Here is a 115,343-nt window from a genome sequence, read left to right on the forward strand (position 1 = left end):
AAAGCGATGAATATAATCCGTGAAGTTTTCACCAGCTAGTCTTTTAAAATAACGCGAAAAGTAACTAGGGTTTAAGAAAAGGAAGTTAGCCATATCCGCCGAACTGATATTCTCAGACAAATGCTCCATGATAAATTGATCAATTTCTTGCAGCTTTGGTTTTTTCCTTGAATCGTTTTGTTTGTCCTCCATGGAACTCATCAATTGTTCAGCTTTATTTTTTAACAATAAGATGAAGTCTTTCAACTTAACAGAATTCTTCAAAAAATAGGCGAACTCCTCGCTTTTTAAAGAGTTTCCGCTTTTTACATCCATATAGCTAATCCAGCGCTCCCCGTTATCTATAAGTTGTTTAGGATTAATGTGTTTTTCAATAGACAACGCTTCCAATTCATCGATTGTTCTGAAGATGGTTGGTAGATCGTTATGATCAAATGCTTTCATCAACTCGTTACCTAACGGCTTTAGCATTTCATTTGAATTGATATGCCAATCACTACGATGGTTAGAATGTAATCCGCTTATAGACGAATCAAGATAAAAGGCCTGATAACGAGATTTGCTCAATTTCACTATTTCGTCCCCAAGATTTGCTCTTTTAACTATATTTCTACTGTATAAAAAAGAGAGATTTATTTTTAAGTATTCATTAACCCTCTGTTGCAAATCAACTAGAAAACGATGATACTCTTCAAAAGTGTTTTGGGAAATCGTATATTTAAAGTTAAAAATGATATAAAGATTATTCTCTTTATCCAGAATGGGTGTCATTCCTTTAACATTTTGAGCTAACTCCTCAGCAATGTTAAGAATCCCAAATTTTATAAAAAGAATATCACGAAGACTATATTTTTCCGGTAAAGTAGAAAAATCAATAAAAGATTTCCCCATTATAAAATCAGGAAATACCCAATGAATCCCTAACTTTTTACCGTACCCCAGTATATTTTCTATATTTTTTCCAGATAGAATTTGCTCTAAAAAGTTTTGCTTTAAGACTTCTTTATTTATTTGGATTGTTTCCCTGAATGAATAGAGTTCCAAATTATCTTGTGAATCCTTTAAATGCTGCAGTGATTTTCTAAGACTTTTTTCCAATTGTTCAGAAGTCAGTTCATCTTTAATCAAATATTCGTCCGCACCTAATTGGACCGCACGTTTCGCGTAATGAAAATCCTCATGACAGGTTAGGAATATCATCCGGACATCCGGTTTCAATTCTCTAAATTTCTCTGCTAATTCAAGCCCATTTATTTGAGGAAGTCCAATATCCGAAATAACAATGTCCGGGAGTGTAGAGTCAAATAATTGAAGTGCTCTCATAGGAGAGTAGGCTGCAGCACAAATAGTTAACTCGAGACTGTTCCACTGAACCAACTTTTCTAAATATTTTAGCATTGGGACGTCATCATCAATCAGCATGATTTTATACATAGTGGAAAGCCTCCTTTTACTTAAATATACTAGCTTTATTTTTGACAAGTAACAACTTGCTCTTTATTGTTGTTTGTATGCTAACTTATAAGATTTTTGGAGAACAGTTCTTGATAAATAATGATTAACTGGTCAAGTTCTTTACTGACTTGAATGGTCTTGTGTGCCGATAGTCCATACTGCTCGGCTAGGGCAAGCATCTTTTTTCTCTTCTTTTCAATTGAAATTTCTAACATTTTCATGTATCAACTTCCTCAATCGTAATTCACATATAATTCTACATTTTTTTGAAAATTAATTAAATTAGAATTACAAATGATCGTATGAAGTAAAACTTAAGGATGTGTTTGTCAGCGCCTCCAAGTTCCCTATCTTAGCGAGGAGACTTTGCAGAAAACCTTCATTCGAGATCAATCCATTGTCGCCGGCAGCATGGATATTTAATTTATATTATATTCCGTCTATTTTTTTAATTCTGTGCAGAATTTTGAGGAGGTTGTGCAGAATTTTGATTTCTCTTTTGTTTGAACTATACACCTAGTAGCCAAAAACACCCGGTTGCTCAAAACCGGCTTGGCTTTTTAAAAGAATAAAGCTGCAGAAAATCTGCAGCTTTATAGTTGATTAAATAATGTCCAATTTATTTTTCCTGCTAACAAGCTAGAGATGTTTGTATTTAACATTCCATCTTTCGTATGAGCCGGAGTAAAGCAGCATATTTTCCCTTTTGCATAGTGATGCTTCCATCCTGCAAGTGAATCTCCATCAGCACTAGTGCTCCAAAGGTCTACTTTTGTATTTGCTGCATCGCAATGAACTAAATAGTGCTCATCGGTAAGGAAGAATATTTTCTCTCCACTTTTTTCATTTTCCTTACACATGTAAATCACCTGTTGAAGTCCTGGTGGATGATAGACAAAATAGCCTCTTAACATGTGAATATAGTGGGATTCTGGTGAATACCCTGCCATACCGGCATGCCAAGCAAGGATACTCCCACCCTCTTTGATGTAGTTGACTAGCTTTTTATCCAAATCTTCCGTTAGCCAGATAATCACTTGTTCATCCATTGGATTTAGCTGGGCCATTTTTGCATTGATAAATAAGTCTGGTTTATCATCGAGAACTTGTGAAACTTCTTCATGTGTAATATATTGAAGGTCAATACTTTCATGGTAATGTAATCTTGAAATGGCTGCTTGTAATCCAGCTTTTAGATCGTCTATATCATGCCAATAATCTCCTAATAATGCTGCAATATTTAACATCCTGCTAATCTCCTTACCAGTTCAACTATACATTAATAAAAAACTGCCAGATTATTCATCTAACAGTCCAATTCACAGTCGCCTATTATTATTTTGATCACTAATATGATTCTACCAATAAAGCTCCCAGTCTTTAAGTACCCTTACTAATGCCTCCATATAGTAGTAATCGCCCCAGATGTTGCATTCATCGACTCCGACATTATGAGGAATGCTGTAAACAGCATGTAAAAGCAAACCATTTGATTCAGAATGATTGATGGTAGTATAATTTTCAATCAACGATTTCAAAATATGCATTGCTGTACTTTGATAGATGTTTTTCATTGGATGATCAAGAGGAAGCCATTTATCCATTTCCAAAAGTCCACAGATGGCAATACTGGCAGCTGATGAATCCCGATACTGATCGCCTTCTGTAAACATAAGATCCCAATAAGGAATATAATCCTCAGGCAGTCGATTGAGAAAATATTGGGTTACCTTATGATACATTTCCATAAAGCTCTCATCTTTTGTATACAGGTAACTTAAAGGAAAGCCGTACACGCCCCAGGCTTGGCCACGGGCCCAGCAAGAATCGTCTGAATACCCTTGAGCAGTTACCCCTTTTGCAGGTTGACCAGTCTCACTGTCAAAATAATACGTATGGAACGTCGATGCATCCTCTCTAACCACGACTTTCATAGCTGTTTTAGCATGCTTGTATGCTGCATCATAAAAACGCTGATCGCCAGTAACCTCGCTCGCCCAAAACAGAAGCGGTAAGTTCAAGTAACAATCAATAATCAAACGATAGTTATCAGGGGCGTTCAAATCCCCCCATGCTTGGATAAATTCACCCTTTTTACTAAAGCGCTCCATTAATGTATCTGCAGCCTTAAGCGCAATATTTTTTGCCTCTGAATTTCCTGTCAGCTTATAAGCAGCTACACAAGACAGAGTATAAAGAAACCCTAAATCATGGTGGTTTATCCCTAATCGCTCATCGATTCTTTTACGGAAGGTCTCCACTTGAATTTCGGCAACCTCACGAAACTTCTTATTCCCGGTCATTTCATATGCAAGCCAAATCATTCCTGTCCAAAAGCCCTGTGTCCATTCATAATCATTTTGGACCGGTGAATACACATTGTTGACGCTCGCAGCATCTGGAAATGTTTCCTTGAAAAGCTCAAGATTTTCTTCCACTTTTCGAATACAGTGTTCTAAGGCTTTTTCAACTTGATGTTTTGTTAATCCATGGTCCTTAAAAAACCTTTCAGGATGTAAAATACCTTCTTCAATCACTCTTGACATGGCTGGCTTCTCCTTTTAATAAATTCGATCTCAAAAAAATATACATTCATTATAACTTCCGCCATTCTCGGAATATGTGTAAATTTTTTCCCTAAGTGTGTTGTTTTTTTACATGTTCAAACGAGAAATGAAGCCGATATGAAATCTGTCGGAAAAATAAAAGAAGACGAACTTTAAAAAGTTCGTCTCCTGCACTAAAAAGATAATATTAAATCGGCGTGCCGACATTTTTACAAATTATGATAAACCCAAAACCCTTGATATACAAAGGTTATTTCTTGGTTATCCAATAGAACCTTCCATTTCGAACTTGATCAAGCGATTCATCTCAACGGCGTATTCCATTGGCAGTTCTTTTGTAAATGGCTCGATGAAGCCCATAACGATCATTTCAGTTGCTTCCTGCTCAGAAATACCGCGGCTCATCAAGTAGAAAAGCTGCTCTTCAGACACCTTGGAAACTTTGGCTTCGTGCTCAAGTGAAATGTTGTCATTTAAGATTTCGTTGTAAGGTATTGTATCTGAAGTTGACAAGTTATCCATAATCAACGTATCGCACTCAATATTTGCACGTGCACCGTCGGCTTTGCGGCCGAAGTGAACTTGACCACGGTAAGTTACTTTACCACCATGCTTAGAAATAGACTTAGATACGATCGTTGAAGATGTATTTGGTGCCAAGTGAATCATTTTCGCTCCGGCATCCTGGTGCTGTCCTTTACCTGCGATGGCAATTGACAATGTCAAACCGCGGGCGCCTTCCCCTTTTAAAATAACCGCAGGATACTTCATGGTTAACTTCGAACCGATGTTACCATCAATCCATTCCATGGTCGCATTTGCTTCACAAACTGCACGCTTGGTAACCAGGTTGAAAACGTTATTTGCCCAGTTTTGAATTGTTGTATAACGGCAGTAAGCATCCTTTTTAATGATAATTTCAACAACCGCACTGTGAAGCGAGTTTGTTGTATAAACTGGAGCTGTACAGCCCTCAACATAATGCACGTGTGCGCCTTCATCAACGATGATTAATGTACGCTCGAACTGACCCATGTTTTCAGAGTTAATTCGGAAGTACGCTTGCAGAGGCGTATCCACTTTCACACCTGGCGGGACATAGATGAAAGATCCGCCGGACCAAACAGCAGAGTTTAATGCCGCAAACTTATTATCAGTTGGCGGAATAACCTTTGCCCAATGCTCGCGGAAAATGTCTTCATTTTCTTTAAGCGCGGAATCCGTATCTTTAAAGACGATTCCTAGTGCTTCAAGGTCTTCCTTCATGTTATGGTAAACAACCTCTGATTCATATTGTGCAGATACCCCAGCAAGATACTTTTGCTCTGCTTCAGGAATACCCAATTTATCAAAAGTTGCTTTAATTTCTTCAGGAACTTCGTCCCATGACTTCTCTGACTTCTCAGATGGTTTTACGTAATACGTAATTTCATCGAAATTTAAAGAACCCAAATCTCCGCCCCATTGCGGCATTGGCATATTGTAAAAATGCTCAAGTGATTTCAAACGGAAATCCAGCATCCATTGCGGCTCGCTCTTAAGCTTTGAAATCTCTTCAACAATTTCCTTTGTCAATCCACGCTTTGATCGGAATATGGAAACGTCTTTATCGGCAAAACCATATTTATAATCACCGATTTCAGGCATTTTTTTTGCCATTATCGTGTCCTCCATTCATAAACGAGAGGGGCCATAAAAACCCCTGCCGTTCTATTGTTGTTCCTCTTCCTTTAAACTCTTTTCCATTGCCTTCCAAGCAAGTGTGGCACACTTAATTCGGGCTGGAAATTTGCAAACACCTTGAAGTGCCTCGATATCGCCTAAATCGATATCGTCATCATCGTAATCTTTGCCCTGCATCATATCGGAAAAAATCTGCGCCAGCTTTAAAGCTTCTTCGATTTTCTTCCCTTTAATCGCCTGCGTCATCATCGACGCAGAGGACATCGAGATCGAGCAGCCTTCCCCTTCCTGCTTGGCGTCTACCACGATCCCATCTACCACCTTAAGGGTTAAGCGAATGCGGTCACCGCAGGTTGGGTTGTTCATATCTATCGTATGGCTGCCATCTTCCAATACCCCGCGATTACGAGGATTTTTATAATGGTCCATAATAACTTGACGGTACAGTGTATCTAAATTATTAGAAGACATCGCTGAAATACTCCTTTGTTTTGACAAGCCCTTCAACAAGTTTATCAATATCTTCTTCAGTATTGTACAAATAGAAGCTTGCACGAGCAGTTGCGGAAGCTTTTAACCATCTCATCAGCGGCTGGGCACAATGATGTCCGGCGCGAACTGCAATACCTTCCGCATCTAAAACAGTCGCCACATCGTGCGGGTGAACGTCTGCTAGATTAAACGTTATTAGTCCTGCACGCTTTGCCGGATCAAGCGGACCATAAATGGTCATGCCTTCAACCGTTGACATTTTTTCTAAAGCATATGCAGTAAGCTTATGTTCATGCTCGGCAATATTGTCTAAGCCAACTTCATTTAAAAAATCGATGGCAGAGCCGAGACCGACAGCACCTGCAATAATCGGTGTGCCTCCCTCGAACTTCCACGGCAACTCTTTCCATGTTGATTCGTATAATTGAACGAAATCAATCATTTCGCCGCCAAATTCGATTGGCTCCATATTTTCAAGTAAATGTTTTTTCCCATAAAGAACACCAATGCCGGTCGGACCGCACATTTTATGTCCTGAAAAAGCAAAGAAATCACAATCTAAATCTTGAACATCAATTTTCATATGCGGAGCACTTTGCGCACCATCCACTACCATAACCGCTCCATTTTCATGGGCAATCTGGGCGATTTCTTTGACAGGATTGATGACACCAAGAACGTTGGATACCTGCATCACCGAAACAATTTTCGTATTCGGTGTCACTGTTGCTCGTATATCCTCGAGTGAAATCGTTCCATCCTCTTGAAGCGGGATGTATTTGAGCTGGGAACCTGTCCGTCTCGCCACCTGCTGCCACGGAATAATATTACTGTGGTGCTCCATATACGTAATGACGATTTCATCGCCTTCCTTCAGGTTCGCCGCCGCGTAGCTTGCAGCAACTGTGTTGATGGAAGTTGTTGTTCCTCTTGTAAAAATAACTTCTTGCGTAGACTTGGCATTGATGAACTTACGAACCTTTTCACGGGCACCTTCATAAGCATCAGTAGCTCTTGTTCCTAGTGTATGCACACCACGGTGGACATTGGAATTGATTTCACGATAATATTTTTCAACGGCTTCAATAACCTTTAGCGGCTTTTGGGAAGTTGCTGAACTATCCAAATATACTAAAGGCTTGCCGTTAACCTCTTGATCCAGGATTGGAAACTGTTTGCGAATATCCCCGATATTCATTAGCGTACTTTCCTTTCAATCACTTCAGTTAACTGTTTCTTTACTCCTTCAATCGGAAGCTGGTTCACAACTGGAGCAAGGAAGCCATGAATAACTAAACGTTCGGCTTCTTTTTTCGGAATGCCGCGGCTCATTAAATAATAGAGCTGGATTGGGTCAACACGGCCAACTGACGCTGCATGTCCTGCAGTTACATCGTCCTCATCAATGAGGAGAATTGGGTTGGCATCGCCGCGTGCTTTTTCGCTAAGCATTAGTACACGTGATTCCTGCTCTGCATTTGATTTAGAAGCGCCATGTTCAATTTTGCCGATTCCATTGAAAATAGAAGAAGCGCTATCCTTCATTACGCCGTGCTTTAAGATATAACCTTCTGTATGTTTACCAAAGTGTACGACCTTAGTAGTAAAGTTTTGTGTTTGTTCTCCGCGTCCAACCACAACTGTTTTTGTGTCGCCATATGCGCCGTCACCAAGCAGGTTTGTTGTATTTTCGGAAATCGTATTGCCTTCATTCATTAAACCAAGCGCCCATTCAATTCGAGCATCTCTGCCCGCAACACCGCGGCGGTTCACGTAGGTAGTGATTCCTTTTGCCAGGTAATCAACCGCTCCATATTGAACCTTCGCATTACTATTGGCAATGACTTCGGTTAGAATGTTGGCTAATGCATTCGATTCTTCCATCGTGGAAATATAGTTTTCAACATAAGTTACGGAGCTGTTGTCATCCGCCACGACGATCACATGATTGAATAGATTCGCTTGGGCATCATCTTGTACATACACCGCTTGAATTGGTTCAGAGATTTCAACATTTTTAGGAATGTATAAGAAAGCTCCCCCATTCACAAGCGCAGCGTGAAGGGCAGTTAAACGGTGCTCATCAGCGTTAATTGCCTGTGTCATATAGTACTTTTTCAATATGTCACCATGGTTCTTTGCAGCGGTGAAAATATCGGTAAAGATAACACCCTTCGCTTTTAGGTCTTCTGATAAAGATAAAAAGGCAGGAGTCTGGTTTCGTTGAATGTATAAGTTCTTATTCTCTTCAACTAATGCTTTTACTTCCTCTGGAAGTTCAGCCAGTGAAGTGTATGCAGCACTTTTTACAACATGCTGATCAAATTGCGTGAAGTTCCACTTATCAATTTTTGTTTTATCCGGGCGAGGCATAGGCACTTCCTCGAAATAGTCTAATGCCTTCAGGCGAAGCTCTGCAAACCAGGCAGGTTCGCCTGTCTCTTTTGAAAAAGAGCTTACAAACCCCTTATCAAATGGTAATTTTGTTTCTGTTGTCATTGTAATCCTCCTAACTGCTTACGCTTCTTGCCCAACTGTTTCATCTTCAATGCCGAGCTCTTTCTTGATCCAGTCATATCCTTCTGCTTCTAAGCGTTGTGCCAGCTCTGCTCCGCCTGATTTCACAATGCGGCCTTGCATCATAATATGCACATGGTCAGGAGTGATATAGTTTAAAAGACGTTGATAGTGAGTAATAATTAAGCAGCCAAATTCTTCGCCGCGCATTTCATTAACACCCTTTGATACAACCTTAAGAGCGTCAATATCAAGACCTGAGTCGATTTCATCAAGGATTGCAATTTTTGGCTCAAGCATCATCAATTGCAGGATTTCGTTACGCTTCTTCTCACCGCCGGAGAAGCCCTCGTTCAAATAGCGCTGAGCCATATCTAAATCCATTTCTAGGAATTCCATTTGCTTATCCATTTTGCGAATGAATTTCATTAGGGAAATCTCATTGCCTTCACCGAGACGGCTATTTAGCGCTGAACGTAAAAAATCAGCATTCGTTACGCCGTTGATTTCACTTGGATATTGCATGGCAAGGAAAAGACCTGCGCGGGCACGCTCATCTACTTCCATTTCAAGAACATTTTGACCATCTAATGTAATGCTGCCGCTTGTTACTTCATATTTTGGGTGCCCCATGATGGCGGAAGATAAAGTAGATTTACCTGTTCCGTTTGGACCCATAATTGCGTGAATTTCTCCACCTTTTATTTCAAGGTTTACACCTTTTAAGATTTCTTTCCCATCAATTTCTACGTGTAAATCCTTGATAGTTAAAGTTGATCCAGCCATAATAATACCTCCGAAAAGAATGTTTTGTATCTTGTAGATCACAGGAGATCTATAACTCTATTCTCATTTTATTCTCATTCCAATCTTATAACAAATGAAATGTATTAGCAACTCTTAAACAGTAAAAACCAAGTGCTATTTTCATTGAGGATGTCCTAAATGAGAATGAAAAGAGTGGTTTTTAAAAAATTCAGACAACTAACCAATTATGTAAAACACACTCGATTAAAATGATACCTCATTTTTTTAGCAATTGCCAAGTGAATTCAGGTTGAAAGTCTTCTCTATTTTTACCCATTTAGTTTGATTCATGTATCATCAGTTTCTACCTAATTTAGACGAAAAAGCAGGCTCACTCGCCTGCTTTTTCCTATTACTTATTCAGAAACCGGGACAACGGCACCTTTGTATTTTTCAAGAATGAAATCTTGGATTTCTTTAGAATGAAGTACTTCAACAAGTGCTTTGATTGCTGGCTTGTTTTCATCACCTTTACGAACCGCAATTACGTTTACATATGGTGATTCTTTATCTTCAATCGCAATGGAATCTTTTACTGGGTTTAGGCCCGCATCAATCGCATAGTTTGAGTTGATAAGAACCGCATCGCCTTCGCCATTGTTATAGATTTGCGGTAATAATTTTGCTTCATAGTTTGCATCAAATTTTAAGTTCTTTGGATTTTCAACAACGTCTTTCAACTCAGCTTTAGTTTTATCAATGCCTTCTTTAAGCTTGATTAGACCTTCTTTTTCAAGCAATGAAAGTAGACGGCCGTGGTCTGCAACAGAGTTGCTCATGATTAGGTGGGCACCATTTGGAAGGTCGCTTAGCTTTTTGTATTTCTTAGAATATATACCAATTGGCTCGATATGGATTCCGCCAGCATTGACAAAATTATATCCAAACTCTTTATTTTGAGACTCTAGGTAAGGGATGTGCTGGAAATAGTTAGCATCAAGTTCTTTTGAAGCAAGGGCTTTGTTTGGTAAAACATAGTCCGTGAATGTTGTAATTTTTAAGTCAATCCCTTTTTCTTTTAACAGAGGTGCTGCTTTTTCAAGAATTTCAGCGTGGGGAACAGTAGATGCTCCGACCACTAATGTTGTTGTTTTGCTGCCCTTTTCACTAGTACCTTCTGATTTATCTTCAGATTTACCGCAAGCTGCCAGCGCAAGTGCAAGTGTTAATGCTAAAAGTACTGTTAACCATTTTTTCATTTTAACCTCTCCTTTTTATCGTTTATCTAATTTTGAAGTGATGAAATCACCAATAAATTGAATTACAAACACAATAAGTAAAATGACGACTGTAGCCATGAAGGTTACATCATTTTGGTTTCGCTGGTACCCATAGTTGTAGGCTAGACTTCCTAAGCCGCCTGCACCAATCGCTCCTGCCATCGCTGTGTAACTGACAAGGGCAATCGCTGTAACTGTAATACCTGATATGAGTGCCGGCATTGATTCCGGAAGAAGCACCTTCCAGATAATCGTACCAGTTGTTGCTCCCATTGATCTGGCTGCTTCAATGACTCCTTTATCAATCTCTCTTAGTCCAATTTCCACCATCCGCGCATAAAACGGCGCAGCTCCAATTATTAGTGATGGTAACGCAGCATTAACACCAATCATGGATCCAACCAATATCGTCGTTAACGGAATTAATAACACGATTAAGATAATAAATGGTATAGAACGGAAAATATTTACGATCGTACTGAATACTGCGTTAATCGGTTTATTTCCCCATAAGTTTCCATTAGAAGTAAGAAATAATATTAAGCCAAGCAAGGTCCCTAAAATAAAGGTTGCAAGCACTGAGATCCCCGTCATATATAGGGTATTTTTTGTTTCTTGCCACAAAATAAGCCAATCAACATTTGGAAAATACTCCTTAATCATTTGCTACCACCTCCACTCCTACCTGCTGTGAACGGATAAAGTCAACTGCATTCATGACTTCTTTTTCGTCCCCATCGATATGGATGAAAAGCGTACCATATGAACCACTCTGCGTTTGTGATATTTTCCCCTGCAGGATATTTACCGTAACATTGTTATTTCTTATTAAATTTGTGATGACCGGCTGCTCAGCAGATTCCCCAATAAAGGTTAGTTGGACAATCAAACCGGAATGATAACGTTCAAGCAAATGATCTGCCGTATCCTTGGTTTCTTCCGGCTCTGTCACTTGTTGGACGAATCGTTTTGTAATCGGCTGCTGCGGGTTTTTGAAAACATCGAGTACTGAGCCAAGCTCAACTACTTTTCCGCTTTCCATTACAGCAACACGGTGGCAAATTTTACGAATGACATGCATCTCATGGGTAATCAATACAATGGTTAAGCCCAGCCGTTTATTAATATCAACTAATAATTCCAGGATTGAGTCGGTTGTTTGTGGATCGAGTGCAGAGGTTGCTTCATCACAAAGCAATACCTTTGGGTTATTCGCAAGTGCCCGGGCAATTCCGACCCTCTGTTTTTGCCCGCCGCTCAGCTGTGAAGGATAAGCATTTTCTCTGCCTTCAAGGCCAACAAGCTTTATGAGCTCATTAACTCTTTTTTGTCTCTGTGAGCTTGGAACCCCGGATATTTCTAATGGAAAAGCAATATTTTCGCTGACTGTCCTTGACCAAAGAAGATTAAAATGTTGGAAAATCATGCTGATTTCCTGGCGTGCCTTTCGAAGTTCACTGCCTTTAATTTTTGAGATAACACGACCAGCTACCGTTACGGTTCCATCGGTTGGCAGTTCAAGTCCGTTAAGCATACGGATTAAAGTACTTTTCCCAGCACCGCTATATCCAATTACCCCGAAAATTTCCCCTTCTTTAATATCCAGGTTGACGTCATCGACGGCTTTTAGCTGCCCCTGTTTCGAAGGATAGATTTTTCGGACATTTTTTATCGAAATCATTGATAGTCTCACCTACTTTTTAACCTATTTACTTAAAATTCTGAAATTAAAACCTATTACTTGATTATAGGGTTTGATTGTTTGCCAGAAATATTCCTATTTTAGGAAAACAAAAAACCTTTCTGCACAGGCAGAAAGGCATTATTAATATAAACCTTTCTCCCATCTCCCAAAGCAATTGCTTTGTGTGAATTGGCACCATTTCAATAAATTGACGGTTGCCGGGCTTCATCGGGCACATCCCTCCACCTCTCTTGATAAGAGCATCCTATATATTCAATTAACACGTTAAATTATTTAAGTAATTATTTCACGAAAGTTATCGTAACACGTATAAAAAGGTGTGTCAATGAAATTTTCGAAAAAATAATTTAGGAAATTTTAAACATTTGTTTTTAACGAAGTTAAGCCTGTTGCCGCCTCAATAGCTGATTCTAGGTCTTCAATCAGATCCTCGACGTTCTCGATACCGATTGATAGGCGGATTAAATCTTCTGAGACACCTGCTGCTTTAAGTCCCTCAGAATCTAGCTGCTGGTGTGTTGTACTAGCCGGATGTATGATTAAACTTTTGGCATCCCCAACATTGGCAACATGAGCCCATAAAGAAAGGGAATCTATTAGCTTCGCTCCAGCTTCTTTTCCACCCTTAATTCCGAAAACAACCATTGACCCTGCACCTTTTGGCAAATACTTTTTGGTTAAGTCGTAATCAGGATGTGTTTTGTGGCCTGGATAGGAAACCCACTCGACGGCAGGGTGATTTAACAAATATTCAACGACCTGGTTTGTATTGGCGACATGCTCTTTCATGCGAACATGCAGTGTTTCAAGCCCAAGTGCAAATAAGAAGGCATTTTGTGGACTTAGGGCTGGTCCAAGGTCACGGAGAAGCTGCACTCGCGCTTTGATAATGTATGCAACCGCCCCTAGTGCCTCTGCATAAACAAGATCATGATAGCTTGCATCTGGAGTAGTAAAGCCAGGGAATTTCGGCGAATTCCAATCAAACTTACCTCCGTCAACAATGATGCCTCCTGTCGTGGTTCCATTGCCTAGGAGCCACTTGGTTGCGGAATGTATCACAATATCTGCACCATGCTCAATTGGTCTGCAAAGGTAAGGTGTTGCAAACGTATTGTCAATAATTAATGGGACTCCGGCCTCGTGGGCAATTTCTGCCACTTTTTCAATATCAAGAATGCGCAAGCTTGGATTACCAATGGTTTCAGCAAAGACTGCTTTTGTTTTTTCGGTAATTGCCGTGCGGAAGTTTTCCAGATTTTCCGCATCTACGAATTTAACTTTAATCCCGTATTTAGGGAGCGTAACTGCAAATAAATTATAGGTTCCGCCATAGAGATTAGAAGCGGCCACAATTTCATCGCCTGCTTCGGCAATATTTAGGATGGCGAGTGTGATGGCAGCCATTCCGCTGGCAACCGCCAGGGCACCAACACCTCCTTCCAGGAGGGAGACACGTTCTTCAAAAACGGTGGTGGTTGGATTATGAATGCGAGTATATATGTAACCTGGTTCTGCTAAGCTAAACAGGTTTGCAGCATGTTCTGTGTTTTTAAATTGATAGGCATTGTTTTGGTAGATTGGAACCGCGCGTGCACCTGTCACTGGGTCTGGTGATAAACCGCCATGAACACTTAATGTTTCAAACCGATACTTTTTTTGATTTTCTGCCATTACTCCCACTCCTTTTAAAATAAATAACCCCCACTTCAATAAGAAGAGGGGGTCTCTCTTCTTATCTTCCGAAGCCTTTTCCGCTTCGCTGGAATTAGCACCTTGGTTGTCCAACCGGTTGCCGGGCATCATCGGGCCAGTCCCTCCGCCTCTCTGGATAAGATTACTTTATTTGGCTATTTTATTGGTATAATATTCTAAATTCAGCATACCTGATGTCTAATTCCGAGTCAATAGCTTTGATTAAATTATTTTTGCAAATTCTTGCTGTGCTTTTGTGAGGTAAAAAAGAGATTCGAGCAGCAAGATCGTTCTTAAAGGGGCTGATATGCTGAGCTTTAGAGTTCGTAATCTTTGCTTGCCCTCGAGGAGTTGTGTCATTGCATTTATATCGCCGCTAATTTCGTATTTGGAGGGTTGGTTTTGAAGAGTAAAAATGGTTCCATTTTTTATTACCAGCTGTATGGACTGCTGATGGGTATTTAAGTTCACACGAAGGTCCGCGTTTTCTATTAATGGAAGGATATGCCCTTGTACTTTTACTTTTGTTAGAAAATTATTTAAAGCCTCTATCATTTTCACCACTCCGGTCCCATGCTTTTACTAATACTTATTCATCATGGGGCGCTATTATCCTTTTAATAACGCTCGACAGTTATTGCGGGGATTGGCGGAGTGATGTGTCGAAATTGGGGGAATTGTTATAAATTGTTCAAATGTACGTTGTTAAGGATGGTTGATATTTTTATAAAATTTGAAGTAAAGAAAGGGTGTGGAACATGGCTTTTAAACCACGAATTGAGTCGCTAGAGTTACTGATTCTTAGGATTTTAAACACGCGAATGGAGTTGACGGAGGAAGAAAGGAGGAATTATTTTAACCTTGAAAAAGGCTACCAGGGTGAAGTTCAATTTGATTTCTTAACTGAAAAATTGCAAAGTAATTGCCATATTTTAAATGATTTGCTTATTGAGAGTAATAATAAGGATTTTCAGATTGATTCCACTCTTATTTTTCAAGAACCTCTTTATGTTTTTGAAGTAAAATATTATCAAGGAAATTTTATTTTTAAACCCGACCGGTTAGAGACTCTATCAGGAAAGATATATCAAAACCCACTTGACCAGCTGAAACGCACCAAAACCCTGCTCCGTCAATTACTCCAAAATCTGGGTTATAATATACCGATTGAAGGATATGTCGTTTTTAATAACCCCGACTTTTTCTTGTACCAAGCACCCCTAAACGAACCCATCATTTATGCACCTCAGTTAAAAACTTTCATGAAAAAATTAAATAGAAAGCAGTCCAAATTGAGCATTCATCATAATAAGCTCGCTGAAAAACTGGTGTCTCTACATAAAGTTGTATCTCCTTATTCAAAACTGAGGGCTTATAGTTTTGAGGAGCTGCGGAAGGGATTGACATGTTCTGCGTGCCATTCCTTTAATGTGTCTTTGTGTGGTGGAAAATTAGTATGTTATGACTGCGGGTGTGAAGAGAAAATTGATGCTGCCGTATTACGGAGTGTAGATGAAATTAAACTGCTGTTCCCCGAGATGAAGATTACCACCAATGTTGTGAGGGAATGGTGTGTGGTTATTAAGTCGCAAAAAATGATTAAAAGAATTTTAAAGGAAAACTACAAGGTAATGGGGAAGAAAAAATATACCTATTATGTTTAAGTTTTGGGTAGATAGGTCCTATGCAGTCTTATCGACTGTGGCTGTCCTATTTTTGAGTTGGCTAGCTTTATGAACCGTCCTTATCGACCGTGGCTGCCCTTTATTGTGTCTTGCGGGCTTTATGAACCGTTCTTATCGACCGTGACTGCCGTTTTTTGTGTCTGACGGGCTTTATGAACCGTCCTTATCGACCGTGGCTGCCGTTTTTGTGTCTGACGGGCTTTATGAACCGTCCTTATCGACCGTGGCCGCCTTTTATTGTGTCTGACGGGCTTTATGAACCGTTCTTATCGACCGTGACTGCCGTTTTTTGTGTCCGACGGGCTTTATGAACCGTTCTTATCGACCGTGACTGCCGTTTTTTGTGTCCGACGGGCTTTATGAACCGTTCTTATCGACCGTGACTGCCGTTTTTGTGTCTGGCGGGCTTTATGAACTGTTCTTATCGACAGTGACTGCCCTTTTTTATGTCTGGCGGGCTTTATGAACTGTTCTTATCGACCGCGACTGCCCTTTTTTATGTCTGGCGGGCTTTATGAACCGTTCTTATCGACCGTGACTATCCTTTTTTGCGACTAGCAGGTTTTATGAATTGTTATAAGCAAACAAAAAACAGATGCCCACAAAAAGCATCTGTTTTAGCTTATATACTGCCTTATTTTATCCAACAAAAACGGTACCGAATGAAAAGCATACAGCGTCTCCATCACGACACCGTTTTGCACGATTAGCAAACTGGGGACACTTTCAACGGCAAAATCCACCGCTAAATCAGGGTAAAAATTTAAATTCATTTTTCCCATTTCTATCTCGATCAGTTCCTCAACTACCAACAGCATTTTAGAGGCCAGCTGGCAGGTGCCGCACATTGGCGTATAAAAATAGACCAGCCCGGTTGCCTTTGATTCGAGGAAGTTGGTCAAATCCTTTCGATTCCACTCATTCATTTCAGTTAACTCATTTCTAAATACTCGGTATGAACGTCAATGTTCGCACCTAATAAAACCGTAGCTAGGTGTTGCACAGGCGCAGTGGCTACTTCACGATACATCCGGTCAATATATAAATGTTCCGCATGAGGAAATTCCCGTTTAAACTGCTTCCGAAGCTTCTCGCCTGCTTCATCGGCATCCACAAGGATATAGACATCCTTGTCTTCAAGAAATTCAATCAATTCATCTAATTTTGTCAAACTGATGGTTCCATTTGTACAAATGATTTCAACGGGTTCCTTTAAGATACTTTTAACCTTATTTTTATCCGATTTTCCTTCGACAATAAGAACTTTGTCAACATACGTATCATTCATTATCCATCACCTGTAAAAGAAGTTGTTTTATGATAACATATTCCAAATTTTTCACAATGTGTGCCTGCTTCTTAGGTACGTTAACTATAGCATTATTGTCATCTCAAAAATAGGTTTTTGCTCATGGATGCTTTTCCGCCTTTTTCACATTTTATTATAGCCTGCCCAAATTTAGTAGTAGAAAAAGTGGAAAATGTAAGAAAAGCACCTGCATGAGGTGCTTTCAAGCTAAGAATTAGTCTTCTTTAGTCATTTCTTCGTATTGTTCAGCCGTCATAAGCTTGTCGATTTCACTGCTGTCGGATAATTCAATTACGATCATCCATGCTTTTTCATATGGTGATTCGTTCACGAACTCAGGGCTGTCACTTAAATCTTCGTTTACTTCAACAACTTTACCGCTGACTGGTGCGTAAAGTTCAGAAACAGTTTTAACTGATTCCACGCTGCCGAATGGTTCGTCAGCTGTTACTTCATCGCCCACTTCAGGAAGCTCTACGAAAACGATATCACCTAACTCGTGCTGTGCAAAGTCAGTGATCCCGACGCGCACTTTTTCTCCTTCAACTTTTACCCATTCATGTTCTTCAGAATAACGTAATTCTTTTGGTGTACTCATTTGCAAAATCCCTCCATTGAATTATTCTAAAATCTATCATCGAAATAAATCGATTACCACTTTTACATGATGGCTAGGTTACTTCAGCCACATTTTCTCAAACTCTTCTTCCTTAAAGCCAACGGTCACATGTTCTCCGTCTGTTAAAATCGGGCGTTTGATTAACATGCCGTCGGAAGCTAATAAATCTAATAGCTCATTGTCTGTTGCTGACTTCATTCGGTCTTTCATACCTAATTCCCGGTATTTTTGGCCACTTGTATTAAAAAATTTCTTTAATTCCAAGCCGCTTTTTTGGTAGAACTCTTGCAACAATTCCCGTGATGGGGGATTTTCCACAATATGTACTTCTTCATACGAAAGCTGATGGGCATCCAGCCACTTCTTTGCATTTCGACATGTTCCGCATTTCGGATACCAGTAAAATGTTAATGCCAACCGTTTCACCACCCTCTTTAGTCAAATGCATTTTATCATAGACAACTTCAAAATCCTAATAGATGGCACTTCCAAAAGATAAAATTCGACACCGTTTGTAGAATTTCCTGCTTTTTAAAAAAATATTTAAATAAAAAGCTCCCCTCTGTGAAGGAAGGGAGCCGGAATAAAAATTACACTACATAACGTTCTGCTTCAATTACTACATCTGCCGCTTCGCGTTTTTTTGCAATCACGTTGATTGGCGTGTGGCGAGTAAACTTGCGAAGGGAAGTAAGCATCATGCGAAGTGTATCTCCCTGCTCAACCGCTACAAGGGTCTCTTTCGCATGCTGTTCGATTTCATTAAAGGCTTCTTGACAGAAGATTTGAGTGTATAGAAGCTTCTGCTTATTCTTTTCTAAGCCGTCTTTTGCAATCGCTTTTTCAGTACGTAAAACAACTGATTCCATAGCGTAAACTTGTGAAGCGATATCCGCAATATTAGAGAGGATTTCTTGCTCTGTTTCAAGCGCTTTACCGAATTTTTGCGCAGCTAAGCCTGCTGCTAATAGGCCAATTTTCTTTGCGTTTTTCACCAGATATTTTTCCTGTGCAAGCGGCTCATCGCCTGGCTCTTCCGGCATTAACATCATTAACTCCTCTTGAAGCACCATTGCTTTTTGGAATAATGGAAGCTCGCCTTTAAAGGCCTTTTTCAAGAAGGTGCCTGGCACCAATAGACGGTTGATTTCGTTTGTTCCTTCAAAGATACGGTTAATACGGGCGTCACGGTAGGCTCTTTCAATCGGATATTCCTGCATGAAGCCGTATCCGCCGTGAATTTGTACGCCTTCATCTACCACGTAAGAAAGCACTTCACTTGCAAAGAATTTATTTACGGAACACTCGATTGCGTATTCAGCGATTGAACCAGCAACCTTTTTAATGTCCTTCGCTTCTTCCGTCGAAAGCTGGCCTTGGTTGTTTTCATACAAACCGATTGTACGGTAAACGGAGCTTTCAGCCGCATAAATTTTAGAAGCCATTGTACCAAACTTTTCTTTTGTTAAATTAAATTGGGCAATTGGAGTTTTAAATTGCTTACGGCCATTTGCATACTTAACTGTCATTTCAAATGCCTTTTTGGAACCGCCGACGCCGCCGACAGCTAACTTGTAACGGCCAATGTTTAAAATATTAAAGGCAATAACATGGCCTTTGCCATATTCACCTAGTAAATTTTCAACCGGGACCGCTACATCTTCTAAGATTAGGGTACGAGTGGAAGAAGCCTTAATACCCATTTTCTTTTCTTCAGCGCCTGTTGAAACGCCAGAGAAATCCCGTTCTACGATAAAGGCCGTGAAATGTTCACCGTCAATTTTTGCATAAACAACGAAAACATCTGCAAAACCTGCATTAGTGATCCATTGCTTTTCACCGTTCAGGATATAGTGAGTGCCGGCAGCATTTAATTTAGCCGTTGTTCTTGCGCCTAATGCGTCAGAACCTGATCCAGGCTCCGTCAATGCATAGGCTGCAATTTTTTCACCAGAAGCAAGGGCTGGTAAATATTTTTTCTTTTGCTCATCATTACCGAATAACACGATTGGCAGGGAACCAATTCCCACGTGAGCACCATAAGAAAGGGAGAAGCCGCCCGCACCTGACATTTTTTCGGTAATAACCGATGAAGTAATTTTATCTAAACCTAAGCCTTCAAACTCCTCTGGAACGTCTACCGCTAAAAGGCCAAGTTCTCCCATTTTCTTTAATAACTTAACCGTACGATCAAATTCATGGTTTTCTAAATGCTCGATTTGCGGCGCCACTTCTTTTTCAACAAAGTCTGCAGCAGTCTGCCCAATCATTAAATGCTCTTCTGTAAAATCTTCCGGTGTAAAAATATCCTCATATGAAAGATCTTCAATTAAAAAGCTTCCGCCTTTTACGATTTTTTTAGTTTCAGTCATAATTATTCCTCCTAATTAATTTTGAGAGGGGGCTGCAATCGGGAACCCCCCCATGACCGGATTACAATAATTCAAATACTCCGGCAGCACCCATTCCGCCGCCGATACACATGGTTACAACACCAAATTGTTCGTTGCGGCGCTTTAACTCATGAATAAGGCTCAATGTTAACTTCGCACCTGTACAGCCTAGCGGATGTCCAAGGGCAATTGCTCCGCCATTCACGTTTACTTTTTCTTCATCAAGTCCAAGCTCGCGGATGACTTGAAGAGATTGCGAAGCAAAGGCTTCGTTCAATTCGAATAGATTAATATCTGATATCTCTAAACCTGCTAACTTTAGGGCTTTAGGGATCGCTACTACAGGTCCGACACCCATAATTTCCGGCGGAACACCGCCAACAGCGAACGAACGGAATTTTGCTAATGGCTTAAGACCAAGCGCTTCTGCTTTTTCACGGTCCATTACCATAACAGCTGCTGCCCCGTCACTTGTTTGTGAGGCATTGCCAGCTGTAACAGAACCTGTAACAGAGAAGGCCGGGCGCAGCTTAGCAAGTGTTTCTAAATTTGTATCTGGACGAACACCTTCGTCTTGTGAAAATTGGATTGTTTTTTCAACCAGCTTATTGTCTTTTCCCACTGTGCGAATAGTGACATCCACTGGTACGATTTCATCAACGAATTTTCCTTCAGCAATGGCTTTGGCTGCACGCTGATGACTTCTAACCGCAAAGGCGTCTTGATCCTCGCGTGTAATTCCATACTTTTGTGCTACCTGTTCAGCCGTATGACCCATTCCCATATAGTACTGTGGAGCTGTTTCCGCTAGTTTGATATTTGGCCGGACAACATGACCCGTCATTGGAATCATACTCATCGATTCCGCTCCGCCAGCGATGGCTGTATCAGTATGGCCAAGCATGATTCCCTGTGCTGCATAGGCAATCGCCTGTAATCCTGAAGAACAGAAACGATTGACTGTAATAGCAGGAACTGTGTAAGGAAGTCCTGCCAAAGCCCCGATATTTCGGGCCATGTTATTTCCTTGCTCTGCTTCAGGCATCGCACAGCCAATGATTAAATCATCTATATTGCCTTCATAATTTCCGGCACGCTTTAAGGTTTCTTTTACAACTAACGCTCCCAAATCATCAGGACGAACCTGGGCAAGCGAACCTTTCTTCGACTTGCCGACCGGTGTCCTTGCTCCGGCAACGATTACCGCTTCTCTCATGAATGTTCCCTCTCTTTCTCTCAATCTTGCAATTTATTTTTCGTCTTTAACTTCGATAACTGTCTAGCTTCAGCGCCTAGGGGTTCGCAGGTCTACAGCCAATCCGTCAAGAAGGTTAAAAACCAACCTTCTCGCCAGCTCGTCTTATGCTTGTCGGCCCTAAGAAAAAATGAACTGCTTTTTTCCCTGGTCAAGGCGCTTCCGTTTTCTAATTGCGTAATGGTTTTCCCTTCACAAGCATATGCTGCATGCGCTGTTGTGTTTTTGGTTCTCTGATTAAGCTTAAGAAAGCTTCTCTTTCTAAATCTAATAGATATTGTTCATCGACTTCTGTTCCGAATGGCACTTTGCCTCCGGCAATGACATAAGCAATCTTCTTGGCAATTTTCATGTCATGCTCGGAAATAAAGCCGGATAAACGCATGGCTTCAGCACCAAGCAGAAGTGTCGCATAACCGGTTTCACCGACGACTGGAACCTTGCGGCGTACTCTTGGCTTATAGCCTTTTTCATGTAATGCCAGTACGGCTTGTTTTGCATCATATAGCAGATGGTCACCATTAACGCTGATTCCATCCGCAAAGTTTAAGAAATTATTCTCGCGAGCTTCTTCTGCGGAAGTAGATACTTTCGCGGTCGCGATGCTTTCAAATACTTTATTGGCCACGTTTTGCAGGTCGAATTGTACGCCATTTGGCAGGCTTTCTAAGTGCTTAATATAAAGCTCCTTGTTACCGCCTCCGCCAGGAAGTAAGCCTACTCCAACCTCAACAAGTCCCATATACGTTTCAGATGATGCTTGAATGTGGGCTGCAGGCAGGCACACCTCTGCTCCACCGCCAAGCGTCATGCCAAATGGTGCCGCAACCACCGGCTTAGAGCTGTATTTTACTTTTAAAAGTGCGTTATGAAGATGTCGCACGACCATATCAAGCTCCGGAATATTGTCATCCTGGGCTTCCATCAGCATCATTGCCAAGTTGGCGCCGACACAGAAGTTCTTACCTTGGTTCCCGATGACAAGACCCTTATAATTTTTCTCCACTTCATCGATTGCGAAGTTAATCATTTGTACGATATCAAGTCCGATCGCGTTATTTGGTGAGTGGAATTCTAATAAAGCAACTCCGTCACCGATATCAATCAAGCTTGCACCGCCATTCTTTTTAATTACACCTTTTTGTTTCTTAATTTTCTTAAGGTCGATCGCCTTTGGATTGAACTCCACTGGCTGGTATTCACCTTTATGATAGAAGTAAAGCTCGCCGTTTTCTTCCTTATAGAAAGAGGTATGACCCTTTTCAAGCATTTCGGTAATCCATGCTGGAACTTCAATGCCTTCTTCTTTCATCTTTTGAACAGATTTTTCGACACCGATAGCATCCCAGTTTTCAAAAGGACCCTTTTCCCAGCCGAAGCCCCATTTCATCGCACGGTCGATGGCTACGATATCATCGGCGATTTCCCCTAAGAGCTGTGCTGAGTATATTAATGAATGTTTTGTTGTATTCCATAAAAATTGGCCGGCACGATCATTGGCGTAAACAAGCGCTTTCAATTTATTCCCTGTGCCTTTTTCCTGCTTTGCAAGCTCTACTGAAGGTGTAGAAAGCTTTTTGCGTGGACCGTACTCCAGTGTATTTGGATCCAATTCTAAGATTTCTTTTCCTTTTTTCAAAAAGAATCCTTGCCCGGATTTGCTTCCAAGCCAGCCTTTTTCAACCATCGCTTTTATAAAAGCAGGTACTTCAAAAACTTCCTTTTCTTCCCCCTGGACACTATCGTAGACATTGTTTGCTACATGATAGAAGGTATCTAGTCCGACTACATCAAGGGTGCGGAAGGTAGCACTTTTCGCACGTCCAATTAATGGTCCAGTGATAGAATCGATTTCTCCGACACTATAACCGCCATTTAACATTTCTCTAACTGTAATAAGGAGGCCGTACGTACCGATGCGGTTGCCGATAAAGTTAGGCGTATCTTTGGCCACAACTACACCTTTCCCTAAAACATCCTCACCAAATGTTTTCATGAAAGAGAGGACTTCTGGGTCCGTGTATTGAGTTGGAATAATTTCTAATAATTTTAGATAACGTGGCGGGTTAAAGAAGTGTGTTCCAAGGAAGTGTTTCTTAAAATCGTCGGAACGTCCTTCAACCATCGCTTCCACTGAAATACCGGAAGTGTTTGAGCTTACGATACTGCCAGGTTTACGGAATTTGTCAACTTGCTCAAAAACTTGTTTTTTCACATTTAGGTTTTCAACAACCACTTCGATTACCCAGTCAACGTCTTTCAATTTGACTAAATCGTCTTCAAGGTTACCTGCTTCAATAAGAGCTAGATTCTTTTTAGCAGTCAGCGGTGCAGGTTTTTGCTTCAATAATTTTTGAATATTTGCAGCAGCGATACGATTACGTACCTGCTGGTCAGCTAAAGTTAATCCCTTTGCTTCTTCTTCTTTCGTAAGCTCACGCGGGACAATATCCAATAATAGGGTTGGTATTCCGATGTTTGCAAGATGTGCCGCAATTCCTGATCCCATTACTCCAGATCCTAAGACGGCTGCTTTTTTAATAAGTTGGTTCAACACTGTCTCCCCCTTCATCATTTTGAATGAATACTCATTCATTTTTTTGTTAAAAAAATTTCACATTTGAATGAGTTCTGTTATTATTTAATATAAAAGATTTTGAAAATTTGTGCAATCGATAAGTGTGGAAAATTTATTTTTTTTTTAAAATAAATTTTTTCTTGACTTTTGATAAATTTTTCTTGGCGGGGAAATCTATTTATGAGGTGATTTCCATGGCAAAAATGAAGAAAAATCCTTCCAAAGCAGGTGTCAGTGCGGCCAGCGTAAAAGGCAATAGCGGACCAGGCAATGAGGATCCAGGCTTCAACAAAACCAACAGCCAGAATAACCAATATAAACGCTAATTAGAAAAGCCGGACAAAAAACAGGCTGAATCACTCAGCCTGTTTTTCATTTCTTCGCAGAATTCCGGTGCTCATCATTCATTTGTTTAATCTCATTAATAATTTGCTTCATTTCTTCCTTCGCTTCTGGATACAACTCATTCCAGTGCTTGGCTAAAGCCGGCATCGATTTGGCGATGTGAGTATATAGCGCCCAAGCCTTCACCTTTTCTTTCGTTTCTTCAGCCGTTTCCCCTACTAATAATTCACTATACTTCTCAAGCAAGGCTTCGAATTGTTGAACAAATACTTTCTCCATCCTGACACCTTCCATCTTTGGTGATATACGTACATGGACATGTTTTGCAGCGTTTACCAGCGGATAATTGATAAGAGAAACAACAAGTTTTCCTCATTCTTACATCTTCGATCTTTTCGGTGTAGTATTTTTGCAAAGGATTTCCTTTATAGCGTCCAAACAGAGAGCCCTCTGCTTCAAAAAGTAAATAACGGAAATCGCTTTGTACGCTGCTATTTTCACTATCCTTTAGCTCTGATTCGTAAAGCCAGAATATGTAAACAGCAATATTTTCCCACAAGATTAACTTAGAAATCCCGAAAGTTTTTTCTAATTTATCGATGATAGGGAAAATATTTTTAGCAAATAGCTCGTTTATCATGTCCTTTCGCCAATCCGCGCGGGCCTTCCCATTCCAATCCTCTTCCTTTTCATCCTTTAATAAAAAGGAAGGAAGCCAATCCTTTCCCTTTTCAGGCGACTCCATTTCTATATTACTTATTGAGACATTGATTTTTTTATTCCAGACTGACATCGCATAAAGGGAGATGACTGCCACAAAGGCATATCTTTTAATAAAAATGGAGGCTGCTGCCTTTTCATTCGGTGCACCGATAGAATCGGCTAAGTTAGCAATGAATAGCTTTAAAAATTTATCATTCAATAAATCGGCGACATGAAATGAATTTTTCAAATTAGCTGCCAATCTATATTTTTGGAGACCGGTCTCTGTCAGAAGTTTAGCCATTGATCGCTACCGCCTTCTCTAGGATGCATCTTCCCTTCCCATAAGGAATGCAAAGAGGTGTCCCGAATAAGGGATCTGTTGTTACCTCACAATCCATATCAAAAACATTTTTTACAAGACTGCAATTGATGACTTTCTCTGGTTTTCCTTGAGCGTAAACTTTTTGATCTTTAATTGCCACAATGTTATGGGCATAACGGCAAGCGAGATTGAGATCGTGCAGGACCATAACGACGGTCCGGTTCTTCATTTCGTTTAATTCAAACAGCAAATCAAGAATTTCGATTTGATGGGTCATATCTAAGTAGGTCGTTGGCTCATCCAATAAAATAATGTCGGTATCCTGTGCCAAAGTCATGGCGATCCAGGCACGTTGCCTTTGCCCGCCGGAAAGAGAGTCAACCGGTCTTTCTTTAAGATGCTCAAGCCTCGTCGCCTTCAGGGCATCGTTCACTTTTTTCTCATCTTCTTCGGACCATTGCTTTAACCAGGTTTGATGCGGATAACGTCCCTGCTTGACGAGCTGGAGGACCGTTAAGCCTTCAGGGGCTGTAGGTGACTGCGGCAAAATGGCCATTTTTTTCGCAATGTCTTTTGTGGAAAGCTTGGCAATCGCCTTCCCTTCCAACAAAACTGATCCTGACTTTGGCTTCAGCAGCCGGGCGATTGAACGAAGCAGCGTTGATTTCCCGCAGCCGTTTGCTCCGATAAAAACGGTTATTTCACCCTTTGGAATTTGCAGATTCAGCTCATTAATAATCAGCGTCTCCCCATATGAAAGTGATAATTCTTTCGTTTCAATCGCATTCATCATCTCTGACAGCTCCTTTACTTGTCTCGCTTTAGGCATTTCTAGTTTTAAATAGTAAGTAGATAAAATAAGGTGCACCTATTCCGGCGGTGAAAACTCCAGCCGGTACTTCTAATGGTGAAAACATTGTCCGCCCGATTAAATCAGCAATCATTACCAAGATTCCTCCGAGCAGAGCTGAGGTCGGAAGCAACGCCCCAAAGGAGGAACCAACTAATCTTCGCGCCATATGTGGTGCCATAAGTCCGACAAAACCGATGCCGCCAGCAAAGGCAACCGAACTTCCAATTAAAGCTGTGCTGATCATCAGGAGTAAAAATCGCTGTTTTTGAACTTTACCGCCCAAACCAGTTGCCACCTCGTCGCCTAGCTCTTGGATATTGATCGTTCTTGCGGCTGCAAAGGCTATGATCAGGAAGACACCAGTCCAAGGTACGAGTGTGGCAACGTTTTTCCAATTGGATCCGTATACAGTTCCAGTAATCCAAATGTTTGCCTGGCTTGCCTGATAAATCGGTCCCATTACCATCGTTAAGGTTGTTAATGCTTGTGTTAATGTGGAGATGCCAATTCCAATCAGTACTAACCTGATTGGGGAAACCCCATTTTTCCAAGCTAGCAAATAAACCAAGAAGGCAACAACGCCAGCTCCAATAAAGGCAGCTAAAGGAAGCCAGGCAATGCTGACGGTAAGGGAATGATTTTTATCGCTAAAAAGTGCGAGGAAACTTACAACGGCAAATGCTGCCCCGCCAGTAATCCCGAGCACATCCGGTGAGGCGAGCGGATTGCGGATCATCCCTTGTAAAATGCCTCCGGCTACCGCTAACGAGATGCCGACCATTAGCGCAATAATAATCCTCGGCAGGCGAAAGGATTGAATGACGAGCGTTTCCATTTCTGGCCCTGCACCGAATAAAACCTTTACAACGGTAAGCGGGTTAATCTTCATCTCCCCAGCGCCGGTGCTGATGATAAAAACTGCAGCGGTAATAATGGAAAGTACAAGAAAAATGATGGCTGCTTTTCGATCCAGTAAAAAGGACATTCGATTATTAAAAAGGCGGAAGTTTTTATATTTACTCATCGTGCATTGAACCCCCTTCTCGCGATGTAAATGAAGAATGGAGTTCCGATAATGGCCGTCATGACTCCGACAGGAACCTCGGACGGCATTAAAATATATCGTGCAGCAATATCTGCTGCTAGCAATAAAATTGCGCCTAACATCCCGGCAAATGGGATCACCCAGCGATGATTAATGCCGATAATCGATCTGGTAATGTGCGGAACCACAATCCCGACAAAGCCAATCGGTCCTGCCACAGCTACGGAGCCTCCCGCTAATAAAATGACTAGAATACCAATTGCTATTTTTACAAAGCCGGTATTTAATCCGAGTCCCTTCGCGACATCTTCCCCCATAGCGAGGATATTCATTTTTCCAGCAATCAATAACGAGCCCAGCCAGCCAATCCCAATGTATGGAAGCACGGAAACCAATGTTTCCAATTTTCGCCCTGAGACTGAACCTGCCAGCCAAAACAGCACCTGATCAAGCATGGCTTCATCCAAAACTAAAAGGCCTTGCGTAAACGAGGAGAACATAGCTGATATCGCTGCCCCTGCCAATGTCAGCTTCATCGGTGTTAATCCTTCCCGGCCAAAGGAGCCTATCGCATAAACACTTATGGCAGCAATAGCAGCTCCCAAAAAAGCTAGACCGCTGAAAGCTGTCAGACTGTTAACGGAAAATAAGGTCATGGCGACAACCACAGCAAAACCGGCTCCGGCATTAATGCCAAAGATTCCAGGCGACGCCAAGGGATTTTTCGTTAATGTTTGCATGAGGACGCCTGCAATCGCAAGGCTTGCTCCGACAGCAGATGCGATTAATGCACGTGGAAGTCTGACAGTCTGAATAATAATATGTTCATTGGACCCATTGTTATGGGTAAAGGCGTCAACCGCGATACCCCAGCTTGTATCGGTATAGCCATATACGATGCTGGCACAGATGAATCCAAGCATCAGCAAGATAACGAACAATAATCCAATCCATTTTGAAAAAGTACTTTTTAACAGCATTTTCGGATAAACCTTTCTATTAGGTTATTAATTTTAGTTTATCCCTAATTGAAAATGATTGTCAATTAAAATGAGAACGATTTTCAATAAAATTGTTGACAGGCGACGAGGTCACAATTTATGATAAGAGTGTCATTGAAAATGATTATCATTAACAACTAGCTAAGGGGGCTACATATTTTGAAGGCAATTAAAACAATACTTACTCTTTTTTCCGTTATGACTATTTTCTTATTAGCCGCATGCGGCAGCTCAACTGAGAAAACTGCCGGGGAAAAAGCAGAACCGAAGAAAACAGAAGAAAAACCATATACGATTGAGCACGCAATGGGTTCGACAACCATTAAAGGCACTCCAAAAAGAGTCGTTGTTCTCACAAACGAAGGTACAGAGGCAGTGCTATCTTTAGGAGTTAAGCCAGTTGGAGCTGTTCAATCTTTTCTTGGAAATCCATGGTACGACCATATTAAAAAGGATATGGACGGTGTTGAGGTAGTTGGGGTTGAAAGTGAAGTAAACGTCGAGAAAATTGCGTCATTAAAACCTGATTTAATTATCGGTAACAAGCTTCGTCAAGAAAAAATTTACCAACAACTAAGCGCTATTGCTCCTACCGTTTTTTCTGAAACGCTTAGAGGAGATTGGCAAGAAAACTTTAAATTATATGCAAAAGCTTTAAACCTAGAAGAAAAAGGAAATAAGGTTTTAAGTGATTTTGATAAACATGTTGCAGATGTTAAAGGAAAACTTGGCGATAAAGTAAATGAACAGGTTTCCATTGTTCGTTTTATGGCAGGTAAATCTCGTATTTATTACACTGATTCATTCTCTGGTGTTATTTTTGATAAATTAGGCTTTAAACGTGCTCCACAGCAAGAAGCGTTGTTTACGCCAGAAAATAAGCTTGGTAAACTTGCTGTAGAGGTAGGAAAAGAAGTGATTCCTAAAATGGATGCGGATCAGCTTTTCTACTTCACCTATGCGCCAAATGGAGATAAAGTTGCGTTGGATACTGCTAAGGAATGGACAAATGACCCACTTTGGAAGAATTTAAATGCTGTTAAGAGCGGGAATGTCCACGAAGTAAGTGATGCCATCTGGAATACTGCCGGAGGCGTGATTGCAGCAAACATTATGTTGGATGACATCGAAAAAATCATGTTAAAGAAGTAAAACTAAATATTGTGTAAAAAACCTTCCAAGTTTTTTATAAAAAGAGCGGGGCACGCCATGGTCTCGCTCTTTTTTGTTATGTTTTTCAGTTGAATAGAGCTGGAATTCCTCAGAACTTGGCATTTATTCCGCCAAACCCCTTTTCAAGCAACAAAAAAAAGAGCGACCGTGGTCGCCCAATCGATCAACGTTATGCCGTTGTCGAAAACATATATTTTTTATAATGGTAACGTATCGAGAAAATTAAGCCGAGCCCAAGCATGTTCCCCATTAAGGCACTGCCGCCGTAGCTGATAAACGGAAGCGGAATACCGGTAATGGGCAGAACGCCAATCGTCATGCCGATATTTTGGAAAACGTGGAAGGTAATCATGCTGATGACCCCGACACAAATATACGTATAAAAATTATTCTTTGTTTCCATGCCAACCTTCGTAATATGGTATATCAAAAGGAAAAACAAACTAATTAACACACTCGCACCGATAAAGCCAAATTCCTCGCCAACCACGCTGAAGATAAAGTCCGTATGACTTTCCGGCAGGTAAACTTCTCGATTGCCGTAGCCTTTCCCCCCGGTTTGGCCTGAGCCAATTGCGAGAAGGGATTTCGTCAGCTGATAACCAGCAGAGCTTTGAAAATTGTAAGGGTCGAGCCAGGAATAAATCCGGCCAAATTGGTACTGCTTTACGCCAAGATATTTTTCTAAAATGTCTGGTTTCCAGACAACAAAATACAAAATCGTTGAAGCTAGTACTGTACCAGAAGAAAAAATCGGTACAAGCAGCTTCCAGGTGATGCCTGAGATAAATATCATTCCTACTAATATCGCAATAAACACAAGCGAAGTTCCTAAGTCCGGCTGTTGCATCACTAGCATCAATGGCACCATTGTTACAATGCCCAGCTTTATTAACAGCCAAAAATCAGTTTGAATCGTCTTGTTCCCTTGATTTTTTTGATGGTGATCATCGATGACGCGTGAAAGTGTCAAGATAATAAATATTTTAACAAACTCAGAGGGCTGTAAAGAACCCATGGCCGGAACGATAAACCAGCTCTTTGCTCCATTAATCACCGGAGCAATGCTTGGAGGTGCGACTATTAAAAAGCCCAGAAGAAATAGTCCAAATCCATAAGCATACCAAGTCAGCTTTCGTAGTTGGTCAGAATCCAGCGTCATTACAGATGCGATAATCCCGCCGCCGACGGCGTACCATACCATTTGCTTAATTAAGAAATTCTCTTTGTATTGTCCGCTCGCTTGGGCGCTATAAATGGAAATACAGCTTGCTAAAAACAATAATAAAAGAATAAAAACAAGATTATAATCAAGTTTTGAAGTTGTGTTTTTATTGGAAGTCATGCGTAAGTCTCCACCTTAATAAAACTTGTACATTCCTCCATTATATTTTTTTCAAGCCTAAATCACAACTTCTAACCATTGAATGGATTTATTTACAAAAATAAATTCGTTTCAACTCCTCAGCCATCCACTCTAAATTATTCGGCACCTGTGGAAGACCATACCCGATATATAACGGAGTTGTCACAAAACGAGGAACAACCTTTGCGTAAATTTTTCCATCAAGATGATGAAAAAACACATTGTAGCTGTTTGCCTTAAAGGGAAAATAGTTGAGAATATAATGAACTGCAATTTGCAGGTACTCGGAGAACCTCTCCTGGTAACTCGAATCCGGCATTTCGATATTGAATTCATAGAAACCGACGCGGGGTTTTGTGGACAGAATCAGCCTGGAACCCTCCCCCTCATCAATCACAATACCCTGAAACATTTCATGACTTGCTTTTTCTTTATAATCCAGATCATGGAGTCCAATGATTTGCATATGGGGATGGGCGATTGTGCCGCCAGATAAAGGTCCATGATTTTTGAAAAAAATAACCGAACGATATTCTTTTGTTTCCTCCATCTCTAACCAATGCTTGATGCCGAACCTTATCAATCTATGTAAATGCTCTTTGGAATAGGTTGATAATTCAGCATGGCAATCATCTGTTTCAATTAACACCGTTTGATAGGCATTTTCTAGAACAGGATATTTATTTTTCAAAAGAATGATTGGACCGTCCACTGCAATCAGGCCGGTCAGCTGGTCCCTGTCACAAAAAGGGCAGGCCTGCGCTTTATTGCGGATACTTTCAGGCTTTTTGACACCGATTGAAGTATTAAAATGCAGATGTTTATTTTCCAAACGTGTATCTCCTCCCGGAAGGGCTTTATTCCTATTTTATGGGATAAGACAAACAAATTGCACATATTTTGTTTGAGTTTTTAATTGACCTTGTTGGCAAATAAATCCTAAAATAGAAGAGAATTTCAATAACTAGTTGGACATATCTTTTAATAGTACAAGTTTTTTTAGAATGTGAGGGAATGTATGTTAACGAAATTAGAAGCGTTGATACTTGGGATTATCCAGGGGTTAACAGAATTTTTGCCAATCAGCAGTACAGGACATCTCTATTTAGGAAGAAATTTATTTGGCTTGCAGGAAGCAGGTCTATTGCTCGATACGATGCTTCATGTCGGCACCTTGCTTGCTGTCTTTGTTTTTTATAAGGATGAATTTATTAAAATCATCAAAAAACCGTTCAGCAAATTAACGTTTTTGTTAATTGTCGGAACGATTCCTGCCGTTATCTTTGGACTTGCTTTTAAGGATTTTATTGATGAAATCTCAAAAACAGGTGTGACGATTGGCTGGGAATTTTTAATTACCGGTATTTTCCTATGGCTTGCTGATTCAGTGAAAAATGGCCATAAAAAAATGGACGACATCAGCTATAAGGATGCATTGATTATTGGAACATTTCAGGCGGTTGCGATTATGCCGGCGATATCGCGCTCTGGAATGACAATTGTTGCAGCTTTGTGGCGAAAATTGGACCGTGAAACGGCCGCCTATTTCTCCTTCTTATTATCAACACCAGCCATCGCAGGAGCCATTGTCTTGCAAACGAAGGATCTGCTCGGCGGTGCAGGAGAAGAAATCTCATTATCTGCCCTGCTCGTTGGGATCATCTCTTCTGCCCTCTTCGGCTATGTTGCGGTTAGATGGATGATTGGCTACTTGAAGAAGCATTCCTTAAAGCCATTTGCTATCTATGTTTGGGCATTGGGATTAATTGTGCTATTTTTCCAATTTACGGGTAAATTCTAATAAAAAATGCGACTCCCCGAGTCGCATTTTTTATTGTTTAACGGGCAGTACAGCCATTTCTCTGGCGGCTGCCGCCGCTTGTTCTTTAGCTTTTGCCATAATTTCAGGAACTTTTTTAGGAAAATGATCCATCCCTTCTGCTATGACCGTATCCAAGCTCTCGAAGCCTAGGAATTCGAATACCTTCTTTAAGTAACGATCCCCCATTTCAAATTCCACCATCGGTCCAGTAGAGTAAATGCCGCCGCGGGTTTGAATATGGATGGCTTTTCTGCCAGTGAGAAGCCCTTTTGCCCCGTGTTCTGTGTAAGTAAAAGTTTTTCCAGCAATAAATAAACAATCCATAAACGCTTTGACAATTGCCGGTGCTCCAAAGTTCCATATCGGTGTCACAAACACATAATAATCAGCAGCAATAAATCGGTCAGCTAGCGCATGCATTCTTTCAATTTTCGTCCGTTCCGCTTCCGATAGCTGATCTTTTGTATAGCCCATAAAGGATAATTTCGCCCGGGCATATAATAAATCCATATCGATGACAGGAATATCCATATCATATAAATGCCAGCGTTCGATCTCCACATCTGGCTGCGCTTGTTTAAATTCTTCTAAAAATACTTCCCCAATTTGCATACCCTTTGAAAGTTTTATATCATTTTTTGGATTTGCCGTAATATGTAAAAGCTTTGCCATTCGCTCCCATCCTCCAGCCACAATTTTAATTTCTACTACTATACTACAACAAACACCATCGCTCACAATTGAACAATAAGTGAAGTTTGTGAATTTTATATGAATCTCATTCTACTTTTTGAACAATTTTAGACAATTCTAAACAAAACTTAACGAAACTTAACAATACTTAACAAAAATCACTATTATTATGCTATTCTTTTTATAAAATAATGGAAAAAGGAGGGTGAAAAATGGAATTAAAGGCTTATACTCCTGATGAGGTAGCGCAAATCTTTCAAATCTCAAAGCATACAGTTTATGAGTTAATCAAAAGAGGCGAGCTTCAAGCCTTTAAAATAGGAAACAAAATGCGAATAGAGCATGCTGAGCTTGAGCGGTTCAAAGAAAATACGAAAGCGCCTTCAAGGAAAGAATCCAGCCCTCAATCGAATCAAGCAAGTTTCATAAGGCTTTCCGGCAGCCACGACTTTCTAGTCGAGCATTTTGCCAAGCAGGCCGCCCGTGATTTAAGTATGCAAATTCAGCCATCATACATAGGCAGTTTAGAAGGCTTAATGATGCTGTATCGGGGACAATGTGATATTGCGGCCATTCATCTATTAGATCCCGCATCACAAGAATATAATCTGCCATTTATCCATCAGCTATTTGTCTATGAATCTATTTTAGTTTTACGACTGGCTGCTAGAGAGCAAGGGTTTATTGTTGCGAAGGGCAATCCGAAAGGGATCCATGATTTTTATGACCTGACTCGAAAAGAGATTCAGTTTGTGAATCGCCAAAAAGGGGCGGGCACTCGCTTTTTGCTGGACTCGAAGCTTTCTAGCTGCGGGATTAATCCCTCTGGCATAAAAGGTTATGCAACCGAAGAATGGAACCATTTATCTGCAGCCTCCTACATAACGAGAGGTATGGCGGATGTAGCTTTTGGAATCCAGTCTGCCGCCAGCCACCTGGGACTTGATTTCATTCCTGTTGCCAAGGAAAATTTTGATCTCGTGTTTCGTTTTACTGAAGATAATAAACAAAGCCTGACGGACCTAATCCATTATTTGAAGTCCAGCAGCTTTAAAAATAGCTTGACGGATTTGGAAGGTTATTCAATTGAAGATTTAGGAAAAATCATCTATCAAACGGAGGAACTTACATGTTAAAAAAACATTATTTTGCAGCACTTTTTGCTTTCATGCTTTTGATTTTATCAGCTTGTGGAAATACCCAGACGAAAGAAGCAGATGCAAAAACGAAAAAGGCTGAACCTAAGGCAGCACCAACCGAAATGATTCTAGCAACTACCACAAGTACGCAAGACAGCGGCTTACTAGACTTCCTCATCCCTATGTTTGAAAAAGAAAACAACGTTAAAGTGAAAACGATTGCTGTAGGAACTGGTCAGGCACTTGAAATGGGTACAAAAGGGGAAGCCGATGTTCTGCTTGTGCATGCTCCTGCTGCTGAAAAAGCGGTTGTTGATGCCGGCGATGCCATCAACTACAAACGCGTTATGTACAATGATTTTGTTCTAGTTGGACCAAAGGAAAATCCTTCTGGTGTCAGCGGAAACGACATTCAAGCAGCCTTCAAAAAATTAGCTGAAACTAAATCTATCTTCGTTTCTCGCGGAGACGATTCAGGTACTGATAAAAAGGAAAAAGGCATCTGGACTCTACTAAACATTAAGCCGGCAGGCGATTGGTATGTTTCGACTGGCCAAGGAATGGGACAAACCTTACAAGTTGCAGCTGAGAAAAAAGGCTATGTATTAACTGACCGCGCAACCTGGCTTGCTCAATCTAAAAACCTAAGTGACATGCAAATCGTTGTTGAAGGCGGCAAAGATTTAATGAATATCTATCACGTTATGCAGGTAAATCCTGAAAAACATGATAAGATTAATAGCAAAGATGCGAAGAAATTTGTTGAATTTATGATTGATCCGAAAACTCAAGATGTCATTGAGAACTTTGGCAAGAAAGAATACGGACAATCCCTATTTATTAAGTATACGGAATAGAGAAGGATGTTTAGGAGGCTACCATGGAACTGCTAATCGATGGACTGAAGAAAGCGACAGAGATGATTTTTTCCGGGGATCCAGAGGTATTTGCGATTACCTGGCTGACTCTAAGAGTTTGTCTTATTTCCATTTTAATTAGTACGCTAATTGGATTGCCTCTTGGTCTATTCCTTGGTTTAACTAGCTTCAAAGGCCGTAGACTACTATTATTATTTATTAATATTGGTATGGGCTTGCCTCCTGTTGTGGCAGGACTTTGGATTACGATGTTTCTGTGGCGTTCAGGCCCTCTTGGTGATTTCTCTTTACTTTATACGCCAACGGCGATTGTCATGGCACAGATTCTGGTTTCTCTTCCTATTGTAACGAGCCTGACCTGCTCCGCCTTTCAGCAAATCGATGACAAGATGCTTTTGCAAATTAAAGCGCTAGGAGCAACAAGGGTGCAGTCCTTAATCATTCTTTTAAAACAATCAAAGATTGCGATCATGGCGGCCATTATGGCAGGCTTTGGCCGTGTCATTGCCGAAGTGGGCGCCGCGATGATGGTGGGCGGAAATATCCAAGGGGACACTCGGATTCTCACCACTTCCATCGTGATGGAGGTTTCAAAAGGAAACTTTGATATCGCCCTAGCCCTTTCCTTTATTCTTCTGACGGCTGCCCTTTTGATTACTGCAGCGTTAACTTTTTTACAGCAAAGGAAGCGATTTTCGTGAACCCGTTAATTGAGCTGAAAAATATCACCTTTACAGCCCAGCATAAAACGATTCTGGATATTCCTCATTTCCAGATTCAGCCTGGCGAATTTCTCGGCGTTATGGGACCAAATGGAGCGGGCAAAAGCACTCTATTAAAATTGCTATCCTTTCTGGAACGAAGCAGCAGCGGTGAAATCCTCTACCGCGGGCAAGTCATTACAAAGGGAAACGCACCGCTTGATTTACGAAGGAAGTTCTCGATTGCCCTCCAGCAATCGTTACTATTGGATGGAACTGTCTATCAAAATATCGCAATCGGCTTAAAACTACGAAAAATTTCTAAAGTCGAAATCAAAGAGAAAGTTGAACATTGGCTGAATCTCTTTGGGATCAGTCATTTAGCGAAAAAAAATGCGCTACACCTATCTGGAGGAGAGGCGCAGCGGGTTAATCTAGCACGAGCGATGATTGTCGAGCCGGAAATTCTTTTTCTCGATGAACCGTTTTCAGCCTTGGACTTCCCTACCAAAATTAAGCTGATGGAAGATTTCAAGCAGATTATAAGTGAAACAAAAACGACAGCAGTGTTTGTCAGCCATGACCTTATGGAAGTCAATTACTTAACAAATCGGCTTGCTATTATCATTAATGGTGAAGTAAAACAATCAGGACCAACCCCCATGGTCCTCGAACATCCCAATTCATCCACTTCCCCCTTCCTTAATGAGTGGAAAAAATTCTATCCAGTTGCACGTTAATTGCAGTTCCATTTGGGACTGCTCTTTTTATTTGCTTTGAAAAATGGGGGAGAATAAAATAGTTATGAGTTACTTTAAGGGGGAGTTTTTTTGAAATATGCGGTCATTACGGGAGCCTCAAAGGGATTAGGAGAGGCTATAGCCAAACGGCTGATTCAGGAGCAAATCGCGGTTGTTTCTGTTTCGCGCTTTGAAAATGATGAAATTAAAAAGCTGGCATGGGAAAAAGGCCTTTTCTATCAGCATTATTCTTGTAACCTTTCATTAGAGGAAGAAGTCCAAGAAGTATTTATGGAAATTGCCCATTATATTTTTCAAAAGAATCCAACAGAAATCCTGCTATTTAACAATGCAGGTGTCATTGAGCCCATCCATATGGTTGGCCACCTTAATCAAACGCCAGTCATTCGAAACATTCAAATCAACTTAATAACCCCCATTCTGATTACGAATTTGTTTTTAAGTAAAGCGCAGCTCACTGAAACGCTAGTCCAAGTCATCAATGTCACTTCCGGTGCTGCAGTCCGGTCGATTGAAGGATGGAGTGTGTATTGCAGTTCCAAAGCAGGGCTGAATATGTTCACGCAAACGGCTGCCTTGGAACAAGCGGAATTAAATTCGAATCATAAAATTATTGCCTTTAGCCCTGGGGTGATGGATACGAACATGCAGGAAACCATTCGTTCATCTACTAAGGATGCATTTAAGGACCTTGAGCAATTTAAAGAATATAAAGAAAAGGACCTATTATTAAAACCCGATATCGTAGCAAATGCTTTAATAGAATTCCTACTTAGCGGAAATCTCGAAAGCGGAAAAGTATATCATATCAAGGATTTATTAAAATAGGCCCTACAAATGCAGCGGCCTATTCTTCTTGCGGAAACCAAAGGGTTATGCTCGTTCCTTTATTCAGCTTGCTTTTTACTTTTATGACCCCTTTATGGGCATCCATTAAAGCTTTAACAATGGATAAACCAATTCCTATGCCGCCTGTTTTCCGGTCACGCGATTTATCACCGCGATAAAAGCGCTCGAAAATATGGGGGATATCGTCTTCGGCCATACCTGAACCCTCATCTTGGATTTTAAAACCGACAAAGCCTTCCATTTCGGTTTCGACAGAGATGGTGACATTTTTTCCTTCCGGCGTATATTTCAAAGCATTGTTGAGGACGTTAGAAAGAATTTGCATCAAGCGGTCCTTGTCTGCTTCGAACAATTCCTCTTGGCCATGTTCTTCAATATGAAGCTGAACTCCCTTTTCTTTAAACAAGGGCATAAACATTTCCCATAACGCTGCCAGTACACTTCCAGCATCTAATTCTATTTTATCAAGCCTGATTTGCGGATTTTCCGCTGCGAGCAATTTTTCTAATTCATTCACAAGTCTTACTAAGCGCATCAATTCTTCATGACTGGTCTCGAGGCGCTCACGTGTCGGCTCCCAGATACCGTCCTGAAAAGCCTCGATTTGACTTCTTAAGGTGGCGAGCGGTGTGCGCAGTTCATGAGCAAGATCGCCAGTAAACTGCTTCCGAAGCATTTCTTCTTTCGCCAAGGATTCAGCCAAATTATTGAAGGAGATGGCAATTTGCTTTACCTCTGCGGGTAAACCTGATAAGGGAATGCGAATGCTCAAGTTGTGCTGCTGCAATTCCCCCGCCGCAAATGAAAGCTTCTTTAAACCTGAGGTTAATTTTTTTGAAAAAAGCATGCTGAAGATAATCGCCAAAATGATTGTTAAACAGACAGCTGCCAGGATGTATAATTGGATCGTTTGGATAAAGGTATATTCATCGTCAATGAGGCCTTCCGGATAGATGGCAACCAGCTTGCCGATAATGGCATTATCGACTTTCAGGGTATAGGTTTTCGAGTGCCACTCCTCCCCGTCCGGTGTCGGTTCGGTTAACCCTAAGCTATTCAGCATGCCACGAATGTTTGAGGAATCCATTTGCAACTGCCCGAAGCGGTCATACAATTGAAAGTAAAGCTGATCGGTCATCGCGTGCTCGTGTAAGAGTCCAAAGACCGGATCGCTTGTAAAATGGCCATTTTTGCGATAATCCTTCTCAATTTCCGTGATGATTCTATCTATCTTTTTTTCCCGGTTTCGGTCTAAATAGCTGTGAAAGCTTTCTTCAAAGCCATACTGGATAAAAAAGCTGACAATTAATATTCCGATCATCGAGATGAGTACTAGGTAAAAAAGAATTTTAGACCGGAGTGTTTGCAGCATCGAGCACCCCTCCAAATTTGTAACCCATTCCAAAGACTGTTACGATAAAATCTGGCTGCCTTGAATCCAGTTCAATTTTTTTACGAAGATTTTTAATATGAGTATCGACGCTCCGCTCGTAGCCCTCATAATACATGCCTTCATCCTGGATTTTTTCTAATAGGTCCATTCTGCTGTATACTCGTCCTGGGTTCACCGCCATATTGGTTAGCAGTTTATATTCAATCGGAGTAAGGGTTACATATTGTCCATTTACAGTTACTTCTTTTTTATCCAGGTCAATTGACAGTTTTTTTCTATTAAACTCCAGACGCTCTACTTTTTCTGTCTTTTTCGCACGTCTTAAAATGGCTTGGACACGAACGACGACTTCTCTCGGGCTGAATGGTTTTGTTAAATAGTCGTCTGCCCCCATTACAATCCCGTTGATGCGGTCATCCTCGGCCGATTTGGCGGTCAGCATGAGAATCGGTACATCGGAATCTTTTCTGACGAGACGGCATACCTCTTCACCTGATATGTCAGGAAGCATTAAATCTAGTATGACTAAATCAGGTCTGATGGTTTTGACTTTTTTTAAGGCATCGATGCCATTATCGGCACTATGTATTTCATAGCCTTCTCTTTCCAGGTAAGCTTCGAGAACTTCTATGATTCTACGTTCATCGTCCACTAATAATATTCTCATTATGATCACTCCCCATATCTTAACTATATCATCATAGGTCTGTGATTTTTCTAACTTCACAAATTCACCACAAGTTCTTCATAACATCTTCAATTTTTCCCGCTAAGATGTAAGTGTAGTGAAGGGAAGAGGAGATTCATTGAGGACCCCCAGTTTTTAATGATCACCTCTTTGATGCAGTAATTTGTTGAAAAACTCTTACTCATCCCAAATTTAACCTCTCTTTTTATATACCAGGGTGTCCCGGCTGCGGGATGCCCCATTTTTTTGATTTAAAAAAATGGATACAATTTGAGAGTTCCTCATAACTAAATATGTAGTATTCTTAGGTTATGAGGAGCTGTTTTCCGTGAATAAAATTTCTTTTAAAATAGGATTGCTTTTCTTTGTCGCTATTTTTCTATTAGAAAGTATTTCTATGTTTTTTTTACACGATAATATCATTCATTCCCGGGTCCATGATGAGTTGTCGGCTCTTCAAACGCGCGGCAATAATCATCGCGAAATTCTCGAGGCTTCCTTCCACGAAGAAACGATTAGGCATATTGCGATGATGGAGGCACGGACTGATACACAGGTCATCCTGACAACACCGGAGGATGGCATTTATATGTCATCCAATAAAGTGACGGATGAAATGAAGAAAATCTTAAAGGGAACGCCCAAAAATGTGCCTCATGATGGTTTAATCTTAGAAGATAACTGGAAGCACGCAACCTATATTGCCTCTATTAGCCCAGTAGTTATAGATAATAAGGTTAAAGGTTATGTATATATGTTCCAAAATACGCAAAAAATTAAGGATTTAATTTCTGGGTTAAACAGGCACTTTTTGCTCGCTGGCTTTCTTTCCCTTCTTTTTATGATGATTATCATTGTCTTTTTGACAAGGGCTGTTACGCATCCACTTATTAAGATGAGTGATGCGACAAAGCGGATCAGTAAAGGGGATTTCTCCGTTTCCCTGCCAAATCTTGGGAAGGACGAAATGGGAGAGCTCGGTGAATCGATAAAGGTTCTCGCCAGTGATTTAGAAATATTGAAAAATGAACGAAATGAGTTTTTGGCAAGTATCTCACATGAACTCAGGACACCATTGACGTATATCAAAGGCTATGCAGAAATTGCCCGCCGCGGAGATACGACTGCTGCGGACCGGGACAATTATTTAGGGATTATACATGAAGAGGCTGTTAAGCTTTCTAAGCTCGTGAAGGATTTATTTGATTTAGCGAAAATGGATGAAAATAATTTCTCCATCGAAAAAGAAACTGTCCAATTACTGCCTTATTTTCAGCGTATTATTGAGAAAGTTACTCCAGCACTCAATGAAAATAAAATGGATCTCATCCTCGACTGCTCGGATCAGCTTTACGGACAAATTGATCCAATCCGTTTCGAACAAGTCATTTTAAACCTGCTTGATAATGCTAAGAAATATTCGGAACCAAATACAAAAATATCTTTGGATGTTAAACAATTGATCAATAAGATTCATGTTAAAGTAAAAGATGAAGGAAAAGGTATTCCTGAAGAAGATGTTCCGCGAATATTTGAGCGTTTCTACCGGGTGGATAAGTCGAGGACCAGAACACTTGGAGGAACAGGACTTGGGCTTTCGATTGTTAAACAATTAGTGGAAGCACATGGGGGGACAATTGAGGTAAAAAGTACCCGGAATGGCGGGACGACGTTTGAAATAATCATATAAAACAAATAGAGACATCGGGAGTCCCGATGTCTCTATTCATTTTTTATTTGTGGATCCAAACTGCACCAGCAGAGTTGTCTTTTGCTTCGCCGATGACTTGGAACTTAAGACCCAAGTTCGGAACTTTTCTTCCTGCATCCGGAATCATTGTATTGCTATAAATCTTGGAATCATCAAATGTTGTTACACCTGGAAGGCCTTTGTAATCGTAAATTCCGCGAACTGCATTTTCAATATACCATGCAGGCGCTTGATCTAATGAGAAGGCAGCATCAGCCACTTGATATCTAGTACTTTGATTAATAGTAAGAGAACCGTTTGTCATTGATTTACCTACAATCGCTTCTGGATGTGAATCCACTACACCAAGGAAACCTTCGCCTGGGTGTATGCCTACCCAGTTATCAAGATAAGAGTCGTCAGCATACCAAACTACCAAACCAGTATTATATTTCACTCCGCGGGAGAATTGCAGCGCTGCATCTGAACCAGCATAGTTTCTCCATTCTAAATAATAGTAATTTTTCTTGTAGTCAATTCCATTAGAAGCGACAAATCCATCAAGAGTAACCTTCTCAGTTCCTTCTGCATCATCATTAAACACTTCTTGGCCATCTACTGTTAACTTGAGGTTGTCCATTGCAAATCCATTAAGCGCTAATCCACCATCTGTAACATAATTAAACTCTAAATGGACTTTTTGTCCAGCGAATTGGCTAAGATCATATGATTTATCTAGCCATTGTCCATTACTTGTTTCCGCTGAAGCATCACCGTTTGTGTCATCATCACCTATAACATCGATAGGAAATGACGTACCATCCTCAGTGATAGCATTTACATATAGGTAGTCATATTCAAACTCAACTTGATAGTACGTTTTAAAATCAAATGTTGCGCTTGTTGCCTTGGTTAAATCAAATACAGGAGTTTTTAATGTAGTATTAATTTCATCGCCTTTTGTACTATAGTAGTACTTTTGCCCATAAGCTGGCTGGATACCTTGTACTGCTTTGTCTGGCAAGTTTACTTTTACAATACCAGGATTTTTTGATTTTGTTACACTTTGGTCAATAACCGTTGCAAGACCATTTTGGTTAATATCATCATAGTTTACTTCTGTAATGTTAGCCCAATTCCCGCCAATTGTTTTTTGGAAGAATTCTTTGTTTTGTGGCGAGAAGCTTGGGGCCTCTGTTCCAGCAATATTACCGTTCCAGCTGCCGCCGCTCATGATGGACCAAGAAGCAACTGGCTCACCATGACCAGTATATTGAGTATCATATTCATCAGGAAGGCCTAGGTCATGACCGAATTCGTGGGCGAATACGCCGACAGCACCGTCTTCTGGCTCGATGGTGTAATCATATGCAGCCATTTTGCCTCCCCAGTAGTCAACCTTTGCAGTAGTATTAGGAACGGCGTATACTCCTCCTAAATTCCATCGATGGGACCAAATTGCATCATCCCCTAGTTTGCCGCCGCCAGCTTCTTGACCAACCCCAGCATGAAGAACCATTAGGTGGTCAACAAGACCGTCCGGTTCATTTCGATTACCGTCTCCGTCCCAGTCGTACTGATCAAATTCATCATAATTAGATAAATCAATCCCTGATGCGACCGCAGCTTTTAATGCATCTGCTACAAGATTGCGAGGTCCTTTTGGTGCTAGGTTATCATGACCTCCAGCAGGGTTGTCATCTCCATATTCTTTGGCAGTTCCAGGTACAGTCAGCCAATCAGTAACTGTACCATTAACTGTGTAGCTCCCTCCAGATTGCTCTTCGTAATACTGTTTGAACGTTTTTACCTTTTCACCATTGAATAGGGTAAAATCCTGATTACCGAATAGCATTTTTTCATAATGTTCGCGGTTAAAGCTATCCGACCACATATATCCAGGTGCTTTATCAATGTTACCGTGTTTATAGTCTGCATAATCAACAAGAAGTACAAGTACTTTATCTTCACGAACAGGTCCGTTATATTCTGCTTGTTTAGCAGAGTCAACTTTTACAGCACCAGTCGGCTTGCCCTTTTTAAAGTTTTCATGGCCTTTATCAAGCTGCTTTGCAAGCTTGTCCTTTTGCTTTGTTACGAAATCTTTTGCTTTTTTGTCAAAAGCCAGTTGTTCCTGTGTTAGTGCTTTATCATTTTTGCCAGCCTTTGTTCCCTGCTTCTGCTTAATGTAAGCCTTCACTGCTTTTGTTACTTCCTCCTGGCTAGCATTCTTGGAAACTAGGCCTCTTTCCTGCAATGCTTTTGCCAGTCTATCCTGATCAATAACATTCATGTCAATCGGTGCGGATTCAGCTGTATAAGTAGTTTTGGCTGACACCGGTAATGCTTTTGTCCCAGCAAAAGTGCCGGCGAATAATGTCGTTGCCATTAGTGTCGATGCTGCGATGCTAGAAAATACCTTCAAGCCACTGTTCTTTTTCATCTTGTAACCTCCTAATATATTAGACCCATTTTATCTATGTATTTGAAGAGTCTGACTTGAATTCTAGCAGTCGGAATTAATATTGTAAATATTTCAAAAATAAGTATAATTCAATTTATTTTAGGGAATTAGCAATATAAATTTATCTCTCAATTCTGAAACGATAGGAAAATATTACTAAAATAATTAAAAATATCAGGCACTTAGAAATAAAAACTTGTTTTTGTTTTCCTTCAAAAGTCGAAACTTTAATTCTATTTACCTATGATTCTTTTGAGCAAAAGGTCCATTTTTAATAGCAAAAAAATCCTTATCACAGTGGATAAGGATTTTTTTTGTGTTATGCGTCTTTTTTCTTGATTTCGTCGGTCAGTTCATCGATGCTTTTCCGGACATTCCCTTTACCAGAGTAGTTTTCAATCAGTTCTTTTACATCAATACCGCTTGATGCCTTTAATGACTCCTGCAGGCTTGCCATCAGGTTGGTCGCATAACTGGTAATTTTGCCTGCGCCGCCGTCCGTGCCGGAACCGCCGCCAGTGTCCACAACCGTAATTTTATCAATATTGGATAATGGGCTTGCCACTTGTTTCGCGTATTCAGGCAGCATTTTGATGACCATGTCGAGGATGGCTGCTTGACCAAATTGCTCGAAGGCTTCGGCGATTTTTTCCTTCGCTTCTGCTTCGGCCAAACCTTTTAAGCGGATAATCTCTGCTTCGGTTGAACCCTGTGCCTTTTGAGCCTCGGCTTTCGCCAAACCATCGAGTCGGATTCGCTCAGCTTCCGCCTTTGCCATCGCTTCTATGCGGTATTTATTTGCTTCTGCTTCTGCGATTTCCCGGGCTTTGTTTGCAGCCGCAGATTGCTCAACAGAATAGCGGTCAGCATCAGCCTTTTTCTTAACTTCGGAATCGAACTGGCGCTCGCGGCGCAGAATTTCCTTTTCTTCCAATTCAATTTGCTTTTGTCTCTCGATGATCTTGATTTGCATTTCTTGTTCGGTAACATCCTGCTTCGCTCTTGCACTTTCAAGGTCATACGCCTGGTCAGCACGCGCTTTAGCAATATCCTGTTCACGGCGGAATTCCGCAATTTTCAACTGATTGATTTTTTCAGCTTCAGCAATTTCCGTTGCACGCTCTAATTCATTGCGTTTTGCTTCCTTCGCCGCTTCCGCTTTTTTAATGCGGGTTTCTTTTTCTGCTTCTGCGGTGGCGATATCGGCATCCCGCTTTACTTGAGCAATACGTGGTTTACCAAGCGAGTCGAGGTAACCATTTTTGTCGCGTACGTCTTTTATAGTAAATGAAACAATCACTAGACCCATTTTGGCCAGGTCCTGCGAGGCAACACGTTGGACCTCTTGTGAAAATTTATCGCGATTTTTATAAATTTCCTCCACCGTCATGGAGCCGAGAATCGAACGAAGATGCCCTTCTAAAACTTCCCTTGCTTCGTTTTCACGGTCTTCCTTCGGTTTTCCGAGAAACTGCTCAGCAGCTGTGGCAATCTCACTGATCGAGCCGCCAATTTTAATAATGGCAACTCCGTCAGCCATGACGGGTACACCCTGCTCAGTATAGACCTCGGGAGTGGTAACTTCTAGTTTACTAGATAACAAACTTAGCGGCTTTGCCTGTTGGAAAACGGGTAAAATAAAACTTCCTCCACCTCGGATGATTTTTACTTTATTGCCCGATTCGTCCACGTGAACATTCCCGTTTCCAAGAAAGCTTCCTGTTACGATCAGTGCCTCATCAGGCCCCGCAGTTCGGTACTTTGTAATAAAGACACCGATTAACGCAATGAAAATAAGAACAACAATTCCGATAATAATCCATACAAATCCGAATCCCATATTGAATGCCCCCCTATATAAAGCTTTTTAATTGATGATGAACAGTTACTTCCAATATGCCATTTTTGACCTGAACAACGAGCACCTGTGTACCATTTGGAATAGAGTCCCCATCAAAGCTTGATGCTGGTTTTGCAATTCTTCCGCTCGTGCTGTCGATCATCACCTCTCCGAATCCATCTGAAGGAATCGTGGTGATAACTGTTCCAATTCTGCCGCGAAGATCTGATTCTTTGTACACTAATGACTCCTCCGCAGATGATAACGGAACAAGCACAAATACATTTAATAAGGTAACGGCAATAAAAGCGGAAACTGCAGAAATTCCTAAGATAAGCAGATAATGTAGTGAGGAGAGCCTTTCAAGTAGATAACCGCTTGCAGAAAGAATGGTTACGAAGGCAAAAATCAAAACTGGGTTGAGAAAATGCAGTCCCCCATCGCCTGCTCCATGAAAATGAAATACATCGGCAAACAAAACATACAAAACCGTTAGGACTCCAGAAATGATTAACCCGTATAAATAAATCATCTCTAAAGGTATGCCAAAAAGTTCCATGCGCATCAATCCTTATCGTTCATTTTTTAAACATTCATTCCACTCATAAACCACTCCTCATCCATCAGCATCAATCCCTTCTTATGTATATACCTTTAATACGGTTAGCTAATGGAAAAGTTTCACATTTCAAGAAAAAAATTACTCATCTTTACTCAATTTCTATACCTGATCAGATTCTCCTGCACTAATAAGTTACCTTGAGCGGTCTTTTTTCTTATTAGCGGGCATTTGGAGCTCTTCCTAATTACCGCGAGCAGCTTTTTTTCTTGTTAACGGGCATTTGGAGCTCTTCCTAATTACCGCGAGCAGCTTTTTTTCTTGCTGATGGGCATTTAGAGCCTCTCCTAATTACCGCGAGCGGCCTTTTTTCTTGCAAACGGGCATTTGGAGCTCTTCCTAATTACCGCGAGCAGCCTTTTTTCTTGTTAACGGGCATTTGGAGCTCTTCCTAATTACCGCGAGCAGCTTTTTTTCTTGCTGATGGGCATTTGGAGCCTCTCCTAATTACCGCGAGCAGCCTTTTTTCTTGCAAACGGGCATTTGGAGCTCCTCCTAATTACCGTTAGCCGCCTTTTTTCTTGTTAACGGGCATTTGGAGCTCTTCCTAATTACCGTTAGCCGCCTTTTTTCTTGTTAATGAGCATTGGAGCTCTTCCTAATTACATCGAACAACTTTTTTTCTTGCTGATGGGCATTAGGAACTTCTCCTAATTACCTCGAGTAGCCTTTTTTCTTGTTAACGGGCATTAAGGGCTCTCCTAATTACCGTTAGCCGCCTTTTTTCTTGTTAAGGGGTATTAGGAGCTCTTCCTAATTACCGCGAGCAACTTTTTTTCTTGCTGATGGGCATTAGGAGCATTAGGAGCTCCTTCTAATTACCGTAAGCCGCCTTTTTTCTTATTAGCGGGCATTAGGAGCTCTTCCTAATTACCGCGAGCAGAATGAGGACATTCTATGCAGCCAAGTTTAAACATAGCCAAAAAATAAAAAAGTGCCATGGCACCCACGCCACAACACCTTATTGAATCATATTCAGGAACTTCCTTGTTCGTTCTTCTTTTGGATTTGTAAAGATCTCTTCTGGCTTGTTTCGTTCAACAATGACGCCCCCGTCCATAAAAATGACCTCATCGGCCACATCACGGGCAAAACGCATTTCATGGGTGACAACGATCATCGTCATGCCCTCACCAGCAAGATCCTTCATAACCTTTAAAACCTCTCCGACCAGTTCAGGGTCTAGAGCAGATGTTGGTTCATCAAACAGCATTACCTTTGGTTCCATCGCTAATGCCCGGGCAATGCCGACACGCTGTTGCTGACCACCGGAAAGCTGCGCAGGGTAATAGTCCATTTTGTCACCAAGACCGACTTTTTCGAGCAGAGACTGTGCTTTTTTTCGAGCGGCCTCTTTGCTCTCCCCTTTTACAATCACCGGCCCTTCCATTACATTCTCAAGAGCGGTTTTATGAGGAAACAAATTGTAATTTTGAAAAACCATTCCGGTTAAACGGCGGAAAGAGGCAATATTTTTTTTTGAAACAGCCTTTGAAAAGTCAAGCTGCTGGTTTTCAATGGAAATGACACCCTTTGTAGGTGTTTCCAACACATTGAGGCAGCGGAGCATGGTTGTCTTACCAGAGCCTGAAGGTCCAATGACTACGACCACTTTTCCTTTTTCAACATTGAGATCAATACCCTTTAAGACTTCCAATTGGCCGAATTGCTTGTATAAACCATTAATTGAAATCATGATAAAACTCCCTCATTAAGACACATAACGGTCCAGTCTTTTTTCCATAAATCCTTGAATAATGGAAAGAAAAAAGCAAATGACCCAATAAATAAGTGCGGCTTCGGAATAGACCAATAGGAATTCATAATTGGCCGCTGTAATTTCCTGGGCACGCCGAAACATCTCTGTTACAAGTACAACCGACGCAAGCGAGGTATCTTTGACAAGACTTATAAACGAATTTGATAATGGCGGAATAGATACCTTTGCCGCTTGCGGCAGGATGATTCTTTTTAAAGCTTGGGTATAGGTCATCCCAATGGAGTATCCTGCTTCCCATTGTCCCTTCGGAATGGAAAGAATCGCAGCACGGATAATTTCCGACGCATAGGCACCCACACTTAAGGAAAAACCAATCACGGCAGAAATAAACGGATCAAGAATAATCCCGATATTCGGCAGCCCATAAAAAATAATAAATAATTGGACCAATAAAGGCGTTCCGCGGATTGCAGAAACATACACTCTTGCAATGACTTGAAAAATTTTCACAGTTGATATTCGGGCTAACGCTGTTAAAACGGCTAAGATGATCCCGACGATAAACGAGATAATCGTTAAAGGAATAGTATTCATAATAGCACCCTCCAGCAGCGGCTGGAGGGAGTTTTTTGCAATCTCAATTAATTTAGCTGTTCTTTCAGGATCAGCAAATATACTATTTAAGTACATCTTCACCAAACCATTTCTCAGAGATTTTTTTGTAGGTGCCGTCATCAATCATGTCTTGTAACGCTTTGTTCACCGCATCCACTAGAGTATTGCTGTTCTTTCTAAACATAAAACCGCTTTGGGATGCGTCTTCTGCAGTTGCGACAACCTTTATTGGTGCATCTGGTTTATGCTTCATATAGTCTAAAAAGGCAATATTATCATTGATCGTTACATCGACACGCTTTTGCCCTAAAAGCTCGACAGCCTGCTGGAAGCCCTCTATACCGACAAGGGTCGCTCCATTCTTTTTCGCCATATCACCGTAATTGCTAGTTAGCGTTTGAGCTGCTTTTAATCCTTTAATATCTTCAAATGCCTTTACTTTATTGTTATCTTTCGATGTAATTAAGACAGCTTTTGAAGTGATATACCCATTGGAGAAATCATACTTTTCCTGACGGTCAGGACGGATACCAACCTGGTTGGCAATCATATCAAAACGCTTGGCATCAAGACCAGCAAACATGGCATCCCATTGTGTTTCCTTAAATTCAGCCTTTACTCCAAGTCGTTTAGCAACTTCTTCAGCAAGTTCAACGTCAAAGCCAGTTAATTTACCACTTTCATCATGGTACGTGAATGGAGAATATGTACCTTCAGTACCGATTAAGATCTTGCCATCATCTTTTACCTTTTTTAATAAATCTTCGCCAGCAGTTTCTTTTGTTTCTGTTTTCTTGTTCTCATCAGCGGCATTGTTTTTATCACTGGTGCCGCAAGCTGACAAAATAAACATAAAGCTTAGTAAAAGTGCAAAAAGAACCGATAATTTTTTCTTCATAAAACGAAACCCCCTAATTCTGATTGTTTTGCTAGGATTTATTAATCATATTACAACCCTAAATTTCTGTCAAAGAAAAAAATGTGAAATTCGTCGAATTTATTTTACCCTGATGAAAAAAAAACATGTAAAAATACCTACCAGAGATTCTCTGGTAGGCTAATAGGTACTATGCCACTTTTGCTTCAGCCTTTTTAACAGCCTGTTTCTTTTGCATAAGTGGACCGTAGAACAGGATTCCGCTTGCTAACAAGAGCATTCCAAACGTAAAGGTTTTAAGATCGGCAGTACCAGCAATAATAACCCAAATTGAGTAAACGGTTGAAAGCAAGGCGATAATTCCATCGGTTATTCGTGCTTTGTTTCCTTCGTATGTTTCGCCTGTAATTACCAGCTTCAGCTGGTAAACAGATGAGATGAAGTATGGCACTAAATAGGATAATGTTGCAATGACAATGACAAAGTCAAATGCACCAGAAATAGACTTTGAAATCGTTGAGAAAATAAATAGCTGTCCTAACCCATTTGTAACTAGAAGAGAAAATAATGGCAAGCCCTTTTTATTTTCTTTTAAGAAAGAAGGAAGGAATAATCCTTGCTTTGCCGCTTGGTATGGCACTTCGGCACTTAGCATTACCCAGCCGATGGTTGAGCCAAATAAACTAATTAAGCCAATGGCCGCTAACACTTTTCCGCCAATAGGTCCTAAGATTGTTTGAATCGCATCAATCAATGGTTTGTCAGAGTGAATTAGGGTGTTCTGATCTAACATTCCCATTACCAGTGTACTGATTCCCATATAAATGGCTAAGGCAATGAATAAGCCTAAGATTGTCGCACGCTTGACATCCGTTTGCTTTTTCGCACGTGAAGCAAAAACCACTGCCGATTCTACTCCGATGAATGCCCATAATGTGTTTACTGCAGCGTTGTTTACCTGCGATAGTAAGCCCAAAGCATGTCCCGCTTCATCCATTCTTGTTGCCATCATTGGCAGCATATTGCTTTTTTCGAAAGCAAAAAGTCCAACGATGATAAAAACGAAAAAGCCTGCGACCTTTGCAGCAGTTGCCGCGAAGTTTAATTTCCCCGCGCTTTCCATGCCGCGTAAAATAATAAAGTGTGTTCCCCATAACAGGATGGTACATACGATAAAGGTTAAACCATTACCAACTTTCAATGTAAAACTGCCGATGGAAAACCATTTTGCCCCGCTTGTAAGAATCGGGAAAAACGTTGATAAATAACCGGCAAACGTTGTGATGATGGCTACGTTTCCGGCTAGGTTCCCAATCCAATAGCCCCAGGAAGACATAAAACCGGAAAGGGTTGATGCATTAGAGCCTGGCTTGAAAAGCTCTTTCGCATAAATTTGCGGTCCCCCGTTCAGGTTCGGCTTGCGAATAGCCAGATTTCCAAAAACAAGGGCTGTCATTAGAACCCCAAAACCGGTTAATAGCCATGCTGAAATAACTCCTGCAGGACTTGCTGCTTCTGATAATGATCTTGGCAGCATGAAAATTCCCGATCCAACCATATTTCCAACGACAAGCGCCGTCAATACCCAAAAACCAAGTTTATTTGATTTCCCCATGATGTGAACTCCTCTCGATGTTGACTGCTTTTATTTTAGTGAAATAATTTTTGAAATTTATTATGTAACTAGAATAAGCCCGTCCACATTCTATGTCAATGGAAAATTTTATTGTGATAAAGCATTAGAGAACTAAAATAATTTTCCGAAAAAAGAGACTGCCATTTTGGCAATCTCTGATGATATTTATTTCCACCAATCGTCAAACATGCTGACTGGCGGTCTCCGCTTATGTTCTGTCATAAGGTAACGTTTTTCAACTTTTTCTGCCACTTCTTCGGAAACCGGCTTTCCTTCAAGGTAATCATCCAGCTCATCGTATGTAATACCAAGTTCTGTTTCATCCGCCTGTCCGGGTTTTTGGTCAAGCAAGTCTGCTGTCGGAACCTTTAAATAAAGGCGTTCATCAGCCCCAAGTTCTATAAGGAGCGCCTTGCCCTGCCGCTTTGTTAAGCCTGTCAGCGGAAGAATATCAGCCCCGCCATCACCATATTTTGTGAAAAATCCTGTCACTGCTTCAGCGGCATGGTCTGTTCCAATGACAAGAAGCCCTTCCATTCCGCCGATCGCGTACTGCGCAATCATTCTCATCCGAGCCTTAACATTGCCTTTTTGGTAATCGCTTAAGGGTGCCCCATCATAATTGGAATTATATTCGTTTTGGACTTCATCGACAGGCACTTTGATATTAAATACCGTCTCCCGGTCCGCTTTAATAAAGGCTAACGAACGTTTCGCATCTTCCTCATCCTGCTGGATTCCATATGGAAGGCGGACTGCAACAAATAAAGCTTCAGTTCCTTCGTTCCGCAGTTCTTCCACCGCAAGCTGTGCCAGTCGTCCTGCAAGCGTGGAATCCTGGCCGCCGCTAATTCCCAGCACATATCCCTTCGCTTTTGTTTTTCGCAAATAGTTTTTTAAGAATTCGATTCTCTTTCGAATTTCTTCCTTTGGTTGAATGTTTGCAGTAACATTTAGTTCCTTCATGATTTGTGATTGCATATTCATCCTCGGGTCCCCCTAACTAACCTTTGATATATGTAATGTACCACAATTGCTCCTTTTTCACTAAATTCTAAAGCAACATAAGTGGAAAATATTATCGGTTTATGGGTAAAGTAATTTTAGGAATGTATGGGAGGGATTTAGTTGGAAGCAAAAACATGCAATGAATCAAGAGTAGTGAGAACAAGCAGGGTTTTCCCGAATGATGTCAATAATCATAATACCTTATTTGGCGGTAAGCTGATGAGTGATGTCGATATGCTGGCATCCATTACAGCTACCAGACATTCACGGAAGGAATGTGTCACGGCTTCGACCGATTCCGTAGATTTCTTAAGCCCAATCACCCCGCAGGACTCCGTTTGTTTTGAATCCTTTGTCACGTGGACCGGCACCTCATCCATGGAGGTATTTGTAAAAATTATAGCCGAAAACTTATTAACTGGAGATAGAAAAATTGCTGCCACTGCCTTTTTAACATTTGTGGCTCTAGATGACGATGGAAAACCATCAGCGGTTCCAAGAATCATCCCTGAAACCGAAGAAGAAAAAAAGCTTTTTGAAACGGGAAAGCAACGAGCCGAAGAGCGGAAAAAGCATCGCAAAAGCAGCAAGGAGCTCGCTAGTTATTTTACCACCAGTAAACCGTGGGAATAATAAAAGGTTCGCCGCAATGGCGAACCTTTTTACAATTTCTGCAAGCTTTTTCGATCTACGGCCTGGGGTACCTGCTGTGCCCAGCCGCGTTCCACCAAGATATTAAACCCCTTTTCAGCATATAGCATAATTTCGATCATAAATTTTTGATAATGTACAGCCAAATCTGTTCTCATTGATAAGGATAAGGCATGCCCAAGAAGCGTGATATCAATGGCATTCAACGAATGAAACAGCATAACGACAAGTTTATCTGAAAAGGGAGAAACCGTAGCATCTGTTACCTCCATAGCGGTTGGAATATTCCCAAGCAGCTCCTCCTTCATTAAAATATCATTAAACACCCGGATTTGTTTTTCGGAAATGGCCTTTCCTTCCTTAATGTAGGAATGGATTTCCTTGTCCTTGACCACCTGCAATAATCCCATACAAAGTAAAATCGAAAAATAATTCCGTTCCGTATTAAAAAAAATCTCCGTGAGTTCAATAGAATTTAACGGTCTTTTCTCTCCAAAACCCTTAATATAAGATTTCTTTTTTATGTATTCCACATGCTTTGGATAAGGGATCATCGGCGGCCTGTCATAGATGCCTTTTGAAAGCATTAAGGTCGTGGACGTTTGATACAAATGAGAAGCCTGGTTGATCATGTTCAGAAAAAACTCCATCACATCTTCTCTAGCCACATTCGCCGTAATAAAACTGGTGTTTATCATTTCTAAGCGACTCATCGAATAGACAAAGCTAAGCGCAAACATATCGTAGAATACAGGCGGCGCTTTTAAATCAATATCATTTTCAGAGAACCCATCAGGAATAGGTATTTCTTCATTTTTAAAAATGGAGGCGATTTGTTGTACATGACTTTCAGAAAACTCTAAGGACTGTTGCAATAAGCACTTAATTTCTTCATCCTGATTATGATAAATAAAATATTTTATTAAGCAGACACTCATACTTTCCTGAAGATAGGTGGCCCATAGCCCACCAATTTCAGCACTAGATAATCTCGCAGTATGTGCAGCCATGAACTTTCATCTCCTAAAACACACTTTATGAATAGATTCCCTATCCCTGATTGGATTTATTCAAATTCAAAAGATGAACTTAATTCTTATTCTGGAGTCGGTTCGCTGCGGTTTTTCCAACTCATGATTCCATCTTCTTCATCAATCTCTATCGTTACATCGACAACGCCTTTTTCTGCCATGATTTTTTCTTCTAACCGATCTTTTATATCATCAGCGGCTGCCACCGTTAATTTTGGGTCAACCTCGATTTCCAATTCAACATGCAAATCCTCCCCTTCTTTAATGACGGTAAGCCCTTGGATATCTTTCACATCGGGATCTGCCATGACCAGTTCCCCAATTTTGTTTTCCATTTCTTCGTCAGCCTGACCAATTACACCTGCCGCATTATCTAAAAAGACTTTGCCCACTACGAAGAACATCATCACCCCAATAATCATCGAGGCAATGCCTTCAGCCCGGTGGAAGGCTGTGAAATGAGCGATTAGCACTGCGATAATGGCTAACAAACCGCCTAATGTGGCAACTAGGTCTTCCATAAAAACAAGCTTTGTCGCTGGTTTCGCACGGCCCAAATTGGCAAAACTTTTAGCAAACACACTCGGACCGCTTGCTTCTACCTCAATTTCGTGCAAAATTTCTTTCATCGCTTTAAATAGGACAAAGGTTTCAAGCAGTGTAGCTACCCCGAGCACGAGTAAATTAATGATGAAACCGCCGGATTCGGTTGGATGGACAACATGATGATAGCCTTCTACTATCGTTTCAAACGCCATAATACCAACGATTAATACAGCACCTAGGAGAACAAGGTTCACTAAACGGCCAAATCCATTAGGGTATTTTTCAGTAGGGGCCTTCTTACTTAAGGCCGAACCCACAAACACAAAAAATTGGTTGGCCGCATCACCCAGGCTGTGCATCGTTTCAGCGAACATCGCCACATTGCCGGTGTACATATAGGCTACACCCTTGATAATCGATATGATCGTATTAATAATCGCAGCGAGCATCGCTGATTTATTTCCGCGTTTTAATAATTGAAAAATTTCTCCCATCGTATCCTCTTTTCTTTAATAAATTAAATTAGTTGTTCTTAATATTTTCTAAAAAGCAAGGATTCATGTTGATACATTTTTTTTACAATCAAAAAAGAAGGCCCATAAAGAGCCTTCCTTATTAAATGGGGTTCTTCTATTTATATATTCTTCAGTACCATATTTAAGCGGTTGGTTCGTTCACGTTTTTCTTCCTCGGATGCTAAATCATATTTTTTCAACAAATGGAAGACTTCGTTCAGGATTGCCTGAGTATGCTCCTTGGCAAAAAACTCTTCAAACAACGGCTTCATTTCTTCCGGTAAAAATTCTGCTTGTGACTCGTATTTACTTTTTACATCTTCTTGAGAATGATCCAGCTTACATTCGCCCATTAGAAACACTCCTTGTTTTTGATATTTCTAGTTTATCTCAAACAAAAAAGCCCATCAACGGGGCTTTTTTGTTTCGGTCACTTCCAAAACATCTAAGAGGAAGACAAAGACAGGAATTCCGACAATCAATCCCCAAACACCAAAAAAGTGTTCGGAGAAAATCAACACAATAAACGTATAGAATACAGGCAGATTGGTTTTGGAACTCATCAAATTTGGATTGAGGATATAAGCCTCAATACCATGAATGATGGCAATCGCAATTCCGACATATAGCACCTTCATTAATCCGCCAATACTATATGCGATGATCACCAGCGGGATCAAGGAAATGATAACCCCGGCAACAGGGATCAGCCCCAAGAGGAAAATCATAATGGATAAACCGCCCAATTGCGGAAAATCGAGCAGCCATAAGGAAATGGTTGTCAGAATACAGTTCACAACTGCTATAATCAACTGTGCTTCAATGACTTTCCCGAAGGTTGCCACAAATTTACGGGCAAAAAATTCAACTTCCTCGTAAATAGAGGCAATTTTGCTTTTCTTAAATTTCTTCGTAAACTCAATTAAACGTGGTTTTTCCAATAAGAAAAACAGACTAAGTAAAAGAGCTAATAAGATTTGCAAACCAATTTTACTAATATCGGTAAAATATTTAAAAATGAAGGTAAAGCCTTGCTCAAGGTAACTTGAAATTTGAATTTCTTCAATTCGTCTTACTACATAATTCAGCACTATGTTATCATGCTTTGATGTGTAGAAGGCCGTTAGCTGTTTAATTAGGTCCCTAATTTCGCCGGCAATCATTGGCAGGTACATAACCAATCCGTAGGAAAGCAAGCCAACAATACAAGCATACGAAATAACAACAATCAATTTTCGATTAAGAGGAATTTTTTGTTCAATGAATTGAACGAGCCGATCCATTAAAAAAGCAAAAATAAACGTCAGTAAAATTAAATTAATCATGCTTTTCATCGCATAGATGATGATGGCAATGACGACAAATATCGATATTCGTTTGAAGCTGCTGCTCTGCAAAAGTTTATTCATCATAGGCAATTATCGAACCCCATTATTTTTACTATCAATTCTGTGATTAACTATAAATATTATATCAAAACCTAAAGTATTTTGTCCTTTTAGGAAGTTATTTGTATCATTTAAAATTGGACAGGCGGTGTCGTGGCATCAATGGCTTTACATTCAAAGCCTTGTTTGCTTAAATAGTCTAGCAGCGCCGGCAAATGGGCAAGTGTTTCTTTTCTTTCATGTAAAAGAATCACAAGCGGTCCATTATGATTTGCTTTCCTATTAATCTGCTCGATGACATTTGAAACGTACCGTGCGTCTTTATAATACCAATCCTTGCTGTCAATATTCCAATCCCACATAATATACCCCTGGTCCTTCACCGCTTTTTTATATACGTCTGTCATATTTGGGGCACTACCGTAAGGAGTTCTCATGATATGCGAATCAATTCCGGATACTGTTTTCAATGTATTCCGATTTTGATTTAATTCACTTACAACCGAATTAGCTGATGCATAAAATATTTTCACATTATGGGAGACACTATGCAGGCCTACCGTTTCACCGTTCTGGACCATTAATTTAACTGAATTTGGATATCGGCGAATATTTCCATCTATCATAAAAAATGTTGCCTTGAAATGATATTTTTCTAGAAGTGTAATAATCTCACCGGAAAAGGGGGCTGGACCATCATCAAATGTTAAATAAACCGTTTTTTTAGAGCCTGAACTAGCGCTTGTGGGTGGTGTTTGTGTTTGATTGGACTGAGGTGTAGTTGTTTCCTGTTTCGGTGACTGTGAAGTACTCGTTTCCTTAGTTGGAGGCTGAGCCGCTTTAGTTTCTGCAGGAGTTTGTACTGGCTTTTGAACTGGCTTTTGTTCTTGCCTTTGTTCTTGCTCTTGTTCTTGCTTATTTTCCCGTATGGCTTCTTGCTGCTGTTTTTGAATCCATTCTTTTTCAAGCTTTGCATCCTTCGTATTCTGGTCTGCCATTTTCGGATCTGGATGCTGTTCAGCCTGATTCATATGTTCATTTTTTTGAAGATTAATAGGTTTACTTGCCGCTTTGGCCTGAAAATAATTGCTGACAAATACCCCTGCAAACAAGAACCCAATCGCAATAATGACTACTACTGACCCCTTCGTCCAACCGCGCTTTCGATTCCCCATTATTCATTCCCTCTTTGATGTTTATTTTTTCCTTCCCCATTATAGACGAAATTTCGTCTAAATTGTTACAAATCTATTAAAAATATGACAATTCTATTAAAATAATAGTGAGAATAGTAGAATTTTAGACAATGTCCTACAATATCTATCATACCTGAAAATGAATAAAATAGGTGGAAAATTAATCATTAATTTCCAAAATGTAGACAGGCAAGTTCCTATAACGGGTGACATAGATATCAATAATTGGCCTATGAAAGGGATAGTGTGGAGGTGATTATGTGTCAGGTGGGCTAAAAGCGCTGCTTTACATCGTATCATTTTTTATTCCTGTCGTTGGAATTATCATAGGGATTGTTTGGATGACTGATCATGATCCAGAAAAGAAATCGGTTGGAAAGACCTGTATAATACTTGGACTTATCATGATTGTTTTAAGCTTTATCTTCTGGTTTGCTCTGTTCGCCTTTTCAGTTGCACCGGTCATTACGTCGGGGTATTGACGGCCCTTTTAAATTGAAAAGAACCTAATTCTTTTTTGAGAATTAGGTTCTTTGATGTTTACTATTTTTTAACCGCCAAAGCCTTTTGTAACCAAAGTAATCACTAATGGACCTAATATTACAATAAACAGTGACGGAAAAATGAAAAATACCATTGGAAATAACATTTTTACCGGTGCCTTCATTGCTTGTTCGCGTGCAGCCTCACGGCGTTGTTCCCGTACGCGAATAGTCAGATTGCCAAGCACCTTTGCCATCCCGATTCCAAGCTGATCGGCCTGAATCAATGAGGTAATAATGCTTTGAAAGGAATCAGACGGGACACGTTTCCGGAGATCATAAAATGCTTCCCTTCTGGACTTCCCTAGCTTCATATCCTCTAATGTTTGCAGAAACTCATCTGCCAAAGGGCCTTTAATTTTTTGTGAGACCTCGGCTAAAGCCAAATCGAGCCCCATCCCTGCTTCTAACAAAAGATTGACGGTATCAAAAAAATCAGGCATGGATCGATTAATCGTTTTAATTCTCGCAGTCTTCCTTTTACCGAGGTAAAACACAGGCAATCGGAACCCTAAAAATGCCATGGCGAGGATCATCACCCAGGTTAACATTTTGTTTTCTGAAATTGGCAAAAGAAAGAGAAAGATAGGTAAACTCATCCCTGCGCTGAGGACAAATTGGAACAGCCTAAAGTCGATAGCGGACTTAAAAGGATGACCAGCGTCTCGCAGAAGAATATCAAACTTTTTTCTTTCTTCCATCGAAACCCTTTTATTTAACGCCTCTGTTCCTTTATTCCAGTAAATTTTAATCATTATTTTAAACCTATTTTGTTTCTTTTCCTTTTTAAGGTTCTCTTTTTGTATTTTTACCGGGTCACCAAAATACGTATTTACACGTTCATGGAAGACAATTTGCCTTTTAAAAAGAGTTAACAATATTCCTGCCAGAAGCATAGTTACAAACCCGCTCAATAGAATCATCAATACAATATCAAGCATTTCTCTACACCTCAATTCGGATGATCTTCTGAATAATCGCCCAGCCGATTAGAATGGAAACCGATGCAGCCGAGAGCATCACCCAGCCCAATGGATGATGAAGCATAGGTGAAAAATATTCCTTATTCACCAAGGATAAATATAGACCTAATGCAACAGGAAGCAAAGTAATAATCCAGGATGACATCCTCCCTTGCGCTGTTAAAGTGTGCAATTCTTCCAAAATACGGACCCTTCCTCTAATCGTTTCTTCCATCGTCTCAAGCAGTTCAGCAAGATTGCCCCCGCTTTTCCGCTGTGCAAGGATGGCCCTTACCACTACTTCCAGTTCTTTATTTGGCAAACGCTCAACTAACTCTTCGAAGACGTCATCTAACGGGATACCCAATCCTGACTGTCTGACAACTCGGTCGAATTCGGGTCCAAGTGGATCTGACACTTCTTTACCGACCAGTTGCATCGCCTGCATAAAGCTGAAGCCTGCCCTCATCGAATTAGCCATCATTCCTAATACTTCAATTAGCTGATAATTTATTCGAGATAACCGTTTTTTTCTTTTGCGCTTTAGACTGATTTTTGGTAACACAAAACCAATAAAAGCGGCCAATATCGCAAGGAACCAAGGAAGTTTAATTAATCCTGTAACGATTCCTAAACCAGCTGCAGTTAAGATTCTTAGTGCCAAAAACTCCTCCGGTTTCAGTTTACTTCCAGATTCAAGCAATACTTTTGCAGTACTGTCACTAAATCGAACATTTTTAAACATGGTAGACATATTAAGGAAAAACTGTTTAAGAAAAGTTGTCTTTTTTACTTGATCAACAGTTGATTCCACTTGATGAGATGGTAAAAACTCTTTTATACGGTCTTTCATTCTCCTTTTATCTGCTAACCTTTTTAAGATTAAAAACATCAATAGAGTAACGATTAAAAAAATAATAAACAGTTCTATGACTATTTTCATTTCTGCCACTCTCCAACAAACCAGGAGGCAGGTATATTAAATCCGTTCATTTCGAGCTGTTCTGTGAACCGTGGACGAATCCCTGAACTTATGAATCTACCTTCAATTCGTCCATCCTGGGAAATACCCGATTCCCTAAAAACGAAAAGATCCTGGAGGACAATGGTTTCGCCTTCTAGGCCCAATACTTCCGTTATATGGGTTATTCTTCTTGTTCCATCCTTCAGCCTGGATTGATGAACAATGATATCGATAGCATTGGCAATTTGATCACGGATCGCCTTAACCGGCAGCTCATAACCTGCCATTAGAACCATTGTCTCTAAACGTGAAAGGATATCCCTTGGAGAGTTTGCGTGTCCTGTACTTAAGCTGCCATCGTGACCCGTATTCATCGCCTGAAGCATATCCAGCGCCTCGGCTCCGCGAACCTCTCCGACAACAATTCGATCAGGTCGCATCCGCAGCGAGTTTCGAACTAAATCACGAATAGTAACTTCTCCCTTTCCCTCAATATTGGGAGGTCTGGACTCAAGCGATACAATATGCTCTTGAATAAGTTTTAGCTCTGCGGCGTCTTCAATGGTGACAATTCGTTCAGTATTTGGAATAAAGGAAGATAATACATTCAAGGTCGAAGTTTTTCCGGAACCTGTCCCGCCACTAATAAAGATATTGAGTTTGGATTTTACACAGACCTCAAGAAATTCTGCCATCATTTCATTTAAGCTTCCAAAGTGGATTAAATCTTTTATTGTAAAAGGAGTTTCAGAGAATTTCCGAATGGTTAAGCTCGGCCCCTTTAAAGAAAGAGGCGGGATAATCGCATTCACACGTGAACCATCGGGCAGCCTGGCATCAACCATTGGCGAGCTTTCATCTACCCTGCGGCCAATCGGTGATACGATTCGCTCAATCACCCGCATGACATGCTGGTTATCGATAAAATTGACGTTGCTTCGAAAAACCTTGCCGTTTTTCTCATAATAAACTTCATCATAGTTATTCACCATCACTTCACTTATTAAGGGATTGTCCAGCAACGGCGTAATCGGCCCGTACGCCAAAAGCTCATCTTTGACATAATTTAAAATTTCCTGTTTTTCTTCAAATGTTAGTCTTCCACCCTCAACGTCGAAAAAGGCTTCCGCTAATTCCTCTATTTTCTTAATTTCTGATTCTTTATTTTGAACTGGATACTTCTTTAACTCTTCTAATAAATAATTGTGAAGTTTGCTTTCTAGATTCCAAAATTCTTTCGATCTTTTTGGGACGGGGACATCAAAAGTATCTTTAGTGGAAGCAATCGTATTAGCTCCTTCTATATACCGTTTAAATAACGACATCTATCTAACCCCCCAATTCCCAATTAACAACCTTTTCTTACTCTTCTTGAGCTCCGTTAGCTCATTGATTTGTTGTTTATAAAGCTCTTCAGATAGATTCCAAACCGCTTTCCCAATAACGCTGCGTGAGTTTGAAAGAATAAAAGGCTGCCCAACTTTTATTGAAGCGGAAGTTATCTTAGATTGATCTGGCAAGGTAAAATAAACCTTCACCCCTAATATTTCCTCGATCTTTTTTTGTTCCAGCCCCTGCCCTTTCATATGACGGTTCAAAATTAGTTTAGCCTTATCTTTTAGGTTAATAGTGTCTAATGTTTCTAGATAGAGCTGGCTTAACCTTAGAACAGATATTTCATTTAAGGTGAGAAGTAAGATCTCATCTGACAAGGCCAGGCATCGCAAATGAATATCTGATAGATGTACCGGCAAATCTATCAGGACGACATCAAATGCTTCCTTTGCTGATTCGATTGCTTCCTTCATATGGTTTTCAGAAATTCCTTCAAAAAATTCAGGACGGGGGGGAGCAGCCAAAATCGAAACATCCCCATCGACAAGAGTCATATATTGGTCGATGGAATAAATGGAGCGGCCATACCCTTCCTTTACCCATTCATAAATCGTTTTCTTCGGTTTCGTATTATAGTACATGGCTACTTCGCCAAATTGGAGGTTCCCGTCAATAACAGCGACTTTCTTTCCAGTTCTTGCTAACGCAGCTGCAAGATTTACTGTAAGGACCGTCTTACCAACGCCCCCCTTTGGACTAGCAACGGTGATCACTCTGGATTTTTCTTTCCTTAAATGGTCGAAAGTATTGACCATACTTGTACGATGCTCCATGAATTTTATTGCGTGATTGATTGTTTCACTGAGTTCTTTGGTAGTAAAAGATGCACGAAGGGCATCCGATGCCCCCATCAGCATCGCTTTTTTTAAGTTTTCCATATTATCTGGAGTGATTAAAATGATATAGACATGCGGATATCGAGCGGCGATTTCTTGGCTAAACTCATAAACGTTATACAATGTATGTGCTTTAATGAATAGGACAGTATGATTGTTTTCATTTAAGAGGGCATGTAGCTTATCCAATTCATTGGTTGCTGACAACGGACATTGCTTTTTCTCCAAAAGTGTTTGTATTTCCCCGGGAGGAATGTTTGTATCAGAAAAATAAACCCAGTTTATCATCATTTGTTTTCCTCCTGTGAATCATCTTTGATTACCTCTCTTGTTTGCTTTAGACCTGCTTTTCCTTTTCCTGTATCTTCAGGATTTCGGAGCATTAGATAGAATCCATCCTTATCTTTAGAAGCTAAACCAAGCATTACCCCTTGTTCTGGAGTGACTTCCAATGTAACTGTTTCATAGTTTAGTGCCTCTACTTTGCTGTCTGCCGATTTCCCCGAGGATAACACTTTGATATTTTCAAGGACCAACACGGCAGATTTATATTGTTTCTTTGTTTTATCATCCTTGGTTGTTTCATAGGCCATCACATCTACCAGTGAATTTGGGGCAATATAACCTGAAACCCCTTGTTCTAAATCGACTTTAATCGAAATGGCTCTTTTTCCTTTGCTTATGTCAACGAGGGGATTTTTGATGTCCCGCTCATACTTTTTCTTTTCATCAGCTTTTTTCTGTTCTTCTACTTGTTTTTCCAAATTACTGTCTGTTTTTGCTTCCTTTTTATCCTGACTAAACTCCACAGTTGAATTGGTTGTAGAGGCTTTTCCTTTCGAGATGATTGTCAAATAGGAAACACCGGCTACCGCGATCCCTAATATTAATGAAATGATCCAAATCTTTCTCGTATTCATAATGTCCCCCTATATCTCATTCAGCAAGCTTTACACCGTATAAGTTATAATCCCCAATAGCTGTTTCGCTGCCAATCTCTCCCGGCGATACCATTTTGATAAATTGGCCGTAAAGAGTTTTATTTTGGTATTTTTCAATCCAATAGGCAGCCAAACCTACAATCGTTAAATTACTCTTTCCATTTGCATCAGCCCATGTATCAATTACCACAACAGTAATGACTCTTTTGCATGAATTATCAGCCGTGGCAGCACTTTGACAATATGATTTAGATGCATCACTATCAATTAAAGATTGAATGGCATCATTCACTGGACCTTGTTTTCCCCCTGGTTCTGTTTCTACTATTTTAGAACCGACGTCAAAGGTGCTTCCATTTACAATCGCGTCCGCGAGACCATTTGCTCCACTTCCATTTAAATCAATATAGCCGCAATTCCCATGATTTTTACCAGGATTACTTTGTCCGCAATTTAATACAAGAGAGTCGGGTACAGAATTTTTATCAACCGCGATGGGAGCAACACCACTGGCCTTCTTAAGCGGAGCAACGATTGCTTTTGCTGTTGCACTAACATTTGTATTTTTAAAGCCTAATACCCTAGCAAAAGTAAGCGGTACATTTATTTGTTTTGTTGCCTTAATCGAGCTGCTAGTAAAAGTTAGATGTGCATCCATTAGCGTAACTCCATTTTTTTGTGATACATCCTTTGCATTTGAAGTGGCCATCGCTTGACTTGTTTTCAGTTCCTGAGCTCCTGAAAGAACCGCGGCATCTAAGGCTTTCTGCAGCTTGCTTTTTTCCGAATAGAGCCTACCTCCATCTATTGTTATAGCGATGAATCCCAAAAGTACTACCATGAAAATAGCAACCATTACTAAAACAGCACCGCTTTCTTCCTTAAACTTTTGCAACCTTAGCAATCTCATCATTTATTCCACCCTCATTACTGTGGTATCTGTCAAAGTTAATGGACCGATAATGTTTCCTATCATTGGAGTGAGAAAGGTAACGGGATAGGTAATTTTAATTGTGACATTACTTCCAGAAGATCGAGTTCCTGTAGGTGTTACCACGATTTTATCTGCTGTTAAACCTATACTTGAGGCATTATTAATAGCTGTACTTTTTATGTTGGAATCATCTTTTCCAATGCTGGCTGCACGAGCAGCTTCCCGGCCTGCATGGTCCATTGTCAAATACACATGGAAAATACGTGCAAAATCGATTATGCCTAATAACAGCAAAATCAAAATGGGTAAGATCAAAGCAAACTCTACGAGCGATTGGCCTTTTTCGGATTTCATTAAAAACCACCCCAGATTAGTGTGCTTAATGAACCTAGGACGATAGCTACTCCATATGGGAAGGATATACTACTTTTAATGTCTTTTGGCAAAACTATGGAACCTAGATTACTTCTAAAAAAAACGACATTAAAAAATAATGATTTTATCGAGTTGGTAAAACCTCTAGTTTTGATAATGAGCAACAACGCAATCACACCTCCAATTAACGCTATGTAAATAAACGAATAAAAAACGAAGCTGGTTCCCATCAGGGCACCAATTGCTGCCATTAGTTTCACATCCCCAGCTCCCATCCCGCCCAGTAAATAGGGAATGATAAGTAAGCCCAAACCAACAAGAAGGCCTTTTCCGCTAAAGAGAAATCCTGCAAACCCTGTGGTAAAAATGTTATAAACAAGACCAAAAACAATAGTAGGTAGAGTCACAATATTTAATATTTTTCTTGATTTTATATCTGTATAAAGGCAAATAAAAAGAGCAATTATTAGAATGATATATTCCAAGATATCTCTCCTCCTTTCTTATAGATAAGCCCTGCTTTCTTTATTAAAAAGCAGGGCTTAAAATTTAAATCAAACCTTTTAAATTTTTATAAAACATTTCCTTATTCAGGGATTTTGGCACTAATAGCATCTGCAATATCTTTAAAGACTTGTGTTAGTTTAGGTCCAAATGCTGCAAATACTCCTACTGCGAGTGCAACAATCAATGCAAGTATCAATCCATACTCTGTTAAAGCTTGTCCTTCTTCTTGAACTACTAAATTTTTGATTTTTTGCAACATGTTTTTTTCCTCCTAAAAATGGCTTGTTTTTTTTGAGTAATGTTCATTTTATCGAACAGCGATCTTTTTCAGGTTCGTTCTATATTCTTAACGAACATTTTCACTATCGTTCTGTATAATGAACAACCCTTGAGTAAATAATAGTATTATTGTCCCAAATTGTAAATGGAAATTATGAAAAATGTTCTAAATACTGTACGACACAATTCTACATTTTTCACTATTGAGAACAAACCATCATTAGTATATATTCAATATATAGAACAAATTTTACGATAGGGGCTATTAAATATGGACCATTCAATTAGAACACTTCCTTATTCTATTAACCGTGCAGATTCATTTTATAAAAGATTGAAAGGATTGATGTTTAGAAAGGATCAACTGGTGGAGGAGGGATTATGGATTGTACCGTGCAATTCCATCCATATGTGCTTTATGAATTTCGATATAGATGCAGTGTTTCTTAATAAAGAGGGACAAATTGTAAAAATGGTGGAGAAACTTAAGCCATGGAAGTTTGTGAAACCGGTACGAAATGCATACTCGGTTATAGAACTTCCACCAGGTACTATTGCAAAATTAGGTTTAAAACAGGGAGACATGCTTAAACTTTAAAAAACAAACCATCTCACTCACGTGAGATGGTTTGTTTTATTGATACGCCTTTACATTCAATAATTTGTCTAAACCGACGATTTCAAAATTTTTCTTTTGCAATTCTTCAATGATGATAGGCAGGGCCTTTTTGGTTTCAGTTTGTTCTGGAGTGGAATGCATTAAAATAATTTCGCCGTTTCTAACATTATCCACAACATTTTTTACAATATTACTGGCTTCCTTTTGCGACCAATCAAGTGTGTCAATCGACCAAATCACAATCGAATAGCCTTCTTTTTGGGCAATGTCAGCTACCTGATCATTTGTTTCTCCATATGGCGGGCGAAGGATTGCAGGGCGATGGCCAATAATCGCGGCGATTGCATCATCTGTTTTTTCCAATTGAGATTGTATTTCTTGATTATTTAATTTTGTTAAATCTACGTGATTATAGCTGTGATTCAGAATTATGTTTCCTTTGTCATACGCTTTTTTTACAACGTCAGGATATTTCTCTACATTGCTCCCAACGAAAAAGAAATTTCCTGTAACCTTATATTTATCTAATATATCAATGATCGCGGAAGTAATCGAGGCATCAGGACCATCATCAAAAGTGAGCGCAACCCTTTTTACATTAGGCCCATTAATATAGACATTTTCCTGACCCTTTGAAAAATTGACGATTTGTTTTCTCCATTGCAGCATTTTATCCCAGGCAGAAGCAGATAGCTGATTCGAGTTCCCTTTAATATCAAGTAAATATCGTTCCGACCTTTGTTGATTAAAAACGGAGATATGGTCTACGGCCTCGGTCTTTTCTGGAAGGATGAACTTTAGTTGAATTGCTGCATTGATATTGTACGTGTATATTTTATCATGATTGAATTCTGTTACTTGAGCTGGGCTTTCAAAATAGTCTTTAATTTCATCCAAGGTAATTTCCTGGAGGTCTTTAGAATAGGAGCGGACATCGAATATTTTTCCTTCAACATTAAAACCAAAAGCAATTCCCCGTTTTTCAAATGTCGCATAATAGCCTGATCCGGCACGATCAATCCGGTCTGGCTCTCCCCATTTTTCCTTCACTTGATCGATGGTGCTATTGAGTGCACTAAATTCGCAATCCTTGACCAATCCTAATTTTGCCTTATTTTTAATCTCATCTAATTGGATTGAAATTGGATCTACTTCTTTCGGCTTGAGCTCCGTTTGCTTTGGCGGCAAGTCTTCAACTGTTCTTCTTTCTTGGTTATGTGAAGTACATCCTGCTAAAAATAATAAAGCTATTACGATGAAGAGAAATTTCCCTCTAACCACGATTCACACATCCCCTCAAATGGCCCTTCAGCTATAATAGACGTTTTATCTGATGAAGTGTTTCATAAAACTGCCAAAATTAAGTTGCTGAAATCTTATTGACAATGATTCTCATTATCTTTAAAATGACGGTATAGATAACAGAGATATTTTTTTTCGAAGGGAGATTATCAACATGTTTAACATGCTATATGGGTTGAAGGATATTCATACGGTTATTACTAATCATCGTAAAATCGGCGGGGCCGCCGAAGCGGATTCGATTCGCTTATCATCCGGTGAAACCTATCAAAACCCGGTGTTTACCAATGTTGATATCTCAAAAGGACAATATGTATCCGTCGGTTTTATCGATGAAAATGGTACAAATATGATTATCCACGTCGATCAAATTGCAGTCATTAAAGGACTGCAGCACAAATTAATCTGCCAGCTGAATAATACTTATATTAAACAAGTATTGCTTCGTGATACGTTGCAATACTTACAAAAACTTTGTGAAGTAAACCAAGGCTTTGTCACAAGCTCCTTTAAAAAAGAAGCCCTTAAACTTGTCCGTGATATCAGTATGAAGGAATTGAAAAACCATAAGATTTCACTTCCATTCCCAGTTGAAGAAAAATTAGTGCAGTTATTTGCATAGCAAAACGAGGTCCCTTTCATAGCGGACCTCGTTTTTTATTGAAGAATTTCGGCTTGGCAGGCCAAGCGATACCCATTGTTTAATGCATTCGCCAGCTTTTTATATTCCTGCTCATTTGGCTGTGATAGTGTTGGACCGTGTAAAACCTTCACGGTACATTGGCCGCATGTTCCTTTTCGACATTTATACTGGATTGGCTTCCCTTGGTTCAGCGCCACGTCTAGCAGGTTCCCTTTAGCCGGGGAAATTTCAAATTTTTGGATTCCTTGTTGCAGAATGATTTTTTTCGGCATTTGCTTGACTGCAGGTTGTGGCTGCTGAATGGCTGGCGCTGTGCTGCCTGGAATTAGGGAGCCAACAGTAAACGCGCGCTGCCTCACCGGTTAATCCCCTATCGATTCTAGTGTACAGATAGCGGACGGACGTTTGATTCTTAAAACAACGGTTTCATATACACGGAACGGATGGTTCATCCCCTCCTGCCCCATATAAGCTGTATCAAAATCCTCTGATACGGCAAGATCGAGATTATTTCGTCCGGTATTGAGGATGACTCCAGCCCTGCCTTTTAACATCGGCGATTGGAACACCCCGTCTGTCACCAATTCACGAATATGTTCAATCTCTAAAACATTGGTATCCTTATGTACACGGTGAATTAGGGAATAAAGCTCCGGCGAAAGGACAAGGGCAAATGGTCCATGGTGATTCATCTCAAGCAGCTTGCTTCTAGCTTCGACAATATCCTGAAAGGCACTGCCTGATTCATACCATTCCCCGATTAAATGGGTTAAACGGCCTGGAACATTCATTAATCCGGGGATGTCGAATTCCTTTGCCCCGTGAAAAATCATTTGGTCCTCTAAATTGGCGACGTCTCTGGCTGCGTTGGCAGCTGGTGAGAAATCAATCGGAATGTCTAATACCTTGGCTTGTTCAAGATCGCGCCAAAATAAAACGAAGTCCTTATATAGTAAGGGAATCGTATGGTTGACTCGTTTGCTGGATTCGAAGGTGGTATCAAAGGAGCCTTGAATATCCATTTTTGCTTCGTTGTTTTCTGTAAATATGTCATTGGCTATTGCTTGAACTCCGCGTCCGAGCGGGCCGTATAATTCGATAAACCGGCGGCCGACGAGCTGCCTGCGCGCTGTATCAATGACGGTCTTGTCTAATTGGGAAAATTCTTGATCCGTTAGGGGTGAATCAGGGAATAATTGTGATTTGTTCATACGTTTTTTCCTCTCCTTTTTAAATAGATGGTTCAGGATTTCGCGGGTTATTGAGTGATTTCCGCGAATTGTGGCCTTTATTCCGCGAAGTTTAATAATAATTCCACGGATTCTAAGATTAATTCCGCCAACTTTGCGATTTTTTCCGTGAAAACCCTGTTATTTATCTTAAACTTCCGACCGTAAATCCTTTTTTCATTTTGGCTGGGACGTTAACTGGAACTGCTGCAACTGATGCAGAGCCCGAGCGGTCTAAATGATCATGATGCTCGTCATGATGGGCATGCGGGTCAACATAGTTCGTATCAAAACGGCTGTTGATCTCATTTAACATCGCTTTTACTTGCTGATAGTCCTGGTAGGATACTTCTCGCAATTGATTTAGCATCGTGCTCCGCTCTTCATCTGTAAAGCGAAATAAGGCTAAATCGAGGTGTTCCACAAAGTTATGTAAGCCGAATTTTTCAAGATTGAGCTCTTGCAAAAGTCGATTAAACTCATTATTAGTCGGAGCGAAATCCTTCTCGCTTTTTTCCTTTTCAAATTTGCTGATAAGTGGTATTAGTTCCACCAAGCGCGACAGCCGCTGCTCCTCTTCTTCAAAAATATGATGGTAATATAATCGTTCATGATCGTCAGTTGCATTTTGAATAACCGGATCGAGCATGTTCATAAATTTTTCAATTGCATCCTTTGTGGTGGTAAAAATCCGATAAAACACCTTCAATTCTTCTTTCATTCTGCACACTCCTGAATAATCAACTAGAATTCATTATTGACGTTTAGGAGTATCTTTAAAACTGTCTTTCCATTATTTTTGAATAACTCCTGCTTCCCGAAACATACTAAATATGGTTATGTTCATTATCAATAGGAGGAGGATTCAATTATGATGCAAAACCAACCACAAGGACAAATGCACCAAAATATGCATACAGGAGCAGTACCGCCGCAAATGAATCACGGCGGCCATGAACTTTTCGATGTACATGAAGTAATATCAAGCGCTATTGGTACGATGAATTCTTATTTAATGCTGCGTCAACACGTAAAAGATCCGGAATTAATGGATATTCTCGATCGTCAGTATCAATTTATGCAGGATGAATACAACATCACGTTGGAGTGTTTCAAAACAGGACAAGATCCATCGAAGCCGACAGGAAAATATATGATGAAGCAGGGCAACGATTGGGTCTATGGCATGAAGCCTTCTCAGCCAAAAAAACCTTGGCAATCCGCATCGGAGATTAATGATGAATACATTTCAAGCTGCATGCTTGCCTCTTGTAAAACAGGCGCTTCGATGAAGACTGTAGCTGCATGTGAGGTAACTAATCCAGTTGTACGCCGTGTGCTTGCTGACTCCGTTCCGAATTGTATTGAAATGGCTTATGAAATTTCTATTTATCAAAATAAAAACCATTATTACCAAGTTCCGCAGCTTGCCCAGCAGGATATGCAGCAAATCTTGAACGCATTTGCTCCTGCACAAGGCATGCCACAGATGCAAAACAATATGAACAACATGAATATGAATAATATGAATCATTAAAAAGAAGCTATCCTTTCCGATGTGGAAAGGATAGCTTCTTTTAGATGTTTGTTTATCTTAAATCGGCTCAAAAAAATAACTGCTACAATGACAAGAAATATCCGTCTTCATCAAACTTCATTTCATGGAGATCTTCTATTACTTCGATATTTTCTTGATCTTTCAACTCATTAAAAATAACTTCAGATACATATAACTCCCCAATGTGCAGCGTATTTGGAATCCTTACGATTCTTGCCTCTTCGGAAGCCACTCCCCATGTAGCGCGTAAAGCCGCTTTTAGTGCTTCTTGGTCATTATCAAGAACAATTGGAATACTAGCCCGAGCTAAAAATGTACTTGTGACTACATTCTCATTCATAGTTTTCAAATCGATTTTTTCGAATAAACGCTTGGTTGTCAGGTCCGCCAAGCCAATTCCTAATGCATTACCATGGCTTACTTCACTTAAATTGGAAGCAATCACATATTTGATACTAGGCTTTTTCGGCTCTTCTACTCCTAAAACACGGATTCGGCCAATAATATTCGTATCCATACCCGTGCCGCTGTAGTTTTTGCCAATCTCATCAACAACCAAAATATCGATTTCATCGACTGGTAGACTCGGCATCAAGTTAAAGGCTTTTTTCAATAATTCTCTTTCACGCTCTTCAATTTGCTCTGGTTCAATCGCTTCAATGATCGCCGTTTCTTCATGAGCATTTTCCACAATTGCTACACCAAATAGTGTATTGGAATTGGCTATCGCCACTTTTCCTACTTCAGGCATCATCTCACTAATTCCATAAATGCCATAAGTATGTAAAGCCAATGCCTGCTTATGCTTGCCCATACCGATGGAAGCCATTTTTAAGACGCCGCTTTCGATTCTATTTTTAAAATCGGTATGCGGCTTCACACGGCCCATTACGATAATTCCATCAGCATTGTAAGCAATTTTATCCACATAAACAGGAATACCTGCTGACGTAACTCCGACTTCCACCACATCCATGGATGAACGAATTTCACAGCCAGTGAATTCTTCCGTACAACCTAAACTTTCCACCATCTCTTTTTGCCCTTCAGCTGTTGCGCCGCCGTGGCTTCCCATGGCAGGAATGATAAACGGTGTTGCCCCTCTTTTCTTAATTTCATCCGCTACACTTTTTACTATTAAAGGAATGTTGTTAATCCCCCTGCTTCCTACGGTAATGGCAATCTCCATGCCAGGCTTAATTTTTTCATCGGCATTCACATGGTTAAATTGCTCAGAAATCGTTCCGGATATATCCTTTAGACTTTCCACCACAAAATTTTGTCTGATTTTAGCCATTTTAGGAAAAGACATTATACAAGTCCCCTTTCTTTATTGACAATACGTGAATAGCAAGAGATCATCGATGACCTCTTGCTTGAATATCTTTATTATAATTTCTCTGGAGCCAATTCAATCGCCATCCGAATTGCTTCTTTTAACGAAAGCTCATCCGCGATATTTTTTCCGGCGATATCAAAAGCTGTTCCATGGTCAACACTTGTACGAATAATTGGAAGACCAACCGTAATATTGACACCAGCTTCAAGACCCAATACTTTAATTGGTCCATGCCCCTGATCATGATATTGTGCCACAACAATATCAAAATCGCCGCGTCTTGCTCTGAAGAATAGGGTATCTGCTGGAAGCGGCCCTTGTACATTAATTCCTTCTGCCTGAGCTTTTTCTACTGCAGGAATGATTTTTTCTTCTTCTTCTCCATTACCGAAAAGTCCATTTTCACCGGCATGAGGGTTAATTCCGCAAACGGCGATGCGTGGAGATTTAATCCCTGCTTTTTGTAAAGTATCATGTGCTAGTTTGATAACAGTATATTGACGGTCAACATTAATTTTATTAACTGCATCAATAAGTCCGATATGGGTTGTTACATGAATAACACGTAATCCAGGAGCTGAAAGCATCATCGCAAAATCTTTAGTATTTGTTAATTCAGCTAATATTTCAGTATGCCCCGGATAAAGATGACCCGCTTTATGAAGCGCCTCTTTATTTAAAGGTGCGGTACAAATTCCATGAATTTGTTTTTCATTTGCAAAAGCAATTGCCTTTTCTAAATAGCGGAATGCCGCATTTCCTGCCTCAGCAGAAACTTGTCCCCACGGTAAATCTTCAGAAACTAAATCCAAATCGATAATATCGATGGTTCCGTATTGGAACTTTGCTTCTTCCGGATTTGAAATGCTATTCAATTGAAGATCGCTATTGGTTACATCTAAAGCTCTTTTTAAAATTTTAAGATCGCCAATTACAAATGGTCGGCAATTTTCATAGATGTTTTGATCGTTTAACGATTTAACGATAATTTCCGGTCCTACTCCTGATGGATCCCCCATTGTAATCGCGATGCTCGGTTTGTTGGCTGCCATTTTTGTTTCCTCCCATAATAAAATTTCCAATTGTCATTTATGAAATATTTATATATCGCCAATCGCAGTTTTCAACATGCGCATGAACTTCAGTAATCGTTTGAAGAGCTTTTGAAAGGGCTTGTTCAGTTCCAAATGCACCCGCTTTTGTCACAAGCGGCATTCCGTCGAAGAAGCCGCCGAACAATTTCCCGTAAGGAATACCGGCTTCCACTTCTCCAATGACCCGAATTCCTTCGCCATTCAATACTTTACATGTGGCGCCTGCAATTTCACCGCCTGTTAGAACGGCACCGCAAATCTTCCTGCTTTCTATTAATCGGCCTGCAATGATCCCCATCGATTGGGCAATGGTATTCCCTACATCAAAGTTCGATAAACCAAGCTGACGTTGAAGCTCCTTCACCCTGTTAATAGTTTCGCGCTCCCGGTTGGTTGTGATCACTAAATCGCCAATTTCCAATAAAGCTTCACCTGTTTTCACAATCCGCTCAATTTCACGTTTTCTTCTATCTTCATAAAAGAATTCTTCAGGAGAAATCACAATTTCTTCAACATGATTTTTCTCTTTCAGCACGTCTATTTGCAAATCAATAATCGGATTCACACTGCCTGCTACCACTAGTACAGGAAGCCTTTCACCAGTTTGTTTGCTGCATAGTTGCTCCTCTGGCTGGCCTGTGTTGAAAAGATGATAAGCAATCCCAGCTGAACCAACCCAAAGAAAATTTTCATTTAAAATTTCTGCAGCTTCTACAATCGTCTCTAGTTCCTCATCCGTAGTGGCATCAACGATAATGATTTTCGACAATTCACCTGAGGACAGGTCATGCATTTTCTCAGATAAATGGCTTTTTCCTTTCCTTACATCAGAGATGGAAATGATATCGATTTCCCGCTTACTTTGCTCCTGCAGCAATTTAGGCAGGTAGCTTTCTTTAACGGGGGTGACCGGATCTTGTGCGATTTCCGTTTCCCCTAAAAGAACACCATTAACAAAATGATTACCATTCATTGTAATCCTGTTGCTCTTTGGGAAAGCCGGGACAACAAACGAAATCTTATAGTTAAATACATCCATGACGGCATCAATTTCCGGACCAATATTTCCTCTCATGGTGGAGTCTATTTTCTTAAATATCTTTGGAACATTTAGGTTTTTTAATTGTTCTGCCAGATGAAAAACGACACCGTAAGCCTTTCTCGAATCTACCGCTCGGCTATCTGAATTTAAAACTATGACATCTTCATTTAAATGTGATGGTTGTAATGTTGTATCTGAAAATAGCACAGTGGTGTGTAGGCCCTGTTTGGCAAATTGGACACCCGTGTCATTTGCACCTGTTAAATCATCTGCTATCACCGCTAGTTTCACCTGCATCCCTACCCCCTTTACGCGCAATTTCAATATGTTTGCGTTTTATTATTTTTAGTCCGGCTTCAATCGCCTATTCAAGTCTGGCTCTCTTAACGGCTCTATAAACTGTTTCATTTTCGAGCGTTAAAAACGCTTTCAGCACTATTAATATTAAATTAAAACGTTGCATTTAGCAATATGTATTTCAAAAAATTCTACAAAAATTTTATAGTGTTGCTATTTGCATCAATTTTACCATAAAAAAACGCAAGCTATTATTTTAGCTTGCGCCATAAGGTCGAGCGATTAATCCCTAAACGTTTAGCTGCTTTGGATTGATTCAACCCTTCCTCTTCGAGCACCTTCGTGATTACTTGTTTTTCGATTTCTTCCAATGTTCCGCTTAAATCGATTGGTGCCAATGCATCACTCTTCTTCTCCTGCTGATCGAATCGTTTTAAAACGACGTCAACATCTTCTTTTTCAATATAATAAGCTTTTGTTTGTAAAAACAATTGCTCGATGACTTGTTTAAGCTGTTCAACATTTCCTGGCCAATCATAGTTGGTCAATTTCATTAATGCGTCCTGTCGAATCCCCACCACGAGACTGCCATATTTGGGATGTAATTCAGAAATAAAGACATGAACCAAGTCCTCAATATCTTCTCTGCGTTCCCGGAGCGGCGGTATACAAATGGTTAATTTCCCTAACAAATGATACAATTCACCATTAAACGTGCTAGTTTTGACCTTTTCTTCCATATTACATTCAGAAGACACAAGCCATTGCAGCTTATGATGCTTTTCATTCTGGATGATTTTGATTAATTCATTTTGCATATAACCGTTCAGCTGATCGATGTTCTTTAAGTAGATAATCCCATTCTCAAACTTTTGGAGAAAGTCATCGTTTATCAAATCCTTCAGCTGCTCTGCTTTTAATAAATCACAATGTACGATAATAAATGGTTCATTCATCGATTTCCTTTTTGAATAAATGGATTGGGCAACTAATTCTTTGCCATTTCCCTTTTCTCCAATTATCCAGACGGGTTCTTCAACTCTACTGTATTGATCGATCTGTTTTAACACCCGCTGGATCGATTCACTTTTTCCTGAAATCGGGGAATACGATACAGATGTATGAATTTCAAATGCATTCTTTTGGATACTTTCCTGATCCTGATAATGTGATTGATTAGGAAGGCTTTTTTCAAAAAATAAGACAACCGCATCCTCTTTCGGGCTTGCTGTTATTTTCCAAAACGAAGGATGGATGTGGATGGTTTTGATTTGAGTTTCATCTCTCGTCTCTTGTATTAATCTTTTAATTTCCGGCAAATTCTCTAGATTCATACCATGAAATTCTTTATTGAAACGCTCATTTCCATATACCATTTTTACTTCGCGGTTAAAAACCCCGACCGCCTGTTCATTGTAATCGAGAATCGATTGAAATAAAGAAACATTCTGTTGGAGCTGCGAGTATATCCGATAAGTCCTTCTCGCTTCTTCTAATGCATCAATAATAGCTTCCTTTCCAGAAGTAATGAGGACTCCTGTCAGCCCCAATTGCCTGGCAGACTGGACCGTAACAACGTCTCCAATAACCACCTCATAGCCATGGCTTTTTAAATAGGCTAATTTTTCTTGAACCTCGATCTCCTGTGTAATCGTGAATGTTTCAATATCTAAATCAAGCAGCTTACAGATCGTAGCAGCCCCATGTGTAATATTCGAGAAACCAACAATGGCAGCTTTTCGTGAAAATCCTTTTACGAGTGTGATAATACGTAAAACATCATAGCCCGTCACCTGGATATCAATCACAGGTAAAGAAACGGCCTCCTGAATCATCGATGCTGTTCCGCCGCGGCTGATAATGACATGGTAGCCATTATGCTCAGCTGCCTTGGCAATAGCCACCCCTTCATGCAAGTTCCCTAATTCAATATCTAATTGAATGTCATCCACATGCTGTTGGATTTCTTTCATCATTTCAAGCAATCCCTCATATGGGACAATCACCAATGCCTTCATCATTACCCTTCACCTACTAAGATTTCCTCTATTCTTCTATTTTCCATTATTGGCTCACCTTAGTAAAGCTTGGTTTCAACACTTTATTCATGCTGCCGCTGACATAGCCTTGAAGATCAAGCGTGACATATTTGTAACCGAACTGTTGAAGGTTTTCCAATATATCTTGGTGGTGTGCCAGCACTAATGGCATATCCTGTGGCTCTACTTCAATTCTTGCGATCTCTTGATGAGTCCGCACGCGCACTTGTCTAATTCCAAAGCCTTTGATATAAGCCTCGGATTTTTCAATCTTTGTTAATTTTTCCTGCGTAATTTTTTCACCATAAGCAATCCTGGAAGATAAACAGGCGAACGATGGTTTTTCCCAGGTAGGCAAGTTTAATTGTTTCGAAAGCTCGCGAATTTCTTCTTTAAAAAGATTCGCCTCTTGGAGCGGCCCACGGACACCATGTTCCTTGGCTGCACGTACGCCAGGACGATGCTCACTCATATCATCTGCAATTAAACCGTACACTACGTTTTGAAATCCCTGCTGATGCATGATCGGCACAATTTGTTCAAATAAGCCATTTTTACAGAAATAACAGCGGTTCTGGTCATTTTCTACATAGCCCGGGATATTGAGTTCAGATGTTTCAATCACTTGGTGGGTGGCACCAATCATTTTCGCTAATCTTTTAGCTTCCTCTAATTCACTGGAAGGGTATGTTTCAGAATCAGCCGTAACCGCTAGGACCTTATCCACTCCTAAAACATCAACTGCCACTTTTAGCAAAAATGTACTATCAACACCACCCGAAAAAGCAACAACTACATTGCCCATTTCACGTAAAATTTCTTTCAACCGTTCATTCTTCTCATTCATGCTGAATTCCACCAATCTCAATATTTTAAACCATATCAGATGTCAACTTATGCATTTTGCAACACATTAAAAGTATAAGCTAATTTCTATTAAAGTAAAAGCAGGCAATAATTAATTTGCAATATTCGCAAATTTTTTGTCCATTAAAAAAAGAAACCATTTTATATAATCTATAAAATGGCCCCTTCTCTATTTTATAAGAACATATCTAATATTAAAGTGAAGACTAATCCTGATACACCAACTATTGTTGAAAGCACCGTGTAAGTTCCAAACGCTTCTTTAATGTTCATGCCTAAAGATTCTTTAACCATCCAGAATCCTGCATCGTTAACGTGTGACGCGATCGCACTTCCTGCACCAGTTGCAAGTGCAACAAGTTCCAAGTTAACATCCGGCATAGTGGCAAGCAATGGAAGTACTAATCCTGGAGTTGTTAAGGTAGCAACCGTTCCCGATCCCAAGCAAACCCGCAGCAACGCAGCCACAATCCATGCGAATAAAATCGGTGACATTTGAGTACCTTCGAATAATTTAGCGACATAATCACCAACGTGACCATCAATAAGCACTTGTTTTAACGCACCGCCGCCGCCGATAATTAAAAGCAGCATTCCTAAAGCGTTTACTGCTGAGGAACAAGAATCCATCAACGTCTTCACTGGAATTCTTCTTTGTAATCCCATCGTGTAGACTGCGAATAGAACGGAAAGCACCATAGCAGAGTCAGAGTTCGTAATAAAGCGAATAAAGCCGACTACAGCATTATCTTTAAATCCTAAGGCTGGCTGGGAGATATCCACAATGGCACCAATAGACATTAAGATAACAGGGAATAAAGCAGTAAAAACAGAGATTCCAAAACCTGGTGTTTCTTCTAATTTAAATGATTTTTGTACACCAAATGACTCACTGCCTTGACTTAAGAATGCCGAAGGCACAATTTTTTGAGCAATCCTAGGATACCAAATACCTGCAATAATAACAGTTGGAACGGCAACGATGATTCCGTAAAGTAACATGAGACCAACATTGGCCTGATATTCTGCTGCAACAGCGATTGGGCCAGGATGCGGAGGCAAGAAAGCATGTGCCGCCAGGGCAGCTGTTACCATTGGGAGACCTAATTTTACAATGGAAACTTTTAATTCTTTTGCAATCGAGAAAATAATCGGGATTAATAATACAATGGTAACTTCAAGGAATAAAGCGATACCACAAATGAATGAAGCGACTAAAACCGCCCATTGAATTCTTTTTTCGCCGAATTTGTCAATTAAGGTTGTAGCGATTCGATGCGCACCACCTGCATCGGCGATTAATCGACCAAGCATGGCACCAAGTCCAAAAATGATTCCAATATGACCGAGTGTTCCGCCTAAACCGGTTTCAATTGAATGTACAACTTCCTTCATTGGGATTCCTAATGCTAACGCTACAAGATATGAAACAATGATTAATGAAACAAATGTGTTCAATTTGAAGCGCATAATTAAAATAAGTAATAATAGTACCCCTAATGCAATTATTACTAAAGGCATAATTGTTTTCCCCCATCTTCTTTTTTTTTTATAAAAATATTAGATGATTTCTTTTACATATGACGTATATCGATTGTTCTTACATACAACGTTTCTGCCCCCTACCAAATGACTCTCAGCACGTTTGGAAATGCTTTCATCAAAGCGGATAAAAATATCAGGAGTTTAGACTCACTGATCTTTATCCCTATTATTCGCTTGAGTTAGAAATGTTGTTCTATGAAACTATATTTTCTAAGCCTAATGATAAAATTGCAACATTTTTATCAGGCTTGATTATAGAATTTTTAAGAACTGTCGTATATCGCATCAAATGTTAACGTTATCATTTTATAATCTTCATTAAAAGTTGTCAATAGGACAAGTTATATTATTTTTTGTTAGTTTTTTCAACAAATTTCATTTTAAATGAAAGGTCACCTCTTATTCTCGCAACACAATTGGGCGAATTGACCTTTCATCGTTTGTTGAACTATTTTTATTTTCTCCTAAAAATCTGCAAGGTATTACCAGCTATTAATGATAAAAAAAGCGGATAAAGGCACGAAACCTTTATCCGCTTTACTGTACATTTTTATGCATCTTGATCGAGTTTCTTCCAAACCTGCTCATAAACTTGTTTCAATGGGATACGATGAAGTTTGGCTATTTCTTTACACTCCTCATACTCTGGCGCTCTTTGGACAAGCAGGCCTTGATAATACCCTTCTTTCACCGTCAAAGGGCCCCACACGGTTTCGACACGCTTAAACTGTCTCTCAAGCCGATGGACCGTTAAGGGATAATAGCGTATCCCTAAAGTGGTGGTTTCGTTAAATAATATTTCTTTCATTTTTTCTAATTTGTGTCGCGAGGAAAGAAGCTGCAGCATAACTCCCGGCCGGTTTTTTTTCATATAGATGGGGGTATAAAATACATCGTTCGCCCCTGCTTCAAAAAGTAAATCCATGACATAACCGAGCCATTCACCCGGTACATCATCAAGATTCACTTCCATCTTGACCATTTCATCATCAATATGTTCGTTGTTATGAGGATGTGAAACCAATTTTACTCCTCCTACGGCCTATTCTCCAACAATGACACGGAGTACATTTGGACGGTCTTTAAAAGTTTTTGTTCCAGCACCATACCCAATTGATTCTACTTTCATAGATGGAATCGCGCAAAATTCTTCTGCCAGCACTACTACTATAGCTGCACCCGTTGGGGTTGTAAGTTCAAATCGCACATTGCTTTGTTCAATCGGTACACCTTTTAATACCTCTAGTGTGGCTGGTGCTGGAACTGGATATATACCGTGATCAATATGTATTTTTCCTGAGCCTACAGGAACAGCTGAAGATTTTATTTTCTTAATGTCTAACTGATGAATTAAGATGGCAGCTCCAACAATATCAATGATTGAATCGACTGCACCTACTTCATGAAAATGAACTTTTTCTAATGGCATACCATGAATATGCCCTTCTGCTTCACCAATTTTTCGAAAGATTTTTAATGAAGTCTCTTTCACTTCAGGAGCCAAATCTGATGATTCAATCATTTTTACAATATCACTGTATGAACGGTGATGATGATGATGATGGTGATCATGTGCATGATGGTGGTCATGCTCGTGATGGTGATCGTGTGCATGATGATGGTCATGCTCGTGATGGTGATCGTGTGCATGATGGTGATCATGCTCGTGATGGTGATCGTGTGCATGATGATGGTCATGCTCGTGATGGTGATCGTGTGCATGATGGTGATCAGTTTGTGCTAACACTACATCAAACTTAGTACTTGTGATTCCGTTCTTCACGATTCTCTTCCACGTCAATTGATATTCATCTTCAAAATTAAGCTTTTTTAATTCATTTTCTAAAACAGCCGGATCCGCCCCTGCATCTAAAAGCGCTCCAATGAACATATCACCGCTGATTCCTGAAAAACAATCGATATAAAGTGTTTTCATCCCCTGTTTCCTCCTTTTCTTGCGATGTTATCAATTAGTACCGCATTGTAAGCAGCACCAAATCCATTGTCGATATTTACAACACTGATGCCAGACGCGCACGAATTCAACATGGTCAATAACGCTGATAAACCATGGAAATTGGCGCCATAACCAATGCTGGTTGGAACGGCAATGACCGGATGTGATACAAGTCCCCCAACGACACTTGGCAACGCGCCTTCCATTCCTGCTACTACTACTGAAACAGTCGCCTGCTGGATTTGTTCAATATTATCAAATAATCGGTGAATCCCAGCAACACCGACATCATAAAAGCGGCGTACTTCACTTCCTAATGCCTCTGCTGTTACTGCTGCTTCCTCTGCCACTCGTAAATCTGATGTGCCAGCACAAACAATGGCTACGTACCCTTGAAAAGAATCCTTACTATTTTTGTTCTCTTTCCAGAAGAGAATCTGTGCTGTTTCATTATAGATAAATTCAGGATGCTCACGAAGGATAAAATCAGCTTTTTCTTCTGAAATCCGTGTAACCAAGACATCATTACCTTTTAATTTGATGGCTTGAATGATGGAAAGGATTTGTTCTTTCGTCTTCCCTTCCCCATAAATTACTTCCGGAAACCCTTGGCGATTCTTGCGATGATGATCGACCTTGGCAAAGCCTAAATTCTCATATGTGGCTAACTTATCTTTCGCCTCTGAAACACTTAATTTGCCCTCTTGGACTTGCTGCAATATCTCTTCCAGCATTATTTTCACACCCTAAACAATCTGTTTTCCGAATCCATATTTCCTATTATTTTCCTTGACAGATTCAAAAATACTTTGAGTATTTTTATAGCCCCCCAATTATAGAATATTTTTTGGTAAATACATAGCCAAAAGATTCTCCTTTTTACTTTGGTTTTGTCAATTCTCTGTTTCTTAGAGTGAACATAAAAAGAAATCTAGCCTTATGGTTACTGGAAAACGATTAAAAGTTTACTCCAAGGAACGGTAAATATAATAAGGAATTACTTAAAAAGAAAATAGTTTTTAGGAGGATTTTTTTCGAATATAAAAAAGACCAGCCTTTGAGACTGGTCTTGTATCCACCTATGTATGGTGGAGACGGCGGGACGTGCGTTTCCATGCTTTCGTCATGGCACTGACTATATCTTGAACCTGCTAATGAACAGGTCCTCCGGCGTCTTATGCGAAACATATATTTGCCTTTGAAAGGCCAAATTTCGCATCCTAGTACTGCCACTTAAACATGGCAGCCTATAAGTCGATACACGGCTGTTGGATTACTCCACATACCGCTCGGCATTGCCTTATCGCCATTTTAGCGACTTAGGTTTCACCGATAAAGCCGGATTTTCACTTGTGTGTTACCACACAAGGCGACTAATTACTAATCGAACCCGCGTCCAAAGATATCGGCACTTAAGCTTCTACGAGTGTAGTCGACATATTCGCGTTTCGCTGAGCCATTTGCCTATCGACAGGCGTCCGGTCAGCTAGTCTGGTTGTTCTCTTCCTTCGCCCTCAGACGGTGGACTCCGGCGTAGCCTACTAAGAGTGAGTCCGCTACCCTACCACATAGGCGATGGAGGGGCGAACAGCTATGCAGTATTAAGCTGCGAAAGCTAAGTTGTTGTTAGTTTTGCCAGTTATAGGCGTTGACGTTTTAACGAGGCCGATCCCCTCGACTCGCAACCCAAGCTCGAACTACCCCTGTCGAATCCGTAGCGTCCCCATTATAAAATGTGCTAAATCAACTTAATGATTCTAGCAGACGATATCGGATGCTCAAGTAAGTTGTTTGAGCAAAAGATTGTGTCGCAACTTAGCGACAAACTTATTATAACACACTGTACGCATTTTTCAATTGTAATTATTTGTAAGTTACATTTTCTGACGATCGCGGAATGCCCGCTCAATCTCACGCTTCGCTTCTTTTTGCTTTAACGCTTCACGCTTATCATAATTTTTCTTACCTTTTGCCAGGCCGATTAACACCTTGCAGAAACCATTTTTCAAATACATTTTCAATGGAACAAGTGCATATCCCGCTTCTTTTGTTTCTCCGATGAGCTTGTTGATTTCACGTTTATGAAGCAATAGCTTCCTTGTTCTCAATGGGTCGTGATTGTAGCGATTGCCCTGCTCATATGGGCTGATGTGCAATCCAATTAATACAGCTTCTCCATTCAGAATTCGAGCATAAGAATCCTTAAGATTGATTTTTCCCGCTCGAATGGACTTAATCTCTGTCCCCTGAAGAACTATTCCGGCCTCATATGTTTCTTCAATAAAGTAATCATGGTAAGCCTTTTTATTATTCGCAACGACTTTCCCTTCACCTTTTGGCATATTTTTCACCTCAATTTCATGGGTTAATTGTAGCAGAACCAAAGAATCTGCACAATAAATAACACGTTATCTCTTTAAAGGAGCCTTTACTGGTAGGAATTTTTATTTTCTCGCCCAAAATCTTATTTTGCTCGCAATTTTTCATGATTTACTCGCACAATTTCTCATTTTACTCGCCAAACTCCTCTTATTCTAAAAAAACAATTAAAAGAGAGCCTTTTCAATCTCAGGCCCTCCCTCATTTTAAAAATTTCACTTGTTTTTCCGCTTGGTGCTCTTGTTTTTTGGGACATTTTCGTAAAATTTACGTTTCTTTTTCGACTTTTTGCCTTGACCGCCGCCGGCTTCGGAATTGCCGCCCTGATTTCGGCCTTGATTGTTGTGGTCCTTGTTCCGTCCGCCTTGTTGCTGCTGTTTGTTCCGGCGCGGCTTATTGGTATCACTGCCGGTTTTAAAAACTTTTGGTGTTTCTGAACGATCCCGTCGCGGTGTCCCCTTCATGCCGACAATTTCAAAATCAATCACACGTTCTTCCTTATTAACCTTTACTACACGAACAGTAATCTCATCGCCGATACGGAACACATTTCCTGTCCGCTCGCCAATCATCGCATAATGGCGATCATCAAATCGGTAATAATCATCGGTCATATAGCTGACATGGACAAGACCCTCGATGGTATTCGGAAGCTCGACAAACATACCAAAATTGGTCACTGAGCTGATAATGCCGTCATACTCAACACCAATCTTATCCTCCATGTATTCGGCTTTCTTCAATTCATCCGTTTCGCGCTCGGCATCGACGGCACGGCGCTCCATTTTTGAAGAATGCTGAGCAATTTCCGGCAATTGGGCATTCCATTTTTCCCGGGTGGCTTCGTCCAGCTTCCCTTCAATCAAATAAGTACGAATCAAGCGATGAACGATGGTATCAGGATAGCGGCGAATCGGCGAGGTGAAGTGAGTATAAAACTCGGTTGATAATCCGAAATGCCCGAGACTTTCTGGATCATATTTCGCCTGCTGCATTGAACGAAGCATCACGGTTGAAACAACCATTTCCTCTGGTTTTCCTTGAACCTCTTCGATAATTTCCTGCAAAGCCCTAGGATGAACATCGTTAGCAGTTCCTTTTACAATGTAGCCAAAGTTCGTGATAAACTCAAAAAACTTCCGCAGCTTATCTTCCTTCGGATCTTCGTGAATTCGATAAATAAACGGTACTTCCATCCAGTGGAAATGTTCAGCGACTGTTTCGTTTGCCGCTAACATAAACTCCTCAATTAATCTCTCGGCCACTGAGCGCTCACGAAGAATGACATCCGTTGGCTTGCCTTCCTCATCGACAAGCACCTTTGATTCTTTAAAATCAAAGTCAATTGCCCCGCGCTTCATCCGTTTATTTCGAAGAATCGCCGCGAGCTCTTCCATTAATTCAAACATCGGGACAAGCGGTTCGTACCGTAAGCGAGTTTCTTCGTCCTTATCAATTAGGATCCGGTTCACATCATGGTAGGTCATCCGCTCAGTTGTTTTAATTACACTTTGAAAAATTTCATGCGAAACGACCGCGCCTTCAGATGTTATTTCCATTTCACATGATAAAACCAGCCGGTCCACTTTTGGATTTAACGAACAAATTCCGTTCGATAAACGATGTGGAATCATCGGGATAACCCGGTCTACTAAATAGACACTCGTCGCTCTGTCTGCCGCTTCTACGTCAATAGGCGAACCTTCTTTTACATAATAGCTGACATCAGCAATATGGACACCGAGCTTATAATTGCCGTTTTCAAGCTTCGTAACGGTGACGGCATCATCAAGATCCTTCGCATCAGCGCCGTCAATCGTCACAATCGTTTCATTGCGAAGATCACGGCGGTTGGCCAATTCACTTTCATCAATGGTGTCTGGTGTTTCATTTGCCTGCTTTAGTACATCGTCTGGAAACGCCATCGGCAGTCCGTGCTTATGTATGACAGAGAGAATATCTACGCCCGGATCGTTTTTGTGGCCGAGAATGGTGATGACTTCACCCTCTGCACTTTTTCGACCTTCCGGATAGGTGACCAGCTTCACCACTACTTTATGACCCTCGACCGCTCCCTTAGAGGCGGATTTAGGGATGAAAATATCACTGGCAAATTTTTTATCATCGGGAATGACAAACCCGAAGCTTTTGCTTTCCACATAAGTTCCGACTACTTGCTGGACGCCGCGCTCAATAATGCGGATAATGCTTCCTTCCCGACGCTGACCGGACGATTCTGAAGAAACACGAGCTAAGACCGTATCGCCATGCATCGCCGTGTTTGTTTCATTTGGCGGGATAAAAATGTCATCCATCCCAGGTTCATCGGGAACGACAAATGCAAAGCCTTTCGCATGCCCTGTCAGCTTACCGCGGATTAAATTCATTTTTTCCGGCAAGCCGTAACGGTTGCTGCGAGTCCGGACCACCAGCCCTTTTTCCTCCATTTGCACGAGGGCTTTGACAAATTCCTTAAAGGCACTTGAATCTTCAATGCCGAAAGCTGCTTCTAGCTCCTGGACCGTTAATGGCTTGTATGCCTCATCTTTCATATATTGCAAAAGCCTGTCAACGTGCTTTTGTATGTTTTCTTCCAAATAAATCTCTCCTTTTAATCGCGCCAGTCCAGTTTTTCTAAAAAAGCGAAAACATCCTCGTGAAGCTGGTCGCGTTCCTTATCAAGCGTAATGACGTGACCCGACTCTTCGTACCATTTGATTTCCTTTTCAACTGACTCGATTTCGTTATAAATAATATTGGCACTTTCAGTGTTGATCATATTGTCGTGGCGTGCTTGGACCACAAAGGTTGGCGCATAAATCATATCTACATTATCGCGAACCTCAGCGATTAATGCCTGCAGCGCTTTTAAGGTGTTCATCGGCGTTTTTTTAAACTCGTTCATTTCCAATTCGATTTGCTCGTCTGTTTTTCCTTCCCGTTTCTTAAATTCCCAGGCATAATCGAGAACTCCCTCGTACATCACTTCTTCACTTTTTATATACATCGGCGCACACATTGTTACAATTCCTTTTATAGGTACAGTGTATCCTAATTTCAAAGAAAATACGCCGCCAAGAGAAAGTCCAGCCACCGCAATCTCTTCATGGCCTTTATTTTTCAAAAATTCATAGCCTTTTAGAACGTCCTGCCACCAATCCTCAGGGCCGGTGTGAACGAGTTCTTCAGGCGGGACCCCATGCCCTTTGTAATGCGGCGCATGGCTGGTGTAGCCCTTTTTTTCAAGGAATCGTCCCAGCATCCGGACATCCGCAGAATTGCCTGTGAAACCATGCAGCAAAAGGACAGCTCTCTTTCCTCCCTCAAAGGTAAATGGCTTTGGTAAAGTAACTCTCATGCAAAAAAACTCCTTCTATATGATTAGCTTATCTTAGTTTAAGCAAAGCAGTGGTGAACATTCCAGAAAAAAGCCTTGAACGGCCCTTTTCACACAAAAAAACCTGACCCAAAGGCCAGGTTTTGCATTTTTACTATTAAATTTTGAAGTAAGTAACAGCAAGAGCAAGCAGGAAAAATAAAACAGATAATACAATCGTAATACGATGTAAAATCAAATCAATTCCACGTGCTTTTTGCTTACCGAATAGGGATTCAGCACCACCTGAAATGGCACCAGATAATCCAGCGCTTTTACCTGATTGTAGTAATACAACAATAATAAGTCCAATACTTACGATTACTAATAATGTTACAATTAATGCATGCATGAAGGCCACCTCCTGTTAGAACGTACATTTCACAGTATTCTTAATTTACCATATTATTTCCCTTTTAACAATAGGAGTTATCGTGACAGCTTTTGGGAATGCCGTTTATTGTTTAACTTTAAAATTCTCTTCGATAAAATCTCTTTCTTCTTTGGAGGAGGCAATTCTCTTTGCTTTCCCGATTGTTCCCTCCTGAAGGTCCCAGATTTCATTATGATCCTCGTCGACACGGGAAAAATCACCTTTTGCCCAACGACTTAAAATATCGTTATAAACATGAGTGTATTTATAATTTGATCGATTTTCATTTACTACATCCAATAACCGATTTACTCGCTCATTCGTTAAAGGAATGGCACCCCACTTTTTATCAGCGATGACTTTTTGATGCGACATTTTGTGGATAGAATCCATGAAGTCTTTTTCGCTCATAGTTAACGGAAACTCTTTAGCAATTTCTTCACTGTTTTTATCATGGATTTGAATTACGGTTTCTCCTTCGTCCGTTTTTTGTACTTTTACAGTTACCGCATCCTTTTGAATTGGCATTGCTCCTTTTGAAAAATAATAAATAAATCCCAAAGAGAGAACAGCAAAGAGAATAATGATTCGTTGTGTCCGTGATAGGTTAGAAAAATATTTTTTCATCTTTGTCTCCCCAGTTTTTTTGTTTATTTTTATATTAAACATGAACTGGTTATTTCCCTGCTTTTTTATTCCAAAAATAAGCAAAACCCCTGCCCATTAAGAGCAGGGGTTATTTTTATAAAAATTACTTCTTAAGATTGTAGAATGATTTAAATCCGTTGTATTGGCTTGTTTCACCTAATTGGTCTTCAATGCGAAGCAATTGGTTGTACTTTGCCACACGGTCTGTACGTGATGGAGCACCAGTCTTGATTTGACCTGCGTTCGTTGCAACAGCAATGTCAGCAATGGTGTTGTCTTCTGTTTCACCAGAGCGGTGAGAAATTACAGCTGTGTAGCCAGCGCGTTTTGCCATTTCAATCGCATCAAACGTTTCAGTAAGTGTACCGATTTGGTTCACTTTGATAAGGATGGCGTTGCCAATTCCTTTTTCAATACCTTCTGCTAACTTTTTCGTGTTAGTAACAAATAAGTCGTCACCCACTAATTGAACTTTTTTGCCAAGACGCTCTGTTAATAGCTTGTGGCCTTCCCAGTCGTTTTCGTCTAAACCGTCTTCGATAGAGATGATTGGGTATTTAGAGCAAAGTTCTTCGTACCAATCAACCATTTCTGCAGATGTCTTTACAACGCCTTCGCCTGCAAGATGGTATTTTCCATCTTCTTTATTGTAGAACTCGGAAGATGCAGCATCCATTGCCAGCATTACTTCTTCACCAGGCTTGTAGCCGGCTTTTTCGATAGCTTCTACGATGGTTTGAAGTGCTTCTTCGTTTGAACCTAAGTTTGGTGCAAAACCGCCTTCGTCACCAACAGCAGTGTTAAGGCCTTTAGATTTTAAAACTGATTTTAAGCTGTGGAAAATTTCAGCACCCATGCGAAGTGCTTCTTTAAAGTTTGGAGCACCTACTGGCATAACCATGAATTCTTGGATGTCCACATTGTTATCCGCATGTTCGCCGCCGTTTACGATGTTCATCATTGGCACTGGAAGCTGCTTCGCGTTGAAGCCGCCAAGGTATTGGTACAAAGGAATATCTAAGTAGTTTGCAGCCGCATGAGCAACTGCCATAGAAACGCCAAGGATAGCGTTGGCACCTAACTTACCTTTGTTGTCAGTGCCGTCAAGCTCGATAAGGGCGTTATCAACAGCCACTTGATCAAGGACGCTGAACTCTTCGCCAACAAGCATTGGAGCAATAATTTCGTTTACATTGTCAACCGCTTTAAGAACGCCTTTTCCAAGGTAGCGCTCTTTGTCGCCGTCACGAAGCTCAACCGCTTCGTATTCACCAGTTGAAGCACCGCTAGGAACTAAAGCGCGTCCAAAAGCACCGGAATCAGTGAAAACTTCAACTTCAACAGTAGGGTTACCGCGGGAATCTAATACTTCACGTGCATATACATCAGCAATAAATGGCATTTGTTTTTCTCTCCTTAAAATTGGATTATTTTAATAACGATGTACCAGTCATTTCTGCTGGTTTTTCAACATTTAATAAGTCTAACATGGTTGGCGCTAAATCCCCAAGAATTCCGCCTTCACGTAATTCTACACCTTGTTTTGTTACGATAACCGGTACTGGATTTGTTGTGTGAGCTGTCATTGGCTCGCCTTCTAACGTTACTACTTCGTCGGCATTGCCATGGTCAGCTGTAATGATGGCTGTGCCGCCTTTTTCAAGGATTAAATCGACAATTTTACCTAAGCACTCATCTACTGTTTCGATGGCTTTGATAGTCGGCTCCAGCATACCTGAGTGTCCAACCATATCTGGATTAGCAAAATTTAAGATAATGGCATCAAATTTATCATTTTGAATTTCGTTTAAGAGCGCGTCCGTTACTTCATAAGCACTCATTTCCGGCTTAAGGTCATAGGTTGCAACCTTTGGAGAGTTGATTAAGATCCTCTCTTCGCCAGGGAACTTATCTTCACGGCCTCCGCTCATAAAGAAGGTGACATGCGGATATTTTTCTGTTTCCGCGATGCGCAACTGCTTTAAATTATTTTGCGACAGCACTTCACCTAATGTATTGTCTAAGTTAGTCGGTTTAAAGGCTACATAACCATTGACCGATTCGCTGAAGTGGGTTAAGCAAACAAAGAACAGATTCTTCGGATGCTTTGGCCCGCGGTCAAACGCGCGGAAATCTTCGTTCGTGAATGTGTTGGAAATTTGAATTGCACGGTCAGGACGGAAGTTATAGAAAATAACAGCATCATTGTCCTGAATCGTAGCAACCGGCTGACCATCTTCTTTTGTGATTACGGATGGAAGCACGAATTCGTCAAAGATTCCATGAGAATAGGAATCCTCCACAACCTCTAACGGATTGCTATAAGATGGTCCCTCACCGTATACCATGGAACGATAGGACTTCTCGACGCGCTCCCAGCGCTTGTCCCTGTCCATAGAATAGTATCTGCCAGAAATGGTGGCAAACTCACCGACACCATACTCCTTCATTTTATCCAGTGTCTGCTGAATATATGTTGCAGCAGTCTTTGGACCGACATCACGGCCATCAAGGAATGCATGAACATAAACTTTTTCCACGCCTTCTTCTTTAGCAAGCTTAAGCAAAGCAAACATATGGCTGATGTGGCTGTGAACACCACCGTCAGACAGTAAACCGAATAAATGAAGGGCTGTACCGTTCTTCTTCACATGCTCCATAGCGCCGGTGAAGGTTTCATTTTTTTCAAACTCCCCTTCGCGGATCGCAATGTTCACACGTGTTAAGCTTTGATAAACTATGCGGCCGGCACCGATGTTCAAATGACCAACCTCAGAGTTTCCCATTTGTCCTTCAGGAAGACCTACCGCTTCACCTGAAGCGGTTAAGTGGGAATGTGGGTAGGTGCTCCAAAACCGGTCAAAATTTGGTTTTTTCGACTGTGCCACGGCGTTCCCTTTTGTTTCACCCCTGCATCCAAATCCATCAAGGATGATGAGTGCAACTGGAGATTTACTCATACTTACCTGCCTCCAATAATTGCAGGAATGATTGTGCGTCAAGGCTGGCGCCGCCTACTAATGCACCATCAATATCTGACTGTGCCATATATTCTTTAATATTTTCCGGCTTCACGCTGCCGCCATATTGAATTCTCACTGCATCGGCAACATCTTGTGAAAATTGCTGGGCAATTACTTGACGGATATGGGCACATACGTCATTGGCATCTTTAGAAGTGGAAGACTTACCTGTTCCAATTGCCCAAATTGGTTCGTAAGCAATGACCGTTTGTTTCACTTGATCCTCTGTTAAACCAGCTAGTGCCTTCGCAACCTGGTCACCAACTAATTGGTTTGTTTCACCGTTTTCACGCTGTTCTAACGTTTCGCCGCAGCAAACGATTGGAGTTAAGTTGTATTTAAAGGCCGCAAGAGTTTTCTTGTTAACAGAATCATCAGTTTCATTGAACATTTCACGGCGTTCAGAGTGTCCAATAATCACATATTGTACGCCAAGGTCAGCAAGTGCCTGAGGGCTGATTTCTCCCGTAAACGCACCGCTTTCTTCAAAGTGCATGTTTTGGGCACCTATTTTCACATCGCTGCCTGCAGTTACTTCTAAAAGATTTTGTAAAAATAAAGCAGGTGCACAAATAACAGAATCCATCTTGTCAGGAGCAGGTACAAGTCCTTTTACTTCTTCTGCAAAGCTTTTTGCTTCCGAAATAGTTTTGTTCATTTTCCAGTTTCCTGCAATAATCGGTTTACGCATGGAGGCACATCCTTTCTGGTGAAAAAAATTATTTATCGTTTAAGGCCACAACGCCTGGCAATGCTTTGCCTTCCATAAACTCAAGTGAGGCACCGCCGCCTGTGGAAATATGGCTCATTTTTTCCGCTAAATTAAACTTTTCAACTGCTGCTGCAGAATCTCCGCCACCGATAACAGAATAAGTGCCTTCTGCTTCAGCAAGTGCTTCTGCTACCGCTTTTGTTCCACCAGCAAATTTATCGATTTCAAACACACCCATAGGTCCGTTCCAAATCACTAGCTTGGATTTTTGAATGACATCACGATAGATTTCTGCTGTTTTTGGTCCAATATCAAGGGCTTCCCAGTCAGCAGGAATTTCTTCGATTGAGACTACTTTAGTGTTAGCATCTGCAGAGAAATCATCAGCAACAATGGCGTCAACTGGCATGTAGAAGTTAACACCTTTCGCCTTTGCTTTTTCCATAAATGACTTAGCAAGGTCGATTTTATCTGCTTCTAGCAGAGATTTACCAATTTCATGTCCTTGTGCTTTTACAAATGTATAAGCAAGGCCGCCGCCGATAATTAAGTTATCTACTAATTCAAGGAGATTTTCAATGACACCAATCTTGTCCTTTACTTTTGCACCGCCGATGATCGCTGTAAAAGGACGCTCTGGATTGGAAAGAGCCTTGCCAAGAACTTCAAGTTCTTTTTCCATTAAAAAGCCAGATACGGCTGGAAGATAATGGGCCACTCCTTCAGTTGAAGCATGGGCACGGTGTGCAGCGCCAAAGGCATCATTCACATAAACATCAGCAAGTTCAGCAAATGCTTTTGCAAGTTCCGGATCATTCTTTTCTTCACCAGGATAGAAACGGACATTTTCAAGCAAAAGAACGTCGCCTTCGTTCAAGGTATCGATCATCGCCTTAACAGAATCACCGTAAGCTTCATCCGCCTTTTTCACTTCTTTGCCAAGAAGATCAGACAGTCTAACACCAACTGGGGTTAAGCGCATTTCTTCGACAACTTTACCCTTTGGACGGCCAAAATGGCTCGCTAAAATCACTTTTGCACCATTGTCTACTAAATACTGAATCGTTGGCAATGCCGCACGGATTCGTGTTTCATCCGTAATTTTTCCCTCTTGCATTGGAACGTTGAAATCAACCCGGCAAAATACGCGTTTGCCTTTTACATCGACATCTTTTAAGGTTTTCTTGTTCAAGTAAAGGACCTCCTACATATGTAAGTGACTTAATAATAAAAAAGGAGAGGGGGAATCCTCCCCACTCCCCTTGGAATACCATTAACCATTATAAAGGATTTATCGTTGGAAATTCAATCCAATATTATAGGCCTTTTGAAGCAATGTAATCTACTAAGTCAACAACACGGTTTGAGTAGCCAACTTCATTGTCGTACCAAGATAATACTTTTACCATGTTACCTTCAAGAACCATTGTAGATAATGCATCGATTGTAGAAGAAGCAGTGCTTCCGTTAAAGTCTGTAGATACTAATGGAAGCTCAGTGTAAGCTAAAATGCCTTTTAATGGGCCTTCAGCTGCCGCTTTTAAGGCTGCATTGATTTCTTCAGCTGTTACTTCTTGGTTTAATTCAGCAACTAAGTCCACAACTGAAACGTTTGGAGTTGGAACGCGCATTGCCATACCGTTTAATTTGCCCTTTAATTCTGGTAAAACTAGAGCAACCGCTTTTGCCGCACCCGTTGTTGTTGGGATCATGTTTTCAGCAGCAGCACGTGCACGACGGTAGTCTTTGTGCGGAAGGTCAAGAATTTGTTGGTCATTTGTGTATGAGTGAACAGTAGTCATCATACCGCGCTTGATTCCGAAAGTATCGTTTAATACTTTAGCAAATGGCGCTAAGCAGTTTGTTGTACAAGAAGCGTTTGATAGTACGTGGTGGTTAGCTGCATCGTACTTGTCTTCGTTAACACCCATTACGATTGTGATATCTTCGTTGGAAGCTGGAGCAGAAATGATAACTTTCTTAGCACCTGCTTCAAGGTGTTTCGCAGCATCTTCACGCTTTGTGAAACGTCCAGTTGATTCAACTACTACATCCACACCAAGGTCGCCCCAGCCAAGCTGTGCAGGGTCGCGTTCAGCGATAACCTTTACTTTGTGTCCGCCAACTACTAGGTATTCACCGTCAACTGTTACATCTTCAGCAAGTGTTCCGTGAACAGTATCATATTTTAAAAGATGAGCAAGCATATTTGCATCTGTTAAATCGTTAATTGCCACGATTTCCACATCGTTATGTTTTAATGCCGCACGAAATACGTTACGACCAATACGTCCAAATCCATTAATACCAACTTTAACTGCCATGATAAAATTCCTCCTTTTATTTGGGTAAAGATGTATATTTTTTTAAAAGGATTTACCCTTTCAATAACCTGGTTGCGACACCTTCATCGGTAATTAAAATCGTCGATGCCGGCGCTTGTTTCATATAGGCTTTGATGGCTTTTGCCTTAGAGGCTCCCCCTGCCACCGCAATCACGTTTGGAATGTTTGCTAGGTCTTCAAGCTGGAGACCAATCGTCAGAACCTTGTGGACAATCTCGCCTTCTTCATTAAAATAGTAACCAAATGCTTCAGAAGCAGCTTGCTCCTGTTCAAGCTTTTTTAAGATAGCAGGACTGCTTTTTCGCCTTTTGGCCATTGTGATAGCATCCCCTATTCCATGGAGTACCATGCTTGCTGATCTAATTAGGTTTAAAACCTCATGAATGTCAGGTTCTTTAATCAGCGATTCATAAATTTCCATACTGACTTGGTCAGGAACATAAAAGACGCGATGCTTTGATTGAGTGTTTTGAGACATAATCGAGCTGATCGTGTTTGCTTGATTATGTACATCCTCCCCTACTCCGCCGCGGGCCGGAACAAACAATAATTCCTTATTCGAAAGCTCTGGCGAAAGCCTTTCTGCAACAGCCGCCATTGTAGACCCGCCTGTTACTGCGATGATATTTTTTCCTTCAAGAAGCTTTTTCATGCAAGCTGCACATGCCTTGCCAAGCTCGCCTTTAACCATGGACGACTCATCACTGTCACCGGGTACAATAATGACTTTTCGAATGCCCAACCGGTGTTTTAATTCCAGCTCCATGACATCCATACCCTTTAATTCACGCATGAGACCTTCCAAATCTTCTAGTAAATTTTTCCCTTCGTCAGTCAAACTCATTCCTACATTGTTAATGTAAATAAGATTCTGATCTTTGAGGAAGTCTACTTCACTACGAAGAATTCTTTCGGTAAAGCCAAGGCTGACTGCTAAACTTCTTCTTCCTACTGGCTGCATAAATCCTATGTAACGCAGGATAGAATAGCGTTTTTGCAGAACCTGAAGGAAATCGGGTAATAATCTTTTAGTGATATCGATGAATGACTGCATGATTTACCATGCTCCTTTATAATATGTTGTTGGTCAAAAAATGTCCACCCTAGACATATTATGTCCCACCTGATTCAAAAAAAAATCACCCTTGCTACATTTTTTATTGTAACAGGAGTGAAAACCTATTTCAACTTATAAATCCGCCTTTTTTTCCTGTAAACGGTTACTTATGTCAAATTTGTTAATCATCCCATAGGCAACCTCTTCCCCATCGAGATGAACAACCGGAATCATCAATCCATAAAGCTCGGTTAATTCATCACTTTGCTCAATATCGATTTCTTTGAGTTCGAAATCCCACTCCTTTTTAAGCTCAAGAAGCTCTGCCTTTGCCTTCTCACAAAGCGGGCAGCGATTTCTAGTATATAACGTAATTTGCGGCATTGATTTTTTCCTTCCTTAATTAAATCTTTTTCTTTTGGATGAGGACGGAATCCCCAGTTGGTCGCGGTATTTGGCAATGGTCCGCCTTGAAACAACGATTCCCTCTGCCGTCTTCAATTGGTCCACAATTTCCTGATCTGATAACGGTTTTTCTTTATTCTCTTTTTCTATCAACCTGCTAATAGCATTTTTAACTTGGGTGGAGGAAGTGTTTTCATCCTCTGAAACCGTTTGGATTGTACTGGTAAAAAAGGATTTTAACGTTACGGTTCCTACTGGCGTTTGCACGTATTTTTCCCTTACAGCACGGCTGACGGTAGATTCATGAATGTCTAGTTCTGCGGCCACTTCCTTCATCGTCATAGGCACTAAATATTGCGCACCTTTTTGAAAAAAAGCAGGCTGCTTCTCGACAATCTTTGCTACAACCTTCGTCAGTGTCTCCTTCCGCTGTTCAATGCTCTTTAAGATCCATTGGTAATCCTGAAATTTTTCTTGTAAAAAACGGTTTACCTGAGTATCCTGGTCTTTGAATTTTTTATAGTACGTTTCATTAAAGCTTATCCTTGGAATCGGATCATCAAACATCCGAACCGTTAAACCATCCTCAGTTTGTTCGATAATTGCATCGGGCGTAATGTAGGCTGCGCTAGCGGTTCCCCCGGTTAAAATCGCTGCAGGCTTTGGATTAAGAACCTGAATCTCATCGAAAACATCTTGAATTTCCTTTAAAGTGACCTGAAGCTCTTTTGAAATTTGCTTCCATTTCTTTTCAGCAAAAGGAACAAAATAGTTAGCAATAATATTTAGGGCAAGCTCATTATTAGGATTTTGATAATAAATTTGCATCAAGAGGCATTCTTGAAGATCTCTTGCGCCTATTCCTGCTGGCTCGAGCGTTTGCAGAACGGCTAAACATTCTTCTACTAAATCCTCTGATACCTTTAAGTATTCAGCAATTTCACTGAAATCACCCAAGAAGTAACCGTTTTCATCAAGATTCTGTATAAGATGACGAATGACTTTTAATTGTTCCGCAGACAATTTTTTTATGTTTAATTGAGAAATTAATTGCTCTTCTAACGAAAATTTCTTTTCCGCAATTTGGTCAATCCAGTCTTTTTCTTCTTTTTGGTATTTTCGGCGATTTCGATCGATTAGGGGATTCATCGGCTTTACATTCTCATGCTCCACTTGAATAAGGGGATTTTCTAGCGCCTTATTTTCTAAAAAAGCTGTCAGTTCCTGCGCTGAATATTGCAATAAGGCAATCGCCTGGGACAATTCCTGCGTCATCGCGAGTTTTAATGTTTGCTGTTGCCATAATCCTGCCTTTAAATTCATGTTAATCTCTCCCCCTTATTATCTATTTTACATGAAAGAGGGGGTTTTGGGGTATGGAAATTGTTAATAGTCTTTTCTGGGAGCAAAATAAAAACCCCCTGTTTTGGAAAAACAGAGGGCTTTCATGACGCGCTCGGAGGGAATCGAACCCCCATTTTAAGAACCGGAATCTTACGTGCTATCCGTTGCACCACGAGCGCAAATTATTAGCGACTTACCTATTATATGCCAGATTCCTTCACATTGCAAGTAGAAAATGGGTTTAAAATAAACTAAACTGGATAAGATGAATTAGGGAAAGCTGTCGAACAATTTTAAAGTCAAACTGTTTGACCTTTATTGACCATCCAGTGTATGATAACAATACATAATGTTTTTACCTTTTCTAATCAAAGGAGGAAAAAAAATGAATTTGATCCCTACAGTAATTGAACAAACAAACCGGGGCGAAAGAGCATATGACATCTATTCCCGTCTATTAAAAGACCGGATCATCATGCTAGGAAGTGCCATTGATGATCATGTAGCAAACAGCATTGTTGCTCAATTATTATTCCTTGAAGCTGATAACCCAGAAAAAGATATTTCCCTTTATATCAACAGCCCTGGCGGAAGCATTACTGCCGGTATGGCTATTTATGATACTATGCAGTTCATTAAGCCAAACGTACAAACAATCTGTATCGGTATGGCTGCATCCATGGGTGCATTCCTTCTTGCAGCAGGTGAAAAAGGAAAGCGCTATGCCCTTCCAAATGCCGAAGTCATGATTCACCAGCCACTTGGCGGTGCACAAGGACAGGCAACCGAAATCGAGATTGCTGCTAAGCGCATTCTCTTCCTTCGTGAGAAATTAAATGGTATTTTAGCGGAACGTACTGGCCAGTCTCTTGAAGTAATCAGCAAAGACACTGACCGCGATAACTTCATGACTGCTGAACGCGCGAAAGAATATGGTCTAGTTGACCACATTATTACTCGTAATTCTCTTGATGATAAAACTAAAAAGTAATTGTTTTGAGCAACTGGCTTTGTGGCCGGTTGCTTTTTTGTTTTTGTGGCTAGAAGGGACTTTTTTTCATTTTTTCTAGGGCGTAGGTGCCCTTTCTAACTACCTGGAAGGTTTTTTCGGGTCATAGGCATGTCGAGCTTCTCCTAATTACCCTAGCCCCTTTTTTCTTCGGTCATAGGCAATAGAAGCCTCTCCTAATTACCCTGGCGCCCATTCTTCTTTGGTCATAGCCATTAGGAGCTTCTCCTAATTACCCTGGCTCTCTTTTTTCTTCGTTCATGGGCATTTGGAGCTTCTCCTAATTACCCTGGCCCCCTTTTTTCTTTGGTCATGGGCATTTGGAGCTTCTCCTAATTACCCTGGCTCCCTTTTTTCTTTGGTCATGGGCATTAGGAGCCTATCTTAATGACGGTAAATTTAAAAGGGTTTGGCATCCTAATGTGCCAAACCCTTTTTTTAATGTTCCTTCTGAATAAATTCAGCTAAAGCATGAATGGCGTTTTCTTCGTCATCGCCGTCTGCAATAATATTAATCACGACACCTGAACCCACTGCTAAGCTCATTAAGCCCATAATGCTTTTGGCATTTACTTTCTTGCCATCTTTTTCTAGAAAAATATCGGCAGAAAACCGGTTGGCTTCCTGGACAAAAAGGGCCGCTGGGCGCGCTTGAAGTCCTGTTCTTAATTTTACTTCTACTTCTTTTACTAGCATAATTGTATTCCTCCTCATGTTTTTTCTCTTTATATCTTTGAAGCTTATTCAAAATTTCACAAACTATTCTAGTTTCTAACATCCATTTCCCCAACACGCAGTTTCTCGGCGATGTCATCAATTTTTCTTAAGCGATGATTAATGCCCGATTTACTGATAGTGCCGCCGGAGACCATTTCACCAAGTTCTTTTAAGGTCACATCAGTATAATTTAAACGAAGCTCGGCAATTTCCCGTAGCTTTTCCGGCAGGATTTGCAATCCGACTGTTTGATCAATAAAGCGGATATTTTCGACCTGCCTGATGGAGGCACCTATCGTTTTGTTAAGATTTGCGGTTTCACAGTTTACCAAACGATTAACTGAATTCCTCATATCCCTTACAATTCTTACGTCCTCAAACCGAAGTAATGCATTATGGGCACCGATGATATTTAAAAACTCGGTGATTTTCTCCGCTTCCTTTAAATAAGTAATATAGCCTTTTTTCCGCTCAAGTGTCTTACTGTTGAGCCCGAATGTATTCATCAATTCGCACAAAGAATCATTATGTTCTTTATAGAGCGAAGCAATTTCTAAATGATAAGAAGACGTTTCCGGATTATTGACAGAACCACCGGCAAGAAATGCACCACGTAGATAAGAACGCTTACAACACTTCTTTTTGATCAATTCAGGTGCAATATCATGAATAAAGGTAAACCCTTCACCAAGAATTTTCGTGTCCTCAAGAATCTCCTTCGCCTGTTCGGATAAACGTACAATATAGACGTTGTTCTTTTTCAGGCGCATCTTCTTTCGTACTAGCAATTCTACCTGGACTTGGTAGCTTTTTTTCAATAACGTATAAATTCTTCTGGCAATCGCAGCATTTTCGGTTTGAATATCGACAACTAACTTACGATTTGAAAAGGAAAGGGAACCGTTCATGCGAATTAAAGCGGATAGCTCCGCATGAATACAGCAAGTTTTCACTTCCAAGTTAGTTAATTCCTTTTTCGTTTCCGAAGCGAAAGACATTCCCCTCACCTCAATCACTTACTTTAGTTTTAGCATGCATACCTTATTTACGCTTCATACCGCTTTTTGGTTTCAGTAATCAGCAAATTATATAAAATTTTCGCCACTTTTTTGGGATCGTGCCGAAGTGCTCCATTTTCTAAATAAGCGATTTCGGCATGCACGACCTCAATACCAAGTTCGAATAACTCCGGCAAATCGTATGCCACCGGCTGGGCCAGTTCTTCTTTGTAGCGGAGCTGTACATCCGGCGGAACTTCTTCATTATTTACAAGAATGGTATCTATAAAAGCGCAGCTCATATGATCATAAAGAGCCTTTACATGGTCGCTTGCGGAATACCCATGTGTTTCTCCAGCCTGTGTCATCAAATTACAAATATACACCTTTTTAGCATGTGAACGGCATACTTCATCCCCTAAACGGGGAACAAGCAGATTAGGCAATATGCTGGTATACAAGCTTCCCGGGCCAATGATGATTAAATCAGCCTGCCGGATCGCTTGAATCGTTTCTGGCAACGGTCGAATTTTGGTTGGAGTCATAAAAACCTTTTTGATTTTTTTTCCAGAGTAAGGAATTTTCGATTCTCCTGACACAATCGTGCCATCTTCCATTTCCGCATGCAAAATCACACTTTGATTCGCGGCTGGCAAAACTTTGCCACGAACATTCAAGATTTTACTCATCTCTTGAATGGCATGAACAAAATTTCCGGTAATCGAGGTCATCGCAGCCAGGATTAAGTTTCCCAGCGAATGTCCCGAAAGTTCATTCGATGTTTTAAAGCGATGCTGAAACATTTCCTCAACAAGGGGTTCAACATCGGAAAGGGATGCTAAAACATTGCGAATGTCACCTGGAGGAGGGATATGCAGGTCCTCGCGCAGCCGTCCGGAGCTTCCCCCGTCATCGGCAACTGTCACAATGGCGGTAATATCAACAGGATACTGCTTTAAACCACGCAATAATACCGGCAATCCTGTCCCCCCGCCAATGACGACAATGCGAGGCTGTCTTAACTCTCTCATGTTGTTTTATCCTTTCTCCTCTCAATGTCACGGTGTGAAACACAAGTCTTGTAATCATTTTGGAAAAAGCGGCCGATGTATTCAGCTAAGGCTACGGATCGGTGCTGCCCGCCTGTACAGCCAATGGCAATCACCAGCTGGGCCTTCCCTTCTCGCTTATAGTGCGGAAGCATGAAATTTAGCAAATCCGTAACTTTTTCCAAAAATTTATGCGTCTCATTCCATTTCAAAACATAATTGGAGACTTCTTCATCCAGGCCTGTCTTCGGACGCATATGGTCGATATAGTGCGGGTTCGGCAGGAAGCGTACATCGAAAACAAGATCCGCATCAATTGGAATCCCGTGCTTAAAGCCAAACGACATGACATTGACAGTAAAGATTAGTTGTTTATTCGCGGTAAATTCCGTTAATATCTTCTCACGTAATTCACGTGGTTTCATCTGGGAAGTGTTGTAAATTAATTGGGCACGCCCTTTTAACTCTTCAAGGAGCTCCCGTTCAAGGATGATTCCTTCCAGCGGAGAACCGGATGGTGCAAGCGGATGTGAGCGCCTGGTTTCTTTATAGCGTCGGACCAAGGTTGCATCATCTGAATCTAAAAATAAAATCTGCGGATTCACCCAGGAAGTTTCTGCCAGCTCATCTAAGGCCTTAAAAAGGTGATCGAAAAACTCTCTTCCCCTTAAGTCCATAACAAGGGCAACTTTATTCATTTTATTCCCTGATTCCTTCATAAGTTCAAGGAATTTTGGAAGCAGTGTAGGAGGTAAATTGTCGACACAGAAAAACCCCAAATCCTCAAAGCTTTGAATTGCCACAGTCTTTCCAGCTCCGGACATTCCGGTAATAATGACCATCTGAGTGTCGCTTGTCGAACCGGTACTCATTTCCCATTCCCCCTGTTATTTAGCTTGGATCTAATCGATAACTGATCAGTGCAAAATCTTTTGTATACGTAAAAGTACCGTAGATAATTCCTTTTCCATGAATCATATAATCAATAATATGATAATCACCGGCGGCCATTGGCAGATTTTTAATCTGATTGATAGGATGCCACTCCAGTTTTCCTTCTTCCGATTCATCCAAATCCAGTCCATCAGAATCGGCAGCCACGAAGGTGAACATCATCCATTCAGATAAAAGCTGGTCGCCTTCTTTCATAATAAAGGTAAAAATTCCTTTTAATTGTGGGTTTTTTAAGTATACTCCCGTTTCTTCACGGTATTCCCTAATGCAAGAGTCCCGCACCGATTCGCCTGGCTCCATTTTACCACCCGGAGCAACCCACCAGCCGCGCCTCGGTTTCTGCAGCAACAATACTTTATCATCTCTTATTAATACGCAATTAGTGACACGCTGCACAATACACACCTTCTTACTAAAGCGTAAGCGCCTTGAAATATCCTGATATAATTCATTTCATTATACTATTTTTAGGTTGCAGTCACAATGAATACAAATTTGATATTTCTGTTAATATTTATCGTGGCAGACTTATTTATTTGCAGCAAACAAAAAAATAGCGCAGGCTGCTGGACCTGCGCTGGAAAAGGTATATATTTTTAAAGGGGGTCAATTTCCTTTATCATACCTTATCAATATTTCACTATTGTTACAGGAGAGTTAAAACCGAGTAACTTTTTTGGAAGCGTTTTCCACACTCTATTATTGTTTTAATTTCATTTCTTCCTTTAATTCTTCAACAAAATGGGCGGCACTTGCTGCAGCGATACTGCCGTCACCGGTAGCTGTAACAATCTGGCGTAATGTTTTTTCGCGTATATCACCAGCTGCAAAAATCCCAGCGACCTTCGTTTCCATCAACTCATTCGTTTCGATATAACCATTTTCATTAGTTATTCCAAGGCTCTCAAATGGCTTAGAAAGAGGGACCATTCCGATATAAATAAACACGCCGTCTGCTGGCAGTTCTTTCTCTTCGCCATTTTCCGTCGAAACCAGCGTTACGCTGCCCACTTTTCCATTTGTATCATTAATCGATTTCACTGTATGATTCCAGATAAAGTCAATCTTTTCGTTGGCAAAAGCACGGTCTTGAAGAATTTTTTGCGCGCGCAGCTGATCACGGCGATGAACGATAGTAACTTTGGAAGCGAAGCGGGTTAAGTAAACTCCTTCTTCAACTGCAGAGTCGCCGCCGCCGATAACATAAAGCTCTTTACCTTTGAAGAACGCTCCATCACAAACTGCACAATAGGAAACGCCGCGGCCGCCCAGCTCTTTTTCACCGGGAACACCAACTTTTTTATATTCGGCACCGGTTGAAATAATCACGGAATAGGCTTTATATTGCTTGGAACCAGCCGTTACAACTTTATAGTCGCCATGGTCAACGATTTCTTTAATATCGCCATAGGCATATTCAGCACCAAACTTTTTCGCATGCTCAAACATTTTGGTGGATAAATCAGGGCCTAAGATGCTCTCAAAACCCGGATAGTTTTCTACGTCTTCGGTATTGGCCATTTGACCGCCTGGCATCCCTCGTTCGATCATAAGCGTGGAAAGATTTGCACGTGATGTATAAACAGCCGCTGTCATCCCAGCAGGACCGGCACCGGCAATAATAACGTCATAAATTTTTTCTTCAGACATGCTGTTTCACTCCTTAAATAAAAAAAACGATTAAGTTTAGTATTTCCAACTTAATCGTATAAAACAATGATATTATAGTCTAATTTTATGCTCAAATTGACAGCCTAGTTAAGATAATCATTCACTAATTTTACATATTTTCCAATCGTGGCCGACGATACTCCGTAGCGTCCGGCAATCTCCTGCTGGGATACTTTTTCACTGCGCATTTTATGCCAGACATATTCCACTGCAGCTGCCCAGGCCCGTTTATTTTTCAAATGGACATTTGCTTTGGAAACTTCAATGAAAACTGAAAACCACATAAGGTAAAGCCCAGCCTCAATGGTGCCAATCGGCTGATGGTTTTCATAAAAAATCTCAGCAATTTCTTGGGCATCAGCTGCTACCGTTGGTCTTCCTGAGCGGATAAGAGATATATATTCTTTTTCTAAGGCAGTGAATTTCTGATTATGAATCAACCGTTTTGAAGTGAGAATCTCCTCTTTTTTATCAGAAACGGTCGTTAGGAAAAGGGCAAATAAGCGTTCTTCGGCATAGTCGCTTTCGAGTTTTTGAAAAATGGATCCGGAATGATCCTCAAAACCGGCTGCCTGCTCCATATTCCAAGGCTCAGTACCTTCTTTATCGGGATTGATCTCAATTACTTTTTTCCAAATATTGATTGCAAAAGTTTCATTACCAGTGTAATAAGCAGAGTAAGAGAGCCAGTAATAAAACGGTCCGTCACCATTAAAACCATGCTTATAGAGCTTTTTCAACCATAAATAGGCATGTTCATATTCGCCGACCAAAGCGAAAGAAGCACCTAATTTAAATTGATGTTCGCTCAGCATCGGTTGAATTTTTTTCAAGACTTCAAGCAGATTTGTAACGTTTTCGGCTTGACCTTGATAATGTGCAAACACCAGCATGTTGCATAAGGCATGCAGATTCCCTGGATTCCGTTCCAGGACATCGTTAAGAATGGCTTTGGCCTTTTCCGCTTTCCCTAAGTAAAAATAGGCGAGCGCTAAGTTGTTATAGGCAGACCAGTATTCCGGATATTCTTTGACGACATCGTTTAACAGTTCGATTGCCTTTGGAAAGTACCCTGACTCCAGCAGGTCGCGGGCCTGTTCCTGTTTGACAATCAGATCATCCTCTTCATAAAGCTCTTCCTCAAACTCATCGGATTCAAGAGTTAGCAGTTCAAGCAAATCCTCTGTGTCCTCTGAAAAATCACCATCCGGGTCAAGCTGTAAATATAGCTTGGCATGGTGATAAGCATCTTTAAAAAATCCCAAATGGGCATAATTATTTGCTAAAAAGTAGTGGCATTCCACCATTTCTGAATCCAGTTCTTCAAGGATGAGATGCAAGAGTCGGTTGGAATTTTCAAATTCGCCCAGTTCTGTTGACACGATTGCCAACTGGCATGTAATCATCGGTTCACCCGGCTCAAGCTGTATCGCCCGCCCAAGATATTTTTTTGCTTTAGTAAAATCACGTCGATGGTATGCCTTTAAACCTTTCGTGAAATAATATTCCCCCGTTGGAACAAATGTAAGGATTTTCCCCTTTTGAATTCTTGCCTTTGCGTCTTTAACCATGAAGTCCTCCATCATCCTTTAATAACTAATGTAGTATAACACATATCCGAGTTGTCCGAGAAGGGCTTCGATGTAGAATTAATCCGAGTGAATTCGCTGATTTCCACCCAATTTCCAACATTTGTAGAATCCGATATTATTTTTGAAGAATTCGGACCAGTTTTTGTAGAAAGCAGCGTAATTTTTGTAGAAGCATTCCAATTTTCGTAGAATTCAGAAGTTATTTTGTATGAAAAAAACCGATCCCCCATTAGGACCGGTCCTTGTGTCTTTCTTCTAAAGTCCGCAGCACTTCGCGGAATGGGAGCCCCTGTTCCACTAACAATACCTGCAAGTGGTAAAGCAAATCCGCCGCTTCCCAGCGTAGTTCTTCGTGATCGCGATTTTTCGCAGCTATGATGACTTCCGCAGCTTCTTCGCCGACTTTTTTTAATATTTTATCGACGCCTTTTTCAAAAAGATAAGTTGTATACGCCCCTTCAGGCCGCTCCTGTTCGCGCTCCAAAATAACTTTTTCAAGCGTTTGTAAAATTTGATAGTCCTCAAGGTTTGTTTTTCGCTCTAAGAGACCTTCAGAAAAACAGCTTACCGCACCAGTATGACAGGCTGGTCCTTTTGGGTAAACAAGAACAAGTATGGCATCCTGATCACAGTCATAGTTGATGCTTACGACCTTTTGTGTATTGCCGCTTGTCGCTCCTTTATGCCACAATTCCTGGCGGGAACGGCTGTAAAACCACGTTTCCCCCGTTTCAATCGTTTTGGCGAGCGATTCCTCGTTCATATAGGCGAGCGTCAACACTTCTTTCGTTCCGGCATCCTGTATAATTGCAGGCACAAGGCCCTTTTCATCAAATCGAACGTTCATCGAACGGTCACTCCTTTTTCCCGCAGATAGCTTTTGACTTCATGGACAGAGGTTTCTTTGTAATGGAAAATCGAAGCTGCCAGGGCAGCATCCGCTTTTCCATCTAGGAAGGCTTCTTCAAAATGACGGGCATTTCCGGCACCGCCTGAAGCAATGACCGGAATTGTTACTGCTTCACTTACAGCTTTTGTTAGTGAAAGATCGAATCCATTTTTCTCGCCATCACTATCCATGCTCGTTAATAAAATTTCTCCTGCGCCGAGATCTGCCGCTTCCCTCGCCCATTGGATTACTTTTTTCTCTGTAGGCTTTCGGCCGCCATGGGTATACACACGCCACTCCCCAAGTTCTTCATCAAACTTGGCATCAATGGCCACGACAATACATTGTGAGCCAAAGAAGTCGGCACCCTCCTTGATTAACTCAGGATTCAAAACAGCAGCTGTATTCAGGGAAACCTTATCGGCACCTGCACGGAGAATCCGCTTCATATCTTCTAATGCATTAATGCCTCCGCCAACTGTGAATGGAATCGCGAGTTCAGAGGCGACTGCTTTGACGACTTCGACCATTGTTTTTCTGCCTTCAACCGATGCTGAGATATCAAGAAATACCAGCTCGTCTGCCCCTTGTTCATCGTAAAAGCGTGCAAGCTCGACTGGGTCCCCGGCATCACGAAGCTGTACGAACTGGATCCCCTTCACTACCCGGCCTTCCTTTACATCAAGGCAGGGGATGATTCGTTTTGTCAGTGTCATTTTGCCCCCACCTCTTCCAGCGCTTCCTTCAAGGTAAAGCGGTTTTCATAAAGGGCTTTTCCAACGATGGCACCGCCAATACCTTTTTCTGCAGACAATGCCTTTAAATCCGCCAGACTGCTGACTCCGCCTGAGGCAATAACATTTTTTCCAGTTACTTCAGCCATTTCACAAACAGCGCCTATATTTGGACCTTTTAACGTGCCATCCGTTGCAATATCGGTAAATATAAATGTTTCCGCTCCGGCGTCAGCAAAGCGTTTGCCAAGGTCCACAGCCTTCAGTTCTGAAGTATCGATCCAGCCATGTGTAGCCACATAGCCATTTTTCGCATCAATTCCTACAGCAATTTTCGCGCCGTATTTTTTAATCATATCAATGGCAAATTCAGGATTAGAAACGGCAATACTTCCGATGATGACTCGATCAATACCATTTTCAAGATAATGAAGGATGTCTTCCTCCGAACGAATGCCGCCGCCAATTTGAATTTTTACCTTGTTTAGTTTTTGCGCTGCTTCAATCACGAAACGGTCATTGACACGCTTGCCATCTTTCGCACCGTCAAGATCAACCATGTGAATCCACTCGGCCCCTTCTGCCGCAAATTGCTGCGCCATATGAAACGGCGAATCGCCGTAAATTGTTTCTTTGCCATAGTCCCCCTGAAGAAGACGGACGCAGTTTCCTCCGCGCATATCAATCGCCGGATAAATCGTGATGCTCATCGAATTGCCTTCCTTTCTTCTACCATCATTAAAAAATTATTGAGAAGGGCCATCCCCAGTTTGCTGCTTTTTTCAGGATGAAATTGCATCCCGAAAATATTATCCCTGCCTACAACCGCTGAAACTTGTGCATGGTAGTCAGCTTTTGCAAGGAGCACATCAGAAGACTTTTCAGCATTTACAAAATAGGAATGCACAAAATACACATAATCTTCCTCAAGGTTTTTAAGTAAGGGTGATTCTTTTACGAATTCTAGTCTATTCCAGCCCATATGAGGAACCTTATATTGGCCACCATCAGGAGTCCGGCCCGGGAAACGTCGGACACTCCCTGGAAGCAGCCCGAGTCCTTCTGTAAAGCCATTTTCCTCACTGCTTTCAAACAGCAGCTGCATGCCAAGGCAAATCCCGAGCAGCGGTTTTCCTGTTTTGGCAAATTCTTTGATCATATCCGCTGGCAGCCGCTCCATCGCATCGCGGAACGCACCAACTCCCGGAAGCAGTAACGCATCTGCCTGCAGCAATTTATCCTGATCAGCGGAAACAAAGTAATCAGCACCTAACCGTTCAAGGGCCTTGCTAACGCTGAAAAGATTTCCCATACCATAGTCTACAATGCCAATCATTCTTTACAACAGTCCTTTCATGGTGCCTGACACCATCCGTGGACAATTCACCATATTTGTACGTCTGGAATGGACACTGTTGCTCGCAATAAAAGTTGTCCTTTCCAGGTAGACAAATGATGTGAAATGTCTTTTTGTGGTGCCTGACACCATCCGTTTTCTATAACATACCCTTTGTGGATGGAACTCCTTTGATGCGTGGGTCGATGGTGGTTGCATCATCTAGGGCTCGTCCTAATGCTTTAAAAACTGCTTCGATCATATGATGTGTATTTTTACCGTAATGAACAATTACATGGAGGTTCATTCGCGCTTCAAGGGCGAGCTTCCAGAGAAATTCATGAACTAGTTCGGTGTCAAAGGTACCCACCTTCTGCGACGGGAATTCTGCCCGCATTTCGAGGTGCGGTCGGTTGCTGAGGTCCACGACGACCTGTGCCAGTGCTTCATCCATTGGAACAAAGGCATTTCCATAGCGCTTGATACCGCGTTTATCGCCAAGCGCTTCGCGCAGCGTCTGTCCTAAACAAATTCCAATATCTTCGGTTGTATGATGGTCATCCACTTCAATATCGCCTTTTGCATCAACTGTTAAATTAAATTGACCGTGTTTTGTAAACAAATCGAGCATATGGTCCATAAAAGGCACGCCCGTTTCAAGGTTGGAGCGTCCTTCCCCGTCAATCGCTAACGATAGCTGAATCTTAGTTTCATTTGTATTCCGTTCAATGCTTGCTACTCTCTCCATGAGATTGGGATCCCCCTTGAGTTTTATAATTCCTTAAATAAACTACTTACGATCATTTTCTATTCTTATTTCTACGGCCCGGGCGTGGGCCTCAAGCCCTTCCATGCGGGCGAACGCCGCAATTTTTTCGCCATTATCTTTTAAGGCTTTTTCACTATATATAATCACGCTTGATTTCTTTTGAAAATCGTCTACGTTAAGCGGGCTTGAGAATCGTGCTGTTCCATTGGTCGGGAGCACATGGTTCGGACCGGCAAAATAATCACCGACAGGCTCAGAGCTATAACGGCCGATAAAAATGGCTCCGGCATGGCGAATTTTCCCTAGCAGCTCCATTGCGTTTTCTGTAATGACCTCTAGGTGCTCCGGCGCCAGCTGGTTGACCGTTTCAACCGCTTCCTCTATATTCGCTGTTACATAAATGGCACCGTAATCGTTTATCGATTGGGCGGCAATTTCTTTCCGAGGCAAAAGCGCCAGCTGCTTTTCGACTTCTTGTGAAACCTCTTCAGCCAGTTTCTGTGACGGAGTGACTAGAACGCTGCAAGCACGCGGATCATGCTCAGCTTGTGATAAAAGGTCCGCTGCCACTTCGTCGGCCCTTGCTGTTTCATCTGCTAAAATAGCAATCTCACTTGGTCCGGCAATCATATCGATATCAACGTCGCCATATACCTCACGTTTTGCCAGCGCCACATAGATATTTCCTGGGCCGGTAATTTTATCAACGGAAGCGATGGACTCGGTTCCATAGGCCAATGCAGCAATGGCCTGGGCGCCGCCTACTTTATAGATTTCTTTGACACCCGCTTCCCTTGCTGCAACAAGAACGGCAGCAGGTATTTTTCCAGCCCGGTCCGGCGGTGACACCATGACAATCCGTTTAACCCCTGCCACCTTTGCCGGTATCACGTTCATCAGAACCGATGAGGGGTAGGCAGCTGTTCCGCCTGGTACATACACACCAACTGAATCAAGCGGGGTTATTTTTTGACCAAGAATGGTTCCGTTCTCTTCCGCAGTCATCCACGATGGACGCAATTGCTTTTCATGAAACTTTCGGATATTTTCGGCCGCTTCCTGGACAATGGAGATAAATTGTTGGTCAACCTGCTCATAGGCCTCGTTTATTTCTTTTTCATTTACGAAAAAAGAATCTAAAAGGACGCGGTCGAACTTTTCCGTATACTCTCTTAATGCCTCATCGCCACGACTGCGAATGTTGGCAATTACCGCTTTAACGACTTCCTGCTGCTCGGAGGTCCCGGCTTCAATGGAGCGTTTGATTGATACTCCTTCAGCAACTTTTAGTATTTTCATGTTAACAAACCTCCACAACTTCACTAAGTCGTTTCACTAGATCGTTAATTTGTTGATCCTTTAAACGGTAACTGACCGGATTCACAACCAGACGCGAGGTGACATCAACAATTCTTTCATATTCAACCAAACCATTTTCCTTTAACGTCCGCCCTGTTGAAACGATATCTACAATCCGATCGGATAACCCGATTAAGGGTGCAAGCTCGATTGAACCATTTAATTTAATAATCTCAACCTGCTCCCCTTGCTCACGAAAATAAGCTTCGGCCACATTTGGATATTTTGTCGCAACTCTTGGGGCAACGTCATTCATTTTAGTATCTGGAAGACCGGCTACCGCTAAGTAGCAATAGCTGATTTTCAGGTCAAGCAGCTCGTAAACATCGCGCTCTTCCTCAAGCAATACATCCTTACCAGCAATCCCGACATCCGCGACGCCATGTTCGACATAGGTAGCAACATCCATTGGCTTTGATAAAATAAATCTTAATTCTTCTTCAGGGACTTCGATGATCAATTTACGTGAATCATCAAATTCCGGGGGCAGCTGGTAGCCGGCTTTTCGCAGCAATACTACCGCTTCTTCAAAAATGCGCCCTTTTGGCATTGCAATTGTTAATATATTATTCATCGCCGCGCCCTCCTATATAAAAGGTCGTATTGGCAAACTTCTTCGTGAAAGCATCGATATTTTTTACTCCAGTGATGTCCTGAAGCACAGCTTTTACTCCCTGTTCATGCATGCTTTTTGCCAATTGAAAAGCTTCCTTGCGCCGCTCCTGGCTGAAAAAAATACAGTGGGTTGAATTGTCCGTTTTGGTATCCCCTAATGCTTCTAAAAGCATATCGATGCGAACAGCAAATCCTGTTGCACTAGCATTTTTTCCAAATTTTTCAATCAAGCTATAGCGGCCTCCATTGCCAATTGGGAAACCGACATTCCCGGCGTATACTTCGAAGAGAATTCCCGAATAGTAGCTCATATGGCTGACAATGGTAAAATCAAACTTTACATGCTCTTGGATGCCATAGTCGTTGACCACATCCCATAATTCCTTCAGCTGCAGGATGGCCAGCTTCCCTTGCCCATTTTCAATTAAGTCGAGGGCCTTGCCAATAACCTCTTCGCCGCCGCGTAATTCTAGGAATTGGAGAAGGCGCTGTTTATCGATTGATGACAGGTTAAGCGAATTAACATGCTCCCGATAGCCGACATAATTTTTTTCATATAAAAATTTTCGTAAGGAATCAGCCCGCTCTTCCGTTCCAAGGATTTGCAAAAATAATTCCTGCGCAAAGCTGATATGTCCAATGGATACTTGAAATTCCTGCAAGCCTGCATTTTTCAAGGAAGTGACCAATAAGGAAATAACTTCTCCGTCACAGGTGACCGTTTCATCGTTTAGGGATTCAATCCCAATTTGCTCGAACTCTGCTGGCCGGCCGCCCTCGCGCTGCTGGGCCCGGAATACATTCGCGGAATAAGCAAGGCGGACAGGAAGATCCTCTTCTAGCAGCTTTGATGCCGCTACCCGGGCAATTGGTGACGTCATGTCGGGCCTCAGCACAAGAGTGTGGCCTTCTTTATCTAATAATTTAAAAAGCTGCGCATCAAGAATAGCTGATGCCGCTCCAACGGTTTCGTAGTATTCCAGGGTAGGTGTTTCAATAAATTGATAGCCCCAAAGTTTGATCGTTTCCGCCATTAATGAACGAACACGATGCTTTTTTTCAAATAACTCCGGTAGCGTGTCCCGCATGCCCAAAGGCTTTTCAAACATAAACAAGCGACTCATCCTGTTCATCCTTTATCATTAATTTTCCTTTACTCTGCTAAAGTGCTAATAAGTTAAAGTTATTTGTAGTTTACCCCTTATGTGATTTTTCGTCAATGAAAAAATCCTGATGATATAGATAGTTTCTGCAAGCTTGGAAAAAATCCCGCAGGTTTTTGAAGTTTTTTCGCGGATGTATGGGGGAATTCCGCGAATCTTAAGTATTATTCCGCCGATTTGGACTGGAATTATTCTGCTGACCCTCCTATTTATTCCGCGAACTGCCATTTATTTCGCAGGTTTATGATTTGTTTCCGTGTATTTGAGCATTATTTCCGCACATTCCCCAGTTTATTTCGCGCATTTTTTCATTTATTCCACCGGAGGACTTTTCCTTCCAAAACCGCCGCCAAGACATAAAGAAAAGCTTATAAAAAAAGCCTGATCACAATGACCAGACTAATAAAAAATTATTTACCATAAATCACATCTTCGGCCCAGCGCTCTTCTAGCTGTTCCTTCGTATAAATGACCCGCATCGGGTTTCCGCCGACGAACGCCCCAGCAGGTACATCTTTATGCACCAAGGTGCCGGCCGAGACAATCGCTCCGTCGCCAATTGTAACTCCGGGAAGAATCGTGGAGTTCGCACCGATCATTACTTCGCTGCCGATCTCCACTGGCCCAAGCCGGTATTCTTTTATCAAATACTCATGGGCTAAAATCGTCGTATTATAGCCAATTACCGTATTGCTGCCGACACTAATTTTTTCGGGAAACATTACATCCAGCATAACCATTAAGGCGAACGAAGTCCGATCCCCTACCTTTACACCAAGGAACGTGCGATACAGCCAATTTTTCATCCCTAAAAAGGGTGTATAGCGGGCCATCTGGATGACAATAAAATTTTTGACAACCTTCCAAAATGGCACCGTTTTGTAAACATGCCACAGGGAGTTCGCCCCTTCAACAGGATAGCGGGTCGTATTCCTCATATTCTCACACTCCGAGGATTGGTAATAAATCAGCCATGTTCTCCAGGATGAAATCAGGTTCATATTTGGCAATATACTCTCTGCCCTTAATCGACCAGGCACAGCCGGCCGTTTGAGTTCCCGCATTTTTTCCAGCCAATATATCATGGTAATTATCGCCGACCATGATGGCTTCGTCAGGCGCCGAACCAAGCTGTTCTAACGCGTTAAAGATTGGTTCCGGATCAGGTTTGGTTTTGCTCACATGATCATAAGCAACAATCACTTCAAAAAATGATTCGAGCCCCATCAAACGCAGACCCTTCAAGGTGACATCATGCCGTTTTGTGGTCACAACCCCCAGCTTATAGCCTTTTTCTTTTAGAGTCTTAACCGTCTCAAGCACACCCTCGAATTCTCTAACCAACTCGTCGTGATTAGCGATATTAAAAGCGCGGTATTCTAAAATCATTTCCTCGACCCGGTCAGGATCGATGCTGCCAAATGCTTCATGAAGGGTTGGTCCAATAAAGGGCAAAACATCCTCCCGCTGGAACCGGCTTGGGTAATATTTTTCAAGTGTATGCAAGTAGGTTGTAATAATCAATTCATTTGTATCAATTAAGGTACCATCTAAATCAAACAGAATTGTTGTAATTTTTTTGTTCATCATAAGCTGCTTCCTTTCTTTTTACGAGTCCAGACCGCTTCCAAATAGTGCCGACAATTAAGGTTAACACAATGGCGACACCCAGGCGGATGAAAAACAGCGGCAGCACAGGGATGCCGAGTGGGAGGAAGATCAGCGTATCCTCGACAACCGCATGGCAGGCCATGAGAAAAATAAACGCGAGCGTAATATCCTTTTTGCTGACCCCGTCCTCTTTCACTGCCTGAATCATCACGCCTGCCCCGTAGGCCAAGCCAAAGAGTATACCGGCAGCCATTGTCGTCGAGGTGTTCTCTTGCATTCCAAGTGTACGGGTAACGGGTGCCATTCCCTTAGAAAATTTTTTCAACCATTGGATATCTTTTAAAATTTGAATGACAACCATCAGCGGAATGACGATCATCGCAAGCTGCATAATGCCAAGACCTGCTTTATGAACCGCTTCTATTAAAATTCCCCAGACTCCTGATGGCTGACTTGTGCTCGATTCAATCAAACCATACTTGGCAGTCTCTCCGCCGCCATGCCATACAAGATTAATAACTACAGCAGAAAGCAGCGCCAGTCCAGGTCTTGTGACAAGCACAACCCAAAGCTTCACGCCCGCCTTCATGGCCACACTAGATTCAATGAATAAATTATGTGAGAATGAGAGCATTACCGCTAGAATAAATACTTCTTTTACCGAAAAATCAAGAGTCAGGATCGCTCCAATGGCCGCATAGAGGTTCAAGAAGTTTCCTAGAACAAGCGGAATGGCCGCATCTCCTGATAAACCGAGCAGTTTCATTAAGGGAGAAATCAGATTCATTACCCAAGGCAGCAGTGGTGTATATTGCAGAATTGCCACAATCAGGGTAACTGGAAAAATAATTTTCCCTAATGTCCATGTTGTCTTTAAGCCGACCAGGAACCCCTTTTTGCATGAGTTTAACAGCATTTCTTCAACTCTTCCCCTTTTAACTATTTGCTTGATCTAAATATCGTGTTTCTGATTGGTTCTTCTTGCGTCGAAAAAATAAAATCGCAACCGCTGCCACAATTAACGCAATCGAAATCGTTTGCGCCATTCTGAGGCTTCCTAGCATTAAACTGTCCGTGCGCAAGCCTTCGACGAAAAAGCGGCCGACGGAATACCAAATGACATAGGTTAAAAACAGTTCCCCGCGGCGGAAATTTAACCGGCGCAGCAGCATCAGCAGGATAAAGCCAGCAAAATCCCAAAGCGATTCATATAAGAAGGTCGGATGGTAATACGCTCCATTAATATACATCTGATTGATAATAAAATCAGGTAAATGCAGGTTCTCCAGGAAGGAGCGGGTCACTTCGCCGCCATGTGCTTCCTGATTCATGAAATTTCCCCAGCGGCCGATGGCTTGGCCAAGGATGATGCTCGGTGCGGCAATGTCGGCGATTTTCCAGAAGGAAATTCCTCTTTTTCTGGCAAAAACATATGTGGTCAGAACGGAGCCAATCAACGCCCCATGAATGGCAATCCCGCCATTCCAGATTTTCGGGATATCTACCGGGTGGTTCACGTAATACTTCCATTCAAAAATTACATAATAAATGCGGGCTGAAATAATCGCGATCGGAATCGCCCATAACATCAAATCGGCAAAGGTGTCCTTCGGCAATCCCCGGCGATTGGCTTCTCTTATCGCAAGAAACAGTGCTAATGCCAAGCCTGAACCAATGATAATCCCGTACCAGTGCACTTGAATTGGACCAAGTGTAAAGGCGATTGGATCAAGCTGCTGAATCTTTTCATTCATCTATTAATTTCCCCTCTCTATTAATCATGTTCGCCGTCTTCAATCACATCAGAAAGACGCTCGGTAAATTGCTGGGCTGCATTGACGCCCATTCTTTTTAGACGGTAATTCATCGACGCCACCTCAATAATAACAGCAAGGTTTCGTCCGGGACGAACCGGTACAGTCAGCTTCGTGACCTCAGTATCAATAATTTTCATTTTCTCTTCGTCTAAGCCGAGGCGGTCATATTGCTTCTTGGAATCCCAGATTTCTAAATTCATGACCAGGGTGATCCGTTTATTACTGCGGACAGCTCCTGCCCCAAAAAGCGTCATAACATTGATAATTCCTAAGCCGCGGATTTCTAATAAATGCTCGATTAAATCCGGCGAAGTCCCGACCAATGTGTCCTGGTCCTCCTGGCGGATTTCTACACAATCATCGGCAACCAGGCGGTGTCCGCGTTTGACTAATTCCAGCGCCGTTTCACTTTTTCCGACGCCGCTTTTACCGGTAATTAAAACACCTATTCCGTAAACGTCAACAAGGACGCCGTGGACGGCGGTAGTCGGAGCGAGTTTACTTTCCAAAAAGTTCGTCAGGCGGCTGGAAAAACGGGTTGTTTTCATTGCTGCCCGCAGCACTGGAACCGATTCGCGTTCCGATGCTTCAATTAATTCGACTGGAACCTCGATATCTCTTG

General features: G+C 41.0%; 113 protein-coding genes, 1 tRNA gene, 1 other RNA gene, 1 pseudogene and 2 riboswitches (2 of these 118 only partly in view). Of the genes and pseudogenes, 16 read left to right on the top strand and 100 right to left on the bottom strand.

Going from position 1 to position 115,343, the window contains the following annotated elements:
- The 14 genes from LC455_RS14955 to LC455_RS15020 all read right to left on the bottom strand — a co-directional run.
- On the bottom strand, window positions 1–1,434 hold the 5' portion of the coding sequence (locus LC455_RS14955) for a response regulator transcription factor (RefSeq protein WP_223591942.1). It extends 171 nt beyond the left edge of the window; only the first 1,434 of its 1,605 coding nucleotides appear in the window; its start codon is at window positions 1,432–1,434; its stop codon lies beyond the left edge, outside the window.
- 80 nt (window positions 1,435–1,514) lie between these two features.
- Window positions 1,515–1,676: an aspartyl-phosphate phosphatase Spo0E family protein gene (locus LC455_RS14960; protein ID WP_223591943.1), complete on the bottom strand. Its 162-nt coding sequence runs from the start codon at window positions 1,674–1,676 to the stop codon at window positions 1,515–1,517.
- Window positions 1,677–2,048: 372 nt separating this feature from the next.
- A complete protein-coding gene (locus LC455_RS14965; protein ID WP_223591944.1) occupies window positions 2,049–2,702 on the bottom strand; it encodes a ThuA domain-containing protein in 654 nt (217 codons plus the stop codon).
- A gap of 111 nt (window positions 2,703–2,813) precedes the next feature.
- Window positions 2,814–4,001 (bottom strand): glycoside hydrolase family 88 protein, encoded by a 1,188-nt coding sequence (locus tag LC455_RS14970; protein ID WP_223591945.1) that lies wholly within the window; start codon window positions 3,999–4,001, stop codon window positions 2,814–2,816.
- A 282-nt stretch (window positions 4,002–4,283) separates the two neighbouring features.
- On the bottom strand, window positions 4,284–5,681 hold the full coding sequence (gene sufB, locus LC455_RS14975) for a Fe-S cluster assembly protein SufB (protein WP_223591947.1): 1,398 nt from the start codon (window positions 5,679–5,681) through the stop codon (window positions 4,284–4,286).
- 51 nt (window positions 5,682–5,732) lie between these two features.
- Window positions 5,733–6,176 carry a Fe-S cluster assembly sulfur transfer protein SufU gene (gene sufU / locus LC455_RS14980; RefSeq protein WP_223591949.1) on the bottom strand — a complete coding sequence of 148 codons (444 nt, stop codon included), beginning with the start codon at window positions 6,174–6,176 and terminating at the stop codon, window positions 5,733–5,735.
- Entirely contained in the window at window positions 6,166–7,395 is a 1,230-nt protein-coding gene (locus LC455_RS14985) for a cysteine desulfurase (protein WP_223591951.1), read from the bottom strand. The genes sufU and LC455_RS14985 overlap by 11 nt, the downstream gene beginning before the upstream one ends.
- On the bottom strand, window positions 7,395–8,696 hold the full coding sequence (gene sufD / locus LC455_RS14990) for a Fe-S cluster assembly protein SufD (RefSeq protein WP_223591953.1): 1,302 nt from the start codon (window positions 8,694–8,696) through the stop codon (window positions 7,395–7,397). The genes LC455_RS14985 and sufD overlap by 1 nt, the downstream gene beginning before the upstream one ends.
- Before the next feature lie 18 nt (window positions 8,697–8,714).
- Window positions 8,715–9,500: a Fe-S cluster assembly ATPase SufC gene (gene sufC / locus LC455_RS14995; protein ID WP_223591955.1), complete on the bottom strand. Its 786-nt coding sequence runs from the start codon at window positions 9,498–9,500 to the stop codon at window positions 8,715–8,717.
- 377 nt (window positions 9,501–9,877) lie between these two features.
- On the bottom strand, window positions 9,878–10,720 hold the full coding sequence (locus LC455_RS15000; RefSeq protein ID WP_223591957.1) for a MetQ/NlpA family ABC transporter substrate-binding protein: 843 nt from the start codon (window positions 10,718–10,720) through the stop codon (window positions 9,878–9,880).
- Between the two features lie 15 nt (window positions 10,721–10,735).
- Window positions 10,736–11,404, bottom strand: coding sequence for a methionine ABC transporter permease (locus LC455_RS15005; RefSeq protein ID WP_223591959.1), 669 nt, complete (start codon window positions 11,402–11,404; stop codon window positions 10,736–10,738).
- Window positions 11,397–12,422, bottom strand: a complete 1,026-nt coding sequence (locus tag LC455_RS15010; protein WP_223591961.1) for a methionine ABC transporter ATP-binding protein — start codon at window positions 12,420–12,422, stop codon at window positions 11,397–11,399. Before LC455_RS15010 ends, LC455_RS15005 begins: the two co-directional genes overlap by 8 nt.
- Before the next feature lie 159 nt (window positions 12,423–12,581).
- Window positions 12,582–12,686: riboswitch (SAM riboswitch) on the bottom strand.
- A 117-nt stretch (window positions 12,687–12,803) separates the two neighbouring features.
- Complete coding sequence (locus LC455_RS15015) at window positions 12,804–14,120, bottom strand: O-acetylhomoserine aminocarboxypropyltransferase/cysteine synthase family protein (RefSeq protein WP_223591963.1); 1,317 nt, start codon at window positions 14,118–14,120, stop codon at window positions 12,804–12,806.
- 58 nt (window positions 14,121–14,178) lie between these two features.
- A riboswitch (SAM riboswitch) is annotated at window positions 14,179–14,284 on the bottom strand.
- Between the two features lie 79 nt (window positions 14,285–14,363).
- The gene (locus LC455_RS15020; protein WP_223591964.1) at window positions 14,364–14,696 is read right to left on the bottom strand and encodes a hypothetical protein; all 333 of its coding nucleotides are present in this window, start codon (window positions 14,694–14,696) and stop codon (window positions 14,364–14,366) included.
- Between the two features lie 203 nt (window positions 14,697–14,899).
- Between LC455_RS15020 and LC455_RS15025 the strand changes: the two genes are divergently transcribed.
- Entirely contained in the window at window positions 14,900–15,805 is a 906-nt protein-coding gene (locus LC455_RS15025; RefSeq protein ID WP_223591966.1) for a nuclease-related domain-containing protein, read from the top strand.
- A gap of 638 nt (window positions 15,806–16,443) precedes the next feature.
- Here LC455_RS15025 and LC455_RS15030 read toward each other — a convergent pair.
- From LC455_RS15030 to LC455_RS15060, 7 genes are all read right to left on the bottom strand, one after another.
- Window positions 16,444–16,752: a thioredoxin family protein gene (locus tag LC455_RS15030; RefSeq protein WP_223591968.1), complete on the bottom strand. Its 309-nt coding sequence runs from the start codon at window positions 16,750–16,752 to the stop codon at window positions 16,444–16,446.
- 5 nt (window positions 16,753–16,757) lie between these two features.
- Entirely contained in the window at window positions 16,758–17,114 is a 357-nt protein-coding gene (locus LC455_RS15035) for a toprim domain-containing protein (RefSeq protein ID WP_223591970.1), read from the bottom strand.
- Between the two features lie 235 nt (window positions 17,115–17,349).
- Window positions 17,350–17,733 (bottom strand): glycine cleavage system protein GcvH, encoded by a 384-nt coding sequence (gcvH, locus tag LC455_RS15040; RefSeq protein WP_223591971.1) that lies wholly within the window; start codon window positions 17,731–17,733, stop codon window positions 17,350–17,352.
- A 78-nt stretch (window positions 17,734–17,811) separates the two neighbouring features.
- The gene (locus LC455_RS15045) at window positions 17,812–18,171 is read right to left on the bottom strand and encodes an arsenate reductase family protein (RefSeq protein WP_223591972.1); all 360 of its coding nucleotides are present in this window, start codon (window positions 18,169–18,171) and stop codon (window positions 17,812–17,814) included.
- Between the two features lie 173 nt (window positions 18,172–18,344).
- Window positions 18,345–20,126, bottom strand: a complete 1,782-nt coding sequence (locus tag LC455_RS15050) for an acyl-CoA dehydrogenase family protein (RefSeq protein ID WP_223591973.1) — start codon at window positions 20,124–20,126, stop codon at window positions 18,345–18,347.
- Between the two features lie 61 nt (window positions 20,127–20,187).
- Window positions 20,188–21,363, bottom strand: coding sequence for an acetyl-CoA C-acetyltransferase (locus LC455_RS15055; protein WP_223591974.1), 1,176 nt, complete (start codon window positions 21,361–21,363; stop codon window positions 20,188–20,190).
- Between the two features lie 208 nt (window positions 21,364–21,571).
- On the bottom strand, window positions 21,572–23,956 hold the full coding sequence (locus tag LC455_RS15060) for a 3-hydroxyacyl-CoA dehydrogenase/enoyl-CoA hydratase family protein (protein ID WP_223591975.1): 2,385 nt from the start codon (window positions 23,954–23,956) through the stop codon (window positions 21,572–21,574).
- Window positions 23,957–24,174: 218 nt separating this feature from the next.
- Between LC455_RS15060 and LC455_RS15065 the strand changes: the two genes are divergently transcribed.
- Window positions 24,175–24,306 carry a YuzL family protein gene (locus LC455_RS15065; RefSeq protein ID WP_223591976.1) on the top strand — a complete coding sequence of 44 codons (132 nt, stop codon included), beginning with the start codon at window positions 24,175–24,177 and terminating at the stop codon, window positions 24,304–24,306.
- 46 nt (window positions 24,307–24,352) lie between these two features.
- Here the strand turns inward: LC455_RS15065 and LC455_RS15070 are convergent, their stop codons facing one another.
- From LC455_RS15070 to LC455_RS15090, 5 genes are read right to left on the bottom strand one after another with little or no spacing between them, the layout of a single operon-like run.
- The gene (locus LC455_RS15070) at window positions 24,353–24,604 is read right to left on the bottom strand and encodes a DUF2573 family protein (RefSeq protein ID WP_223591977.1); all 252 of its coding nucleotides are present in this window, start codon (window positions 24,602–24,604) and stop codon (window positions 24,353–24,355) included.
- On the bottom strand, window positions 24,564–25,331 hold the full coding sequence (gene fhuF / locus LC455_RS15075) for a siderophore-iron reductase FhuF (protein WP_223591978.1): 768 nt from the start codon (window positions 25,329–25,331) through the stop codon (window positions 24,564–24,566). The genes LC455_RS15070 and fhuF overlap by 41 nt, the downstream gene beginning before the upstream one ends.
- Entirely contained in the window at window positions 25,324–26,142 is an 819-nt protein-coding gene (locus LC455_RS15080; RefSeq protein WP_223592261.1) for an ABC transporter ATP-binding protein, read from the bottom strand. Before LC455_RS15080 ends, fhuF begins: the two co-directional genes overlap by 8 nt.
- 31 nt (window positions 26,143–26,173) lie before the next feature.
- Window positions 26,174–27,229, bottom strand: a complete 1,056-nt coding sequence (locus LC455_RS15085) for a FecCD family ABC transporter permease (RefSeq protein WP_223591979.1) — start codon at window positions 27,227–27,229, stop codon at window positions 26,174–26,176.
- A complete protein-coding gene (locus tag LC455_RS15090) occupies window positions 27,226–28,230 on the bottom strand; it encodes a FecCD family ABC transporter permease (protein ID WP_223591980.1) in 1,005 nt (334 codons plus the stop codon). The genes LC455_RS15085 and LC455_RS15090 overlap by 4 nt, the downstream gene beginning before the upstream one ends.
- Window positions 28,231–28,449: 219 nt before the next feature.
- Between LC455_RS15090 and LC455_RS15095 the strand changes: the two genes are divergently transcribed.
- Window positions 28,450–29,403, top strand: a complete 954-nt coding sequence (locus LC455_RS15095; RefSeq protein WP_440446404.1) for an ABC transporter substrate-binding protein — start codon at window positions 28,450–28,452, stop codon at window positions 29,401–29,403.
- A 190-nt stretch (window positions 29,404–29,593) separates the two neighbouring features.
- Here the strand turns inward: LC455_RS15095 and rodA are convergent, their stop codons facing one another.
- Together rodA and LC455_RS15105 are read right to left on the bottom strand one after the other, a co-directional pair.
- Entirely contained in the window at window positions 29,594–30,769 is a 1,176-nt protein-coding gene (gene rodA, locus LC455_RS15100; RefSeq protein ID WP_223591982.1) for a rod shape-determining protein RodA, read from the bottom strand.
- Window positions 30,770–30,857: 88 nt separating this feature from the next.
- On the bottom strand, window positions 30,858–31,622 hold the full coding sequence (locus LC455_RS15105; RefSeq protein WP_223591983.1) for a DUF4931 domain-containing protein: 765 nt from the start codon (window positions 31,620–31,622) through the stop codon (window positions 30,858–30,860).
- A gap of 186 nt (window positions 31,623–31,808) precedes the next feature.
- Here LC455_RS15105 and LC455_RS15110 point away from each other — a divergent pair, with 186 nt between their 5' ends.
- Complete coding sequence (locus tag LC455_RS15110; protein ID WP_223591984.1) at window positions 31,809–32,591, top strand: undecaprenyl-diphosphate phosphatase; 783 nt, start codon at window positions 31,809–31,811, stop codon at window positions 32,589–32,591.
- Between the two features lie 30 nt (window positions 32,592–32,621).
- Here the strand turns inward: LC455_RS15110 and LC455_RS15115 are convergent, their stop codons facing one another.
- Window positions 32,622–33,284 (bottom strand): FMN-dependent NADH-azoreductase, encoded by a 663-nt coding sequence (locus LC455_RS15115; protein WP_223591986.1) that lies wholly within the window; start codon window positions 33,282–33,284, stop codon window positions 32,622–32,624.
- Window positions 33,285–33,517: 233 nt separating this feature from the next.
- Here LC455_RS15115 and LC455_RS15120 point away from each other — a divergent pair, with 233 nt between their 5' ends.
- The 5 genes from LC455_RS15120 (at window position 33,518) to LC455_RS15140 (ending at window position 37,612) form a co-directional block, all read left to right on the top strand.
- The gene (locus LC455_RS15120; protein WP_223591988.1) at window positions 33,518–34,441 is read left to right on the top strand and encodes a substrate-binding domain-containing protein; all 924 of its coding nucleotides are present in this window, start codon (window positions 33,518–33,520) and stop codon (window positions 34,439–34,441) included.
- Window positions 34,435–35,301, top strand: a complete 867-nt coding sequence (locus tag LC455_RS15125; RefSeq protein ID WP_223591989.1) for a substrate-binding domain-containing protein — start codon at window positions 34,435–34,437, stop codon at window positions 35,299–35,301. Before LC455_RS15120 ends, LC455_RS15125 begins: the two co-directional genes overlap by 7 nt.
- A gap of 23 nt (window positions 35,302–35,324) precedes the next feature.
- Window positions 35,325–36,023 (top strand): ABC transporter permease, encoded by a 699-nt coding sequence (locus tag LC455_RS15130; RefSeq protein WP_223591991.1) that lies wholly within the window; start codon window positions 35,325–35,327, stop codon window positions 36,021–36,023.
- Window positions 36,020–36,763: an ABC transporter ATP-binding protein gene (locus tag LC455_RS15135; RefSeq protein WP_223591993.1), complete on the top strand. Its 744-nt coding sequence runs from the start codon at window positions 36,020–36,022 to the stop codon at window positions 36,761–36,763. The genes LC455_RS15130 and LC455_RS15135 overlap by 4 nt, the downstream gene beginning before the upstream one ends.
- 90 nt (window positions 36,764–36,853) lie before the next feature.
- Window positions 36,854–37,612: a (S)-benzoin forming benzil reductase gene (locus LC455_RS15140; RefSeq protein ID WP_223591995.1), complete on the top strand. Its 759-nt coding sequence runs from the start codon at window positions 36,854–36,856 to the stop codon at window positions 37,610–37,612.
- Between the two features lie 19 nt (window positions 37,613–37,631).
- Here LC455_RS15140 and LC455_RS15145 read toward each other — a convergent pair whose 3' ends face one another.
- Together LC455_RS15145 and LC455_RS15150 are read right to left on the bottom strand one after the other, a co-directional pair.
- Window positions 37,632–39,005, bottom strand: coding sequence for a sensor histidine kinase (locus LC455_RS15145; RefSeq protein WP_223591997.1), 1,374 nt, complete (start codon window positions 39,003–39,005; stop codon window positions 37,632–37,634).
- Window positions 38,983–39,693 (bottom strand): response regulator transcription factor, encoded by a 711-nt coding sequence (locus LC455_RS15150; RefSeq protein WP_223591999.1) that lies wholly within the window; start codon window positions 39,691–39,693, stop codon window positions 38,983–38,985. The genes LC455_RS15145 and LC455_RS15150 overlap by 23 nt, the downstream gene beginning before the upstream one ends.
- 349 nt (window positions 39,694–40,042) lie before the next feature.
- Here LC455_RS15150 and LC455_RS15155 point away from each other — a divergent pair, with 349 nt between their 5' ends.
- Window positions 40,043–41,404 (top strand): sensor histidine kinase, encoded by a 1,362-nt coding sequence (locus tag LC455_RS15155; protein ID WP_223592001.1) that lies wholly within the window; start codon window positions 40,043–40,045, stop codon window positions 41,402–41,404.
- 43 nt (window positions 41,405–41,447) lie between these two features.
- Here the strand turns inward: LC455_RS15155 and LC455_RS15160 are convergent, their stop codons facing one another.
- From LC455_RS15160 to nadE, 8 genes are all read right to left on the bottom strand, one after another.
- A complete protein-coding gene (locus LC455_RS15160) occupies window positions 41,448–43,847 on the bottom strand; it encodes an immune inhibitor A domain-containing protein (protein ID WP_223592002.1) in 2,400 nt (799 codons plus the stop codon).
- Window positions 43,848–44,187: 340 nt separating this feature from the next.
- The gene (locus LC455_RS15165; protein ID WP_223592004.1) at window positions 44,188–45,708 is read right to left on the bottom strand and encodes a flotillin family protein; all 1,521 of its coding nucleotides are present in this window, start codon (window positions 45,706–45,708) and stop codon (window positions 44,188–44,190) included.
- Between the two features lie 13 nt (window positions 45,709–45,721).
- Window positions 45,722–46,267 (bottom strand): NfeD family protein, encoded by a 546-nt coding sequence (locus tag LC455_RS15170; RefSeq protein WP_223592006.1) that lies wholly within the window; start codon window positions 46,265–46,267, stop codon window positions 45,722–45,724.
- 1,021 nt (window positions 46,268–47,288) lie between these two features.
- Entirely contained in the window at window positions 47,289–48,023 is a 735-nt protein-coding gene (locus tag LC455_RS15175) for an amino acid ABC transporter ATP-binding protein (protein WP_223592007.1), read from the bottom strand.
- A gap of 15 nt (window positions 48,024–48,038) precedes the next feature.
- A complete protein-coding gene (locus LC455_RS15180; RefSeq protein ID WP_223592008.1) occupies window positions 48,039–48,737 on the bottom strand; it encodes an amino acid ABC transporter permease in 699 nt (232 codons plus the stop codon).
- The gene (locus LC455_RS15185; RefSeq protein ID WP_223592009.1) at window positions 48,724–49,560 is read right to left on the bottom strand and encodes an amino acid ABC transporter substrate-binding protein; all 837 of its coding nucleotides are present in this window, start codon (window positions 49,558–49,560) and stop codon (window positions 48,724–48,726) included. Before LC455_RS15185 ends, LC455_RS15180 begins: the two co-directional genes overlap by 14 nt.
- A 169-nt stretch (window positions 49,561–49,729) precedes the next feature.
- On the bottom strand, window positions 49,730–51,154 hold the full coding sequence (locus tag LC455_RS15190; protein ID WP_223592010.1) for an amino acid permease: 1,425 nt from the start codon (window positions 51,152–51,154) through the stop codon (window positions 49,730–49,732).
- Between the two features lie 186 nt (window positions 51,155–51,340).
- The gene (nadE, locus tag LC455_RS15195; RefSeq protein ID WP_223592011.1) at window positions 51,341–52,162 is read right to left on the bottom strand and encodes an ammonia-dependent NAD(+) synthetase; all 822 of its coding nucleotides are present in this window, start codon (window positions 52,160–52,162) and stop codon (window positions 51,341–51,343) included.
- A 141-nt stretch (window positions 52,163–52,303) separates the two neighbouring features.
- On the opposite strand from nadE, the gene LC455_RS15200 reads away from it, so the two are divergent.
- Entirely contained in the window at window positions 52,304–52,816 is a 513-nt protein-coding gene (locus tag LC455_RS15200) for an acyl-CoA thioesterase (RefSeq protein ID WP_223592012.1), read from the top strand.
- Window positions 52,817–52,845: 29 nt separating this feature from the next.
- On the opposite strand, the gene LC455_RS15205 is transcribed toward LC455_RS15200, so the two are convergent.
- The 5 genes from LC455_RS15205 to LC455_RS15225 all read right to left on the bottom strand — a co-directional run bounded on the left by LC455_RS15205 (window position 52,846) and on the right by LC455_RS15225 (window position 57,489).
- On the bottom strand, window positions 52,846–53,844 hold the full coding sequence (locus LC455_RS15205) for a DUF3231 family protein (protein ID WP_223592013.1): 999 nt from the start codon (window positions 53,842–53,844) through the stop codon (window positions 52,846–52,848).
- Between the two features lie 86 nt (window positions 53,845–53,930).
- The gene (locus tag LC455_RS15210; RefSeq protein WP_223592014.1) at window positions 53,931–54,905 is read right to left on the bottom strand and encodes a cation diffusion facilitator family transporter; all 975 of its coding nucleotides are present in this window, start codon (window positions 54,903–54,905) and stop codon (window positions 53,931–53,933) included.
- A gap of 140 nt (window positions 54,906–55,045) precedes the next feature.
- On the bottom strand, window positions 55,046–55,279 hold the full coding sequence (locus tag LC455_RS15215; protein ID WP_223592015.1) for a group-specific protein: 234 nt from the start codon (window positions 55,277–55,279) through the stop codon (window positions 55,046–55,048).
- A 54-nt stretch (window positions 55,280–55,333) separates the two neighbouring features.
- Complete coding sequence (locus tag LC455_RS15220) at window positions 55,334–56,338, bottom strand: AI-2E family transporter (RefSeq protein WP_223592263.1); 1,005 nt, start codon at window positions 56,336–56,338, stop codon at window positions 55,334–55,336.
- A 107-nt stretch (window positions 56,339–56,445) separates the two neighbouring features.
- Complete coding sequence (locus LC455_RS15225) at window positions 56,446–57,489, bottom strand: polysaccharide deacetylase family protein (protein WP_223592017.1); 1,044 nt, start codon at window positions 57,487–57,489, stop codon at window positions 56,446–56,448.
- Window positions 57,490–57,770: 281 nt separating this feature from the next.
- Between LC455_RS15225 and LC455_RS15230 the strand changes: the two genes are divergently transcribed.
- Window positions 57,771–57,992 carry a hypothetical protein gene (locus LC455_RS15230; RefSeq protein WP_223592019.1) on the top strand — a complete coding sequence of 74 codons (222 nt, stop codon included), beginning with the start codon at window positions 57,771–57,773 and terminating at the stop codon, window positions 57,990–57,992.
- 68 nt (window positions 57,993–58,060) lie between these two features.
- Here the strand turns inward: LC455_RS15230 and LC455_RS15235 are convergent, their stop codons facing one another.
- From LC455_RS15235 to LC455_RS15275, 9 genes are all read right to left on the bottom strand, one after another.
- On the bottom strand, window positions 58,061–58,993 hold the full coding sequence (locus LC455_RS15235; protein WP_223592020.1) for a type II secretion system F family protein: 933 nt from the start codon (window positions 58,991–58,993) through the stop codon (window positions 58,061–58,063).
- Window positions 58,994–58,997: 4 nt separating this feature from the next.
- Window positions 58,998–59,957 (bottom strand): type II secretion system F family protein, encoded by a 960-nt coding sequence (locus tag LC455_RS15240; protein WP_223592022.1) that lies wholly within the window; start codon window positions 59,955–59,957, stop codon window positions 58,998–59,000.
- On the bottom strand, window positions 59,954–61,303 hold the full coding sequence (locus tag LC455_RS15245; protein WP_223592024.1) for a CpaF family protein: 1,350 nt from the start codon (window positions 61,301–61,303) through the stop codon (window positions 59,954–59,956). Before LC455_RS15245 ends, LC455_RS15240 begins: the two co-directional genes overlap by 4 nt.
- Complete coding sequence (locus LC455_RS15250) at window positions 61,304–62,500, bottom strand: AAA family ATPase (RefSeq protein WP_223592025.1); 1,197 nt, start codon at window positions 62,498–62,500, stop codon at window positions 61,304–61,306.
- Window positions 62,497–63,129, bottom strand: coding sequence for a Flp pilus assembly protein CpaB (gene cpaB, locus LC455_RS15255; protein WP_223592027.1), 633 nt, complete (start codon window positions 63,127–63,129; stop codon window positions 62,497–62,499). Before cpaB ends, LC455_RS15250 begins: the two co-directional genes overlap by 4 nt.
- 16 nt (window positions 63,130–63,145) lie before the next feature.
- Window positions 63,146–64,063 (bottom strand): TadE/TadG family type IV pilus assembly protein, encoded by a 918-nt coding sequence (locus LC455_RS15260; protein ID WP_223592029.1) that lies wholly within the window; start codon window positions 64,061–64,063, stop codon window positions 63,146–63,148.
- Window positions 64,064–64,438, bottom strand: a complete 375-nt coding sequence (locus tag LC455_RS15265; RefSeq protein WP_223592031.1) for a TadE/TadG family type IV pilus assembly protein — start codon at window positions 64,436–64,438, stop codon at window positions 64,064–64,066.
- Complete coding sequence (locus LC455_RS15270; protein WP_223592033.1) at window positions 64,438–64,944, bottom strand: A24 family peptidase; 507 nt, start codon at window positions 64,942–64,944, stop codon at window positions 64,438–64,440. Before LC455_RS15270 ends, LC455_RS15265 begins: the two co-directional genes overlap by 1 nt.
- 101 nt (window positions 64,945–65,045) lie before the next feature.
- The gene (locus LC455_RS15275) at window positions 65,046–65,225 is read right to left on the bottom strand and encodes a Flp family type IVb pilin (protein WP_223592035.1); all 180 of its coding nucleotides are present in this window, start codon (window positions 65,223–65,225) and stop codon (window positions 65,046–65,048) included.
- A 291-nt stretch (window positions 65,226–65,516) separates the two neighbouring features.
- Here LC455_RS15275 and LC455_RS15280 point away from each other — a divergent pair, with 291 nt between their 5' ends.
- On the top strand, window positions 65,517–65,843 hold the full coding sequence (locus LC455_RS15280) for a DUF192 domain-containing protein (RefSeq protein WP_223592037.1): 327 nt from the start codon (window positions 65,517–65,519) through the stop codon (window positions 65,841–65,843).
- A gap of 36 nt (window positions 65,844–65,879) precedes the next feature.
- Here LC455_RS15280 and LC455_RS15285 read toward each other — a convergent pair whose 3' ends face one another.
- Window positions 65,880–67,145 carry a polysaccharide deacetylase family protein gene (locus LC455_RS15285; RefSeq protein WP_223592039.1) on the bottom strand — a complete coding sequence of 422 codons (1,266 nt, stop codon included), beginning with the start codon at window positions 67,143–67,145 and terminating at the stop codon, window positions 65,880–65,882.
- A gap of 175 nt (window positions 67,146–67,320) precedes the next feature.
- On the opposite strand from LC455_RS15285, the gene LC455_RS15290 reads away from it, so the two are divergent.
- Window positions 67,321–67,788, top strand: coding sequence for a hypothetical protein (locus LC455_RS15290; RefSeq protein WP_223592041.1), 468 nt, complete (start codon window positions 67,321–67,323; stop codon window positions 67,786–67,788).
- A gap of 35 nt (window positions 67,789–67,823) precedes the next feature.
- Here the strand turns inward: LC455_RS15290 and LC455_RS15295 are convergent, their stop codons facing one another.
- The 3 genes from LC455_RS15295 to LC455_RS15305 form a co-directional block, all read right to left on the bottom strand.
- Window positions 67,824–68,168 carry a 2Fe-2S iron-sulfur cluster-binding protein gene (locus LC455_RS15295; protein WP_223592042.1) on the bottom strand — a complete coding sequence of 115 codons (345 nt, stop codon included), beginning with the start codon at window positions 68,166–68,168 and terminating at the stop codon, window positions 67,824–67,826.
- A gap of 3 nt (window positions 68,169–68,171) precedes the next feature.
- Complete coding sequence (locus tag LC455_RS15300; protein WP_223592044.1) at window positions 68,172–69,020, bottom strand: family 1 encapsulin nanocompartment shell protein; 849 nt, start codon at window positions 69,018–69,020, stop codon at window positions 68,172–68,174.
- Window positions 69,021–69,183: 163 nt separating this feature from the next.
- Window positions 69,184–69,759, bottom strand: coding sequence for an IMEF encapsulin system ferritin-like cargo protein (locus LC455_RS15305; RefSeq protein ID WP_223592046.1), 576 nt, complete (start codon window positions 69,757–69,759; stop codon window positions 69,184–69,186).
- A gap of 153 nt (window positions 69,760–69,912) precedes the next feature.
- Here LC455_RS15305 and LC455_RS15310 point away from each other — a divergent pair, with 153 nt between their 5' ends.
- A complete protein-coding gene (locus tag LC455_RS15310) occupies window positions 69,913–70,575 on the top strand; it encodes a spore coat protein (RefSeq protein WP_223592265.1) in 663 nt (220 codons plus the stop codon).
- An 82-nt stretch (window positions 70,576–70,657) separates the two neighbouring features.
- Here LC455_RS15310 and LC455_RS15315 read toward each other — a convergent pair whose 3' ends face one another.
- The 23 genes and pseudogenes from LC455_RS15315 to LC455_RS15425 form a co-directional block, all read right to left on the bottom strand.
- Window positions 70,658–71,908, bottom strand: coding sequence for a lactate racemase domain-containing protein (locus LC455_RS15315; RefSeq protein WP_223592048.1), 1,251 nt, complete (start codon window positions 71,906–71,908; stop codon window positions 70,658–70,660).
- Window positions 71,909–71,985: 77 nt separating this feature from the next.
- On the bottom strand, window positions 71,986–72,987 hold the full coding sequence (gene pdxA, locus LC455_RS15320; protein WP_223592050.1) for a 4-hydroxythreonine-4-phosphate dehydrogenase PdxA: 1,002 nt from the start codon (window positions 72,985–72,987) through the stop codon (window positions 71,986–71,988).
- A 37-nt stretch (window positions 72,988–73,024) separates the two neighbouring features.
- The gene (locus LC455_RS15325; RefSeq protein WP_223592051.1) at window positions 73,025–74,368 is read right to left on the bottom strand and encodes a four-carbon acid sugar kinase family protein; all 1,344 of its coding nucleotides are present in this window, start codon (window positions 74,366–74,368) and stop codon (window positions 73,025–73,027) included.
- A 251-nt stretch (window positions 74,369–74,619) separates the two neighbouring features.
- Window positions 74,620–76,389: a sigma-54-dependent Fis family transcriptional regulator gene (locus tag LC455_RS15330; RefSeq protein WP_223592052.1), complete on the bottom strand. Its 1,770-nt coding sequence runs from the start codon at window positions 76,387–76,389 to the stop codon at window positions 74,620–74,622.
- Between the two features lie 43 nt (window positions 76,390–76,432).
- Window positions 76,433–77,254 (bottom strand): ATP-dependent sacrificial sulfur transferase LarE, encoded by an 822-nt coding sequence (gene larE / locus LC455_RS15335; RefSeq protein ID WP_223592053.1) that lies wholly within the window; start codon window positions 77,252–77,254, stop codon window positions 76,433–76,435.
- 194 nt (window positions 77,255–77,448) lie between these two features.
- The gene (locus LC455_RS15340; protein WP_223592054.1) at window positions 77,449–78,795 is read right to left on the bottom strand and encodes a gluconate:H+ symporter; all 1,347 of its coding nucleotides are present in this window, start codon (window positions 78,793–78,795) and stop codon (window positions 77,449–77,451) included.
- A 574-nt stretch (window positions 78,796–79,369) separates the two neighbouring features.
- Window positions 79,370–80,755, bottom strand: a pseudogene (gene larC, locus LC455_RS15345) (nickel pincer cofactor biosynthesis protein LarC).
- Window positions 80,752–81,510, bottom strand: coding sequence for a nickel pincer cofactor biosynthesis protein LarB (larB, locus tag LC455_RS15350; protein ID WP_223592055.1), 759 nt, complete (start codon window positions 81,508–81,510; stop codon window positions 80,752–80,754). The pseudogene larC and the gene larB overlap by 4 nt, the downstream one beginning before the upstream one ends.
- A 647-nt stretch (window positions 81,511–82,157) precedes the next feature.
- Window positions 82,158–82,493, bottom strand: a transfer-messenger RNA (tmRNA) gene (ssrA, locus tag LC455_RS15355).
- 157 nt (window positions 82,494–82,650) lie between these two features.
- Window positions 82,651–83,118, bottom strand: a complete 468-nt coding sequence (smpB, locus tag LC455_RS15360; RefSeq protein WP_223592056.1) for an SsrA-binding protein SmpB — start codon at window positions 83,116–83,118, stop codon at window positions 82,651–82,653.
- Window positions 83,119–83,370: 252 nt separating this feature from the next.
- Window positions 83,371–85,752: a ribonuclease R gene (gene rnr / locus LC455_RS15365; protein WP_223592057.1), complete on the bottom strand. Its 2,382-nt coding sequence runs from the start codon at window positions 85,750–85,752 to the stop codon at window positions 83,371–83,373.
- Window positions 85,753–85,766: 14 nt separating this feature from the next.
- Window positions 85,767–86,513, bottom strand: coding sequence for an alpha/beta hydrolase (locus LC455_RS15370; RefSeq protein WP_223592059.1), 747 nt, complete (start codon window positions 86,511–86,513; stop codon window positions 85,767–85,769).
- Window positions 86,514–86,649: 136 nt separating this feature from the next.
- Window positions 86,650–86,883: a preprotein translocase subunit SecG gene (gene secG / locus LC455_RS15375; protein WP_223592061.1), complete on the bottom strand. Its 234-nt coding sequence runs from the start codon at window positions 86,881–86,883 to the stop codon at window positions 86,650–86,652.
- Window positions 86,884–86,988: 105 nt separating this feature from the next.
- Window positions 86,989–87,531 (bottom strand): DUF6241 domain-containing protein, encoded by a 543-nt coding sequence (locus tag LC455_RS15380; RefSeq protein ID WP_223592063.1) that lies wholly within the window; start codon window positions 87,529–87,531, stop codon window positions 86,989–86,991.
- A gap of 124 nt (window positions 87,532–87,655) precedes the next feature.
- The gene (eno, locus tag LC455_RS15385) at window positions 87,656–88,954 is read right to left on the bottom strand and encodes a phosphopyruvate hydratase (protein ID WP_223592065.1); all 1,299 of its coding nucleotides are present in this window, start codon (window positions 88,952–88,954) and stop codon (window positions 87,656–87,658) included.
- Between the two features lie 25 nt (window positions 88,955–88,979).
- The gene (gene gpmI, locus LC455_RS15390; RefSeq protein WP_223592066.1) at window positions 88,980–90,512 is read right to left on the bottom strand and encodes a 2,3-bisphosphoglycerate-independent phosphoglycerate mutase; all 1,533 of its coding nucleotides are present in this window, start codon (window positions 90,510–90,512) and stop codon (window positions 88,980–88,982) included.
- A complete protein-coding gene (gene tpiA / locus LC455_RS15395; RefSeq protein WP_223592068.1) occupies window positions 90,505–91,266 on the bottom strand; it encodes a triose-phosphate isomerase in 762 nt (253 codons plus the stop codon). Before tpiA ends, gpmI begins: the two co-directional genes overlap by 8 nt.
- A gap of 28 nt (window positions 91,267–91,294) precedes the next feature.
- Window positions 91,295–92,479, bottom strand: a complete 1,185-nt coding sequence (locus tag LC455_RS15400; RefSeq protein ID WP_223592069.1) for a phosphoglycerate kinase — start codon at window positions 92,477–92,479, stop codon at window positions 91,295–91,297.
- Between the two features lie 124 nt (window positions 92,480–92,603).
- Window positions 92,604–93,611 carry a type I glyceraldehyde-3-phosphate dehydrogenase gene (gene gap / locus LC455_RS15405; protein WP_223592071.1) on the bottom strand — a complete coding sequence of 336 codons (1,008 nt, stop codon included), beginning with the start codon at window positions 93,609–93,611 and terminating at the stop codon, window positions 92,604–92,606.
- A 52-nt stretch (window positions 93,612–93,663) separates the two neighbouring features.
- On the bottom strand, window positions 93,664–94,686 hold the full coding sequence (locus tag LC455_RS15410) for a sugar-binding transcriptional regulator (RefSeq protein WP_223592073.1): 1,023 nt from the start codon (window positions 94,684–94,686) through the stop codon (window positions 93,664–93,666).
- A gap of 135 nt (window positions 94,687–94,821) precedes the next feature.
- Entirely contained in the window at window positions 94,822–95,073 is a 252-nt protein-coding gene (locus tag LC455_RS15415; RefSeq protein WP_223592074.1) for a glutaredoxin family protein, read from the bottom strand.
- A 15-nt stretch (window positions 95,074–95,088) separates the two neighbouring features.
- Window positions 95,089–96,417, bottom strand: coding sequence for an RNA polymerase factor sigma-54 (gene rpoN / locus LC455_RS15420; protein ID WP_223592076.1), 1,329 nt, complete (start codon window positions 96,415–96,417; stop codon window positions 95,089–95,091).
- A gap of 128 nt (window positions 96,418–96,545) precedes the next feature.
- A tRNA-Arg gene (locus LC455_RS15425) sits at window positions 96,546–96,617 on the bottom strand.
- A gap of 206 nt (window positions 96,618–96,823) precedes the next feature.
- On the opposite strand from LC455_RS15425, the gene clpP reads away from it, so the two are divergent.
- On the top strand, window positions 96,824–97,429 hold the full coding sequence (gene clpP, locus LC455_RS15430; protein ID WP_223592078.1) for an ATP-dependent Clp endopeptidase proteolytic subunit ClpP: 606 nt from the start codon (window positions 96,824–96,826) through the stop codon (window positions 97,427–97,429).
- A gap of 456 nt (window positions 97,430–97,885) precedes the next feature.
- On the opposite strand, the gene LC455_RS15435 is transcribed toward clpP, so the two are convergent.
- The 20 genes from LC455_RS15435 to hprK form a co-directional block, all read right to left on the bottom strand.
- Window positions 97,886–98,143 carry an HPr family phosphocarrier protein gene (locus LC455_RS15435; protein ID WP_223592079.1) on the bottom strand — a complete coding sequence of 86 codons (258 nt, stop codon included), beginning with the start codon at window positions 98,141–98,143 and terminating at the stop codon, window positions 97,886–97,888.
- A gap of 68 nt (window positions 98,144–98,211) precedes the next feature.
- Complete coding sequence (whiA, locus tag LC455_RS15440; RefSeq protein ID WP_223592080.1) at window positions 98,212–99,162, bottom strand: DNA-binding protein WhiA; 951 nt, start codon at window positions 99,160–99,162, stop codon at window positions 98,212–98,214.
- 47 nt (window positions 99,163–99,209) lie between these two features.
- A complete protein-coding gene (locus LC455_RS15445) occupies window positions 99,210–100,193 on the bottom strand; it encodes a gluconeogenesis factor YvcK family protein (RefSeq protein ID WP_223592081.1) in 984 nt (327 codons plus the stop codon).
- On the bottom strand, window positions 100,190–101,083 hold the full coding sequence (rapZ, locus tag LC455_RS15450) for an RNase adapter RapZ (protein ID WP_223592083.1): 894 nt from the start codon (window positions 101,081–101,083) through the stop codon (window positions 100,190–100,192). Before rapZ ends, LC455_RS15445 begins: the two co-directional genes overlap by 4 nt.
- A gap of 19 nt (window positions 101,084–101,102) precedes the next feature.
- The gene (locus tag LC455_RS15455; protein WP_223592084.1) at window positions 101,103–101,561 is read right to left on the bottom strand and encodes an 8-oxo-dGTP diphosphatase; all 459 of its coding nucleotides are present in this window, start codon (window positions 101,559–101,561) and stop codon (window positions 101,103–101,105) included.
- A 303-nt stretch (window positions 101,562–101,864) separates the two neighbouring features.
- The gene (gene trxB / locus LC455_RS15460) at window positions 101,865–102,815 is read right to left on the bottom strand and encodes a thioredoxin-disulfide reductase (protein ID WP_223592086.1); all 951 of its coding nucleotides are present in this window, start codon (window positions 102,813–102,815) and stop codon (window positions 101,865–101,867) included.
- A 104-nt stretch (window positions 102,816–102,919) separates the two neighbouring features.
- Window positions 102,920–104,407, bottom strand: a complete 1,488-nt coding sequence (locus LC455_RS15465) for a tetratricopeptide repeat protein (RefSeq protein ID WP_223592088.1) — start codon at window positions 104,405–104,407, stop codon at window positions 102,920–102,922.
- Window positions 104,408–104,657: 250 nt separating this feature from the next.
- Complete coding sequence (gene hisIE, locus LC455_RS15470; protein WP_223592090.1) at window positions 104,658–105,275, bottom strand: bifunctional phosphoribosyl-AMP cyclohydrolase/phosphoribosyl-ATP diphosphatase HisIE; 618 nt, start codon at window positions 105,273–105,275, stop codon at window positions 104,658–104,660.
- On the bottom strand, window positions 105,272–106,033 hold the full coding sequence (hisF, locus tag LC455_RS15475) for an imidazole glycerol phosphate synthase subunit HisF (RefSeq protein ID WP_223592092.1): 762 nt from the start codon (window positions 106,031–106,033) through the stop codon (window positions 105,272–105,274). The genes hisIE and hisF overlap by 4 nt, the downstream gene beginning before the upstream one ends.
- The gene (gene hisA, locus LC455_RS15480; RefSeq protein WP_223592093.1) at window positions 106,030–106,761 is read right to left on the bottom strand and encodes a 1-(5-phosphoribosyl)-5-[(5-phosphoribosylamino)methylideneamino]imidazole-4-carboxamide isomerase; all 732 of its coding nucleotides are present in this window, start codon (window positions 106,759–106,761) and stop codon (window positions 106,030–106,032) included. The genes hisF and hisA overlap by 4 nt, the downstream gene beginning before the upstream one ends.
- Window positions 106,758–107,387 (bottom strand): imidazole glycerol phosphate synthase subunit HisH, encoded by a 630-nt coding sequence (gene hisH / locus LC455_RS15485; RefSeq protein WP_223592095.1) that lies wholly within the window; start codon window positions 107,385–107,387, stop codon window positions 106,758–106,760. Before hisH ends, hisA begins: the two co-directional genes overlap by 4 nt.
- Window positions 107,388–107,547: 160 nt before the next feature.
- Window positions 107,548–108,135: an imidazoleglycerol-phosphate dehydratase HisB gene (gene hisB, locus LC455_RS15490; protein WP_223592096.1), complete on the bottom strand. Its 588-nt coding sequence runs from the start codon at window positions 108,133–108,135 to the stop codon at window positions 107,548–107,550.
- A 42-nt stretch (window positions 108,136–108,177) separates the two neighbouring features.
- Entirely contained in the window at window positions 108,178–109,455 is a 1,278-nt protein-coding gene (gene hisD, locus LC455_RS15495; protein ID WP_223592098.1) for a histidinol dehydrogenase, read from the bottom strand.
- Between the two features lies 1 nt (window position 109,456).
- Entirely contained in the window at window positions 109,457–110,089 is a 633-nt protein-coding gene (hisG, locus tag LC455_RS15500; RefSeq protein WP_223592100.1) for an ATP phosphoribosyltransferase, read from the bottom strand.
- Window positions 110,082–111,254: an ATP phosphoribosyltransferase regulatory subunit gene (locus tag LC455_RS15505; protein ID WP_223592102.1), complete on the bottom strand. Its 1,173-nt coding sequence runs from the start codon at window positions 111,252–111,254 to the stop codon at window positions 110,082–110,084. The genes hisG and LC455_RS15505 overlap by 8 nt, the downstream gene beginning before the upstream one ends.
- Window positions 111,255–111,703: 449 nt before the next feature.
- Window positions 111,704–112,231, bottom strand: coding sequence for an acyltransferase (locus LC455_RS15510; protein ID WP_223592104.1), 528 nt, complete (start codon window positions 112,229–112,231; stop codon window positions 111,704–111,706).
- Window positions 112,232–112,235: 4 nt separating this feature from the next.
- Window positions 112,236–112,880: a pyrophosphatase PpaX gene (gene ppaX / locus LC455_RS15515; RefSeq protein ID WP_223592267.1), complete on the bottom strand. Its 645-nt coding sequence runs from the start codon at window positions 112,878–112,880 to the stop codon at window positions 112,236–112,238.
- Window positions 112,849–113,820 (bottom strand): nucleoside recognition domain-containing protein, encoded by a 972-nt coding sequence (locus LC455_RS15520; RefSeq protein WP_223592106.1) that lies wholly within the window; start codon window positions 113,818–113,820, stop codon window positions 112,849–112,851. The genes ppaX and LC455_RS15520 overlap by 32 nt, the downstream gene beginning before the upstream one ends.
- 19 nt (window positions 113,821–113,839) lie before the next feature.
- A complete protein-coding gene (gene lgt / locus LC455_RS15525) occupies window positions 113,840–114,658 on the bottom strand; it encodes a prolipoprotein diacylglyceryl transferase (protein ID WP_223592108.1) in 819 nt (272 codons plus the stop codon).
- Between the two features lie 20 nt (window positions 114,659–114,678).
- Window positions 114,679–115,343, bottom strand: the 3' portion of a protein-coding gene (gene hprK, locus LC455_RS15530) for an HPr(Ser) kinase/phosphatase (protein WP_223592110.1). It continues 265 nt past the right edge of the window; the window shows 665 of its 930 coding nt (coding positions 266–930); its start codon lies beyond the right edge, outside the window; the stop codon is at window positions 114,679–114,681.

The organism is Neobacillus bataviensis, from assembly GCF_019969725.1.

Coding starts and splice junctions, on each gene's coding strand:
- LC455_RS15415 (WP_223592074.1), bottom strand. CDS start 95,073: ATGCCGCAAATTACGTTATATACTAGAAATCGCTGCCCGCTTTGTGAG.
- larB (WP_223592055.1), bottom strand. CDS start 81,510: ATGCTGGAAGAGATATTGCAGCAAGTCCAAGAGGGCAAATTAAGTGTT.
- fhuF (WP_223591978.1), bottom strand. CDS start 25,331: ATGGCTAAACTTCTGACAGAGACCGGTCTCCAAAAATATAGATTGGCA.
- LC455_RS15330 (WP_223592052.1), bottom strand. CDS start 76,389: ATGATGAAGGCATTGGTGATTGTCCCATATGAGGGATTGCTTGAAATG.
- LC455_RS15280 (WP_223592037.1), top strand. CDS start 65,517: ATGGACCATTCAATTAGAACACTTCCTTATTCTATTAACCGTGCAGAT.
- LC455_RS15120 (WP_223591988.1), top strand. CDS start 33,518: ATGGAATTAAAGGCTTATACTCCTGATGAGGTAGCGCAAATCTTTCAA.
- LC455_RS15305 (WP_223592046.1), bottom strand. CDS start 69,759: ATGAAAGAAGAATTGAAGGTGTTTTATCGGATTTTTACCACCACAAAG.
- gcvH (WP_223591971.1), bottom strand. CDS start 17,733: ATGAGTACACCAAAAGAATTACGTTATTCTGAAGAACATGAATGGGTA.
- sufD (WP_223591953.1), bottom strand. CDS start 8,696: ATGACAACAGAAACAAAATTACCATTTGATAAGGGGTTTGTAAGCTCT.
- LC455_RS15015 (WP_223591963.1), bottom strand. CDS start 14,120: ATGGCAGAAAATCAAAAAAAGTATCGGTTTGAAACATTAAGTGTTCAT.
- LC455_RS15340 (WP_223592054.1), bottom strand. CDS start 78,795: ATGCCTTTAGTAATAATTGCATTAGGGGTACTATTATTACTTATTTTA.
- LC455_RS14965 (WP_223591944.1), bottom strand. CDS start 2,702: ATGTTAAATATTGCAGCATTATTAGGAGATTATTGGCATGATATAGAC.
- trxB (WP_223592086.1), bottom strand. CDS start 102,815: ATGTCTGAAGAAAAAATTTATGACGTTATTATTGCCGGTGCCGGTCCT.
- LC455_RS15020 (WP_223591964.1), bottom strand. CDS start 14,696: ATGATAGAGGCTTTAAATAATTTTCTAACAAAAGTAAAAGTACAAGGG.
- LC455_RS15185 (WP_223592009.1), bottom strand. CDS start 49,560: ATGAAGAAAAAATTATCGGTTCTTTTTGCACTTTTACTAAGCTTTATG.
- LC455_RS15240 (WP_223592022.1), bottom strand. CDS start 59,957: ATGAAAATAGTCATAGAACTGTTTATTATTTTTTTAATCGTTACTCTA.
- hisH (WP_223592095.1), bottom strand. CDS start 107,387: ATGATTGGCATTGTAGACTATGGTATGGGAAATCTTTTCAGCGTTAGC.
- cpaB (WP_223592027.1), bottom strand. CDS start 63,129: ATGAATACGAGAAAGATTTGGATCATTTCATTAATATTAGGGATCGCG.
- sufU (WP_223591949.1), bottom strand. CDS start 6,176: ATGTCTTCTAATAATTTAGATACACTGTACCGTCAAGTTATTATGGAC.
- LC455_RS15250 (WP_223592025.1), bottom strand. CDS start 62,500: ATGATGATAAACTGGGTTTATTTTTCTGATACAAACATTCCTCCCGGG.
- LC455_RS15325 (WP_223592051.1), bottom strand. CDS start 74,368: ATGCAGGTGAAACTAGCGGTGATAGCAGATGATTTAACAGGTGCAAAT.
- LC455_RS15030 (WP_223591968.1), bottom strand. CDS start 16,752: ATGAATGAGTGGAATCGAAAGGATTTGACCAACTTCCTCGAATCAAAG.
- LC455_RS15130 (WP_223591991.1), top strand. CDS start 35,325: ATGGAACTGCTAATCGATGGACTGAAGAAAGCGACAGAGATGATTTTT.
- LC455_RS15000 (WP_223591957.1), bottom strand. CDS start 10,720: ATGAAAAAATGGTTAACAGTACTTTTAGCATTAACACTTGCACTTGCG.
- LC455_RS15445 (WP_223592081.1), bottom strand. CDS start 100,193: ATGAGAGAGTTAAGACAGCCTCGCATTGTCGTCATTGGCGGGGGGACA.
- lgt (WP_223592108.1), bottom strand. CDS start 114,658: ATGAATGAAAAGATTCAGCAGCTTGATCCAATCGCCTTTACACTTGGT.
- LC455_RS15260 (WP_223592029.1), bottom strand. CDS start 64,063: ATGATGAGATTGCTAAGGTTGCAAAAGTTTAAGGAAGAAAGCGGTGCT.
- LC455_RS15055 (WP_223591974.1), bottom strand. CDS start 21,363: ATGAGAGAAGCGGTAATCGTTGCCGGAGCAAGGACACCGGTCGGCAAG.
- LC455_RS15315 (WP_223592048.1), bottom strand. CDS start 71,908: ATGTCTTTTCCTAAAATGGCTAAAATCAGACAAAATTTTGTGGTGGAA.
- nadE (WP_223592011.1), bottom strand. CDS start 52,162: ATGAATATGCAATCACAAATCATGAAGGAACTAAATGTTACTGCAAAC.
- ppaX (WP_223592267.1), bottom strand. CDS start 112,880: ATGAACAAAAAAATTACAACAATTCTGTTTGATTTAGATGGTACCTTA.
- rapZ (WP_223592083.1), bottom strand. CDS start 101,083: ATGAGTACCGGTTCGACAAGCGACACTCAGATGGTCATTATTACCGGA.
- rodA (WP_223591982.1), bottom strand. CDS start 30,769: ATGACTTCCAATAAAAACACAACTTCAAAACTTGATTATAATCTTGTT.
- LC455_RS15245 (WP_223592024.1), bottom strand. CDS start 61,303: ATGTCGTTATTTAAACGGTATATAGAAGGAGCTAATACGATTGCTTCC.
- LC455_RS15370 (WP_223592059.1), bottom strand. CDS start 86,513: ATGAGAGTTACTTTACCAAAGCCATTTACCTTTGAGGGAGGAAAGAGA.
- LC455_RS15510 (WP_223592104.1), bottom strand. CDS start 112,231: ATGAGGAATACGACCCGCTATCCTGTTGAAGGGGCGAACTCCCTGTGG.
- pdxA (WP_223592050.1), bottom strand. CDS start 72,987: ATGGCAGCCAACAAACCGAGCATCGCGATTACAATGGGGGATCCATCA.
- LC455_RS15085 (WP_223591979.1), bottom strand. CDS start 27,229: ATGAGTAAATATAAAAACTTCCGCCTTTTTAATAATCGAATGTCCTTT.
- LC455_RS15090 (WP_223591980.1), bottom strand. CDS start 28,230: ATGCTGTTAAAAAGTACTTTTTCAAAATGGATTGGATTATTGTTCGTT.
- LC455_RS15205 (WP_223592013.1), bottom strand. CDS start 53,844: ATGGCTGCACATACTGCGAGATTATCTAGTGCTGAAATTGGTGGGCTA.
- LC455_RS15115 (WP_223591986.1), bottom strand. CDS start 33,284: ATGGCAAAGCTTTTACATATTACGGCAAATCCAAAAAATGATATAAAA.
- LC455_RS15275 (WP_223592035.1), bottom strand. CDS start 65,225: ATGTTGCAAAAAATCAAAAATTTAGTAGTTCAAGAAGAAGGACAAGCT.
- LC455_RS15010 (WP_223591961.1), bottom strand. CDS start 12,422: ATGATTTCGATAAAAAATGTCCGAAAAATCTATCCTTCGAAACAGGGG.
- LC455_RS15235 (WP_223592020.1), bottom strand. CDS start 58,993: ATGCTTGATATTGTATTGATGATTCTATTGAGCGGGTTTGTAACTATG.
- LC455_RS15070 (WP_223591977.1), bottom strand. CDS start 24,604: ATGGAGAAAGTATTTGTTCAACAATTCGAAGCCTTGCTTGAGAAGTAT.
- larE (WP_223592053.1), bottom strand. CDS start 77,254: ATGAATGAGAAGAATGAACGGTTGAAAGAAATTTTACGTGAAATGGGC.
- LC455_RS15175 (WP_223592007.1), bottom strand. CDS start 48,023: ATGATTTCAATTAATGGTTTATACAAGCAATTCGGCCAATTGGAAGTC.
- LC455_RS15160 (WP_223592002.1), bottom strand. CDS start 43,847: ATGAAAAAGAACAGTGGCTTGAAGGTATTTTCTAGCATCGCAGCATCG.
- LC455_RS15190 (WP_223592010.1), bottom strand. CDS start 51,154: ATGGGGAAATCAAATAAACTTGGTTTTTGGGTATTGACGGCGCTTGTC.
- LC455_RS14970 (WP_223591945.1), bottom strand. CDS start 4,001: ATGTCAAGAGTGATTGAAGAAGGTATTTTACATCCTGAAAGGTTTTTT.
- LC455_RS15215 (WP_223592015.1), bottom strand. CDS start 55,279: ATGGGCGAATGTAAGCTGGATCATTCTCAAGAAGATGTAAAAAGTAAA.
- hisF (WP_223592092.1), bottom strand. CDS start 106,033: ATGACACTGACAAAACGAATCATCCCCTGCCTTGATGTAAAGGAAGGC.
- LC455_RS15210 (WP_223592014.1), bottom strand. CDS start 54,905: ATGGGAGAAATTTTTCAATTATTAAAACGCGGAAATAAATCAGCGATG.
- LC455_RS15265 (WP_223592031.1), bottom strand. CDS start 64,438: ATGAAATCCGAAAAAGGCCAATCGCTCGTAGAGTTTGCTTTGATCTTA.
- LC455_RS14985 (WP_223591951.1), bottom strand. CDS start 7,395: ATGAATATCGGGGATATTCGCAAACAGTTTCCAATCCTGGATCAAGAG.
- gpmI (WP_223592066.1), bottom strand. CDS start 90,512: ATGAGTAAATCTCCAGTTGCACTCATCATCCTTGATGGATTTGGATGC.
- smpB (WP_223592056.1), bottom strand. CDS start 83,118: ATGCCAAAAGGTGAAGGGAAAGTCGTTGCGAATAATAAAAAGGCTTAC.
- LC455_RS15025 (WP_223591966.1), top strand. CDS start 14,900: ATGGCTTTTAAACCACGAATTGAGTCGCTAGAGTTACTGATTCTTAGG.
- whiA (WP_223592080.1), bottom strand. CDS start 99,162: ATGTCTTTCGCTTCGGAAACGAAAAAGGAATTAACTAACTTGGAAGTG.
- hisA (WP_223592093.1), bottom strand. CDS start 106,761: ATGAGCATCACGATTTATCCGGCGATTGATATGCGCGGAGGAAACTGC.
- LC455_RS15035 (WP_223591970.1), bottom strand. CDS start 17,114: ATGAATGATACGTATGTTGACAAAGTTCTTATTGTCGAAGGAAAATCG.
- sufB (WP_223591947.1), bottom strand. CDS start 5,681: ATGGCAAAAAAAATGCCTGAAATCGGTGATTATAAATATGGTTTTGCC.
- rpoN (WP_223592076.1), bottom strand. CDS start 96,417: ATGAATTTAAAGGCAGGATTATGGCAACAGCAAACATTAAAACTCGCG.
- LC455_RS15065 (WP_223591976.1), top strand. CDS start 24,175: ATGGCAAAAATGAAGAAAAATCCTTCCAAAGCAGGTGTCAGTGCGGCC.
- LC455_RS15125 (WP_223591989.1), top strand. CDS start 34,435: ATGTTAAAAAAACATTATTTTGCAGCACTTTTTGCTTTCATGCTTTTG.
- LC455_RS15150 (WP_223591999.1), bottom strand. CDS start 39,693: ATGAGAATATTATTAGTGGACGATGAACGTAGAATCATAGAAGTTCTC.
- LC455_RS14960 (WP_223591943.1), bottom strand. CDS start 1,676: ATGAAAATGTTAGAAATTTCAATTGAAAAGAAGAGAAAAAAGATGCTT.
- LC455_RS15005 (WP_223591959.1), bottom strand. CDS start 11,404: ATGATTAAGGAGTATTTTCCAAATGTTGATTGGCTTATTTTGTGGCAA.
- hisB (WP_223592096.1), bottom strand. CDS start 108,135: ATGGAGAGAGTAGCAAGCATTGAACGGAATACAAATGAAACTAAGATT.
- LC455_RS15095 (WP_440446404.1), top strand. CDS start 28,450: ATGACTATTTTCTTATTAGCCGCATGCGGCAGCTCAACTGAGAAAACT.
- LC455_RS15165 (WP_223592004.1), bottom strand. CDS start 45,708: ATGGGATTCGGATTTGTATGGATTATTATCGGAATTGTTGTTCTTATT.
- LC455_RS15180 (WP_223592008.1), bottom strand. CDS start 48,737: ATGTACTTAAATAGTATATTTGCTGATCCTGAAAGAACAGCTAAATTA.
- tpiA (WP_223592068.1), bottom strand. CDS start 91,266: ATGCGTAAACCGATTATTGCAGGAAACTGGAAAATGAACAAAACTATT.
- LC455_RS15300 (WP_223592044.1), bottom strand. CDS start 69,020: ATGAACAAATCACAATTATTCCCTGATTCACCCCTAACGGATCAAGAA.
- clpP (WP_223592078.1), top strand. CDS start 96,824: ATGAATTTGATCCCTACAGTAATTGAACAAACAAACCGGGGCGAAAGA.
- LC455_RS15170 (WP_223592006.1), bottom strand. CDS start 46,267: ATGGAACTTTTTGGCATACCTTTAGAGATGATTTATTTATACGGGTTA.
- hisG (WP_223592100.1), bottom strand. CDS start 110,089: ATGAATAATATATTAACAATTGCAATGCCAAAAGGGCGCATTTTTGAA.
- LC455_RS15145 (WP_223591997.1), bottom strand. CDS start 39,005: ATGCTGCAAACACTCCGGTCTAAAATTCTTTTTTACCTAGTACTCATC.
- LC455_RS15110 (WP_223591984.1), top strand. CDS start 31,809: ATGTTAACGAAATTAGAAGCGTTGATACTTGGGATTATCCAGGGGTTA.
- LC455_RS15290 (WP_223592041.1), top strand. CDS start 67,321: ATGTTTAACATGCTATATGGGTTGAAGGATATTCATACGGTTATTACT.
- eno (WP_223592065.1), bottom strand. CDS start 88,954: ATGCCATTTATTGCTGATGTATATGCACGTGAAGTATTAGATTCCCGC.
- sufC (WP_223591955.1), bottom strand. CDS start 9,500: ATGGCTGGATCAACTTTAACTATCAAGGATTTACACGTAGAAATTGAT.
- LC455_RS15080 (WP_223592261.1), bottom strand. CDS start 26,142: ATGAATGCGATTGAAACGAAAGAATTATCACTTTCATATGGGGAGACG.
- LC455_RS15220 (WP_223592263.1), bottom strand. CDS start 56,338: ATGATGAATAAACTTTTGCAGAGCAGCAGCTTCAAACGAATATCGATA.
- LC455_RS15310 (WP_223592265.1), top strand. CDS start 69,913: ATGCAAAACCAACCACAAGGACAAATGCACCAAAATATGCATACAGGA.
- LC455_RS15380 (WP_223592063.1), bottom strand. CDS start 87,531: ATGAAAAAATATTTTTCTAACCTATCACGGACACAACGAATCATTATT.
- LC455_RS15410 (WP_223592073.1), bottom strand. CDS start 94,686: ATGCAGTCATTCATCGATATCACTAAAAGATTATTACCCGATTTCCTT.
- LC455_RS15505 (WP_223592102.1), bottom strand. CDS start 111,254: ATGAGTCGCTTGTTTATGTTTGAAAAGCCTTTGGGCATGCGGGACACG.
- secG (WP_223592061.1), bottom strand. CDS start 86,883: ATGCATGCATTAATTGTAACATTATTAGTAATCGTAAGTATTGGACTT.
- LC455_RS15050 (WP_223591973.1), bottom strand. CDS start 20,126: ATGACTGAAACTAAAAAAATCGTAAAAGGCGGAAGCTTTTTAATTGAA.
- hisD (WP_223592098.1), bottom strand. CDS start 109,455: ATGAAAATACTAAAAGTTGCTGAAGGAGTATCAATCAAACGCTCCATT.
- LC455_RS15225 (WP_223592017.1), bottom strand. CDS start 57,489: ATGGGGAATCGAAAGCGCGGTTGGACGAAGGGGTCAGTAGTAGTCATT.
- LC455_RS15520 (WP_223592106.1), bottom strand. CDS start 113,820: ATGCTGTTAAACTCATGCAAAAAGGGGTTCCTGGTCGGCTTAAAGACA.
- LC455_RS15435 (WP_223592079.1), bottom strand. CDS start 98,143: ATGCTAGTAAAAGAAGTAGAAGTAAAATTAAGAACAGGACTTCAAGCG.
- gap (WP_223592071.1), bottom strand. CDS start 93,611: ATGGCAGTTAAAGTTGGTATTAATGGATTTGGACGTATTGGTCGTAAC.
- LC455_RS15465 (WP_223592088.1), bottom strand. CDS start 104,407: ATGGTTAAAGACGCAAAGGCAAGAATTCAAAAGGGGAAAATCCTTACA.
- hisIE (WP_223592090.1), bottom strand. CDS start 105,275: ATGAACGTTCGATTTGATGAAAAGGGCCTTGTGCCTGCAATTATACAG.